115 protein-coding genes, 1 tRNA gene and 1 riboswitch (2 of these 117 running past the window's edge) are annotated in these 112,542 nt (G+C 67.8%); of the genes, 74 read left to right on the top strand and 42 right to left on the bottom strand.

The features are described from left to right. The 7 genes from AB0M14_RS01360 to AB0M14_RS01330 form a co-directional block, all read right to left on the bottom strand. Positions 1–310: the beginning of a hypothetical protein gene (locus tag AB0M14_RS01360; RefSeq protein WP_364986997.1), read on the bottom strand. The gene continues 854 nt to the left of window position 1, outside the view; only the first 310 of its 1,164 coding nucleotides appear in the window; it begins with the start codon at positions 308–310; the stop codon falls past the left edge of the window. Positions 311–422: 112 nt separating this feature from the next. After that, positions 423–1,595, bottom strand: a complete 1,173-nt coding sequence (locus AB0M14_RS01355; protein ID WP_364986994.1) for a hypothetical protein — start codon at positions 1,593–1,595, stop codon at positions 423–425. Beyond that, positions 1,592–2,794, bottom strand: coding sequence for a hypothetical protein (locus AB0M14_RS01350; protein ID WP_364986991.1), 1,203 nt, complete (start codon positions 2,792–2,794; stop codon positions 1,592–1,594). The genes AB0M14_RS01355 and AB0M14_RS01350 overlap by 4 nt, the downstream gene beginning before the upstream one ends. Positions 2,795–2,855: 61 nt before the next feature. Next, entirely contained in the window at positions 2,856–4,418 is a 1,563-nt protein-coding gene (locus AB0M14_RS01345) for a protein kinase (protein WP_364986987.1), read from the bottom strand. A 10-nt stretch (positions 4,419–4,428) separates the two neighbouring features. Further along, on the bottom strand, positions 4,429–5,652 hold the full coding sequence (locus AB0M14_RS01340) for a hypothetical protein (protein WP_364986983.1): 1,224 nt from the start codon (positions 5,650–5,652) through the stop codon (positions 4,429–4,431). 8 nt (positions 5,653–5,660) lie between these two features. Continuing rightward, a complete protein-coding gene (locus AB0M14_RS01335; protein WP_364986980.1) occupies positions 5,661–6,884 on the bottom strand; it encodes a hypothetical protein in 1,224 nt (407 codons plus the stop codon). A 75-nt stretch (positions 6,885–6,959) separates the two neighbouring features. Next, on the bottom strand, positions 6,960–8,165 hold the full coding sequence (locus AB0M14_RS01330; RefSeq protein WP_364986977.1) for a hypothetical protein: 1,206 nt from the start codon (positions 8,163–8,165) through the stop codon (positions 6,960–6,962). A gap of 163 nt (positions 8,166–8,328) precedes the next feature. On the opposite strand from AB0M14_RS01330, the gene AB0M14_RS01325 reads away from it, so the two are divergent. Further along, positions 8,329–9,600 carry an FHA domain-containing protein gene (locus tag AB0M14_RS01325; RefSeq protein WP_364986974.1) on the top strand — a complete coding sequence of 424 codons (1,272 nt, stop codon included), beginning with the start codon at positions 8,329–8,331 and terminating at the stop codon, positions 9,598–9,600. Here AB0M14_RS01325 and AB0M14_RS01320 read toward each other — a convergent pair. Beyond that, on the bottom strand, positions 9,597–11,024 hold the full coding sequence (locus tag AB0M14_RS01320; RefSeq protein ID WP_364986971.1) for a metallopeptidase: 1,428 nt from the start codon (positions 11,022–11,024) through the stop codon (positions 9,597–9,599). The genes AB0M14_RS01325 and AB0M14_RS01320 overlap by 4 nt on opposite strands. 135 nt (positions 11,025–11,159) lie before the next feature. Here AB0M14_RS01320 and AB0M14_RS01315 point away from each other — a divergent pair, with 135 nt between their 5' ends. The 8 genes from AB0M14_RS01315 to AB0M14_RS01280 all read left to right on the top strand — a co-directional run bounded on the left by AB0M14_RS01315 (position 11,160) and on the right by AB0M14_RS01280 (position 20,281). Continuing rightward, a complete protein-coding gene (locus AB0M14_RS01315) occupies positions 11,160–13,901 on the top strand; it encodes an FHA domain-containing protein (protein WP_364986966.1) in 2,742 nt (913 codons plus the stop codon). Between the two features lie 64 nt (positions 13,902–13,965). Continuing rightward, positions 13,966–15,456 (top strand): hypothetical protein, encoded by a 1,491-nt coding sequence (locus AB0M14_RS01310; protein ID WP_364986962.1) that lies wholly within the window; start codon positions 13,966–13,968, stop codon positions 15,454–15,456. A 182-nt stretch (positions 15,457–15,638) separates the two neighbouring features. Further along, a complete protein-coding gene (rplM, locus tag AB0M14_RS01305; RefSeq protein WP_364991209.1) occupies positions 15,639–16,082 on the top strand; it encodes a 50S ribosomal protein L13 in 444 nt (147 codons plus the stop codon). Positions 16,083–16,150: 68 nt separating this feature from the next. Continuing rightward, positions 16,151–16,594, top strand: a complete 444-nt coding sequence (rpsI, locus tag AB0M14_RS01300) for a 30S ribosomal protein S9 (protein WP_364991205.1) — start codon at positions 16,151–16,153, stop codon at positions 16,592–16,594. A 158-nt stretch (positions 16,595–16,752) separates the two neighbouring features. Then, positions 16,753–18,129: a phosphoglucosamine mutase gene (gene glmM, locus AB0M14_RS01295; RefSeq protein ID WP_364986959.1), complete on the top strand. Its 1,377-nt coding sequence runs from the start codon at positions 16,753–16,755 to the stop codon at positions 18,127–18,129. 737 nt (positions 18,130–18,866) lie between these two features. Further along, on the top strand, positions 18,867–19,355 hold the full coding sequence (locus AB0M14_RS01290) for a hypothetical protein (RefSeq protein ID WP_364986956.1): 489 nt from the start codon (positions 18,867–18,869) through the stop codon (positions 19,353–19,355). Between the two features lie 154 nt (positions 19,356–19,509). Further along, positions 19,510–20,223 (top strand): hypothetical protein, encoded by a 714-nt coding sequence (locus AB0M14_RS01285; RefSeq protein WP_364986953.1) that lies wholly within the window; start codon positions 19,510–19,512, stop codon positions 20,221–20,223. Continuing rightward, positions 20,204–20,281: transfer RNA gene (locus AB0M14_RS01280), tRNA-Met, on the top strand. The genes AB0M14_RS01285 and AB0M14_RS01280 overlap by 20 nt, the downstream gene beginning before the upstream one ends. 41 nt (positions 20,282–20,322) lie before the next feature. Here AB0M14_RS01280 and AB0M14_RS01275 read toward each other — a convergent pair. Together AB0M14_RS01275 and AB0M14_RS01270 are read right to left on the bottom strand one after the other, a co-directional pair. After that, positions 20,323–20,757 carry a hypothetical protein gene (locus AB0M14_RS01275; protein WP_364991202.1) on the bottom strand — a complete coding sequence of 145 codons (435 nt, stop codon included), beginning with the start codon at positions 20,755–20,757 and terminating at the stop codon, positions 20,323–20,325. 148 nt (positions 20,758–20,905) lie between these two features. Beyond that, complete coding sequence (locus AB0M14_RS01270) at positions 20,906–22,549, bottom strand: ABC-F family ATP-binding cassette domain-containing protein (RefSeq protein WP_364986950.1); 1,644 nt, start codon at positions 22,547–22,549, stop codon at positions 20,906–20,908. A gap of 206 nt (positions 22,550–22,755) precedes the next feature. Here AB0M14_RS01270 and AB0M14_RS01265 point away from each other — a divergent pair, with 206 nt between their 5' ends. Both AB0M14_RS01265 and AB0M14_RS01260 read left to right on the top strand, forming a co-directional pair. After that, positions 22,756–22,947, top strand: coding sequence for a PspC domain-containing protein (locus AB0M14_RS01265; protein ID WP_364986946.1), 192 nt, complete (start codon positions 22,756–22,758; stop codon positions 22,945–22,947). A gap of 102 nt (positions 22,948–23,049) precedes the next feature. Continuing rightward, a complete protein-coding gene (locus tag AB0M14_RS01260; protein ID WP_364986942.1) occupies positions 23,050–23,358 on the top strand; it encodes a DUF6802 family protein in 309 nt (102 codons plus the stop codon). Between the two features lie 45 nt (positions 23,359–23,403). On the opposite strand, the gene AB0M14_RS01255 is transcribed toward AB0M14_RS01260, so the two are convergent. The 4 genes from AB0M14_RS01255 to AB0M14_RS01240 all read right to left on the bottom strand — a co-directional run bounded on the left by AB0M14_RS01255 (position 23,404) and on the right by AB0M14_RS01240 (position 26,250). After that, a complete protein-coding gene (locus AB0M14_RS01255) occupies positions 23,404–24,222 on the bottom strand; it encodes an SDR family NAD(P)-dependent oxidoreductase (RefSeq protein WP_364986938.1) in 819 nt (272 codons plus the stop codon). Between the two features lie 93 nt (positions 24,223–24,315). After that, positions 24,316–25,278: a hypothetical protein gene (locus AB0M14_RS01250; protein ID WP_364986935.1), complete on the bottom strand. Its 963-nt coding sequence runs from the start codon at positions 25,276–25,278 to the stop codon at positions 24,316–24,318. 11 nt (positions 25,279–25,289) lie between these two features. After that, the gene (locus tag AB0M14_RS01245; protein WP_364986932.1) at positions 25,290–26,072 is read right to left on the bottom strand and encodes a hypothetical protein; all 783 of its coding nucleotides are present in this window, start codon (positions 26,070–26,072) and stop codon (positions 25,290–25,292) included. Between the two features lie 28 nt (positions 26,073–26,100). Further along, positions 26,101–26,250 (bottom strand): hypothetical protein, encoded by a 150-nt coding sequence (locus AB0M14_RS01240; protein WP_364986929.1) that lies wholly within the window; start codon positions 26,248–26,250, stop codon positions 26,101–26,103. 326 nt (positions 26,251–26,576) lie between these two features. Between AB0M14_RS01240 and AB0M14_RS01235 the strand changes: the two genes are divergently transcribed. From AB0M14_RS01235 to AB0M14_RS01220, 4 genes are read left to right on the top strand one after another with little or no spacing between them, the layout of a single operon-like run. After that, complete coding sequence (locus tag AB0M14_RS01235) at positions 26,577–26,900, top strand: type VII secretion target (protein WP_364986927.1); 324 nt, start codon at positions 26,577–26,579, stop codon at positions 26,898–26,900. Between the two features lie 60 nt (positions 26,901–26,960). Beyond that, a complete protein-coding gene (locus AB0M14_RS01230) occupies positions 26,961–28,496 on the top strand; it encodes a hypothetical protein (RefSeq protein ID WP_364986924.1) in 1,536 nt (511 codons plus the stop codon). Between the two features lie 24 nt (positions 28,497–28,520). Next, complete coding sequence (locus tag AB0M14_RS01225; protein ID WP_364986921.1) at positions 28,521–28,859, top strand: hypothetical protein; 339 nt, start codon at positions 28,521–28,523, stop codon at positions 28,857–28,859. Positions 28,860–28,886: 27 nt separating this feature from the next. Further along, entirely contained in the window at positions 28,887–29,726 is an 840-nt protein-coding gene (locus AB0M14_RS01220; RefSeq protein ID WP_364986917.1) for a 2OG-Fe(II) oxygenase, read from the top strand. 10 nt (positions 29,727–29,736) lie between these two features. On the opposite strand, the gene AB0M14_RS01215 is transcribed toward AB0M14_RS01220, so the two are convergent. Beyond that, positions 29,737–30,594, bottom strand: a complete 858-nt coding sequence (locus AB0M14_RS01215) for a hypothetical protein (protein ID WP_364986913.1) — start codon at positions 30,592–30,594, stop codon at positions 29,737–29,739. A gap of 36 nt (positions 30,595–30,630) precedes the next feature. On the opposite strand from AB0M14_RS01215, the gene glmS reads away from it, so the two are divergent. Then, positions 30,631–32,508 carry a glutamine--fructose-6-phosphate transaminase (isomerizing) gene (glmS, locus tag AB0M14_RS01210; protein WP_364986910.1) on the top strand — a complete coding sequence of 626 codons (1,878 nt, stop codon included), beginning with the start codon at positions 30,631–30,633 and terminating at the stop codon, positions 32,506–32,508. Between the two features lie 16 nt (positions 32,509–32,524). On the opposite strand, the gene AB0M14_RS01205 is transcribed toward glmS, so the two are convergent. Beyond that, the gene (locus tag AB0M14_RS01205; protein WP_364986907.1) at positions 32,525–32,938 is read right to left on the bottom strand and encodes a cupredoxin family copper-binding protein; all 414 of its coding nucleotides are present in this window, start codon (positions 32,936–32,938) and stop codon (positions 32,525–32,527) included. 84 nt (positions 32,939–33,022) lie between these two features. On the opposite strand from AB0M14_RS01205, the gene AB0M14_RS01200 reads away from it, so the two are divergent. Beyond that, positions 33,023–33,232: a DUF4177 domain-containing protein gene (locus AB0M14_RS01200; protein WP_364986904.1), complete on the top strand. Its 210-nt coding sequence runs from the start codon at positions 33,023–33,025 to the stop codon at positions 33,230–33,232. Positions 33,233–33,338: 106 nt separating this feature from the next. Next, positions 33,339–34,805: an NAD(P)H-hydrate dehydratase gene (locus tag AB0M14_RS01195; RefSeq protein WP_364986900.1), complete on the top strand. Its 1,467-nt coding sequence runs from the start codon at positions 33,339–33,341 to the stop codon at positions 34,803–34,805. An 83-nt stretch (positions 34,806–34,888) separates the two neighbouring features. On the opposite strand, the gene AB0M14_RS01190 is transcribed toward AB0M14_RS01195, so the two are convergent. Beyond that, complete coding sequence (locus AB0M14_RS01190) at positions 34,889–35,308, bottom strand: hypothetical protein (RefSeq protein WP_364986897.1); 420 nt, start codon at positions 35,306–35,308, stop codon at positions 34,889–34,891. A gap of 115 nt (positions 35,309–35,423) precedes the next feature. On the opposite strand from AB0M14_RS01190, the gene alr reads away from it, so the two are divergent. The 9 genes from alr (at position 35,424) to AB0M14_RS01145 (ending at position 42,373) form a co-directional block, all read left to right on the top strand. Next, positions 35,424–36,554 carry an alanine racemase gene (gene alr, locus AB0M14_RS01185; protein WP_364986894.1) on the top strand — a complete coding sequence of 377 codons (1,131 nt, stop codon included), beginning with the start codon at positions 35,424–35,426 and terminating at the stop codon, positions 36,552–36,554. Between the two features lie 73 nt (positions 36,555–36,627). Then, positions 36,628–37,722 (top strand): alpha/beta hydrolase, encoded by a 1,095-nt coding sequence (locus AB0M14_RS01180; RefSeq protein WP_364986890.1) that lies wholly within the window; start codon positions 36,628–36,630, stop codon positions 37,720–37,722. Between the two features lie 51 nt (positions 37,723–37,773). Then, positions 37,774–37,974, top strand: a complete 201-nt coding sequence (locus AB0M14_RS01175; RefSeq protein ID WP_364986887.1) for a DUF4236 domain-containing protein — start codon at positions 37,774–37,776, stop codon at positions 37,972–37,974. A gap of 63 nt (positions 37,975–38,037) precedes the next feature. Next, positions 38,038–38,481, top strand: coding sequence for a tRNA (adenosine(37)-N6)-threonylcarbamoyltransferase complex ATPase subunit type 1 TsaE (tsaE, locus tag AB0M14_RS01170; protein WP_364991199.1), 444 nt, complete (start codon positions 38,038–38,040; stop codon positions 38,479–38,481). A 155-nt stretch (positions 38,482–38,636) separates the two neighbouring features. Then, the gene (gene tsaB, locus AB0M14_RS01165) at positions 38,637–39,374 is read left to right on the top strand and encodes a tRNA (adenosine(37)-N6)-threonylcarbamoyltransferase complex dimerization subunit type 1 TsaB (protein WP_364986884.1); all 738 of its coding nucleotides are present in this window, start codon (positions 38,637–38,639) and stop codon (positions 39,372–39,374) included. 46 nt (positions 39,375–39,420) lie between these two features. Next, the gene (gene rimI, locus AB0M14_RS01160) at positions 39,421–39,894 is read left to right on the top strand and encodes a ribosomal protein S18-alanine N-acetyltransferase (protein ID WP_364991197.1); all 474 of its coding nucleotides are present in this window, start codon (positions 39,421–39,423) and stop codon (positions 39,892–39,894) included. Then, positions 39,891–40,934, top strand: coding sequence for a tRNA (adenosine(37)-N6)-threonylcarbamoyltransferase complex transferase subunit TsaD (gene tsaD, locus AB0M14_RS01155; RefSeq protein WP_364986881.1), 1,044 nt, complete (start codon positions 39,891–39,893; stop codon positions 40,932–40,934). The genes rimI and tsaD overlap by 4 nt, the downstream gene beginning before the upstream one ends. 41 nt (positions 40,935–40,975) lie before the next feature. After that, a complete protein-coding gene (locus AB0M14_RS01150) occupies positions 40,976–41,884 on the top strand; it encodes an alpha/beta hydrolase (RefSeq protein WP_364986877.1) in 909 nt (302 codons plus the stop codon). 69 nt (positions 41,885–41,953) lie between these two features. Next, complete coding sequence (locus AB0M14_RS01145) at positions 41,954–42,373, top strand: pyridoxamine 5'-phosphate oxidase family protein (protein WP_364986874.1); 420 nt, start codon at positions 41,954–41,956, stop codon at positions 42,371–42,373. On the opposite strand, the gene AB0M14_RS01140 is transcribed toward AB0M14_RS01145, so the two are convergent. Continuing rightward, positions 42,370–43,851, bottom strand: a complete 1,482-nt coding sequence (locus tag AB0M14_RS01140; protein WP_364986871.1) for an Hsp70 family protein — start codon at positions 43,849–43,851, stop codon at positions 42,370–42,372. The two genes, AB0M14_RS01145 and AB0M14_RS01140, sit on opposite strands and share 4 nt — an antisense overlap. Positions 43,852–44,457: 606 nt before the next feature. On the opposite strand from AB0M14_RS01140, the gene groES reads away from it, so the two are divergent. Together groES and groL are read left to right on the top strand one after the other, a co-directional pair. Continuing rightward, a complete protein-coding gene (groES, locus tag AB0M14_RS01135; RefSeq protein ID WP_194817442.1) occupies positions 44,458–44,757 on the top strand; it encodes a co-chaperone GroES in 300 nt (99 codons plus the stop codon). An 89-nt stretch (positions 44,758–44,846) separates the two neighbouring features. Beyond that, positions 44,847–46,457: a chaperonin GroEL gene (gene groL, locus AB0M14_RS01130; RefSeq protein WP_364986867.1), complete on the top strand. Its 1,611-nt coding sequence runs from the start codon at positions 44,847–44,849 to the stop codon at positions 46,455–46,457. A gap of 120 nt (positions 46,458–46,577) precedes the next feature. On the opposite strand, the gene AB0M14_RS01125 is transcribed toward groL, so the two are convergent. The 3 genes from AB0M14_RS01125 to AB0M14_RS01115 form a co-directional block, all read right to left on the bottom strand. Next, positions 46,578–46,820, bottom strand: a complete 243-nt coding sequence (locus AB0M14_RS01125; protein ID WP_364986864.1) for a hypothetical protein — start codon at positions 46,818–46,820, stop codon at positions 46,578–46,580. A 1-nt stretch (position 46,821) separates the two neighbouring features. Beyond that, a complete protein-coding gene (locus tag AB0M14_RS01120) occupies positions 46,822–47,397 on the bottom strand; it encodes a sigma-70 family RNA polymerase sigma factor (protein ID WP_364986861.1) in 576 nt (191 codons plus the stop codon). Positions 47,398–47,807: 410 nt separating this feature from the next. Continuing rightward, the gene (locus tag AB0M14_RS01115; protein ID WP_194817445.1) at positions 47,808–48,101 is read right to left on the bottom strand and encodes a WhiB family transcriptional regulator; all 294 of its coding nucleotides are present in this window, start codon (positions 48,099–48,101) and stop codon (positions 47,808–47,810) included. A gap of 619 nt (positions 48,102–48,720) precedes the next feature. On the opposite strand from AB0M14_RS01115, the gene AB0M14_RS01110 reads away from it, so the two are divergent. The 3 genes from AB0M14_RS01110 to AB0M14_RS01100 all read left to right on the top strand — a co-directional run bounded on the left by AB0M14_RS01110 (position 48,721) and on the right by AB0M14_RS01100 (position 51,355). After that, positions 48,721–49,536, top strand: coding sequence for a hypothetical protein (locus tag AB0M14_RS01110; RefSeq protein ID WP_364986857.1), 816 nt, complete (start codon positions 48,721–48,723; stop codon positions 49,534–49,536). A gap of 162 nt (positions 49,537–49,698) precedes the next feature. Further along, on the top strand, positions 49,699–50,277 hold the full coding sequence (locus tag AB0M14_RS01105) for a sigma-70 family RNA polymerase sigma factor (protein WP_364986854.1): 579 nt from the start codon (positions 49,699–49,701) through the stop codon (positions 50,275–50,277). Then, a complete protein-coding gene (locus tag AB0M14_RS01100; RefSeq protein WP_364986851.1) occupies positions 50,270–51,355 on the top strand; it encodes an anti-sigma-D factor RsdA in 1,086 nt (361 codons plus the stop codon). Before AB0M14_RS01105 ends, AB0M14_RS01100 begins: the two co-directional genes overlap by 8 nt. Positions 51,356–51,422: 67 nt before the next feature. On the opposite strand, the gene AB0M14_RS01095 is transcribed toward AB0M14_RS01100, so the two are convergent. Continuing rightward, the gene (locus AB0M14_RS01095) at positions 51,423–51,836 is read right to left on the bottom strand and encodes a DUF5319 domain-containing protein (RefSeq protein ID WP_036533470.1); all 414 of its coding nucleotides are present in this window, start codon (positions 51,834–51,836) and stop codon (positions 51,423–51,425) included. Between the two features lie 229 nt (positions 51,837–52,065). Between AB0M14_RS01095 and guaB the strand changes: the two genes are divergently transcribed. Together guaB and AB0M14_RS01085 are read left to right on the top strand one after the other, a co-directional pair. Next, positions 52,066–53,610 carry an IMP dehydrogenase gene (guaB, locus tag AB0M14_RS01090; RefSeq protein WP_364986847.1) on the top strand — a complete coding sequence of 515 codons (1,545 nt, stop codon included), beginning with the start codon at positions 52,066–52,068 and terminating at the stop codon, positions 53,608–53,610. Between the two features lie 230 nt (positions 53,611–53,840). Then, a complete protein-coding gene (locus AB0M14_RS01085) occupies positions 53,841–55,001 on the top strand; it encodes a GuaB3 family IMP dehydrogenase-related protein (RefSeq protein ID WP_364986843.1) in 1,161 nt (386 codons plus the stop codon). A gap of 12 nt (positions 55,002–55,013) precedes the next feature. Here the strand turns inward: AB0M14_RS01085 and AB0M14_RS01080 are convergent, their stop codons facing one another. After that, positions 55,014–55,808, bottom strand: a complete 795-nt coding sequence (locus AB0M14_RS01080; protein WP_364986840.1) for an alpha/beta fold hydrolase — start codon at positions 55,806–55,808, stop codon at positions 55,014–55,016. Between the two features lie 112 nt (positions 55,809–55,920). Here AB0M14_RS01080 and guaA point away from each other — a divergent pair, with 112 nt between their 5' ends. Then, positions 55,921–57,486 (top strand): glutamine-hydrolyzing GMP synthase, encoded by a 1,566-nt coding sequence (gene guaA / locus AB0M14_RS01075; protein ID WP_364986837.1) that lies wholly within the window; start codon positions 55,921–55,923, stop codon positions 57,484–57,486. Positions 57,487–57,547: 61 nt separating this feature from the next. Here the strand turns inward: guaA and AB0M14_RS01070 are convergent, their stop codons facing one another. From AB0M14_RS01070 to AB0M14_RS01060, 3 genes are all read right to left on the bottom strand, one after another. Continuing rightward, on the bottom strand, positions 57,548–57,757 hold the full coding sequence (locus tag AB0M14_RS01070; RefSeq protein ID WP_364986834.1) for a hypothetical protein: 210 nt from the start codon (positions 57,755–57,757) through the stop codon (positions 57,548–57,550). Beyond that, positions 57,750–59,288, bottom strand: a complete 1,539-nt coding sequence (locus AB0M14_RS01065; RefSeq protein ID WP_364986831.1) for a PspC domain-containing protein — start codon at positions 59,286–59,288, stop codon at positions 57,750–57,752. Before AB0M14_RS01065 ends, AB0M14_RS01070 begins: the two co-directional genes overlap by 8 nt. 241 nt (positions 59,289–59,529) lie before the next feature. Further along, the gene (locus AB0M14_RS01060) at positions 59,530–60,186 is read right to left on the bottom strand and encodes an MspA family porin (RefSeq protein ID WP_364986828.1); all 657 of its coding nucleotides are present in this window, start codon (positions 60,184–60,186) and stop codon (positions 59,530–59,532) included. Between the two features lie 346 nt (positions 60,187–60,532). Between AB0M14_RS01060 and AB0M14_RS01055 the strand changes: the two genes are divergently transcribed. Further along, complete coding sequence (locus AB0M14_RS01055) at positions 60,533–61,918, top strand: PspC domain-containing protein (RefSeq protein WP_364991195.1); 1,386 nt, start codon at positions 60,533–60,535, stop codon at positions 61,916–61,918. Between the two features lie 100 nt (positions 61,919–62,018). Next, complete coding sequence (locus tag AB0M14_RS01050; protein WP_364991192.1) at positions 62,019–62,654, top strand: response regulator transcription factor; 636 nt, start codon at positions 62,019–62,021, stop codon at positions 62,652–62,654. Position 62,655: 1 nt separating this feature from the next. On the opposite strand, the gene AB0M14_RS01045 is transcribed toward AB0M14_RS01050, so the two are convergent. Then, positions 62,656–63,807 (bottom strand): serine/threonine-protein kinase, encoded by a 1,152-nt coding sequence (locus tag AB0M14_RS01045; RefSeq protein WP_364986825.1) that lies wholly within the window; start codon positions 63,805–63,807, stop codon positions 62,656–62,658. Between the two features lie 284 nt (positions 63,808–64,091). Here AB0M14_RS01045 and AB0M14_RS01040 point away from each other — a divergent pair, with 284 nt between their 5' ends. After that, complete coding sequence (locus AB0M14_RS01040) at positions 64,092–64,844, top strand: hypothetical protein (RefSeq protein WP_364986822.1); 753 nt, start codon at positions 64,092–64,094, stop codon at positions 64,842–64,844. Positions 64,845–65,218: 374 nt separating this feature from the next. Further along, a complete protein-coding gene (locus tag AB0M14_RS01035; protein WP_364991188.1) occupies positions 65,219–66,790 on the top strand; it encodes a DNA polymerase Y family protein in 1,572 nt (523 codons plus the stop codon). Between the two features lie 10 nt (positions 66,791–66,800). Here the strand turns inward: AB0M14_RS01035 and AB0M14_RS01030 are convergent, their stop codons facing one another. Beyond that, positions 66,801–67,499: a class I SAM-dependent methyltransferase gene (locus AB0M14_RS01030; RefSeq protein ID WP_364986819.1), complete on the bottom strand. Its 699-nt coding sequence runs from the start codon at positions 67,497–67,499 to the stop codon at positions 66,801–66,803. Positions 67,500–67,634: 135 nt separating this feature from the next. Here AB0M14_RS01030 and AB0M14_RS01025 point away from each other — a divergent pair, with 135 nt between their 5' ends. The 5 genes from AB0M14_RS01025 to AB0M14_RS01005 all read left to right on the top strand — a co-directional run bounded on the left by AB0M14_RS01025 (position 67,635) and on the right by AB0M14_RS01005 (position 70,982). Next, a complete protein-coding gene (locus tag AB0M14_RS01025; RefSeq protein WP_364991185.1) occupies positions 67,635–68,426 on the top strand; it encodes an alpha/beta hydrolase in 792 nt (263 codons plus the stop codon). Continuing rightward, a complete protein-coding gene (locus tag AB0M14_RS01020; protein ID WP_364986815.1) occupies positions 68,423–69,361 on the top strand; it encodes a sucrase ferredoxin in 939 nt (312 codons plus the stop codon). The genes AB0M14_RS01025 and AB0M14_RS01020 overlap by 4 nt, the downstream gene beginning before the upstream one ends. Positions 69,362–69,508: 147 nt before the next feature. Continuing rightward, positions 69,509–70,276 (top strand): hypothetical protein, encoded by a 768-nt coding sequence (locus AB0M14_RS01015; protein ID WP_364986812.1) that lies wholly within the window; start codon positions 69,509–69,511, stop codon positions 70,274–70,276. Between the two features lie 49 nt (positions 70,277–70,325). Next, a complete protein-coding gene (locus AB0M14_RS01010; protein WP_364986809.1) occupies positions 70,326–70,460 on the top strand; it encodes a hypothetical protein in 135 nt (44 codons plus the stop codon). Positions 70,461–70,478: 18 nt separating this feature from the next. Beyond that, the gene (locus tag AB0M14_RS01005; protein ID WP_364986806.1) at positions 70,479–70,982 is read left to right on the top strand and encodes a hypothetical protein; all 504 of its coding nucleotides are present in this window, start codon (positions 70,479–70,481) and stop codon (positions 70,980–70,982) included. A gap of 43 nt (positions 70,983–71,025) precedes the next feature. Here AB0M14_RS01005 and AB0M14_RS01000 read toward each other — a convergent pair whose 3' ends face one another. Further along, positions 71,026–71,997, bottom strand: coding sequence for an SDR family NAD(P)-dependent oxidoreductase (locus AB0M14_RS01000; protein ID WP_364986802.1), 972 nt, complete (start codon positions 71,995–71,997; stop codon positions 71,026–71,028). 156 nt (positions 71,998–72,153) lie between these two features. On the opposite strand from AB0M14_RS01000, the gene AB0M14_RS00995 reads away from it, so the two are divergent. The 5 genes from AB0M14_RS00995 (at position 72,154) to AB0M14_RS00975 (ending at position 78,945) form a co-directional block, all read left to right on the top strand. Then, on the top strand, positions 72,154–72,621 hold the full coding sequence (locus AB0M14_RS00995) for a hypothetical protein (RefSeq protein ID WP_364986799.1): 468 nt from the start codon (positions 72,154–72,156) through the stop codon (positions 72,619–72,621). 52 nt (positions 72,622–72,673) lie between these two features. Then, positions 72,674–76,042 carry an error-prone DNA polymerase gene (locus tag AB0M14_RS00990; RefSeq protein WP_364991180.1) on the top strand — a complete coding sequence of 1,123 codons (3,369 nt, stop codon included), beginning with the start codon at positions 72,674–72,676 and terminating at the stop codon, positions 76,040–76,042. A 76-nt stretch (positions 76,043–76,118) separates the two neighbouring features. Beyond that, positions 76,119–77,195 (top strand): M48 family metalloprotease, encoded by a 1,077-nt coding sequence (locus tag AB0M14_RS00985; RefSeq protein ID WP_364986796.1) that lies wholly within the window; start codon positions 76,119–76,121, stop codon positions 77,193–77,195. 84 nt (positions 77,196–77,279) lie between these two features. Then, entirely contained in the window at positions 77,280–77,843 is a 564-nt protein-coding gene (locus AB0M14_RS00980; protein WP_364986792.1) for a TIGR03086 family metal-binding protein, read from the top strand. A gap of 31 nt (positions 77,844–77,874) precedes the next feature. Then, complete coding sequence (locus AB0M14_RS00975) at positions 77,875–78,945, top strand: DUF4349 domain-containing protein (RefSeq protein WP_364986789.1); 1,071 nt, start codon at positions 77,875–77,877, stop codon at positions 78,943–78,945. Between the two features lie 160 nt (positions 78,946–79,105). Here AB0M14_RS00975 and AB0M14_RS00970 read toward each other — a convergent pair whose 3' ends face one another. Then, on the bottom strand, positions 79,106–80,326 hold the full coding sequence (locus tag AB0M14_RS00970) for an NADP-dependent isocitrate dehydrogenase (protein WP_364986786.1): 1,221 nt from the start codon (positions 80,324–80,326) through the stop codon (positions 79,106–79,108). Between the two features lie 286 nt (positions 80,327–80,612). Further along, entirely contained in the window at positions 80,613–82,106 is a 1,494-nt protein-coding gene (locus AB0M14_RS00965; protein WP_364986783.1) for an MFS transporter, read from the bottom strand. A 149-nt stretch (positions 82,107–82,255) separates the two neighbouring features. On the opposite strand from AB0M14_RS00965, the gene AB0M14_RS00960 reads away from it, so the two are divergent. Both AB0M14_RS00960 and AB0M14_RS00955 read left to right on the top strand, forming a co-directional pair. Further along, positions 82,256–82,921: a helix-turn-helix domain-containing protein gene (locus tag AB0M14_RS00960; protein ID WP_364986780.1), complete on the top strand. Its 666-nt coding sequence runs from the start codon at positions 82,256–82,258 to the stop codon at positions 82,919–82,921. An 87-nt stretch (positions 82,922–83,008) separates the two neighbouring features. Next, positions 83,009–83,119, top strand: a riboswitch (SAM riboswitch). A 110-nt stretch (positions 83,120–83,229) separates the two neighbouring features. Continuing rightward, a complete protein-coding gene (locus AB0M14_RS00955) occupies positions 83,230–84,366 on the top strand; it encodes a homoserine O-acetyltransferase (RefSeq protein ID WP_364986777.1) in 1,137 nt (378 codons plus the stop codon). A 33-nt stretch (positions 84,367–84,399) separates the two neighbouring features. Here the strand turns inward: AB0M14_RS00955 and AB0M14_RS00950 are convergent, their stop codons facing one another. Next, positions 84,400–84,714 carry a hypothetical protein gene (locus AB0M14_RS00950; RefSeq protein ID WP_364986773.1) on the bottom strand — a complete coding sequence of 105 codons (315 nt, stop codon included), beginning with the start codon at positions 84,712–84,714 and terminating at the stop codon, positions 84,400–84,402. Positions 84,715–84,841: 127 nt separating this feature from the next. Further along, on the bottom strand, positions 84,842–85,255 hold the full coding sequence (locus tag AB0M14_RS00945) for a helix-turn-helix domain-containing protein (RefSeq protein ID WP_364986770.1): 414 nt from the start codon (positions 85,253–85,255) through the stop codon (positions 84,842–84,844). A 15-nt stretch (positions 85,256–85,270) separates the two neighbouring features. On the opposite strand from AB0M14_RS00945, the gene AB0M14_RS00940 reads away from it, so the two are divergent. Then, positions 85,271–85,837: a nitroreductase family protein gene (locus tag AB0M14_RS00940; RefSeq protein WP_364986767.1), complete on the top strand. Its 567-nt coding sequence runs from the start codon at positions 85,271–85,273 to the stop codon at positions 85,835–85,837. Here AB0M14_RS00940 and AB0M14_RS00935 read toward each other — a convergent pair whose 3' ends face one another. Together AB0M14_RS00935 and AB0M14_RS00930 are read right to left on the bottom strand one after the other, a co-directional pair. Next, the gene (locus AB0M14_RS00935; RefSeq protein ID WP_364991177.1) at positions 85,838–86,083 is read right to left on the bottom strand and encodes a DUF3017 domain-containing protein; all 246 of its coding nucleotides are present in this window, start codon (positions 86,081–86,083) and stop codon (positions 85,838–85,840) included. It abuts the gene before it with no gap. Positions 86,084–86,207: 124 nt separating this feature from the next. Continuing rightward, the gene (locus tag AB0M14_RS00930; RefSeq protein ID WP_364986764.1) at positions 86,208–86,612 is read right to left on the bottom strand and encodes a RidA family protein; all 405 of its coding nucleotides are present in this window, start codon (positions 86,610–86,612) and stop codon (positions 86,208–86,210) included. 125 nt (positions 86,613–86,737) lie between these two features. On the opposite strand from AB0M14_RS00930, the gene AB0M14_RS00925 reads away from it, so the two are divergent. The 4 genes from AB0M14_RS00925 to AB0M14_RS00910 all read left to right on the top strand — a co-directional run bounded on the left by AB0M14_RS00925 (position 86,738) and on the right by AB0M14_RS00910 (position 89,748). After that, complete coding sequence (locus AB0M14_RS00925) at positions 86,738–87,283, top strand: carboxymuconolactone decarboxylase family protein (RefSeq protein ID WP_364986761.1); 546 nt, start codon at positions 86,738–86,740, stop codon at positions 87,281–87,283. Positions 87,284–87,322: 39 nt separating this feature from the next. Then, positions 87,323–87,787, top strand: a complete 465-nt coding sequence (locus tag AB0M14_RS00920; RefSeq protein ID WP_364986758.1) for a tRNA (cytidine(34)-2'-O)-methyltransferase — start codon at positions 87,323–87,325, stop codon at positions 87,785–87,787. A 66-nt stretch (positions 87,788–87,853) separates the two neighbouring features. After that, positions 87,854–89,062, top strand: a complete 1,209-nt coding sequence (locus AB0M14_RS00915) for an MFS transporter (protein WP_364986754.1) — start codon at positions 87,854–87,856, stop codon at positions 89,060–89,062. 38 nt (positions 89,063–89,100) lie between these two features. Continuing rightward, a complete protein-coding gene (locus AB0M14_RS00910; RefSeq protein WP_364986749.1) occupies positions 89,101–89,748 on the top strand; it encodes a TetR/AcrR family transcriptional regulator in 648 nt (215 codons plus the stop codon). Positions 89,749–89,803: 55 nt separating this feature from the next. On the opposite strand, the gene AB0M14_RS00905 is transcribed toward AB0M14_RS00910, so the two are convergent. Beyond that, positions 89,804–91,456, bottom strand: a complete 1,653-nt coding sequence (locus AB0M14_RS00905) for a hypothetical protein (protein WP_364986745.1) — start codon at positions 91,454–91,456, stop codon at positions 89,804–89,806. Positions 91,457–91,801: 345 nt separating this feature from the next. On the opposite strand from AB0M14_RS00905, the gene AB0M14_RS00900 reads away from it, so the two are divergent. The 6 genes from AB0M14_RS00900 (at position 91,802) to AB0M14_RS00875 (ending at position 97,564) form a co-directional block, all read left to right on the top strand. After that, entirely contained in the window at positions 91,802–93,007 is a 1,206-nt protein-coding gene (locus tag AB0M14_RS00900; RefSeq protein ID WP_364986742.1) for a lipid-transfer protein, read from the top strand. A 30-nt stretch (positions 93,008–93,037) separates the two neighbouring features. Next, positions 93,038–93,481, top strand: coding sequence for an SRPBCC family protein (locus tag AB0M14_RS00895; protein ID WP_364986739.1), 444 nt, complete (start codon positions 93,038–93,040; stop codon positions 93,479–93,481). Positions 93,482–93,506: 25 nt separating this feature from the next. Further along, positions 93,507–94,379: a MaoC/PaaZ C-terminal domain-containing protein gene (locus tag AB0M14_RS00890; protein WP_364986736.1), complete on the top strand. Its 873-nt coding sequence runs from the start codon at positions 93,507–93,509 to the stop codon at positions 94,377–94,379. Between the two features lie 59 nt (positions 94,380–94,438). Then, complete coding sequence (locus tag AB0M14_RS00885) at positions 94,439–95,317, top strand: SDR family oxidoreductase (protein WP_364986732.1); 879 nt, start codon at positions 94,439–94,441, stop codon at positions 95,315–95,317. A gap of 24 nt (positions 95,318–95,341) precedes the next feature. Continuing rightward, positions 95,342–96,604: an acyl-CoA dehydrogenase family protein gene (locus AB0M14_RS00880; RefSeq protein WP_364986728.1), complete on the top strand. Its 1,263-nt coding sequence runs from the start codon at positions 95,342–95,344 to the stop codon at positions 96,602–96,604. A gap of 102 nt (positions 96,605–96,706) precedes the next feature. Further along, positions 96,707–97,564: an alpha/beta hydrolase gene (locus AB0M14_RS00875; RefSeq protein ID WP_364986725.1), complete on the top strand. Its 858-nt coding sequence runs from the start codon at positions 96,707–96,709 to the stop codon at positions 97,562–97,564. Positions 97,565–97,570: 6 nt separating this feature from the next. On the opposite strand, the gene AB0M14_RS00870 is transcribed toward AB0M14_RS00875, so the two are convergent. Further along, entirely contained in the window at positions 97,571–97,885 is a 315-nt protein-coding gene (locus AB0M14_RS00870; RefSeq protein ID WP_364986722.1) for a hypothetical protein, read from the bottom strand. 88 nt (positions 97,886–97,973) lie between these two features. Continuing rightward, complete coding sequence (locus AB0M14_RS00865) at positions 97,974–98,912, bottom strand: alpha/beta hydrolase (protein WP_364986719.1); 939 nt, start codon at positions 98,910–98,912, stop codon at positions 97,974–97,976. Between the two features lie 50 nt (positions 98,913–98,962). Between AB0M14_RS00865 and AB0M14_RS00860 the strand changes: the two genes are divergently transcribed. The 3 genes from AB0M14_RS00860 to AB0M14_RS00850 are packed head-to-tail and all read left to right on the top strand — an operon-like array spanning position 98,963 to position 100,676. Next, on the top strand, positions 98,963–99,742 hold the full coding sequence (locus tag AB0M14_RS00860; RefSeq protein ID WP_364986716.1) for an exodeoxyribonuclease III: 780 nt from the start codon (positions 98,963–98,965) through the stop codon (positions 99,740–99,742). Continuing rightward, positions 99,739–100,173: a ribonuclease domain-containing protein gene (locus AB0M14_RS00855; RefSeq protein WP_364986713.1), complete on the top strand. Its 435-nt coding sequence runs from the start codon at positions 99,739–99,741 to the stop codon at positions 100,171–100,173. Before AB0M14_RS00860 ends, AB0M14_RS00855 begins: the two co-directional genes overlap by 4 nt. Continuing rightward, on the top strand, positions 100,173–100,676 hold the full coding sequence (locus AB0M14_RS00850; protein WP_364986710.1) for a barstar family protein: 504 nt from the start codon (positions 100,173–100,175) through the stop codon (positions 100,674–100,676). The genes AB0M14_RS00855 and AB0M14_RS00850 overlap by 1 nt, the downstream gene beginning before the upstream one ends. On the opposite strand, the gene AB0M14_RS00845 is transcribed toward AB0M14_RS00850, so the two are convergent. Beyond that, positions 100,662–101,375 carry a TetR/AcrR family transcriptional regulator gene (locus AB0M14_RS00845; protein ID WP_364986707.1) on the bottom strand — a complete coding sequence of 238 codons (714 nt, stop codon included), beginning with the start codon at positions 101,373–101,375 and terminating at the stop codon, positions 100,662–100,664. The two genes, AB0M14_RS00850 and AB0M14_RS00845, sit on opposite strands and share 15 nt — an antisense overlap. Positions 101,376–101,521: 146 nt before the next feature. Here AB0M14_RS00845 and AB0M14_RS00840 point away from each other — a divergent pair, with 146 nt between their 5' ends. The 6 genes from AB0M14_RS00840 (at position 101,522) to AB0M14_RS00815 (ending at position 106,480) form a co-directional block, all read left to right on the top strand. Next, complete coding sequence (locus AB0M14_RS00840) at positions 101,522–102,451, top strand: oxygenase MpaB family protein (RefSeq protein ID WP_364986705.1); 930 nt, start codon at positions 101,522–101,524, stop codon at positions 102,449–102,451. 21 nt (positions 102,452–102,472) lie between these two features. Continuing rightward, the gene (trpS, locus tag AB0M14_RS00835) at positions 102,473–103,504 is read left to right on the top strand and encodes a tryptophan--tRNA ligase (RefSeq protein ID WP_364986703.1); all 1,032 of its coding nucleotides are present in this window, start codon (positions 102,473–102,475) and stop codon (positions 103,502–103,504) included. A 43-nt stretch (positions 103,505–103,547) separates the two neighbouring features. Then, a complete protein-coding gene (gene yhjD, locus AB0M14_RS00830) occupies positions 103,548–104,573 on the top strand; it encodes an inner membrane protein YhjD (protein ID WP_364986700.1) in 1,026 nt (341 codons plus the stop codon). 92 nt (positions 104,574–104,665) lie between these two features. Further along, on the top strand, positions 104,666–105,193 hold the full coding sequence (locus AB0M14_RS00825) for a YbaB/EbfC family nucleoid-associated protein (protein ID WP_364986697.1): 528 nt from the start codon (positions 104,666–104,668) through the stop codon (positions 105,191–105,193). Next, the gene (locus AB0M14_RS00820; RefSeq protein WP_364986694.1) at positions 105,183–105,524 is read left to right on the top strand and encodes a hypothetical protein; all 342 of its coding nucleotides are present in this window, start codon (positions 105,183–105,185) and stop codon (positions 105,522–105,524) included. Before AB0M14_RS00825 ends, AB0M14_RS00820 begins: the two co-directional genes overlap by 11 nt. A 5-nt stretch (positions 105,525–105,529) precedes the next feature. Further along, the gene (locus AB0M14_RS00815) at positions 105,530–106,480 is read left to right on the top strand and encodes a hypothetical protein (RefSeq protein ID WP_364986692.1); all 951 of its coding nucleotides are present in this window, start codon (positions 105,530–105,532) and stop codon (positions 106,478–106,480) included. Positions 106,481–106,673: 193 nt separating this feature from the next. On the opposite strand, the gene AB0M14_RS00810 is transcribed toward AB0M14_RS00815, so the two are convergent. Then, positions 106,674–107,954: a D-alanyl-D-alanine carboxypeptidase family protein gene (locus AB0M14_RS00810; protein WP_364986689.1), complete on the bottom strand. Its 1,281-nt coding sequence runs from the start codon at positions 107,952–107,954 to the stop codon at positions 106,674–106,676. 147 nt (positions 107,955–108,101) lie between these two features. On the opposite strand from AB0M14_RS00810, the gene AB0M14_RS00805 reads away from it, so the two are divergent. Next, complete coding sequence (locus AB0M14_RS00805) at positions 108,102–109,622, top strand: MFS transporter (RefSeq protein WP_364986686.1); 1,521 nt, start codon at positions 108,102–108,104, stop codon at positions 109,620–109,622. Then, positions 109,612–110,214, top strand: coding sequence for a TetR family transcriptional regulator (locus AB0M14_RS00800; RefSeq protein WP_364986683.1), 603 nt, complete (start codon positions 109,612–109,614; stop codon positions 110,212–110,214). The genes AB0M14_RS00805 and AB0M14_RS00800 overlap by 11 nt, the downstream gene beginning before the upstream one ends. 4 nt (positions 110,215–110,218) lie before the next feature. Here AB0M14_RS00800 and AB0M14_RS00795 read toward each other — a convergent pair whose 3' ends face one another. Further along, the gene (locus AB0M14_RS00795) at positions 110,219–111,106 is read right to left on the bottom strand and encodes an alpha/beta hydrolase (RefSeq protein WP_364986679.1); all 888 of its coding nucleotides are present in this window, start codon (positions 111,104–111,106) and stop codon (positions 110,219–110,221) included. Positions 111,107–111,157: 51 nt separating this feature from the next. Next, positions 111,158–111,841: a DNA repair protein RadC gene (gene radC, locus AB0M14_RS00790; protein ID WP_364986675.1), complete on the bottom strand. Its 684-nt coding sequence runs from the start codon at positions 111,839–111,841 to the stop codon at positions 111,158–111,160. 119 nt (positions 111,842–111,960) lie between these two features. On the opposite strand from radC, the gene AB0M14_RS00785 reads away from it, so the two are divergent. Then, a protein-coding gene (locus AB0M14_RS00785; RefSeq protein ID WP_364986671.1) for an alpha/beta fold hydrolase crosses the window boundary here: on the top strand, positions 111,961–112,542 show its beginning. It continues 906 nt past the right edge of the window; only the first 582 of its 1,488 coding nucleotides appear in the window; it begins with the start codon at positions 111,961–111,963; the stop codon falls past the right edge of the window.

Here is a 112,542-nt window from a genome sequence, read left to right as displayed (position 1 = left end):
TGTTCTCGACCAGCGCGGGCCGGTACTTGTCCGGGAGAACTTTGCTGATGAACGGCGACTCCGGCGAAGAGAACAACTCGATCTTGCCGACCTCCGTGATGTCATTGTCGATGTCGGTCGGCACCACGAGGTAGTTGAGGGTGCGATGCGCCTCGATATCCCGTACGTCCGCAAATGTGCCGAGATCGGGTTCGTACTCGGTGGGCTCCCGTGGGTGTGCCCCGGTCTTGAGCACAGTTAGATCAACCGGTGTCATCCCCGGCTGCGGATTGCCCGCGATGGTGGCAGACGAACACCCCACGCCCGCCACTGTCGCCATGGCAAGCAACGCCAGCGCCCGTCCTCGGGCTCGCGTCGTTCCCCCGAACTTCACTCCCGCCCCTCCTTACGCCTGATCTCGGCGCGATCCTACGTGACCGCCCCTACCGGCCATGTGCCAGCAGTTTGTACTGCGCGGCCATCTTCTGATTCATGTCCTCCGGCTGTCCGGCTTCTACTTCCGCCAGCAGATGCGTATAGGTCAGATAGCAGACGAAGCCGGATCCGCTCTTGGCCTTGTAGCACTTGGCCTCCGGGAGGCCGGGCGGGCTGTCGTAGGGGTAGTGGGTGGTGGTGATTCCGTTGGTGAGCGCGGCGAGGAGGCGTTCGGCGGCGGCTGGGTCGCCTGCGCGGTAGACCTGGGAACCGGCGGTGGCGATGAGGTCGACGCGGGCGTCGTCGTAGGCCCGTTTCATCAGGTCGGGGCGGTTGCGCAGGTGCAGGTCGGCGGCGATCGGGTAGACGCCGGTCAGGTCCTCGTAGGTGCCGGGGCGGGTGGACGGGAGGGTGCGGGCGAGGATGCCAGCGGGGTCGAGCGGGATTTCCGGCAGTTTGTCGGCTGCGGTCGGGGTGTAGCCCTGGAGCAGCTCGAATTGTTTGTCGAGAGCTCGCTTGGCGAAATCGAGCAGTGGGGCCGGGTCGGGTGGGGTGGCGAGGGGGTTGCCGACGTAGAGTTTGACGACGAAATCGCCTCGGGGGAACCAGGTTTCGACACCGTCGTATTGGGACAGGAAGGTGTGGCCGGGGTATCCGGCGATCTCCAAGGGGCCCTTCGGCGGGTACTTCTTGTGGGTCTCCTCGGCGAGTACGCGGGCCGCGTTGGCCGCCAGTTCCGCGTTCGCGAAGCGCAGCAGGGCGAGTTCGGCGTTCAAGCCCAGCTGGCTGTTCTCGCGGCGTGAGCCCGCTGTGCGCCAGCCGGCGACCAGGCCGGGGACGAATTCGGAGAACTTGTCGGCGGGCGTAACCCAGGTGACGGGCGGATGCTGGGCGGTGATTCGTCCGGAGACCCCGCTGTGCCCATGCACCAAACGGCTGTCGAGATCGGACATCAGGGGCACGAAGCTGCCCAGTTTGATGGCTTCTTGCCACGCGCCGGTTTCCGCGGTGCGTTCTTTCTCCAGGTCGCGGGGGCTGGTCGGGTAGTTTCCGGCGTCGAGTTTCGCCGGGTCGGCGGAATTGGGGGCTCCGTCATTGCCGCTGCCGCAGGCGGTGGCGAGCAGGGCGATAGCGGTCAGCCCGGCGAGTGCGGCTCGAATTCCGTGTCGCGAGAGGTTCATCGTTCGCTCTTTGCCAAGATCGAGTACTGCGCGGCGGCACGCTGATACAGGGTGGTGTCCAGCCCGCCGCCGGTCTTGCCGCGGGAGCCGACGACGCCGACGTATCTGCCGTAGACCACCGCGCACAGGTATCGGACGTTCGAAGGCGGTGCGCTCTGGTCCAGTTTCACGCATTCGCCGTCGGCGATGCCGGGGGGATTCGCGATCGGCTCATCGCCCGGACCGAGGGTGGTCAGTGCGTTCTGGAGTTTGAAGGCGGCCGCGAGATCGGCTGTCCGGTAGACGATTCCGGCGTTGCGCGCGACGAGATCGACGCCGGTGTCGGCGAAAACCTGCTTCAGCGCGAAACCGTCGCGTTCGTAGTGCAGATGCGCCGCCGGCTCGAAGACGCCGACCGACTCGCGTGGCACGTCCAGGTCGGTGGCGGCGGTGACCGTGGGAAGCACCCGCCGCATGATGGCGTCGGGATTGGTGGGCAGGTCGAGGATGTCGTCCACCGGGGTCGGCGTGAGCTTGTCGAGCTTCGGGAGCTGTAGGTCGAGAGTCTTCTTGAACTGGGCCGCGAGGGTATTCGGGTCGGAGACCGGGAGGGTGGCCATGGCCAGCACCACGTACGGTCCGCGTGCGGCGTACACGTAGCCTTTGCGGTCCGCCTCCGCCGCCGACGCGCGCGCCTGCGGGTAGCTCGGCACGGCGAGGCCGTGGCGGTCCGGCTTGAATTCGCCGGTGGCCGCGTCCAGTTCGTTGGCGGCGGTCTGCGCCATGGCCTCCGACGGGAACCGGAGTATCCCTGCCGCAAGGCCTTTCAGCGTGCGCGCGTTGCCGTTCGACCGCGTCGTGAGCACTCCGGCGATGAGGAAGTTGCGCTCGAGTACCGGCTGGAACTGCGGCGGCAGGTTGGCCCCGAGTTCGCTGTACATGCTTGCCGTGCCGGTGGCGAGTACATGGGTGCCCATCAGTTCGCCGAGTTCGCCGTCTACCTCGAACGGTGCGACGAGCGAGCCGAGCATGCGCCGGGCTTCGATCTGGAAGACCGAGAGCTTGTCCTCGGCCGCGGGCGCCTGATCGACCGGCTTCGCCTCGAACGCACCGATATTCAACCGCGCCAGATCCACGGGCGTCATCCCCGGCAGGGCTTGCCCCGGCACCGTGGCGCAGCCGGAAATCAGCAGGGCGAGCGCGGTTCCCCAAACCCGCACGCCCGCACGCAATCCCCTCGGCACGGCGCTCCTCCCCGGTACTCGTTCAGCTGCCGCGATCCTACTGGACCCCCGCCTTCAGTACCGGGAGGAGCTTGTTGAGCAGCACCTGCTCGGAATCCGAGGACCAGTAGCGCAGGGCGTTGACCGCTTGCGCGTCGTCCACGACCAGCACGGTGGCGCGGGCGGTGAGCAGGCCGTGCGGCAGTCCCAGCAGCCCGCCGCCACCCGCGCGGGCGTCGCTGCGGACCGCGATGATGTAGCCGGAGGTGACGGCGTTGAAAGCCGTGCTGGACGAGTCCTTGGCGACCGGACGGAGGGACTTCTCGTCCTTCTTCGGGACGTAGTACTGGTTGTAGACGAAGCCGAGTTCGGCGAGGAAGTCGGTGGGGCGGCTGGGCGGGAGGAAGATCTCCATGTCGGGTTCGTCGTCGCGGCCGGTGCCGGTGATGTTCACCATCAGGATCGGTTTGCCCGCGAACTTCGGGTTGTCGCTGCGCGCTTGCTCTTTCGGGGGCAGCGAACTGCTGGGTTTGGCCGACGGCGTGGCCGCGGTGGCGGCGCCGGAGGTGTCGCGCCCGGCGAACCAGATGCTGCCCCCGATCGCGAGGACGACCACCACGGCCGCCGCGGCGATCGCGATCCAGCGCTTGGACCCCGGCGTCGGAAGGTCGCTGGGCGGCAACGGCTCCGAGGTCCAGCGGTCCGTGGGCGGGGCCATCGAAGGCCCGGGGTAGCTGGGTGCGGCGGTCTGGATCGGGTAGGTGGGGGAGGTGTGCGGCGGCGCCTCGCCGCCGAGCGCCCGCGCGGCGGCATCGGTGAATTCCCGGCAGGTGGCATATCTTTCGGCCGGATTCTTCGCCATCGCCCGGGCGAACACCTGGTCCAGTGCGGCGGGCAGACCCGGATGCACGGCGCTGGCCCGCGGCGGCGGCAGTTGCAGGTGACCCATCATCACCATCGCCGGTTGCGCACCGGGGTAAGGGTTCTGGCCGGTGAGCAGCTTGTACAGCGAGCAGGCCAGACTGTAGATGTCGGAGCGCGGATCCAGCCGCGCACCGGACAACTGCTCCGGCGAGGCGTAGGCGATGGTGGCCAGGAAGGTGCCGGTCTGGGTCAGCTCGTTGGCGTCGTCGGAGGACTTCGCCACCCCGAAATCGGTGAGCAGCACCCGCTCTTCATCGTCGTCTTCCTGCGAGAGCAGGAAGTTCGCGGGCTTGATGTCGCGGTGCAGCAGCCCTTTCCGGTGCGCGTAGTCCAGGCCCTTGCCGACCTCGGTGATGATCCGCAGGGCGCGAACGGGATTCATCGACCGCGGATCGCGCTCGAGCACGGCCGCGACATCGGTGCCCTGCACGTACTGCATGGCGATCCACAGCTGCCCGTGCTCCTCGCCCCGGTTGTACACCGAGACGATATTCGGATGATCCAGTCCCGCGGCGAGATTCGCTTCGCGCTCGAACCGCGCCCGGAATTCGTCGTCGGCGGTGTGCTCGGCGCTGAGCACCTTGATGGCGTCGGTGCGCGGCAGGCTGGGGTGCTGGGCCAGGTAGACCGTGCCCATGCCGCCGGCGCCGAGCACCCGCTCGATCCGGTAGCCGCCGACGATGGTGCCTGGGCGCATGGGTTTCTCCTCAGCTGTTCGCGAGCAGCGCGTACTGCGCCGCGGCCCGCTGGTGCACGTCGTCGATCTTGGCGGAGCTGACGATCCCGACGTACTCGTGATAGGCCACCACACAGGTGAAGTGGCCGTTCCTGAACCTCGGGTTCTTGGTCTCCGCGCACGCCGCGCCGGGGACGTTCGCCGGAGCCGCGGCCACCCGCACCTTCTCGTACGGGACACTCAGATCGGTAACCGCCTTCCGGGCGGTCGCGGCATCCGGGGTGCGCGCTACCAGGTTCTCCTCGTTCATGCCGAAGGCGTCTGTATTCAGCGCGGCCAGACTGGCTTTGGCTGCTTCCCGGTTCCTGGCGAAGTGCAGCATGCCCTGGCGGCCGGCGGTGACGAGGCGATTGGTGTAACTCGGGCGCGGCGTCAGGTCATCGTCGGCCAGCGTACGGCTGGCCAGATTGTCGGGATCCCAGCGCAGCTGAAACACGTCGATGAGCGGGATCGGCTGGAATCGCTCCAGCATCGGCAGCTGGGTGTCGTAGGACTTCTCGGCCAGCGCGCGCAACGGGTCCAGACTGGCATCCGGAGTGGAGACCAGGAACGCGACAACGAAGGAACCCTGCGCCTGCATCGTGCGCAGGAACGGCGTGCCGGGCCGCCAATAGGAATGCGCGGCAGGGTATTTCGACAACGTGACCGGCTGGTTGTCCGGGCTCGCGGCGAAGTTCGCGTCGTAGAACTCCTGCGCGGCCAGCTTCGCGCGGTCGGCATCCGGGAATTGCATGATCATCGAGGAGACGATCGTTTCCGTGGCATCGGACTTGGTGGCCCAATCGTCGGTGCCGACCGAGAGGCTGAAGCTCTTGTCCGAACCATTCGTCACCAACCCGAAGGTCAGTTTGTGACGGACCGCGATCGGCTCCAGATCCGCTCGGCGTCCCAGGGCGTCAGGCAGTACCCCGGTGCTGATGGCGTACGGCCAGTACCCGGTCTTCAGGCGTGGATCGATGTCGTAGGCGGTCGCCACATGCTCGGCCAGCCGCATCGTCGCGAGTTCTCGCTTGACGTGGAACATCGGCACGATCTCGTCGTTGTGCGCGTGATAGGGCACAGTCTGGTATTTGCCCACATTCAGTGTGCGGACATCGATTTCGCCGGGCGCCGAAGTACCGGACACCGTCGACCCGCAGGCGGTGAGTGCCGCCGCCACCACGAAGACGGCGATCGCCGTCGCGCCGCGTCGCATCAGGTTCCTCATTTCGCCGTCGTCAGCAGTGCGTACTGCGCCGAGATCCGTTGCTGGGCATCGAGTAGCTGTTGGGAGGAGACGAGCGCGGTATAGCGGTCGTAGGACACCGCGCAGTAGAAGCGGATCACCCACTTGTCCTTGCCGACGTACTCCCAGCATTTGGCCTGCGGCAGATTCTTCGGTGCGGCCGCGCTGCGCACCGTCTTGTTCAGCTGGGCTTGCTGCTCGAACAATCGCAATGCCGCCGCTCGATCCCGGGCTCGGTAGACGCGGGCCTGATCCTGGGCGTATCGATCCACCCCGGCCGCTTCCCACTCCGGCCGGGAGGTACCCGGGGAAGCGCTGAAATGCAGCCCGGCCAGGCCGGTGTAGACCCCGGGCGGGTTGGTATTCAACTCCTCGTCGATCCGCGGCAGGGTGCGCCCGAGCACCCCGTCGATATCCATTTGCAGGTTCATCAGCTGGTCGACCGGCGTGGGCGTGAATTTCGCCATGGCGGGCACGACGACGTCGAGGCTCTTCTGCACCAGGGTCAGCAATTCGTTCTGGTCCACCACCTCGGCCGCGATCCGCAGATAGTCGTAGACCCAGCTGTAGATGACCAGCTTCCCGGTCGCGAACCAGGATCCGATGGACTGCGTGGTGGGGACCCAGTGCGCCTTGGCCGCCGGGTATTTCGGGATCTCCACCGGCACGTTCTGGTCGTTGTAGCTCCGGTCGGACAACTCCAGCGCGACCGCCATCTCCGCGGCCTTCTGCTCATCCGGGAACACCATGACCACATTCATCAGGTCGATGCCTTGGATCTCTTGGTCGGTGGTGCCGCCGCTGGCGAAGCCGGTGACGAAATCCGGTGCGACCTCGGCGAATTTGTCCAGTTTGATGGCGTCGCCCAGATTCGAGTGCTTCGGGTCGAAGAAGACGCGCGAATTCAGGCTGACCTTGTGACCGAACTTGAACCGCGGATCGATCTCGGAGGTGAGCGGAATGAAATTCGCCATCCGCTCGGCCTCGATGATCTTCGCCTGCTGCATGTTCTTGACCGTGCCGTATTCGCGCGGCGCGGTCGGGTGGTTGCCCACGTCGAGCGTGCTCAGATCGATCACCGGCTCGGGCGGCAACGCCGCCGCTGCCACCGGTTGTTCCGACCCGCACGCACTGGCGCCCAATGCCACCGCGACCATCGCGCTCGCGATACGAACCGCGTTCCACCCCATGCCGAATCGCATGATTCCCCTCCACCGGTCGAACTCCCGGGGGATGCTACAGGCGACTGAACGGTCTGTGCCAGTGGGAGGGTTTACTCACAAGCTGTTGGCCAGCAGCGCGTACTGCGCGGCGACCTTCTGCCGCACGTCCGACTCCTTGTCACTGGTCACCAAGCCCACATACCGCTTGTACGGCACGTAGCAGCGGTACTTGTACTCACGCTGGCTGTCGCCTTTGCTGTTGAGCCGCAAGCACTTCGCGCCGGGTACGTCCTCGGGTGCGTTGATCGAGTCGAACTTGTCGCCCGCCTCGGTGATCAGGCCGGGGACCAACTGCTGAGCGGCGGCGTCGTCGCGGGCCCGGAACACCGTGCTGGCCGAGACGTTCGCGGACTTGTCGACGCCCGTCTCCTCCAGCAGTTTCGCGGCCCGGGCCTCGTCATCGGAGTCGTGGATGAAATGGTTCGGGCCGTAGATGGAGAACTTCTGCGGGTCGGGGGTGTGCTCCTTGCGGTCCTGCACGGCGACGCGCGCCAGCAGGCCGTCTGGATCGACCTTCAGCGAATCGAGTTTGTCGGCCGGGGTGGCCTGGAAACCGTCCAGGATCGGGATCTGCACGGCCAGGGTCTTGTCCACCCAGCTGACGAGGTCGGTGCTGTCGGCCCGGGGCCGCGCCACGAACAGCGAGATCACGAAGCTCTTGTGGGCGTAGAAGGCGCCGGCGTTGGCGATGCCGGGCCGCCAATGCACGAACGCGTCCGGATATTTCGTGGACAGCAGCTTGCGATTGTCGGGGGAGACGCCGATATCGGCGTCCTCGAGTTCCTTGGCGGCGTTCTTGGCGGCGGATTCGTCGGGAAAACGCAGCACCACCGTGGTGAGGGCGGTGGTGCCCGCCGCGGGCCGGGTGGTGCCCTCCGGATCCGCCTTGTCGGCGCCGCTCGCGGCGTAACCCGCGATCATCTTCCGGTTCTCCAGAATCGGTTTCGACACGTTCGCGAGGAAGTCGATCGCGGTTTCGGTATCGGTGAAGACCGTGTTGCCGCGGCCGTGGATGAGCGAGGAATCGACCTTCACCGTCGGCGGGACGGTATCGGCCATCCGCATGCCTTCCAGCAGCGCGCCTTTACCGCCCGCGTTCTGGTCGTATTTGTGCCGGTCGACCGGGTAGGGTCCGACTTCCAGTGTGCGAACATCCAGTTCCCCCGCGGTGGGAGTGCCGGCTACTCCGCTGCACGCGGTCAGCATTCCGGCCACCAGCAGGCTCGCTGCACCAATCGCGACCCGCGACATCCGAACCATGACAGGCCCCTCGTTCCTCCCGTACGTGCCCCTCGAAGTTACCGGAAAACGGCCTCCATAAGCGACCGAAATGTCCGCTGCCTCCCCTGGCGTCGACGCGGACCACTACCCTGTGTGACATGACCACGATCCAGAACCCCGTGCTCGGCGAAGGCCGATTCCGGTGAAGGATCAGCAGGTCGAGGTGGTCGCGGGCGCGCATGCCGTGGCCCGGGTGGCCGGCGCGCTGATAGTCGTCGCGCATCGCGAAAGCGAACGGCTGCACCCGGAATCCACCGCCGTGCGGGCCTTGGAAGCACTGGCCGGCCTGGTTCGCGAGGCGGCCCGGCAATCGCCGCGCGGACCCGGCGCCCTGGTGGCCCGGCAGTCGACGCGCTGGCTGATGAAGCACGCCGAGCAGATCAGCCCCGGGGTGCCCATCGATTTCGGCATCCTGTCCGCGGCCGAGAACGGCGGGGTGGCGATCTTCCTGCACGGCAATGTCACCGCGGTGCTGGCCGGGGCGGTGGGAATCGAGCAGTTCCGGGGCAGTGATGCCGCGTTCACCGTCGACCGGGTCGCCGCGTTCCCGGCGCGCGCCCTCGCGCTGTTCGCCGACGGCGCGCAGGGCCGGATTCCGGAACTGCCCGCCGACCGCGGCATCGGCCGCCTGGTCGAAGGTATCGCGCAGGGCGCCGGCGCGGTCATTTGGTCGGCGGGACCCCGAGCCGGCCGACCGGCCACCGAAACCCCGGTCGCCCAGCCCTATCCGCTGCCCACCGCGCGCATCGATCCCGAACCTCGGGAGCCGCAACCGGACCCGGAGGAGCACTCGGAAACCTCGGTGCACGAACCGGATCGGCACCACGCGCTGACTCAGCAGGGCGACCTGGAGGACAGCGGCACCAACCCGGCGCCGCGCCCGGATCCCGACCTGCAGGCCCGTCTGGAAGCCACCGCGAAAGCCACCTCGCTGGTCGTCAAGGTGATGGGATTCAAGTGCGCCAGAGCCCATCCCAGCGATCCGCGCGCGGCCTTCTGCACCGTCTGCGGGATGCCGGTGGATCAGACCCAGGCGATCAGCGAGGTGGTCCGCCCGCCGCTGGGCATGCTGATCCTGGACGACGGCATGACCTACATGCTCGCCACCGACGCCGTGCTCGGCCGGGACCCGGAGCATTCGGAGGCAGCGCAGAAACGCGGCCTGGTGCCGTTGAAGGTGGAGGACTCCTCCGGCGGCATGTCCCGCGCGCACGCCGAGATCCACCTGATGAATTGGGATGTGGCATTGGTGGATCGGGGCTCCACCAACGGCACCCGCACCCGCATGCCCGGCTACCGCGACTGGGTGCGGCTCAGCCCGAACCAGCCGATGATCCTGGTCCCGGGCACCGAGGTGATGATCGGAAACCGGGTGCTGCGTTACGAACCAGCGGCCCCGCCGCCGTTCGGCTAGGAATACCGCGACATGCAGGTGTTCTCGCCGTAGAGCACGCCCGCGCGGAACGCGTCCACCCGGGAGAACCCGCTCGGCACGGTCTGGCCGCGGGAGTCGCTGGCGGCCAGGCCGTCGGTCAGCAAGCCGGACACCGCTTCATCCAAATCGCCTGCGGCCAAGGCGATATCGCCGTGCTCGCGGGAACGGGCCGGGTCCGCCAGCTTGCCGGTCACCACCCCGGCCAGGCAGGCCGCTCGCAGCCCGGTCTTCGCGCCGGTCAGCGATTGGCCGTGCGCTTTCTGCACCGCGAGGGTGTAGCGCGCGATGAACACCACATAGCCGTTGTAATCGCCGGTCACCTTGAGCGGCAGCGGATTCTCTTCTTCGTCGTCACTGCGGGTGCCGCGTTTGGACAGCTCCGGGATATCGGTGGCGATGAGATTCTTTGCGGGGCAGTAGGACACGGGGTTGGTGGTGGTGCCGTCCTTGCAGTCGATCTTGGCGGTCGAATAGTCGTAGGTGGGCGCCTTGTCCACCGGCAGGATCGAGGCGAGCGCCTTGCTGAGCTCGACCAGCGTCTCCTTGTTGACCGGGTACTCACCGGACTGGCCGCCGAAGGTCTGCGGCAGATTGCCGCGGCGGGAGGTGATTTCGTCGGCGTCGATGCGCTTGCAGGAGGCCGGGCCGTCGGTGAATCCGATCTGCACGGCGGTCACCCGCTCGAACGCCGAACCGTGCACGCTCTCCGGATCGTCCGGGTTGGAATCGCGAATCGCGACCGTCGCGGCCAGCACCTTGTTCAACCCGTCTGAGGTGTTGATGGTGAAGTGCTTGGCTTTGCCCTCGGCCACATGGCGGATGAACGCGCCCGCGAAGCAGTCTGCCTGCTGCTCCTTGACGATCACCGGATCCTTGGTGCCGACGATCTTGGACATGGTCTGGATGGCGTGCCCGTATTCGTGGGCCAGCACCATCACCACCGACATCTTGTCGAAGGTCTCCACCATGGTCGGCAGCAGCACCGAGCGGTCCCAGCCGATGGAGTTGTCCAGGCGGCAGTAGGCGGCGTTCACCAGCCGGTAGGTGGTGTCCTTGCAGAACTCCGGAGCTTGCGCGCGGGGGGCTTTCGCACTCCAGGACAGCAGCTTGTCGACCGGATCGAAATCGCCGTCGAAGTACTTCTTGTATTCCCCGGACCAGTAGGACTGGATGTCGTCGACGGCGTTCAGGGCAAGCGTGTCGATTTCGCCGCCGTCGCCGTTGGTCGCCTTCAGATCGCTGTCCGCGACGCCCTGCCGCGGACCGCTCGGACCCTGGGTAGTGGGCAATCCGGCGACCTTGAACGGGTCGTCGTAGACCGACACCGCGCGCCCGTCCACCGAACGGGTGCAGCCGGCCAGCAACGCCACCGCGCAGAGCAGAACCGTAACGACTGCGGTCACTGGAAGTTTCGGCAAGGCTCCCCCTAAGTCGGCCGGTCTCACTAACACAACACTCACTTGTCATTCGCTTAACAACCGGCTGCAGGCGCGTCGGGGGCACCGCCGATGTCCGGGTGATGGCATAGTATCCGCTGCATGTCTTCACCGGGGGCGCAGACCATCACCGTGCGCCATGATGGAACCGAACGGGTCTTCGATTCCGCGCAGAACATCACCATGGGCCGTGCGCCCGAGGTGACTTTGTACGTCAACAGTCCGCTGGTCTCGCGGGTGCACGCAACGCTCACCTGGCAGGGGCACGGCTGGGTGCTCGCCGACAACGGCAGCACCAATGGCGTTTTCGTGGACGCGCGCCGGTTGAGTCAGCCGGTGACGATCGACCGCCCCACGCAGGTGCGGCTGGGGGATGCCATCACAGGTCCGCTGCTTAGTCTGACGCCGGGGCCGCGCCCGCAGGCCAGAGGGCCACAGCCGCAGGCTTATCAGCCGCCGCAACAGCAGCACCGCCCGCCGCAACCGCCGCCGGCGCAGCCGCAGAATTACCAGCCGTCCCAGATGCAACACCGGCCGCAGCCGCCACAGCCGCCGCGTCCACAACAGCCCTACCAGCAGTACCAGCCCCCGCGGCCGGCGTATCAGCAACCGCAGCAACCGATTCCGCCGCACCATCAGCCGGCGCCGCCGCCGGTGTCCTATCAGCCGCCGCAACAGCCCACGCCTCCGCCCACGACGCAGCAGCCGCCCACGGCCGCCGAGCCGGAACAGCCGAACTTCAACATGACGATGAAGGCGGATTTCAAGAGCCGCCCGATCGTTCCGCCCAAGCGCCCCAAGGCTTCCACCGAACCCATCGCCAAAGCGGACCGGATCCCGCCGAGCGGACTGGGCATCGGCCGCACCACCGACAACCAGATCGTCGTCAACGACCCGCTGGCTTCGCGGAAGCACGCGCGCCTCGTCGCGCGCAAGGGCGAGCTGGTCATCGAAGACCTCAACTCGGCCAACGGCACCTTCGTCAACGGTCACCGGCAGCAGAGCACGGTGCTGCGCGAGCTCGACGTGGTCACCATCGGCAACGTCGACTTCGAGGTACAGGACGGCACGCTCGTCCACCGCAAGAAGCCGGCCGCCGAACAGGGCCTGGGCGTGCACGGAGTCGGATTCACCGTCGAAGGCAACAAACATCTGCTCGTCGATGTGAGCATGCAGGCCGGTCCGGGATCACTGACCGCGCTGATCGGGCCGTCCGGCGCGGGCAAGTCGACGCTCGCGAAACTGATTGCCGGCGCCAACAATCCGTCCGTCGGCGTGGTCACCTTCGAGGGCCGCAGCCTGCACGGCGAATACGAGGCGCTGCGTTCCCGTATCGGCATGGTCCCGCAGGACGACGTCCTGCACACCAAACTCACGGTCCGCCAGGCCCTCGGCTATGCCGCCGAACTGCGCCTGCCCCCCGACATGACCAAGGCCGATCGCCAGAAGGTGATCGACGGTGTGCTGAAAGAACTCTCGCTCACCGAACACGCCGACACCCGCGTCGACCGGCTCTCCGGCGGTCAGCGCAAACGCGCGTCGGTGGCGATGGAGCTGCTCACCGGCCCGTCGCTGCTCATCCTCGACGAACCCACCTCGGGTCTGGACCCGGCGCTGGACCGTCAGGTCATGGTGATGCTGCGGGAGCTGGCCGACGCCGGTCGCGTCGTCATCGTGGTCACTCACTCGGTGGCCTGCCTGGACATGTGCGACCAGGTGCTGCTGCTGGCGCCCGGCGGCAAGACCGCGTTCCGCGGGCACCCGGGCGGCGTCGGCAGCGCGATGGGCACCAGCGACTGGGCGAAGATCTTCGGCGATGTCGCGGCCAATCCGGATCAGGCGTTCGCCGCCTATCGGTCCCGGCAAGCGGGTGCGCCCGCGCCGCCGCCGCCACCCGCGGTGCGCAACGGTCAGGCCGGCAAACCGCCGAAAACCAATACCCGCAAACAGTTCTCGACGCTGGCGCGCCGGCAGATCCGGCTCATGTTCGCCGACCGGGTGTACATGCTGCAGCTGTTGCTCATGCCGCTCGTCATCGGTTTGCTGACACTGGCCGCGCCCGGGTCCAACGGGTTCAAGCAGCCCGCCATGGCGCAGGATCCGATCACCGGCGATTTCAAGATTCCCTCCAGCGGCGAGGCGGCGACGCTGCTGTCGTTCCTGGTGATCGGCGCGTTCTTCATGGGCATGGCGCTGAGCGTGCGCGATCTGGTTGGGGAGCGCACCATCTACCAGCGCGAACGCGCGGTGGGGCTGTCCTCGTTCGCCTATCTGTGGTCGAAGATCAGCGTTTTCGCGATCGCCGCCATCTATCAGATCGCGGCCATGGTCGGCATGGTGCTGTTGCTCAAGAACCCGCCCGAGGAGGGCGTGCTCTTCCCGAAACCCGACGATGCCGAGGTCACCGCGTCCGACGCTTTCACGCTGTACAACGGGCTGGGCGCGGCCGAGCTGTTCTTCGATCTGACCCTGCTGGCCATCTGCAGCGTGGTGCTCGGCCTGTTGATCTCCTCGTTCGTGAAGTCGAACGAGCAGGTCATGGCGGGTCTGGTGCTCGCGCTGGTGGTGCAGCTGGTGGCGATGGGCAGCTTCATCCCGGTCACCAAGCGCCTCGGCCTGGAGCAGATGTCCTGGCTGTTCCCCTCGCGCTGGGGGTACGCCGCGAGCGCGTCGACGGTGGATCTGAAGCGGCTGGTCGTCGGATTGCAGAAGGACGACGACACGTTCTTCGATCACGACATCTTCTCGTGGGCGCTCGACGTGGGCGCGCTCGCGCTCATCGCCGCGCTGCTGTCGCTGATCATCTGGCAGCGGCTGCGGCTGAAGAAGAAGGCCGTCTCGTGAAACCCGTGGCTGACCTGGGCACGTCGAGCATCGCGAGCGTTCGGTTCGGACAGCAGGCACACTTATGCCTGTGACAGTGCGTGTAGGGGCAGTACATCTCGGCTGGGATGTGGTGTCCGTGGCCGCGGGCGGCGGGGGAGTTCCCATCCGTCCCGTGCAGGTCGAAGGTACCTATACCCCGCCGGCATATCTGCTGGCCGATGCTCAGGGCCGGTTGCACACCGCGGGGGTGGAGCAGGCGCGCCCGGATCTGGGGCGCGCCATCGCCGACGTCCGCGACATCCTCGGACATCCGCAGATCGTGGTCGCCGGGGCCACCTGGCCCGCCGAGCTGGTCTTCCGGGCCCGGCTCTACAACCCGCTCGCCGCGATCGGCAAGCACCTGCGCGGCAAGCCCGACGTGGTGGCGCTGCCGTATCCGGACCCGTGGCCCGACGAGAAGGTCGACATCTACGCCGAGCTGGTCGAACAGCTCGACGTGACGGTGGAGCCGCTGCCGGAGAGCGTCGCGCTGTCCGGCTATGTGCGCGCCCTGGGCTTGGTGCGCCGCCCCGACGAGCGCGATCCGCGCGGGATCGGCGCCACCGGCGTCTACTCCGACGGCCGCACCATGCTGGTGGTCGCGGTGCACGGCGACGACGAGATGCCGACCGAGTCGGTCGACGTGCCGGTCGACGCCGAAGCCATGCGGGACGCCCGTTCGGCCGACAACGTGGTGATCGAGGTGATGGCCGCGGCCCGCTCCATCGGCGCGGACACCTCGACGGTGCTGCTGTGCGGCAACGTCTGCTTCAACGACGCGCTGCGGCTGGCGTTCCAGAATCATCTGGGGCATCGGTTACAGGTCGCCGATCATCCGATGCACGCGCTGGTGCTCGGGGCCACGCACCTGCTGGTCACCGATAACGAATCCGGGGAACCGGTGTCCTCGGGGCGGCACGCCGAGCCCGCGGCGCCGCCTCCGGTCCGCCGCGATATCCCGGCGCCGCCCGCGACGACACAGTCCGGTGCGCCGGTGGTGACCTACGGTGCGGGCTATCCGACGACGCCGCCGGTCGACGCGCCCACCACCCGGGTCACCCGGGAGGAGATGGCGCAGCAGCCGCCGGACGCGAGCGAGGTGGGCAGCCGGTTCACCCGGCCGCCGGTCACGCCCAGCCCGGCGGGCCCGCGCTCGCCCTATCCGCCGCCGCCGAGCCGCGGTGCCCGGGAGCCCTGGGGCGATCCGGTGCACAGCGACGAGGACGACGAGACCGAGCATCCGCAGCGCAAGAGCAAGCTGTGGGGCAAGACCAAAGGCAAGCTGTTCGGGGCGGGCGCCGCGCTCGGCGGGCTGATGCTCGCGGCGGCCGGCGTGCCCGCGGCCGGCGACACGACGCTCGCCGACTGCCCGCGCACGCCGTACATCCTCAATGAGCAGCCGCCCGGTATCGCCACCGCGAACGAGCGGCCGATCGGCGAGCAGGTGTGTGAGCAATCCGGCATCGACCACCTGCGCTATGTCATTCCGGGGCCGAAAGACGGCATCGACCCAGGTCCTCCGGTGGAGATCTGACCCGATTCGGTGAATTGATGCCGGTCCGGTATCGTGGCTCGTTGGCGTGTGGACGTCTCAGGCTTCGGCTTGGGTCGAACACCTAGCCCCGGGTCTCCACCGGCCGCCGGGGCTGGCGATCTCGCACGAGATTGCTCGACTACACGCTGGCCGGCAACACCGACTACAGACAGGGAAGCACTGTGCCTACGTACAGCCCCAAGGCTGGTGACGTGACCCGCAAGTGGTACGTCATCGACGCCACTGACGTAGTGCTCGGCCGTCTTGCCGTGCAGGCCGCTGGCCTGCTGCGTGGCAAGAACAAGCCGACCTACGCGCCGAACTTCGATGGTGGCGACTTCGTCATCATCATCAATGCTGACAAGGTTGCCATCTCCGGCAACAAGAAGCAGGACAAGCTGATCCACCACCACAGTGGCCACCCGGGCGGTCTCAAGAGCCGCACTGTCGGTCAGGTGTTGGAGTCGCGTCCGGACCGTCTCGTGGAGAAGGCCGTCAAGGGCATGATCCCGAAGAACAAGCTGGGCAACGCCATCGCCGGCAAGCTCAAGGTCTACGCAGGCCCGAGCCACCCGCATGCCGCTCAGCAGCCCATTCCCTTCGAGATCAAGCAGGTGGCCCAGTGACCGCTCCTGAGGAATACACCGAAGAGTTCACCGCGGAGGTCGCCGACGGCGACGCCGCCGTCGAGGTCGTGGAAGAGGAATACGGCTACGACGCCGAGCCCGCCACCTACGCCCCCGTCGTGATCGACCGCCCGGTGCAGACCGTCGGCCGTCGTAAGGAAGCCGTCGTCCGCGTGCGACTGGTTCCGGGCTCCGGCAACTTCACCCTCAACGGCCGCACCATCGAGGATTACTTCCCGAACAAGGTGCACCAGCAGCTGGTCAAGTCCCCGCTGGTGACCGTCGAGCGGACCGAGTCCTTCGACATCGTCGCCCTGCTGCACGGCGGCGGCCCCTCGGGTCAGGCCGGCGCGCTGCGTCTGGCCATCGCCCGTGCGCTGATCGAGGTCACCCCCGAGGATCGCCCCGCGCTCAAGCGCGCCGGCTTCCTGACTCGTGACCCGCGTGCCACCGAGCGTAAGAAGTACGGCCTCAAGAAGGCCCGTAAGGCGCCTCAGTACTCGAAGCGCTGATTTTGGCTTCGCTGCCGGTCCGCTTCCGTCACCCTGGTGGTGTCGGGGGTGGCCCGGTCGGCGTGGCAGCTGTATGAGAGCAGGCTTCCAGCTTCACGCTGGTCGCCTGCTCTCGTGCTATATCCCGGCAAGGAACTACTTACAGGGGCGACGAGGTTATGGGACGTTTGTTCGGCACCGACGGTGTACGCGGGCTCGCCAATGAATCACTGAGTCCGGAACTGGCGCTGAAGGTTTCGGGTGCGGCAGCGCAGATTCTGGGCAGAGGCAAGCAGCGTGCGCTGGCCGTCGTCGGCCGGGATCCGCGGGCCTCGGGCGAGATGCTGGAAGCGGCCGTGGTCGCCGGGCTGACCGCCGCCGGTGTGAATGTTCTTCCCGTGGGCGTGCTTCCGACGCCGGCCGTCGCCTACCTCACCGGCCTCTACGACGCGTGCCTCGGCGTGATGATCTCCGCCTCGCACAATCCCATGCCGGACAACGGAATCAAGATCTTCGCCGCGGGCGGGCACAAGCTCGACGACGCCATCGAGGACCGCATCGAAGCATTGATCGCCGAGAACAACCCGATCCGGCCGACCGGCGCGGGCATCGGCCGGGTGCTCAACGCCGCCGGCGCGCGCGACCACGGCCAGGCGGTCCCCGACCAGTACAGCCTCGAAGGCACGCACGAGCGCTACGTCGAACACCTCGTCGAGGCGACCGGCGCCGACCTGTCCGGGCTGACCGTGGTGATCGACTGCGCCGAGGGCGCCGCCTCCGAGGTCGGTCCGGCCGCGCTGCGCGAAGCGGGCGCCACCGTCATCGCGATCCACGCCGAACCCGACGGTCTCAACATCAACGACGGGTGCGGCTCGACGCATCTGGGCAAGCTGCAGCAGGCCGTCGTCGAGAACGGCGCCGACCTCGGCTTGGCCTTCGACGGCGACGCCGACCGCTGCCTCGCCATCGACAGCACCGGCGCGGTCGTCGACGGCGACACCATCATGGCCATCCTCGCGATCGCCATGAAGGAAGCCGGCACCCTGCGCGACAACACCCTCATCGCCACCGTCATGAGCAACCTCGGCCTGCACATCGCGATGCGCGAAGCCGGAATCACGGTGCGCACCACCGCCGTCGGCGACCGCTACGTCCTGGAAGAACTCCGCCGCGGCAACTACACCCTCGGCGGTGAACAGTCCGGCCACACCGTGCTGCCCGACTTCGGCACCACCGGCGACGGCATCCTCACCGGCCTCAAACTGATGGCTCGCATGGCCCAAACCCGCCGCCCCCTCGCCGACCTCGCCTCCGTCCTGAGCACCGTCCCCCAGGTCCTCATCAACGTCCCGGTCACCGACAAAGCCCTCGTCGCCGCCGCGCCCGAAGTCCAGGACGCGGTAGCCGAAGCCGAAGCCATCCTCGGTGACACCGGCCGAATCCTGCTGCGCCCCAGCGGCACCGAACAACTCGTCCGCGTCATGGTCGAAGCCACCGACCCCGAACGCGCCCAGCAACTCGCCGACGACCTCGCTAAACGGGTTGCGGCGGTCTAGTTCTCAGCCGGTGTGACGCCTAATTCCCGACGTCGCACCGGCGCACGGTCTCGAGGGTCGTCCGGCCGTCGCGCCCACCCCTGCGCGCCCGCCACAGATCGCGCCAGCCAGGCCAGCCGAGTCCGCGACACCCGAGTGGGAGCGGCCTGATCCCGCGCCGGTTAGGATCGGCGGGCGCCTTGACCGGTGGTTGCTCGATGCTCCCGCTGTCTCGGTCGGATTGCGACGCAGTACTTTTCGGAGGGGAATATATGGCCGGGGCATTCAACGACGGCAGTGGCCATCAGAAGTACTCGCCGGGTGCTGGGCCGCACGACCCCACCCAGGTCGCGGGTTCCGCAGCGCACGGTGCCACGCGCTACATTCCGCCCGACGAGCGGGGCGGTCGGCCTGCGGACCCCACTCAGGTTGCTCCGGCAGCTGGCGGAAGTTACGGCAGCCCAGGGGGTTACGCGCCTGCGGGTTACTCGGCACCGGGGTATTCCGCCGCCCCCCAACCTGCCGGACCGCCGCCCGTGCCCGCCCAGGGTGCTCCCGGAGGGTACGCGCCGGGGCTCGGCGGGCCGCACAACCGGCCTGGGCAGCCTTGGCCCGCCCAAGGACCCTCGCCCTATCCCGGTGCGCAGGGTGCGCCGCGCCGAGCCTCCCGGGTCCCACTCATCATCGGTCTTGTTCTGGTCGTCGGCCTGGTGGTTGGCGGGGTACTCATCGGAGTCTCGGCACAAGGGGGCGGCACTGTGGAGTTCAAGGGAGAAAAGTGGCCGGCTTCCCATCAAGGCATGGTCGCGGCTTTTCCTCAGCTGCTGACCGAGCGCCGTGGCCCACGTGGGTGGAAAGAGTCCGTCTGTTCCCAAGGCAGCAGCAGCGCCGCTGCAACCGCGACTTGCTATCACCACGATGGCACGGATATGTCCTTCAGCGTCATGGACTACCTGACGATCGAAGCGGTGCAACGCCAACTAGATGAGGCCTATCTGTACGACTACGCCGGTTCGCGGGGCAAGATTCCGGCGCCGGCCAAACCCGCACCCCACCCGATGTTGCCCGCCGAGGCGCTGGCGACCTTGCCGGAGGAGGGAGCGTCAGCTCGCATTACCGGCGATGTCTACTTCTCGTTCCCCAACGACCCGGGCCGGGAGCGATACATCATCAGCGTCAAATGGCGTGGCCACAGTCAGGACGAGGTCCTCAAATACTGGTGGGCCGAAGCACCGTTGGGCAAATGAAGCTCGGCAGCCGCTGGGGCCGAGGGTGTCTCACCTGGAGGCTCTGACCGGTCGCTGAAAGCCTGTTATCCACAGGATTCCGGTTATCCACAGACTTTGTGTTCCCGCAGGTGGCGGGGCGGGGGCTGGGGTGGGCTCGAGCGATGGTGGATCCATGCGACCAGGACTCGATGAGGTGCGGGACAGGCAGTTCGGGGTGTTCACCTCGTGGCAGGTGTTGTGCGAGTACACCCGGGCGGAGATGCGGGCGCGGATCGATCGCGGGGAGTGGGTGCGGGTTTTTCGTGGGGTCTATCGGGAGGCGTGCACGCCGACAAGTGCGCGTTTACGGGTGGAGGGAGCGCGGTTGTTGCTGGGGTTGCCGTCGGTGCCGGCGGCGTATGGCACTGCTGCTGAGCTGCACGGGTTTTCGGTGCGGGAGGACGAGGCAACGCATGTGCTCGGCGAGCGTGCGTCTCGGAGCAAGAGGCTGGTCGTGCACAACGATCGGGTGGATCAAGCGGAGCTCGAGGTCGTTCAGGGTGTGATGGCTACGAGTGCGGTGCGTACCGCGATCGATGTGGCGCGCACGCTGGAATGGCCGGAAGCGCGGGCGGCGTTGGAAATGGCTTTGAAGCAGGGGGTTTCACGGGAGGCGCTGATAGCCGAAGCGGCACGTCATGAGCGCAGAATGGGGTGGGGGCAAGCCGTCGAGCTGCTCGAGGTGGTCGGACGCGCCCCGCGGGCGCGGGAATGCGTCGGCCGGGTCGACCCGAGGTCCTTCCGCGGTCGGCCGCTATACCCGGTGGCGGTCGCGCCGAATAATCAATTGCAGGCAGGATCCCGGGCTCTTAACATGGAATTACCGACGCGGGGTGGAGGCAACTAGGACGCCCACCGGTCTCATAAGTCGGGTTATGCAGGTTCGAATCCTGTCCCCGCAACCAGGTGAAAGCCGGGTCATCCCTGGATGATCCGGCTTTCTTTTTCAGAACTGGCCTGCTACGAAACCGGTGAACAACACCAGAAATCCGCCGATCTCACCGATGATCAGGGCGATCATCGAAATGTGGGTGCCGGCCGTGCTGGTCTGCCCATGGAACTGGTTGGTGGTGTCCCGCAGCCAGCCGTGCACGATATAGGACGCAATGGCGGCGAGGAAGAAGATCAGGATCACGAGGACGGCGGCGAGATTCACCGCGGTCGGCCAGGCACTGAGTTCGGAGAAGACCGCGAGCAGCAGTGTGGCGAACGAATACAGCAGGGTGGCGCGATGCGCGATGTCCACGTAGATGTGTGCGGTGGCGTCGGGGGAGACGCTGATCTGCTGGTACTTCCACACGCCGAGCACCAATGCCAGAATGAACAGCAATCCGGCTGCCGCCAGTGTGATTCGGGTATCGATCCCCAATTCGATCGCTATCGCAGCCAATTCGACCTTGTTCACAGTGCACTCCCTCGATCACGCTATCGACGGAACTGTAACCCGTTCTAGTTGTCGATGCCGACCAGGCAGTCGCTTCTTCTTGCCGGGATCGACGGCCGCCGGAGCGGATCCTTGCGGCCGCCCATCAGGCTTCGGTGAGTTGCCCGTCGTTCATGTGCCACCGGCGGGTGGCGCTGACCGAGTCCAGCATGCGCCGGTCGTGGGTTACCAGAATCATTGTCCCGGTGAAGGATTCGACCGCCTGCTCCAACTGTTCGATGGCGGGCAGATCAAGATGGTTGGTGGGTTCGTCGAGGATCAGCAGATTCACCCCGCGGGCCTGCAACAGCGCCAGCGCCGCGCGAGTCCGCTCACCGGGGGAGAGGGTTTCGCAGGCGCGCATCACGTGAGGTCCGCGCAGCCCGAACTTCGCCAGCAAGGTGCGCACGTCGGCGTCCGGCCAATCCGGCATCTCCGCGCCGAAAGTCTCAGCCAGCGAGGGGCTTCCGCTGAACAGCCCACGCGCCTGATCGACTTCGCCGATCTGGACACCGGATCCCAGCGCGGCAGTTCCACTGTCCGGCTGAATCTTTCCGAGCAGCAGTGCCAGCAGTGTCGACTTCCCGGACCCGTTGGCCCCAGTCAGCACGATCCGATCGGCCCAATCCACCTGCGTAGTAATAGGTCCCAGCGTGAAATCTCCGCGTGTGACGGCCGCCTGCGACAGCGTCGCCACCACCGCCCCGCTGCGCGGCGCCGCGGCGATCTCCATCCGCAGCTCCCACTCCTTACGCGGCTCCTCCACCACGTCCAGCCGCTCGATCCGCCGCTGCGTCTGCCGCGCCTTCGCCGCCTGCTTCTCGGTCGACTCGGCGCGCGCTTTGCGGCCCATCTTGTCCGAGTCCCCGTTCTTGGCCTTGCGCCGCACATTGCGCACGCCGTGCTCGAGCCAATTGCGCTGCATCTGCGCCCGCGACTCCAAACCCGCCTTGGTGTCGGCATACTCGTCGTACGCCTCGCGCGCGTGCTGCCGGGCGATCTCCCGCTCCGCCAGATACGACTCGTAACTTCCGTCGTAAACCCCCACCTGCTGCTGTGCGAGATCCAGTTCCACGATCCGGTTCACGGTGCGCGCCAAGAACTCCCGATCATGGCTGATCACCATCAGCGGCACCCGCACCCCGGTCACGAACTGCTCCAGCCGCGCCAGCCCGTCCAGATCGAGATCGTTCGTCGGCTCGTCCAGCAGCAGAATGTCGAAGCGCGACAACAACACCGACGCCAGCCCGGCCCGCGCCGCCTGCCCGCCGGACAACCCGGTCATCGGCGTGTCCAGCCCGCCGGCAAGGGAATCGATGAGCCCGAGATCCGCCGCCACCTCCTCGGCGCGCTGATCCAGATCGGCGCCGCCCAGCGCGAGCCATCGCTCCAGCGCCGGCGTGTAATCGTCCTCGCCGCCGTCGGCCAGCCGCTCCGCCGCCGCGTCCATCTGCCGCTGCGCCTCGGTCACCCCGGTCCGCCGGCCCAGGAATTCGAGCACCGTCTCCCCGGCGACTCGCTCCGGCTCCTGTGCCAGATACCCCACCGTCGCGTCGGGCGGACTCAGCGTAATGGTCCCGGTCGGCGCGTTCCGCTCCGCCAGCATCCGCAGCAACGTCGACTTCCCCGCCCCGTTCACACCCACCAGCCCGATCACGTCGCCCGGCGCGAGCGTCAGATCGAGATCCTCGAACAACGTCCGTTCCCCGTGCCCGGCGGCCAGTCCACGCGCATGCAGAGTGCTACTCACCAGGGCAATTGTGCCGAGCGTCGGGGGAGACCCTGAGGGCGGGGGTCGCGGAAATCAGGGTCCGGATAGGGCGGACGACCGATGTCAGGCTGCTATTTCCGGAGCAGAGTGGATGACAGAGCGACCGACATCAACGGAGATGCCGCACCGAAGGGCATCAGCGCCGATGCCCGCACAGTCGCTGAACGAAGACGAAAGGAACCACAATGACCGCCCCTCCCCGCCGTCTCACCCGCTCCACCCACGACAAGTGGGTCGCCGGAGTCTGCGGCGGCCTCGCCGAATACTTCGGCTGGAGCCCCAACGTAGTCCGGCTGCTGTTCGTCCTGTCCTGCCTGCTCCCCGGCCCGCAGTTCGTCGTCTACCTGGTGCTGTGGCTGGTCATCCCGAAAAAGTGACGCTCGCCAATCAATAAGGGGGCTGCGCCGCGCGCTCGCGGATGACAGGATGGGGTAGCCCGCATCTCGCGGGCGCCGCCCGAAGCCTGTTGAGGAGGAGTCATGGTCATTCCTGGAGAATTCTCCGGCTTGGATCTACCCACCATCGACGCCCACACCTCCCTCGACGGCCTAGGCGCCGTCGAACTCAACAACCCCACCCAGGACATCAACGGCGACGGCTACTTCGACAGCGTCACCACGACCGGCGAAGAAGCCATGCAGGTCTGGTCGGATTTCGACAACGACGGCATCGCCGACCACGTCAAAGTGGTGGAAAAAGACGGCGACTACGCCGCCTGGGAATTCCACCAGCATCCGGACGGCACCCAGGAATGGGTGCGCACCGACGAAGGCACCCTCGGCAAGTAATCCCACCCGCAACCTGGCCGGTAGTACCGGCCAGGTTCGCGTGCGTCAGTTCGGCGTGGGCGTGGTGGTCAGTGGCGCGGGCGTGGTGGTGAGCGCGTGCCTGCCCGCGGTCGTTTCCATCTCGAGCTGACCCTCGATCGCGTAGACGCCGCCGGTCATACCGCCGCGGTCCAGTTCCAGGATCGACAACAGCACCTTCTCGGTGGGCACCCGCGCGGGGAAACTATCGGGCGCGATCGCGTTCGCCCGCACCCCGAACTCCTTGAACTCCACCGCCAGGTGGCGCGTCAGATGATTCAGCGCGGCCTTGGACGACCCGTACAGCGCCTGCCCGCCCGGATAGACGCCGGTGCCCGCGAGGCTGGAAACGTTGACGATATTGCGATTGCGAGCTCGGTTCCGGTCCCGATCATGCAGCCAGCTCCGCTGGGCCAACCGGGTCGCCAACCGCAGCGGCACTTCGACATTCGTCCGGAAGTGGTTGTCGAAGTCGTCCAGCGCGGCATCCCCGTCGACCACGCCCTGTGGATGCCACACCATGTGCGCGGCATTGTTGATCAGCAGGTCCACCGTCCCGAACCGCGCCAGCGCCAGATCGACGACCCGCTCCACCTCACCCTTCTCGGCCAGGTCGGCGCGCAGCAGATAAACCTGCGAACGATTCTCCGGCAGTTCGGCTTCCGGATCGAACGGGTCGACGAACCACTCGTACTGGGTGGGCACCCCCGGTATCCGCTCCCGATGCACCGCCACGATGTCGTACTCCGTGTAAAGAGCCTGGCAGAACGCATTGCCGAGCAGCCCACCCGCACCGGTGATCAGCGCGACCCTCCGGTCGCCGAGCACCCGTCCACCATTCGACAATTCCGTCTCCTCCCCAACCAGCGGCAGGTTGATCTTAGGGTGTACACACTGCGGATTCGACTCCAGCAGCGCTGAACTCGCTGGGACGGAGCGTTACCCCGAGCGCTGGGCCAGCGCGGCGAGCAACGCTTCCTTCAGCCGATCCGGGTCCGATCGCAGCAACTCCGTCACCGGGCTGTACACCCGCAACTCGTCGGCCGCCAACATCCGCTCTCGACCTCGCTCATCCGGAATCCACGACTGGAAGTACTGCCGGGCCGCACTCCAATCCCCGCTCTCGATCGCCGCACGCACCAGATCCCGTGACCGCAGCATGAACTTCAACTCGATCGGCAACTCGGGGTTGTCCCACCAGAAATTCGAGAACCCACCGTGGTTTCGGAACTTGGCCACCCAGCTCTCGAACGACGGATTCGGGTAGTGCAGGATGACCGGCCCGATCGCATAATGGTGTTCGCCCACATAGTCGTGAAACTCGTGAATTCCCGCCCGCACCCCGGGTGCGACTCGTACAGCGCTCTTCCCATTGCCGTACGCCATGAAATCGGTACGTCCGTTGACCCGGAACAGAGTGCATTCGGCGAAGCAGTTCTCCGGCTCATGTGTCAGCGGCACCGCTTCATGATTCGCGAACGTGACCTGCCCCACATTTTCCCGGTCCCGCCAGGCGCCATCGCTTTCGTCGTAGAGCAGTTCGTCGGCATCCAGAGCGGCGACCCAGGTGAATCCGTGGTCGAGGGCATACGACACCGCAGTTTGGGTGTTGGCCATTTGCCGCTGCATCACGGCAGACGGCGTGTTGTCGCTGCGGTCGCCTGCGCCGTCCAGCACGAGAACCCGGCCGGCCTGCGCATGCGCTTCGAACAGCGGCCGCTGCGCCGGGTCATCCAAGAAGATCATGATCAGCGCGGCTTGCCGCAGATGAAAATCCAGCCAAAAACTGTAGCCGGGAACGGGATTCAGCATGGTCGCACAGATGAGCAAGCGATCGCGCGCCGCTGGCGCGGGGTTGTCGGACACGGGCAGATGGTAGCCAGGCACGGTCTCTCCGGTCATCAGAGCTCGCATCACGAGGAGGGCGGGAGGGGCATCATGAAGGGTTCGCCGAAGATGTGCAGCCAGAGTTTCTCGCAGAAGTATCCGTGCGGGGCCGGGCCCATCGCCGCCTGCCGCAGGCGCACCATGGCGCGTGTGGGGAGCTTCTCGATCAGGTGCGTGCGCACTCCGAAAATCGCACCGATGCCGTAGCGTCCCACCAAGTGCTGCGCGGCTTGGTCGGCGATGTCCGGGAGTTCGCACATCTCCAAGAAGTGGGCGGAGATGTTGACGCCCTCGGGTAAACGGTGCAACAGCCGGTACTCCCGCCCGATACTTTCGGCGGCGATATCGACCCATTCCAGTGCTTGAAAGGTATTGAGCGCGAACAGTTCCGCACGCGCCCGCAATCCCTGGACGATCGACCGTTCCGGGGTGAGCAGGATCGGTGGTGGAATGTGGCTTTCCTCTTTCCACCACCACGTCAACGGCTGCACGTCGGACCAGCGCTCCGGAGTGGCCAGCAGCTCGAGGAAGTCGGGACTGTGCTCGTGCGGGTCGCCCTGGCTGAACACGGTGAATTCACCTGTGCCCGGACCATATTCGAGCATATGGGTCAGGTAGGTGTCTGATTCGCGACCGGCATTGCGCAGTGTGGTAAAGGTTTCCGCGCGCTCACGCACCTCCGCCGAGATGGTCGCATCTCCCTTGTTGTAGATGTGCACCCGATAGGTGTCGGGCACCCGCAACACCCAGTCGAGGGACTCGTTGTAGCGCGCGATAACCAGATCGTGCACGCCGCTGGTCGACTCCATCGGTCCGCCCCCTTTTCGTCTGCTCGTATCACCCCACGGTGAAGCGCCAGGTGCCGTTGCAGCTGCAATAGAACCCGCCGCGCTTCTCGCCCGCATACTCCCACGCGCCACGCGGGCCGCGGATGTTCCAGTCCCCGTCGGGGGTCTCGATGTGCCGGCCCTGCGCGTCGCCGATCATGGAGTGGCTACTTCCATTGGCCTACATCATCATTCGGCACTGTGGGTAGTTCTATCAGAGCTGCTTTCGAGATCCTCGAGAAATCTCGAACGCGTGCCGTCCGTCACATCTTTGATCACGGGTGCGTGGGCCGGGCCACGGCGACCGTGGCCACGATTGAACCTTCCTCCCACACCCACTAGATTTCGGCGTACGAGTCGGGTGAACTGGTCCGGACTCGAGGGAACCAGAACTCGGTCCGGTGCGTCGAAGAAAGTAGGGCGGTCCTCGGCCGTCAGGCCGACCCCGTCGGGGTCTGAGTCAGGGCAACGGGATGGAGGGGCTTCATGGCGACTAACGACAAGGTCACGGTAGACACGACCAACCTGCAGAAGCTCGGCAGCAATCTCAAGACATCGGCGGCCAACATCGGGGGCAAGACGAACGATGTCAAGGACTGGAAGTTCGGGGCCGCGCAGGCGGGCCGGGCCTACGGAAGCGAGGGCGACAAGGTCGGCGCGGGGCTGAGCCGAGTCGGCACCTGGTTGAAGAACTGGCAGACCGCAATCGACAAAACCGGTTCGAACATCACTACCAGTGCTAGTTCGTATGCGTCCGTTGACGACGCCAACGTCAAGAAGATCACCGCTGCGGGCGTCAACCTGGGGTGACCCACTGTTACTGCTGATGGGTGAGAAGATTTCGACTACTCACGATAGGGGAGGTACCGAATGGCTGTCGTTCCACGCTCTGGATGTGAAATCAATGTTCGCAGTGGCGCATCGGCGGATGAAATATTGAACGATGGAGCGACAGGGCTGCAGTACTTTGAGCATTACATTGCCTGGTACATGACCTGCTATCGCGACCTGGGTATCGGTAAAAATCTGCAACCCACATTCAACACCAACCGCGACATCTATGCTAAATACGATGTCGAGCGGGAGATGGATATCGCGGCGTTGGAGCAAATGGGCACTACCATGGCCAGAGTCGTGACGTCCACGAAAGAAGAGCTGACCAAGCAGGAGACGCAGCGAAACGCATTGTCGTCGGTTTGGCAGGGCACGGCTGCCGACGCTGCGTTGCAGATGCTCAACTCCCAGATCGCCAGGGCTACGGAGGATCAGGAAGACGCTTCCAAGATTTCGTCTCTGTTGTCGACGGCCGCCACTAGTCTGCGCAAGATTGTCACGGAAAAAGCTCAGACGGTAAAGAACTATTGGCATCCGGACAAGCCGGACATTCCCGACGAGAGTGGTCAGGGCCGCGAGGGGATAGAAAAGCTCTGGCGAACGGCGAGGGACGACGCTGATAGCGACGAGGGCAAGAAAGCCAAGGCTTGGCTGCAAGATCCATTTCAGAAGCATGTAGAGAAGACGCTCGCTGACTTCGAAACCCTCTGCAAGGAAACGGAGACCGCCGTTCGCAAGGTCTATGAAGACCTCGCTGCCGGGTTGAATGCGTTGAGCGACGCGGCATATCCGATGCCCGGGGACACCACCTCCCCGGCAAACGCGCCGTCGACGGTCCAGGCGCCGTCGACGGTCCAGACGCCGTCCCCGACCAGCACCAATCCGGGCCCGGGTCCGAGCACGACTCCCTCTGCGGGGGACACGCCCACCTCGAGCCTCGTACCCAGCACGACGCCGACGCCGAGCACTACGACACCGGCGTCCATCGACACCACCGCACTGAGCGGTCTGGCATCCACACTCGCGACAGCGCTCACCACCGCGGTGAGTTCACTTGCCACATTCGCGACAGCGGGCCTGACCGCGCTCGGGACCGCCATCTCCGAGGCCATCGAAGACTTCACCGATGACGACGACAAAGACGACGACGGTAAGGACGACGGCGAGAAGAAGGATGACGGCGAGAAGAAGGACGGCGAGAAGACCAAATCGACCGAATTCGATCTCGCCGGCAAGCATTACAAGCTCGAGGTCGGTGCGGATGGACAGCCGAAGCTGGTCGAGACCGACTCGGAGGGCAAGACGCGCGAGCTCAGTGTGAAGCTGGACTCGAACGGCAATCCGATCATCTCCAGCGAGGAGAAGAAGGAAGAGTCGAAACCGGCCGCCGGCACGCCCGCCGCAGGTACTCCGCCTTCGGGCAATCCGACCGCCGCGGTACCGCCAACGGGCACCAAGAAGGGTGGGCAGGACGGCGAGCACACCCCGAAGACCGTCCCGGGCACCGGCGAGCAACAGCAACAGGCACCGGTCCAAACGGGGGCGGAGCTGTCCGAGGCCGGACCACTCTGATCGAGTGTCGCGAGAGTGATCACGATGAACTATGAGTATGAAATCGAACGTACCGTCGAAGACTATCTGCGCCGGGTTGTGCAGATGCAAGACGAGTACGACGAGATGAAAAAGCAGATGAGCTGGAACAACGGCGTCGAACTGGTGGCGGCGATCGACCGCGTGGAAGCTGAGCGCGAAGAGCAGGCCCGACGCGAGGCGCAGGAGCGGGAGCGGTTGGAAGCCGAAGCCCGTGAGCAGCGTGCAGCGATCGAGCGGGCCGTGGCTATGCGTAACGCCAAGGGTTACGTCCCGCCCAGCGACGATGACGAGTGGGATGATCCGGATTCGCAGTACTACCGCCGCGACAGCTGGCTTGTTTAAGCACGGGGAACACAAAAGAAAATGGTTATGAAGTTAGACAGTGACTGGCGCGACTGGCTGGCCGAGAATGTCGAGCGCGGTTGTACCGTGGAGACGATTGTCGGGTCGATGGTCGGGGCCGGGTTTACCGAGGATGCTGCCAATAGGGCGGTGAAGCGGTTTATGGGGGGTGAGTCCGCGCAACCTGTTGTGCGGGAACCTAATCCGTTTTATGTGTATGACGATTGTCCGGTGCCGAAGAGTAATGTCATCCGTGCGTTCGATCGCGACATCCGGGTTGTGATGCGGGTGCAGCAGCCTCAGGTCATTCTGTTCGCCGATGTGTTGTCGGAGGAAGAGTGCGATCAGATGATCGAGCGGTCGCGGGATCGGCTCAAGCGGTCCACGACCGTCAATGGCACGACCGGTGTCGACGAGGTCATCAGTAATCGGACCAGCGAAGGGGCGGTGTTTCAGCGGGGGGAGGATTCGCTGATCGATCGGATCGATCGGCGGACTTCGGCTTTGATGAACTGGCCGCTGGAGAATGGGGAAGGGCTACAGACTCTGCGGTATCTCCCCGGGGGTGAGTACAAGCCGCATTTCGATTACTTCCCGCCGGAGGATCCTGGTAGCTGGCAGCATGTTTCGATACCGGGGCAGCGGGTTGCGACGTTGATCGTCTACCTCAACGATGTCGAATCCGGTGGTGCGACCGCGTTTCCGGAGGCCGGGTTGTCGGTGACACCGAAAAAGGGTGGGGCGCTGTACTTCCGGTACTGCAACGGCGAGGGACAGTTGGACCCGCTCACCCGGCATTGCGGCGAGATGGTGAATGCCGGGGAGAAGTGGATCATGACGAAGTGGATGCGGCAGCGCGGGTTCTGAGGCGGCGGGGCTACTTGCGCAGCAGGGACGCGATGGTTCCGATGCCGACCTTCGGCTTCTCTTCGTCGCGGGGCGCGTTCGGATCGATGACCTGGGTGTGCGGGATCAGTACGTCCGGGTCGCCGAACGGCTGGTATTTCTTGTCGCCGAGCAGCTTGTAGAGCAGGTAGCCGGTGAGCAGGCCGCGGACGGCGCGGGCGGTCTTGTGTTCGTATTTGCCGACGCCGAGGGCGCCGAGGGCGCGGCGGCCTTCGACGATGCCGTTGTTGGAGGCGCCGTCGAGGGCGCGCAGGATGGCCGGTCCGCCCCAGGCGGCGGTCAGGGGGATCGCGTTGCAGCTGACGGTGTCGATGTCGGACGCGCTGGACAGGATCAGGGCGGGGATGGACAGGTTGGGGGCGAGCGTTTCCGCGGCGGGGGCGGTGGGCGCGGGGGCGATCGCGCACAGCGCGGTGACGGAGCGCTGGGTGGCCGCGATCACGGCGGCGCCGGCGCCCATGCCGTGGCCGGCCAGGGCCAGCCGGTCGGGATGCACGTTCAGCATGCCGTCGCCCAGGCGCACTCCGGTGCAGATGTCCAGGGTGGTGAGCAAGTCGGTCGCCAGGCCGAGGTGTGACGGAATCGGCCCGCGTTCGGTGTCGGGCGCGGCGACCACGAAACCCCAGGACGCCAGGTGTTCCAAGGTCCCGCGGTAGTGCGATACCCCGGTCAGCCAGCCGTGACCGAAGGCGACGCAGGGCAGGTCCTTGCCGGACTCAGGGGTGAACACCACCCCCGGTTGACCCGCGATGGCCAGGTTTCCGCGCAACACTCGGTGCGGTCCCCGGCTGGTCAGGGTGCTCAGTAGCGATTTCACAGACGCCGACACGGCATGAACGTTATCCGATAAGTAGTCTGGTGAGCCATGTGCGGAATCGTTGGCTACGTCGGGTACCGGGACGCGCTCGGTGTTGTCGTTGACGCGTTGCGCCGCATGGAATATCGCGGCTACGACTCCGCGGGTGTGGCGATCCTCAACGGCGCGGGCGCGCTGGCAGTGGAACGGAAGGCGGGGCGGCTCGCGAATTTGGAGGCTGAGCTGGCCGAAGCCGGCGCCGCCGAGTTCGCCGGCAGCACCGGCATGGGGCATACCCGCTGGGCTACGCACGGCGCGCCGACCGACCGCAACGCGCACCCGCACCGGGACGTGACCGGCAAGATCGCGGTCGTGCACAACGGCATCATCGAGAACTTCGTGCCGTTGCGTAAGGAACTGGAAGACGCGGGTGTCGAGCTCACCAGCGACACCGACACCGAGGTCACCGTGCATCTGGTGGCTCGCGCCTACGCCGAAGGCCCGACCAAGGGTGACTTCGAGGCGAGCGCGCTGGCGGTGCTGCAGCGGCTCGAGGGCGCGTTCACGCTGGTCTTCACCCACGCCGACCACCCGGACAAGATCATCGCGGCGCGCCGCAACACCCCGCTGGTCGTCGGTGTCGGCGAGGGCGAGATGTTCATCGGCTCCGATGTCGTCGCGTTCATCGAGCACACTCGGGAGGCCGTCGAACTCGGCCAGGACCAGGCCGTCGTGATCACCGCCGACAGCTACAAGGTCACCGACTTCGCCGGCAACACCGATGTGGAGACCCGTCCCTTCACCATCGACTGGGATCTCGCCGCCGCCGAGAAGGGCGGCCACGACTACTTCATGCTCAAGGAGATCGAGGAGCAGCCCGCCGCCGTCGCGGACACCTTGATCGGGCATTTCGTCATCGACGAGCACGGCGGCCGCATCGTCCTGGACGAACAGCGCCTCGCCGACCAGGAACTCCGCGAGTTCGACAAGGTCTTCGTCGTCGCCTGCGGCAGTTCGTATCACGCGGGCCTGCTGGCGAAGTACGCGATCGAGCACTGGACCCGCCTGCCCGTCGAGGTCGAGCTGGCCAGCGAATTCCGTTACCGTGACCCGGTTCTGGACCGCTCCACCCTGGTCGTCGCGATCTCGCAGTCCGGCGAAACCGCTGACACGCTGGAAGCCGTCCGCCACGCCAAGGAGCAGAAGGCGCGCGTTCTGGCCATCTGCAACACCAACGGCGCGCAGATCCCGCGCGAGGCCGACGCGGTGATCTACACCCGCACCGGCCCGGAGATCGGCGTCGCGTCGACCAAGGCATTCCTCGCTCAGATCGCCGCCAACTACCTCGTCGGCCTGGCCCTCGCGCAAGCCCGCGGCACCAAATACCCGGACGAGGTGGCGCGCGAATTCGCCGAACTCGAGGCGATGCCGACGCTGATCGAGCGGGTCCTGGAGACCGCGCCGCAGGTCCGCGCCATCGCCCGCGAGCTCGCGCGCGTGCCCACAGTGCTGTTCCTCGGTCGCCACGTCGGATACCCGGTCGCGCTCGAAGGCGCGCTGAAGCTCAAGGAACTCGCCTACATGCACGCCGAGGGTTTCGCGGCGGGTGAGCTCAAGCACGGCCCGATCGCCCTGATCGAGGACGGCCTTCCGGTCATCATCGTGATGCCCTCGCCGAAGGGCCGCGCGGTGCTCCACTCCAAGCTGCTGAGCAACATTCGCGAGATCCAGGCGCGCGGCGCCCGGACCATCGTCATCGCCGAGGAAGGCGACGACACGGTGCGGCCCTTCGCCGACGACCTGATCGAAATCCCGTCGGCGCCAACCCTGTTCCAGCCGCTGCTGTCCACGATTCCGCTGCAGGTCTTCGCCGCGGAGATCGCCCAGGCCCGCGGCTACGACGTGGACAAGCCGCGCAACCTGGCGAAATCCGTCACCGTCGAGTGAGAACGGCGCGGGCCGGTCAGCTGACGGTGACCGATCCGCGCATCTGCGGGTGCAGTGAGCACAGGTAGCGGTAGGTGCCCGGCATCGTGAAGGTGTAGCTCCACTCGCCCTGGTTGAAGATCGGGCTGTTGATTCCCATCGCCTTGTCGCCGATGCCCTGGACCGAGTGCGGGACCTTGTCGTCGAACTTCCACTTCACGGTGTCGCCGGCCTTCACGGCCACGGTATCGGGCGAGAATTTCATGTCGCTCACGTCGACGGTGACCGTCGCCGGTTTCGTGTCGGCGGGCGTGGCGGCGGAAGTCGTCGGCGCCGCGGTCGTAGACGTGGCCGACCCCGAGTCGCCGGACCCGCAGCCGGCCAGCAGCATCCCCACTACGGCGAACCCGGTGGCGAACCGGAAGGACTTCACGCGACTGTCGAACGGCATGAATCCGAAGCCTAGTCGGCGGGTTCGCGGCCGCCGTCGCCGAACCGCTGCGGACCCGCGGGAAGCCCGGAATGATCGGACGGTATGACTGCGCGATTCGAGTACCAGGTCGTCGAGATCCGAGAAGGCCTGATCGGGGGAAAACTCTCTGGTTCGAAGCTGGAGAAGATCCTGAACGACCATGCTGGGAAGGGCTGGCAACTCAAGACGATCACCGCGGCGGAGGTGAAGGGCCGCGTCGGTCCCGGCGGGGTCGAAGGCCTGCTCATCACTTTCGAGCGCCCGATCGGCTGACGGTCGGCAGCAGCCGCCACCTCGCGGGACCTTCGGGTGACCGGCGGTAGGGTCGGAGCGATGAGCCTGGCCACGGAGCCGATCGACGTTGTGGAGGCGAGCGCGTATGTCCGAGGATTCGAACGCGGCTGAGCGGCGGGGCTATTTCACCGCCGACGAGGTGCGTGCGGCGGAGGCGGAACTGTTCACCCGGGTGCCCGACGGGGTGCCCATGCAGCGGGCGGCGCACGGACTCGCGACTGTCGTGGTGCGGGAATTGCAAGCCCGGACCGGTGGTGTCGCCGGGCGCTCGGTGACCTTGCTGGTGGGATCCGGGGACAACGGTGGCGACGCGCTGTGGGCCGGATCGATGCTGCGGCGGCGAGGTGTCGCCGTGTCGGCGGTGCTGTTGAATCCGGAGCGGGCGCACGCGAAAGGGCTGGCCGCACTGAGGAAAACCGGCGGTCGTCTCCGGGACGACGTCGGCGCGGCGCACCTGGTGATCGATGGCATCGTGGGTATCTCCGGCCGCGGCCCGCTGCGGCCCGCCGCCGCTGAACTCGTTGCGGGCATTGATGTTCCGATCATCGCCGCGGACCTGCCCAGCGGTGTCGATCCGGATACCGGTGCGGTGGCGGGCGCGGCGGTTCGGGCCGACGTCACCGTCGCGTTCGGCGCGCGCAAACCGGTGCACGCCCTCGCCGCGTCGTGGTGTGGGCGAATCGAGTTGGTGCCGATCGGATTACGGCTTCCGGAGCCCGGATTGGCGGCTCTGGAACCGGCGGCGATCGGCGCGAACTGGCCGGTGCCGCACGCGACCGATGATAAGTACACACAGGGCGTCACGGGTGTCTGCGCGGGCAGCGCGACGTACCCCGGCGCGGCCGTCCTGTGCACCGGCGCGGCGGTGGCCGCCACGTCCGGCATGGTGCGCTACACCGGGACCGGCGCGGCCGAGGTGCTCGCCCACTCCCCGGAAGTCATTGCCAGCCAGACCATCTCATCGACCGGCCGGGTCCAGGCCTGGGTGTTCGGCCCTGGCGCGGGCACCGATTCCGACGCGCACAAACGCCTCACCGAAATCCTCGCCACCGACCTCCCCGTCGTCGTCGACGCCGACGGCCTCACCATGCTGGCCGCCGACCCCGACCTGGTCCGCGCCCGCCGGGCCCCCACCGTCCTGACCCCGCACGCCGGCGAGTTCGCTCGCCTGACCGGCCGAGAACTGGGCCCCGACCGCGTCGCCGCCGTCCGCGAACTCGCCGAATCCTGGGACCTGACAGTGCTTCTCAAGGGCCGATCCACCCTGATCGCCACCCCCGGCCGCCCGGTTCTGGTCAACGAGGCGGGCGGATCCTGGGCCGCCACCGCAGGCTCCGGCGACGTCCTCTCCGGCGTCATCGGCGCGCTGCTCGCGGCAGGCCAGGACCCGCAGTGGGCGGCCGCCGCCGCGGCACGCGCCCACGCCCTCGCCGCCAATCTGGCTGCCTACGAAGCGGAATCGACCGCGGCTCCGATCTCCGCGAGCCCTCTCCTGGCCCACCTTCGGTCCGCAATCCGAACGCTACGCGCCTCGAGCGCCTCGAATCCTTAGACGCTGCGAAAGCTGACGGTCGCGCTCGCCGGACTGGGACGTCGCCGTGCGTTCCAGTCCGCCGCGCGGTGTCGGAATGCGGATCAGCCGGCGGAGCCGGATCGAGCCGGCGGCGGATCGTTGTCGACTACCGCATTGACGTACTCGACCCACTTGGGTTCCTGCGGGATCAGCTTTCCCGGAACCCATTTCGGCGGCACGTGTACGTGCTTGCCATCACGGATTTCGGGCGGCTGATGTTCCCAGCTGCCATGGTCCATCTTCGCCGTGCAGGTGAAGTTCATCAGCTCGGTGGTGCGCCGGCCGATGTACCGAGTCTGGGTGGAAATCCCGTTCCAGCAGGTGACTTCGGCGTCGACGCGGTACACGTCGTCGGTGTCGTTGCGGCAGGCGTGGACCTCGCACCGGACTCCAGGAGCCAGTTCCTTGGCTGACGCGGTGGGCGCGAGCGCGGTGATGCCGAGTGCGGCGACGCCGAGGGCGAATGTGAGACGCAGACCCATGTGCTGATGACTCCTCTTGTCGGCCCCGACCTGAAAGCCACGCTACCGACAATTCGGACACCCACCATGTGACCTGCGCCATCCGACGGAGGGTGGCGTGGGCGCGGAGGCGGGGATGGCAGGATCGGTCACTGTGAATGCGCAAGTGGAGACGGTCGTCGATCTGGATGCCATTGCCCACAACGTGCGGATCCTGCGTCAACACGCGGGCGACGCGGCGGTGATGGCAGTGGTGAAGGCCGACGGTTACAACCACGGCGCGGTCGAGGTCGGCCGGGCCGCGCTGGCGGCCGGGGCGGCCGAGTTGGGGGTGACCACGGTCGGCGAGGCGCTGGCGTTGCGGCAGGCCGGAATCACCGCGCCGATCCTGTGCTGGCTCAACAACTCCGACGCCGATTTCGCCGCGGCCGTCGCGGCTGACATCGAGATCGGGGTGTCCTCGCTGCGGCATCTGCGCGCCGTCGAGCAAGCCGCCCGCACGCTGGGGCGGCAGGCGATCGTCACGCTCAAGGTCGACACCGGGCTGAACCGCAACGGCATCGCCCCCGCCGAATATCCCCAGGTCCTCACGGCCCTGCGGACCCTGGTGCAGGATCAGGTGGTGCGCCTGCGTGCGATCTTCTCCCACCTCGCGCACGCGGACGAACCCGAACACCCCTTCATCGACGTGCAGCGCGATCGTTTCCTGGAAGCCATCGCCACCGCGAAATCACACGGCCTGGAACCGGAATTGGTGCACCTGGCCAACTCCGCCGCCACCCTCACCCGCCCGGACCTGGCCTTCGACCTGGTCCGGCCGGGCATCGCCATGTATGGCCTCAGCCCCGTTCCCGACGATTTCGGCCTGCGTCCCGCCATGACGCTGCAAGCCCGGGTGGCCCTGGTGAAACCGGTCGCCGCGGGGGAGGGCGTGTCTTACGGCCACCAGTGGACTGCCCCGCACGACACCACCGTCGCGCTCATTCCCGCCGGTTACGCCGACGGCGTCTTCCGGCCGTTGAGCGATCGATTCGAGGTCGTCCTCGGCGGCGCCCGCCGCCGCAACGTCGGTCGCGTGTGCATGGACCAGTTCGTCGTCGATCTCGGCGACAACGAAACCGGCGTCACCGAGGGCGACACCGCTGTCCTCTTCGGCCCGGACGGCCCGCACCCGCAGGAGTGGGCCGACCTGCTCGGCACCATCCACTACGAAATCGTCTGCGCGCCGAAGGGGCGGGTGCTCCGCCGGCACATCGGAGCGGTGTGACCCCCGACATTGTCTCGGCCCACCGCGTGTGTTCGACTCGGAAGATAGTCAGGCATGGTCTGAGAGGTTCCCGATGAGGCGACGTACCAATCGCAGCACCGTCATGCGGGGTGGGATGGCGACGGCGGGGGTGGTCGGCGCGCTGGCCGGCGCACACGCGTTGCGGCGCCTCGGCGCTCGCGTGCTCTGGCCCGCCCGGCGCGACGAATACCGCGACGAGGACTTCACCCTGTTCGACCGGGACCGCGCGGGCACGGTGCTGACCGACGACGAGGTCCGCCTGGCCACTCGCACCTGCGGCCCCGACAACGCCCCGGTCACCGTGATTTTCGTGCACGGCTTCTGTAACAGCATGGAGTCCTTCCACTTTCAGCGCCGCGATCTCGAAAAGCGCTGGGGCGCAAGTGTCCGCCTGGTGTTCTTCGACCTGCGCGGCCACGGGCACTCCGGCGCGCCGAGCACCGAGAGCTGCACGGTCGCCCAGCTCGGCCGCGATGTCGCCGCCGTACTCGAGGCCACCACTCCGACCGGACCCGTTGTGCTGGTGGGTCATTCGCTCGGCGGCATGGCCGTCCTGGCTGCGGCCGCGCAGTTCCCGCGGCTGTTCGCCAGTCGCGTGATCGGCGTCGGACTGCTGTCCACCGCGGCGGCCGAGGTCACCTCCGCCGGGATCACCCAGTTGTTGCGCAACCCCGCCATCGACGGCTTCCGCCTGGCCGTGCACACCGCGCCCACACTGGTGCAGGCGGGCCGCAGCATCGTCCGCCAGGTCATCACGCCGATCCTGCACGTGAGCTCCTACCGCGGCCCGGTCAGTCCCACCCTGTCCCGCTTCACCACGCTGATGATCGATCGCACCCCGATCGAGACCGTCGTCAAGTTCCTGAAAGTCTTCGAGCTGCACGACGAATCGGCCGCGCTCCCGGCCCTGGCCGATCTGCCGGTCCTGATCGTCACCGGCCTGCACGACCTGGTGATCCCGTTCCGCAACTCCCGCGCGCTGCACCGCGACCTGCCCGGCAGCGAACTCATCCTGCTCCGCGAGGCCGCCCACATGCCGCACCTGCAATTCCCGGACATCGTCAACGAGGCCCTGCACCACCTGATGATCCGGGCCGGCGCGCTGACGCCGGATCGCGCGGCCGCGCCGCAGCCGATCGGAAGCTGAAGATTCACTTGACCTTTCGCGGGTATTCGCCTCCTACGAAAGGAGGCTCGAATGCCTTTCACATTCCGCAAGAGCTTCAAGATCTTCCCCGGCGTGCGCCTCAACATCAATCGCCGCTCCCTGTCGATCACCACCGGGGGCCGCGGCGGCCCGCGGCACACCACCAGCACCTCCGGTCGCGAAACCACCTCGATGGATCTGCCGGGTCCCTTCGGCTGGCGGCGGACCCGCACCCGTCGCCGCAGGCGCTGACGCGCGGCGCCGCCCCGGTAGGCTCCGATCGACGAAATACTCGGAGATCGGAGGTCGGCGGTGGTGCAGCAGACGCGGGTGCTTCCCGCGGTTGCCGATACCGAGGCGCTCGGGCGGGAATTGGCCGAGGAGCTCAAGGCCGGTGATCTGGTCGTGCTCGACGGGCCGCTCGGCGCGGGCAAGACCGCGCTGACGCGCGGGATCGCGGCGGGGCTCGGCGTGCAGGGCCGGGTCAGTTCCCCGACCTTCATCATCGCCCGGCAGCATCGAGCGGGGGAGCGCGGCGTGCCGATGGTGCACGTCGACGCCTACCGGCTCGGCGGCGATCTCGACGAGCTCGACGCCCTCGATCTCGACACCGATCTGCATCACGCGGTCGTCGTGGTCGAGTGGGGGCTCGGGGTCGTCGAGCACCTGGCCGACCGGCATCTGCGGGTCCAGCTTTCCCGCGAGCCCGAATCCGATGTCCGCACGGCCGTCTGGGCCTGGGTCGCGGCCCGATCCTGATCGCCGGGCCAGGTCGGAAAGCGTGTGCCAGCACACCCTGACCACCAGTAGTGACCTGCGTCAATGTGATTGGGCCGGGACCGGGACACGCGTCATCCGCCGAGCAGGTAGCACCGCACCGCGGTGAGGTACCACCCGGTATCGTTGGGCCAATCATGCTTGTACTAGCTGTCGACACCGCGACACCTGCCGTTACGGCGGGACTGGTGGAACTGGAGCGGGCCGCCACCGGAGCGGTGGAGCTGCGCACGGTCGCCTCGCGTGTCCGGGTGGACCCCCGGGCGCACGCGGAGGTGCTGACCCCGCAGATCCTCGAATGCCTCACCGAGGCAGGCCGTTCCAGGGCCGATATCGCCGCGGTCGTCGCCGGTATCGGCCCGGGGCCGTTCACCGGGCTTCGGGTCGGCATGGCCACCGCCGCCGCCTTCGGCGACGCGCTCGGCGTCCCGGTGTACGGCGTGTGCAGTCTGGACGCGATCGCCGCCGACGCCGCGCCCGACCTCAACCCCGGCCGGGAACTGCTCGTCGTCACCGACGCGCGCCGCCGCGAGGTGTACTGGGCTCGCTACCGTGACGGCGCCCGGGTGGCCGGCCCGGGCGTGATCAAGCCCGGCGAGCTGGAGACCGGCGAGGCCACGGCCATCGCCGGATCGGCCTCGCACGTCGACTTTTTCGACCTGGCCGTGCTGCCGGTGGAGACGCCCTCGCCCGCCGGCCTGGTCGCCGCCGCGGCCGCGGCGGTGCTCGCCCGCGCCGTGCCCGAGCCGCTGGTGCCGCTGTACCTGCGCCGCCCGGACGCGGTCGAGAACAGCTTCCGGACGCTCCCTCGACCGGAGGTCCAAAGCGCCGGGGGCGTGGGGGCATCCCCCAGCGGATCGCGGACGGGAGCATAGGCCGGTGAACCAGGGCACCCGTCCCGGGCACATCCGTATCGAGCCGATGACCGACCAGGACATCGAGCGCTGCGTCGAACTCGAGCAACTGCTGTTCCCGGAGGACGATCCGTGGCCGGCGGTCGCGTTCCGCTCGGAGCTCGCCGCCGAACACAACCTCTACCTCACCGCCCGGGACGAGGACGGCCGCATGGTCGGCTACGCCGGCGTCGCGCTGCTGGGTGACGCCGAGCATCCCGAGGCCGAGGTGCACACCATCGGCGTCGATCCGGTCTGTCACCGCGGCGGGGTCGGCACCCTGCTGCTGGAGGCGTTGCTCGCGGCGGCGGGCAAGCGCGGCGGCCCGGTGTTCCTCGAGGTGCGCACCGACAACGAACCCGCCATCGCGATGTACGCCAAGCACGGCTTCCACATCATCGGATTGCGGAAGAACTACTACCACCCCAGCGGCGCCGACGCGTACACCATGCGCCGTCCCGAATTGTCGGCGCTGCCGCTCCCGGACGAGGTGCTGTCATGATCGTGATGGGCGTCGAAAGCTCGTGCGACGAAACCGGAGTCGGCATCGTGCGCTGGCACGAGGACGGCACCTGTGAACTGCTCGCCGACGAGGTCGCCTCCAGCGTCGACCAGCACGCCCGGTTCGGCGGCGTGGTCCCGGAGATCGCGTCGCGCGCGCATCTGGAAGCCATCGTCCCGGCCATGCGCCGGGCGCTGGCGGTGGCGGGTATCGCCAAGCCGGACGCGCTCGCCGTCACCATCGGCCCCGGCCTGGCCGGTGCGCTGCTGGTCGGAGTCGCGGCCGCGAAAGCCTATGCCGCGGCCTGGGACATCCCGTTCTACGCGCTGAACCACCTCGGTGGCCACGTCGCGGTGGACACCCTGGAGCACGGTCCGATGCCGCCGTGCGTGGCACTGCTGGTCTCCGGCGGCCACACCCATCTGCTGCACGTCGACGACTTGGCCGCGCCCATCCTCGAACTCGGCAGCACCGTCGACGACGCGGCGGGCGAGGCCTTCGACAAGGTCGCCCGCCTGCTCGGCCTCGGCTATCCCGGCGGTCCCGCGCTGGACGCGGCCGCCCAGACCGGCGACCCGAAAGCCATCGCTTTCCCGCGCGGCATGACCGGTCCGCGCGACCCGCGCTACGACTTCTCCTTCTCCGGCCTCAAGACCGCCGTCGCCCGGCACGTCGAAGCGGCGCAGCGCCAAGGCATTACGCCGGACCAGCTGCCGATCCCCGACATCGCGGCCTCGTTCCAGGAATCGGTCGCCGACGTGCTGACCATGAAGGCGGTGCGGGCCGCGCAGGACATCGGCGTCGACACCCTGGTGCTCGGCGGCGGCGCGACCGCCAACTCCCGCATCCGTTCGCTGGCCGAAGAACGCTGCGCCGCGGCCGGTCTGACGCTGCGCGTGCCCAAGCCGCGCCTGTGCACCGACAACGGTGTGATGATCGCGGCGCTGGGCGCGCACGTCATCGCGGGTGGCGCGGGCCCGTCCCCGCTCACGGTCGCCACCGACCCGGGCCTGCCGGTGTCGGTCAGCCGCGTCGTCTGATCGAGGCCGATCCACCCGGTTTGGCCGCCACGAGAGTGGATATGGCGACCAACATGAGCCTCGACACCCGAGCGACCCACAAGCCGCGCCACCGCAGCATCGACGTGGACGGGCTGGAGATCTTCTACCGGGAGGCCGGCACCGCGGACAAACCGTGTGTGCTGCTATTACACGGGTTCCCGAGTTCCTCGTACAGCTTCCGGGACGTGCTCTCGCCGCTGGCCGAGGTGAGCCGGGTCATCGCCCCCGACCTACCGGGATCCGGTTTCTCCGGCGCGCCTCCGGTCGATAAATACGAGTACACCTTCGCCAACCAGGCCGACACCATCGAGCGCTTCCTCGAGCTGATCGGTGTCGGCGAATTCTTCGTCTACCTCCACGATTTCGGCGCTCCGGTGGGCTACTACCTCGCGACCCGCAGCCCCGAACGGATCCTGGGCCTGATCGTCCAGAACGGCAACGCCCACGACGACGGCATGGACAGTCAGTGGGACAGCTCCCGCGCCTACTGGGCCGATCCCTCGGAAGCCAACCGCGCCGCGTTGCCGGACTGGATGAACTTCGAGAGCACCCGGTACCAGTACCTGGGCGGGCTACCCGACCGCGTCCGGGACCTGCCGCCGCCGGAGGGCTGGCATCTGGACTGGGAGCAGCTGTCGCGGCCGGGCAGCATCGAAGCCCAGTTCCAGCTGTACACCTCCTACGGCGCCCATGCCGCCCGGTTCGGCGAGCTGGCCGACTACCACCGCACCCATCAGCCGCCGTGCCTGGTGCTGTGGGGCCGGCACGACCCGTTCTACAACATCGCCGAAATCATGGCCTACGCCCGCGTCATGGACCGGCTGGAGATGCATGTCTACGACGGTGGTCACTTCCTACTGGAAACGCACGCGGCCGAGTGCGCCGCGGCGATGGCGGCTTTCGTCACGGAGGTCACCGCCGAGCGCTGAACCCTCCCGGACTCGAGCTAGAATCGAACATAAGTTCGAACAACTCGAGTCCTGGGAGGTGCGGACCGCATGCGACCGCTGCGCCAGGCCGAAATCGCCGGGCTGCTCGCCGACGACGCCGTCGCGTATCTGGCGACCATCGATCAGGCGGGTTATCCGCACGTCACACCGATCTGGTTTCTGTGGGACGGCAACGCTTTCCGCCTGACCAGCCTTGCCGATCGCCCGCATGTGCGGCGGATCCGCAGGAACTCCCGGGTCGGGGTGGTGGTCGATCGAGAACTCGGTCTGCGCGCCGACGGACAACGACCCAACCGCCAGCTCCGCATCATCGGCGACGCCGAACTCGCCGACGATCAGCACGGCCACTGGACCGCGCGCATCCGGGAGAAGTATCTGCGTTCCAGCGCCGAGCTGATCCCCAACGACGACGACCGGATTCTGATCACCATCACGCCCGTGCGGACCTGGGCCGTCGCCAGCGTCTAGTGGTCGTTGCCGCTGGCGGATCCGGAGTTGTTGCGGGGCAGCGGGAGCGGGATGCGGGTGTGGGCCGGTCCGGTGGTCGGCCCCGGCGTTGCCGCGCGCTGGTGCGACGGTTCCGAGGACGAACCCGGCGCGGGCTGATTGCCGAGCAGCGGGCCGAGCAGTTCCGGGAAAGGGATCGGCGGGAGATTCGGATCGGGTCGCAGGGCGGGCGGCGGGGTGGTCTGGGCCGGTGTGGGGGTGGTGACCGAGCCGGTGCGGGACGGCGGCGTGCTGCGATCCTGCGTGATGGGCGGGATATTGCCGCCGGTGCGGGAGGCGCCGTCGCCGGTGTTGACCGGGGGCGCGGGCGGAGTGGTCAGCTGCGAGCTGTTGGTGGTGCCGGCGGGGGAGACCTCGTCGTCGGAGGTCGGGGCGAAGGTCTTCACGCCGTAGCCGATGACCAGGCCGACCACCACGATCGCGCCGGCCAGGGTGCCGACCACCTTGGTGAACGTGCCGACCGGGGCGTCGCTGCCCAGCGCGGGGACCGGGAACATGGACGGCTGGGCCGCATCCGCCACCAGCGCGGCGCCTTTGGCGATGACCGCCTCCGGGTCGTCGACGCTGAGCACCGGCACCGCGAACTCGTCGGCCAGCGCGGTCAGCACCGCGGGAATGTTCGCGCCGCCGCCGATCACCGCGATTGCCTGGGGCTGTCTGGGCGCGCTGGCGAACACCACACCGGTGAATTCGGTGAGATCGTCGAGCAGGGTGGCGATCAGGGCTTCGAAGTCGGCTCTGGTCAGCTTCAGCGGCCGGCCGGCGACATGGTCGATGGTGACGGCGGGGGAGACCGAGAGGTGCTCCTTGGCGGCGCGGCCGCGGTTGGTCAGCATGCCGCGGTTGGGGCGGGTGCCGCGCCGGGCGTAGTGCAGGTCCACCAGGTGGTGGTAGATCAGCTCGTCGATGGCGTTGCCGCTGATCGTGGTGATGCGCTGCGATCGCAGCACGGTGCCGTCGGCCTGATCGGCGACGGTGACGCTGAGCCCGGTGGCGCCGAGGTCGACGATGGCGACCGTCTCGTAGCGATCCAGCAGGCCGGTGTGGCGCAGGAAGGTCAGCGCCGCAGTGCTTTCCGGAACGAGGCGCAGGTCGCGCTGTTTGCCGGTGGCCGAACGGATCACCTGTGCTTGTTCTTTGCTGCGGTAGGCGACGGCGACATTGCTGGGCCGGCCCACCGCGGCCGGGTTCGGCTGTCCGGTGAAGCCGACGGCGACAGGTGTTGCGGGCCAGGCGATGTCGAAGGAGACGTGCTGCGCCGAGGGCAGCTGGTTGGTCATCAGCTCGATCGAGGAAGCGACCAGATCGCCGAGGTCGGAGTGGGCCGCGTCGGCGGAAACGACGCGGTAGTCGAAACTTTGGGCGCCGTTGGGCGCGGTGGCGACCAGCGCCGAGCAAACGACCTCGTTCCCGGCTGAGATGCCAAGAGACGTTCGCATGTGTTCACCTCCCTTCGAGCGGATGGTCGTCGGTCAGGTCTTGATCTGACACTGGGTCGCCGACCATCTCGAATGGACTGCCGGACCGTCGCGGGTTGGCGCTGCTCCGGACTCGTGAACCGGCCGGCCCTCGGTCCGGTGGGGACGCGGGTGACGGCCTTGGCTCACGTGTGGACTTGCCCTCTGGTGAAGCTGGTGACGCTGTGAAACTGAGTGGTGATGCGGGTAACACTGGGATGCTTGGTAAAGCGAAAGGTGCTCGGGGCGACGCCGGTTCGAGATGAATCTGGCGGCCGGACAAGCGACCGTCGTCCATACTGTCACAATCCGTTATCCGAACGTTACAGTTTTCCCGAACTAATGGAAAGACCTTAATCGCGGCGTCTTCCGTCCCCCGGCGCGTGTTGGCACTCCCCCGCCCTTGAGCGCTGGCACTCTGCTGTATAGAGTGCTAGTCGGCACGATTGCCGTGTGCCAAGTTTGACATCTGAGCAGGGTTCCGGCACCCGCGACGACGGGGCTATGCGCAGGGTCAGCACCATGACCGAACGTTGGTCCGGGACAACGGTCCCGGACCATAAATCCCCTGAAAGTGGAGGGCTCAACGTGGCGAGCGTGAACATCAAGCCGCTCGAGGACAAGATCCTCGTCCAGGCCAACGAGGCCGAGACGACGACGGCCTCCGGCCTGGTCATCCCCGACACGGCGAAGGAAAAGCCGCAGGAGGGCACCGTCATCGCCGTCGGCCAGGGCCGCGTCACCGACAAGGGTGACCGCATCCCGGTCGACGTCAAGGAGGGTGACACCGTTATCTACAGCAAGTACGGCGGCACCGAGATCAAGTACCAGGGCGAGGAATACCTCATCCTGTCGGCGCGCGACGTGCTGGCCGTCGTCACCAAGTGACCCAGTAAACGTGTGCTGCCCCGGTTCCGCTGAGCGGGGCCGGGGCAGTGCCGTTTGTGGCGCTTCCTGAACCCAGAGGAATAGGACATATGCCAAAGCAGATCGAGTTCGACGAGAAGGCTCGTCGCGCTCTGGAGCGCGGTGTCGACAAGCTCGCCGACGCCGTGAAGGTCACCCTCGGCCCGCGTGGCCGCCACGTCGTGCTGGCGAAGGCCTTCGGCGGCCCGACCGTCACCAACGACGGCGTCACCATCGCGCGCGAGATCGAGCTCGAGGACCCGTTCGAGAACATGGGCGCGCAGCTCGTCAAGAGCGTCGCGACCAAGACCAACGATGTCGCGGGCGACGGCACCACCACCGCCACCGTGCTGGCCCAGGCGCTGGTGCGCGGCGGCCTGAAGAACATCGCCGCCGGCGCCAACCCGATCTCGGTCGGCAAGGGCATCGGCCTGGCCGCTGACGCGGTCGCCGCGGCGCTGCTGGAGCTGGCCACCCCGGTCTCCGGCGAGCAGGCCATCGCCCAGGTCGCCACCGTCTCCTCGCGGGACGAGGAAATCGGCGCGATGGTCGGCAAGGCGCTCACCACCGTCGGCAAGGACGGCGTGGTCACCGTCGAGGAGTCCTCGACGTTGCAGACCGAACTCGTTGTCACCGAGGGCGTTCAGTTCGACAAGGGCTACCTCTCGCCTTACTTCGTCACCGACGCCGACACCCAGCAGGCCGTCCTCGAGGACGCTTTCATCCTGCTGAACCGCGAGAAGATCAGCTCGCTGCCGGATCTGCTGCCGCTGCTGGAGAAGATCGCCGAGTCCGGCAAGGCCGTGCTGATCATCGCCGAGGACGTCGAGGGCGAGGCGCTGTCCACCCTGGTCGTCAACTCGATCCGCAAGACGATCAAGGCCGTCGCGGTGAAGGCACCGTTCTTCGGTGACCGTCGCAAGGCGTTCCTGGACGACCTGGCCGTCGTCACCGCGGGCACCGTGGTGAACCCGGATCTGGGCATCCAGCTGCGCGAGGCGGGCGTCGAGGTGCTGGGCAAGGCCCGGCGTGTCGTGGTCACCAAGGACGACACCACCATCATCGATGGCGCCGGCACCGCCGAGGACATCGCGGCCCGCGGCGCCCAGCTGCGCCGGGAGATCGAGGCCACCGATTCCGACTGGGATCGGGAGAAGCTGGAAGAGCGCCTGGCCAAGCTGGCCGGCGGCGTCGCGGTGATCAAGGTCGGCGCGGCCACCGAGACCGCGCTCAAGGAGCGCAAGTACCGGGTCGAGGACGCGGTCAGCGCGGCCAAGGCCGCGGTCGAGGAGGGCATCGTGCCCGGCGGCGGCACCGCGCTGGTGCACGCGGCCACCAAGCTCGTCGAGCTGCGCGACTCGCTGTCCGGCGACGAGGCCGTCGGCGTCGAGGTCGTCCGCGCGGCGCTGGAGGCGCCGCTGTTCTGGATCGCGGCCAACGCGGGCCTGGACGGCGCCGTCGTGGTCAGCAAGGTCTCCGAGGGCAAGGAAGGCTTCAACGCCGCCACCCTGACCTACGGCGATCTGCTCACCGACGGTGTCGTGGACCCCGTCAAGGTGACTCGCTCCGCCGTCGTGAACGCGGCGTCGGTAGCGCGGATGGTGCTCACCACCGAGAGCGCCATCGTGGACAAGCCGGTCGAGGAGGCGCAGGACCACGGGCACCACGGTCACGCGCACTGAGGCTCCGAACGCAGCGAAGGCCCCTTGGACGAGTCGTCCAGGGGGCCTTTGTGATTCCGGGGCGGACACGGCAGGTGCGCACGCGGCAGCGATACCGGGGCGGTGCGGTGTTGTGAACTACTACAGGCGCGGTCTGGCGCTGACGCTCGCGAGTATCCGGTCGCGCAGGGCCGCGGGCGGCGTCGTTGCCGTCACCTCGGCGAGCGCCGCCAGGGCGTCGCTGGTTTCGTGCACGTCGGCGATGAACGCGGTGCGTAGCGCGGGGTCTTCGGTGTCGAGCAGGTCTTGAACCGAATTGTGGTCTTCGTCGTCGATCGATCCGAGCGCGACGGCGTGCGCGAGATCGATCTGGCCTTCGGTCATCTCACGTCACCCCCAAACTTTTCTTCAGTCGAGTGAGTCCATCCCGAATACGGGACTTAACGGTCGGTAACCCTACGCCAAGATAGGTCGCCACCTCTGCATAGGTGCGCCCGCCGTAGTAGGCGAGCGAGATGGCCTCCCGTTGGGTCTCGGTGAGAGTCTTCAGCCCCTGGAGGACAGCCTGCTGTTCCAGCCTTCGTTCTACCTCTTCGGTGACTTCGTCGAATTCGTTACCGAGAACCCTTATCCCGTAGGCGACTTCGCGCTGGGTATGGGCCTGCTCGGCCCGAACCCGGTCGACCGCGCGCCGGTGAGCGAGCGTCATCAACCAGGTCACCGCCGATCCCTTGGCGGGGTCGAAACTGGCGGCGGTACGCCAGATCTGGAGATAGACCTCTTGGGTGGTCTCTTCCGCGTACCCCGGGTCGTGCAGCACCCGGAGCACCAGACCGAAGACGCGCGCACACGTCCGGTCGTACAGTTCGGCGAAAGCCTCTTGGTCGGACTTGCCGCAACGATGCAAGAGGGCGGCGAGCTCGATGCTTTCGGCTGCGCGTGCCGATACCGCAGAATCCACGCTGGGTGGAGTGGCTTCTCTTCGGTACGAGTCGCCTTCTGCGGCCGGCGGCCGCGTTGTCACAACGCTCCATTCTGTGTCATCGGTCACCACCGTAGCGGGCTGCTATCGACTCCCTTCCGGTGGGGTGGCCAGGAAACCGGCTGCGGCCCAGCGACTTTGCGGTAACTTCCGACACGCCAGGCTGTTCCTGTGGAACACGCCGTGACACACCGATAGCAGCTGCGAAACGCTGGGCCGACGACTACGCGACTCTCGGCGCACCCGACGACAGGCGTATCGGTGGTAACCGCATGCTGCCGGTCTGCCGGGGAGTTCCGAAGGTGTTGTAGTGGCCGGTTGTTTGCTAGGCATTCGGCGCGCCGCGCCGTATGGATGGGAGCAAACTTGGCGGGCCGAGCCGCCCTGTGTTAGACCGCGAGTCGCCGCCGATTGCGGCGGGCGTGCATCTCGCGCTCGGTCTCCGACATGCCACCCCAGATGCCATAGGGCTCGCTGACTTTCAGCGCGTGGCTGCGGCACTGCATGAGCACCGGGCAGGCCCGGCAGATTTCCTTGGCGCGCATTTCGCGCGCGGTACGGGCGCGGCCGCGCTCGCCGTCGGGATGGAAGAACACCGCGGAGTCTTGTCCGCGGCAGGATCCTCGCATCTGCCAGTCCCAGACATCGGCATTCGGCCCCGGGAGGTGGGTCGGCATGGGCACGGTGAACTCCTCAAGATGCGAGCTCGTCAGCTATGTCGAGCAGTTGGTTCTGCAAAGTAGTCGGTCCACGGCCGGGTCGGCGGTGCCCCGAGACTCGCCTTCCCGGTCGCCACAATTTCGCGCGGCGCCGACCATGGCGATGAGCTACGTTAGGTCCAGCCGCGAAATTCCGTCAATAGTTCGACGCACCGGTTCGAGAAATCTTCAATGGTGAGATTTAACCTCCCAGCTGTTTACTTTTAACATCGTTGCCGGTAATACTGTTCGGTTGGCCAGTTCGCGTTCGGCCCCGGCATGGCCTGTGGGCGGCATCATTCGCGCTGGTAGCCAAGGCTTTTGGGGGCTTGTGCGTGTCGTCTCGACTGGTAGCTGCCCTCCCGAACCGGTGATCCGAGCCACCTCGGGGGTTCCGGACGGGGATGGCGCAGATGGCCGAAACGGGGCGGCCAGGTTAATTGCGAGAAACGCATGTGAATATGTGTCGCCGGTACGTGCGCATTGTCGGTGGAGATTTACCTGATAGAAACACGGCGCGAAACCAGAAATGCTGGATGGTTGCCGGAGTGGAATCCCGGGCCGGTCTCCGGGCGTCGCGCGCGGCCAAGGATAGGGTTTGCCGATGCGCGCGCCCGACTCCTCGCTGGATACCCGATCTGAAGTCCTCGCTTCGGCGGCTTTCGGCGCCACGCCGGGACGCGCCGCTGCCGAGTTGCCGATTGCCTCAGACGGGCGCGATTCCTGGCATCGCGCGGTCGCTCTGGGCGGTCAGGGGTATTACGCCGCGGCCCGTGCCGAATTGCGCCGGTTGCGAATCCGCACCGCCGATCCCGTGCTGCGGTCGCTGGCCGCCAGCACCGAAGGTTCACTGCTACGCCAACTCGGCTGGCACGCCGAGGCTTCCGCGTACGACGGCCGGGCCGCCGCGCTGGCGCTGCCGCTGGACCCCGGGACCCCGGGCCGCACCGAAGCGGTCTGCGACGCGCTCACCGGTCTCGCCGCCGACGCGCTCGGCACCGGCCGGCTCGCACTGGCGGACCGGCTGTTGCGGCGCGGCGAGCGAACTCTCGACGACACGCACTGGCGAGCCCGGATCCGCTGGCACTGGGTCAGCGCGGAAACCGCCCTGGCGACCGGTGCGGCCGGACGCGCGCGTCAACACGCCGAGACCGGACTGGAACTGGCCGAAGCCGGCCCCTCGGTGCGGCACCGGGTGAAATCCCGGCTGCTCGCCGCCGCCGCGAACATGGCCTCGGGTGATCTGGATCTCGCGCGCACGCACGCGAACGTCGTTGCCGCGCAGTGCCGGGAACACGGCCTGATACCGCTCGGCTGGGCCTGCGCGATGCTGCGCGCCGGCCTCGCCGACGGCACCGCCGAGGCCGCGGCAAAGGCCTGTTCGGACGCTATTTCCCGGCGTGGCGGGCACTTTCGGTAACCGGACCCGACGCGGCGCGACCCGGCCCGGTTGACGCCACAACCCACCGTGTTGCCCGGTTCCCGGCGGTCTATCGCTATTGTTAGAGCCGTTCCGCCGGGTCCGGCGGAAGCACAGGTCATCGGGCCGGTGCCACTTGTAACGCCAGGAATCTCGCTGACGATGACGAACACGGGCGAAGAGTTGGACCTCGCCGTCGCTGCCGCTGCGCAGGGCGACAGGACCGCTTTAGCTCAGGTACTCGAACTGGTCCGACCGTTGGTAGTCCGCTACTGCCGGGCGCGGATCGGTGCTGCGGAGCGTGGGAATCTCTCCGCCGACGATGTGGCGCAGGAGGTATGTCTGGCTGTGATGACTGCCTTGCCCCGGTATCAAGACCAGGGCAGGCCCTTCATGGCCTTCGTATACGGAATCGCGTCACACAAGGTTGCAGACGCCCATCGCAACTCCGCCCGTAACAAGGCGGAGGCTATGGCCGAAGTACCAGATGTCATATCCACCGACCACGGTCCGGAACAGCGAGCTCTCGAATCGGAAGCGAGCAGGCAGATGAACCGCCTACTCGCCACGTTGCCTGAAAAGCATCGGGAGATCCTGATCCTCCGCTTGGTCATGGGTTTGTCAGCGGAAGAAACCGCAGTCGCCGTGGGCAGTACGGCGGGTGCGATACGAGTGGCCCAGCACAGGGCGCTCGCGAAACTCAAGTCTCAAGTGGCGAGGGCAGGTGAAATGTATGGCTAGGGATGGCGAGCGCGGTCGGGGCGACTGGAAGGCGCGACGTGGATCGCGAGACAGCGGTCCCTACGCCGAGGGAAATGGCGGCGACACCGGACCGGTGGACATCGCGGCGGTACGCCGCGATGACGCGCTGATCGACGCCATCTCCAGTGACGGCACGGTACAGACCGACAGCGAGCAGGAATACGCGCTCGCGACGCTGCTGGCGGATTGGCGCGCGGAGCTCATCGCGCCGCCGCTGCCGAGCAGCCCGGATCTGGACGCGGTCGTCGCGGCGGTCAACCAGGAAATAGGCGCGCGAAAAGTGCGCGTGGGCGCACAGGCCGGCGGGCGTTTGCGGCTGGTGCGTCCAATCCTCGGGACCGCGGCCGCTCTCGCGCTGGTCTTCGGTGGTGTTACCGCTTTCTCCTACAACGCCGAGCCGGGAAATCCGCTGTGGAAGGTCAAGGAGGTCGTGTTCAGCGAACAGGCCCTGACCACCGTGGTGAACCGGGCCGACGGTCAGATGGGTGAGGCGCAACAGGCGCTGCAGCAATTGAATCCGACACAGGCCGCGGTCCAGCTGGGCCGTGCGAAGGAAAACCTCGAACAGGTCAGCGATTCGGACAAGAAGACTCAGCTCGAAGCCGAGTGGAAGCAACTGGTCGAGAGACTGCGCGACTCGTCTCCGGAGGGCCGCGCGCTCGCGGCTCAGCTGGATCCGGTATCGGACCCCAGCAAGCCGCCGGTGACGAGTGTCACTACGCCGCCGGTGAATCCGCTTCCGGGCGAAGTCACGACGAAGCCGTCGGATCCGGGTTCCTCCGCCGCGGTCACCGTGCCGCCGGTGACGCAGGAGCCTCCGGTGACGACCGTGCCGCCGATCACGACGCCGCCGCCGGTGACAGTGGACCCCTCGACGGTGCCGACGGTGCCGTCGACGGTGGTTCCGACCACTGTGGCGCCGCCGCCCTCGGCCGTGACGCCCACGGGCGGCGGGGATGTGACAATCCCCACGCAGCCTTCGTTGCCCTCGATTCCCGGCACCACCGCTACCTTCCAGATCCCGAGCATGCCGAGCGTGCCCGGACCCAGTAGCTAGACGTCAGTCGTACGGACAACGATCGCCGACCAAGCGAATTGGTCGGCGATTTTGTTGTTTCGGGGAATCAGCTGTCGAAACCGTCGAAGCCGTCGCCGTGGAAGGCCTCGTTCATCGAGGCGTCCGCGTATCCCCGGCAGTAATCCCAGGTGACATACGCTTCCGGCGTCGGATCATAGGCGGGCTCGTGCGGGCGCACCGTGCCGTCGACCAGCAGCTGTAGCAGGTTGGCGCGCAGCATGTCCCAGTCGTGGTAGTGGTCCTGTCTGCAGTCTTCGCAGCTGACCACGAGCCCGCGGATACCGCGGTGCCCTAGGAGAGCCTCGTAGACCGCGAGATCAGCGAGATCCTCCTCGACCGCAAGGCGCTCGTGGGGATCCAGCGGTTCGCCGGGCTCGATGGCATCGAGCGCGGCGGACGGGTCGGAGGGGTCTCCGGCGAAGGGATCCGGCGGCAAGCCAGGTGGTAGATGGTCACGCACACACCCACGGTACGCAGAACAGGGCGGTCTGCGCCAGCTATGTGGAGGGCAAGTTTCGCTGACAGCGAGATCCTTGCCTGACCGAAGGCGGAGTTTGCTCGGCAGATACCATGGTGCCCAGGCTTCGGGGCTTGAAGCCCGCCGCCGCTGCCGTCCATCCCATCAGTTGTGCGTGACCCCGGTCTTCCCGGTGTCTCTCGCTTTCGACGTCCAGGAGGGGTCGATCCGAATGAGTAATCCCGTACCGGGCGAACGGCTCGCAGTCCGCCCCCCTACGGGTGGCGACGACCCGAACAAGATCGCCATGCTCGGCCTCACGTTCGACGACGTACTGCTGCTGCCCGCCGCCTCTGATCTCATCCCCAGCTCGGTGGAGACCGCCAGCCAGCTGACCCGTGACATCCGCCTGCGCACCCCGCTGGTGAGCTCGGCCATGGACACCGTCACCGAGGCCCGGATGGCCATCGCCATGGCGCGCTCCGGCGGCATGGGCGTGCTGCACCGCAACCTCGCCGCCGCCGATCAGGCCGCGCAGGTGGAGACGGTGAAGCGCTCCGAGGCGGGCATGGTGACCGATCCGGTCACCTGTCGCCCCAACGACACCCTGGCCGAGGTGGACGCCATGTGCGCCCGCTTCCGCATCTCCGGTCTGCCGGTGGTGGACGAGGTCGGCGCGCTGGTGGGCATCATCACCAACCGCGACATGCGCTTCGAGGTGGACCAGAACCGCCGGGTCGCCGACGTGATGACCAAGGCGCCGCTGATCACCGCGCAGGAGGGCGTCACGGCCGAGGCCGCGCTGGGCCTGCTGCGCCGCCACAAGATCGAGAAGCTGCCCATCGTCGACGGCAACGGCAAGCTGCGCGGGCTCATCACGGTCAAGGACTTCGTCAAGACCGATCAGTACCCGAACGCTACCAAGGACCGCGACGGCCGCCTGCTGGTCGGCGCCGCCATCGGCGTCGGCGAAGACTCCTGGTCGCGCGCAATGACATTGGCCGACGCCGGTGTGGACGTGCTGATCGTGGACACCGCGCACGGCCATCAGGCCGGCGTGCTGAAGATGGTCACCAAGGTCAAGGCCGAGGTCGGCGAGCGCATTCAGGTGGTCGGCGGCAACGTGGCCACCCGGGCCGGCGCGCTCGCGCTGGTCGAGGCCGGCGCGGACGCTGTCAAGGTGGGCGTCGGTCCCGGCTCCATCTGCACCACCCGCGTGGTCGCCGGTGTCGGCGCGCCGCAGATCACCGCGATCCTCGAGGCCGTCGCCGCGTGCAAGCCGCACGGCGTGCCGGTCATCGCCGACGGCGGCATCCAATACTCCGGTGACGTCGCCAAGGCCATCGCCGCGGGCGCCTCCACCGTCATGCTCGGTTCGCTGCTCGCGGGCACCGCCGAGTCGCCGGGTGAGCTGATCCTGGTGGGCGGCAAGCAGTTCAAGAGCTACCGCGGCATGGGCTCGCTGGGCGCCATGCAGGGCCGTGGGCAGGCCAAGTCCTACTCCAAGGACCGCTACTTCCAGGACGACGTGCTGGCCGAGGACAAGCTGGTGCCCGAGGGCATCGAGGGCCGGGTGCCGTTCCGCGGTCCGGTCAGCCAGGTCATCCACCAGCTCGTCGGCGGTTTACGCGCGGCCATGGGCTACACCGGCTCCGGCTCCATCGAGCATCTGCAGCAAGCGCAGTTCGTGCAGATCACCGCGGCGGGCCTGAAGGAAAGCCACCCGCACGACATCACCATGACCGTCGAAGCCCCCAACTACACTGGTCGCGGTTAGACGGCTTGACGATCGCGCGTCCGCGCGCGATTACCCTGTTCGCGGGAGTCGGGGCGCGCCTGGACCGTTGACCACGGTGCAGGCGGGCCCGCACGGGTGCGGCCCGGATCGGCTCACCCCGCCCGCGACAGCCGACGCATCCCGATGGCGGGCGAGCCCACACGCTTCGTGCCGGCGGCACAACGCAGTCGCGCCTGGGCGCGGCAATCACACACAATCAAGGAGTACACGTGCGCGACATGGTCGAGATCGGCATGGGCCGGACCGCCCGGCGTACCTACGAGCTGGACGATGTCGACATCGTGCCCTCGCGGCGGACCCGCTCGTCCAAGCAGGTGTCGCTGGCCTGGCAGCTCGACGCCTATCGGTTCGAGATTCCGTGCCTGGCGCATCCGACCGACGCGCTGGTGTCGCCACAGTTCGCCATCGAACTCGGACGCCTCGGCGGGCTCGGCGTGATCAACGGTGAGGGCCTGTGGGCCCGGCACGCCGACGTCGAATCCAAGATCGATCAGCTGGTCGAATTAGTTGGCAAGGGGGGTTACGAGCGGGCCATCGCGCTGCTGCAGGAACTGCACGCCGCGCCGATGCAGCCGGACCTGCTCGCCGCCGCTGTCGCGCAGGTGCGGGCCGCCGGTGTCACCGTCGCGGTGCGGGTCAGCCCGCAGAACGCGCGGGCGCTGACCCCGGCGCTGGTGCAGGCCGGCGTCGACCTGCTTGTCGTGCACGGCACCATCATCTCCGCCGAGCACGTCGGCGATGGTGAGCCACTGAACCTGAAGACCTTCATCGCCGAGCTGGATGTGCCGGTGGTCGCGGGTGGCGTGAGCGATCACAAGACCGCGCTGCATCTGATGCGCACCGGCGCGGCCGGCGTCATCGTCGGCTACGGCTCCTACCCGGGCGCCACCACCACCGGCGAGGTGCTGGGCATCGGCGTGCCGATGGCCACCGCGATCGCCGACGCCGCCGCCGCGCGCCGCGATTACCTCGACGAGACCGGCGGACGCTACGTGCACGTCATCGCCGACGGCGACATCGCCACCTCGGGCCAGCTGGCCAAGGCCATCGCCTGCGGCGCGGACGCCGCCATGCTGGGCGTGCCGCTGGCCGTGGCCGCCGAGGCCCCGGGCCGCGGCTGGTACTGGCCGTCCTCGGCCGCGCACCCGTCGGTGCCGCGCGGTTCCATGCTGCACGTGGACGATCCGTGGGACCTCGGCGGCGAGGCCACCGAACCGGCGCGCCCGCCGCTGGAGCGCGTCCTCTACGGCCCGTCCGACGACCCGTTCGGCTCGCTGAATCTCGTGGGCGGTCTGCGTCGTTCCATGGCCAAGGCTGGCTACTCCGACCTCAAGGAATTCCAGAAGGTCGGTCTGTCCGTCCGCGCCTGACCCAGGCCCGGTTCAGCGGGCGTGGGTGAGGCGGTCGCGGAGGAATTGCCGGATCGCGTGGTTGACCGTGTCCGGGTGCGTCATCGTGACCGCCAGGCGCGCGCCGGTGATCTCCAGATAGGTGGAGTGCGCCAGGCCGCGGGTGAGCTGGCGGGCGCGGTGCTGCGCGATACCGGAGTCGGTGGCGTGGATAACCAAAGCGGGACAGGTGATTTCGGCCAGGCGGTCCAGGACGGAGTCGCGGGCCAGCAGGCAGCCGGCGGCGACCTCGATGCCCTGCCGGTCCCGGGTCAGCCAGCGGTTGGTCCAGATCTCGCGGTACCAGTCGTCGTCGCCGATCAGCCAGTGTGCCAACTGATTTACGGCCTGCCGGCGGGAATCGTCGTCGTACCACTCGTCCAGGAACTTCTGGGTCGCCGTGGACTGCTCGGGGGTCGATCCGTGCGCCTCGGTACTGATCAGGATGAGCGCGGAAACCCGTTCGGGGGCAATGAGGGCCGTGCGCAAAGCTGTGAAGCCGCCTTGCGCGGTACCGCCGATGACAGCGCGTTCGGCGCCGAGATGGTCCAGGACGGTCAGCGCGTCGCGTGCGGCGGTCCAATAGGTGAAGGGCAGGCCCTGATCGGTGGTGCGGCCGTGGCCACGCGCGTCCCAGGACACGATGCGGAATTCCGGTGCCAGCGCGGCCATTTGGGAGGCGAACATGGTGCGGTCGAAAAAGATCTCATGGGCGAGTAGCACCACCGGACCGTCTCCACCGCTGTCTTCGTAGTGGATGTCAGCGTCTATCGCACGGGCGAATGGCACGAGCAGAGGATAACCAGCCCCACGACGGCGCGAGGAGTGATTTGCTGGGCTGCTGCTCCAGCACCTGCCGCCCGTTGATCAGTGTCATGCCTCACGTAACTAGACTGACGCCGTGGCAGATTCCCAGAGACCGGTCCTCGTCGTCGACTTCGGTGCCCAGTACGCCCAGCTGATCGCTCGTCGAGTCCGCGAATCGAGCGTCTACTCCGAGGTGATCCCGCACACCATGACGGTGTCGGAGATCGCGGAGAAGCAGCCGCTCGCGGTGATCTTGTCCGGCGGCCCGTCCAGCGTGTACGCCGACGGCGCGCCGCAGCTGGACGCCAAGCTGTTCGATCTCGACATTCCCGTGTTCGGCATCTGCTACGGCTTCCAGGCCATGGCGCAGGCCCTCGGCGGCACCGTCGCGCACACCGGCACCCGCGAGTACGGCCGCACCGAGCTCAAGGTCGAGGGCGGTTTGCTGCACGGTGGCCTGCCCGCCACCCAGCCGGTGTGGATGAGCCACGGTGACGCGGTCACCGCGGCTCCGGCCGGTTTCGAGGTGACCGGCACCAGCGCCGGCGCTCCGGTCGCCGCGTTCGAGGACCGGGCCCGCCGCCTGGCCGGCGTGCAGTACCACCCGGAGGTGCTGCATTCGCCGCACGGGCAGCAGGTGCTCAGCCGCTTCCTGCACGAGATCGCCGGGATCAAGGCGGCCTGGACGCCCGCCAATATCGCCGACGCCCTGGTCACGCAGGTGCGTGAACAGATCGGTTCCGGGCACGCCATCTGTGGCCTGTCCGGCGGCGTGGACAGCGCCGTCGCCGCCGCGCTCGTGCAGCGCGCCATCGGTGACAGGTTGACCTGTGTGTTCGTCGACCACGGCCTGCTGCGGGCGGGGGAGCGCGAGCAGGTGCAGCAGGATTTCGTCGCCTCCACCGGCGCCAAGCTGGTCACCGTGGACGCGGTCGACAAGTTCCTCGGCGAGCTGAAGGGCGTCACCGACCCGGAAGAGAAGCGCAAGATCATCGGCCGGGAGTTCATCCGGTCCTTCGAAGAGGCCGTGACCGGGGTCGTCGCCGAACAGGGTGTGGCCGACGGTTCGGTCGAGTTCCTGGTGCAGGGCACGCTCTATCCGGACGTCGTGGAATCCGGCGGCGGCACCGGTACCGCGAACATCAAGTCGCACCACAATGTCGGCGGCCTGCCCGACGATCTGGAATTCGATCTGGTCGAGCCGCTGCGGCTGCTGTTCAAGGACGAGGTCCGCGCGGTCGGCCGGGAACTCGGTCTGCCCGAGGAAATCGTTGCGCGCCAGCCGTTCCCGGGGCCGGGCTTGGCCATCCGCATCATCGGCGAGGTCACCTTCGACCGGCTGGAACTGCTGCGGCAGGCCGATGCCATCGCGCGGGAAGAGCTCACCGCCGCCGGACTCGACAAGTCGATCTGGCAGTGCCCGGTGGTGCTGCTCGCCGACGTGCGCAGCGTAGGCGTGCAGGGCGACGGGCGCACCTACGGTCATCCGATCGTGCTGCGCCCGGTGTCCAGTGAGGACGCCATGACCGCGGACTGGACGCGCCTGCCCTATGACGTGCTGGAACGCATTTCGACCCGGATCACCAACGAGGTGGCCGAGGTCAACCGCGTGGTGCTCGATGTGACGAGCAAGCCGCCGGGCACCATCGAGTGGGAGTGACTTCCCCGTAGCCATACGAAAGGCCCGCCTCCCGGGGCGGGCCTTTCGCTATTCAGTTGGTCTAGCGGCGTTTCCGGGGCGAGAGCACCAAGAGAACGCCGACGACGATCGCGCCGATCACCAAGGTCCAGCCGATGCTGAACGCGCCGCTCTGATCGCGCAGTTCGGTGGGGCCGACCATGGCCCAGGCGCTGATGGCCAAGGCCAGGAAGCCGATGACCAGCATCGCGACGGATGGGCCTTTGCGCTTGCGTTCGGTCTGCTCAGCCACGGGTCACCTCCACTTCGCCCACGCGCACATCCACATTCAGCCGCAGCACCGGTGCGCCCGGGTTGTTCGGGCCGGTGATGCCCGTGGGGCAATTGATCACGTCACCGATATTCAGGTCGCACCGGGTGTCGACGGTCATGTTCGGTGGGAGCAGGACTTTGGCGTCGCCCGTGCCGACCTTCAGGTCGATGGTCCGGGACTCGGTCAGGTCCAGACCGCGCAGGTCCAAGGTTGCCGATCCGATCGACAGCGTGTACTCGGGCTGCAGATCGCTCATCGTCTTCGGATCCCAGACGCGGTCGCCGATGGCCCCGCCGTCGATCGGACCGACCAGGGAGGCCAGGACGACGAAACCGGCGAGCGGCGCGGTCACCACCAGCAGACCGGCGCCGCGGCGCAGGAACGCGCCGATGACCAGGCCGACGCCGACCACGGCCAAGGCGATCGCGGCGATGCGTCCGGGTGTCATCCATTCGACGCCGGAGACCGCGGCCGCGCCGGCGCCGGCGGCGGCGAGGATGGCCAGGCCGAGAACCGTGGGGGTGAGCCGGGAACGGGGCCGCTTCTGTGGCGGGGCGACCACGGTGCGAGCCGGGGTGGGGTCGGGCAGGTCCCAGGCCAGCGGGGCCACGCCGAGCGGGTCCCAGGACGGCGGTGTGACGCCGCCGAACACGGCCGGGGGCTCCGGGTTCGCGGTCCGGGCGGGCGGGAATTGCGCGGCGCCGGCGCCGGATTCGCTCGAGTCCGGCCGCTTGATCAGCGACGGGGGAGTGCTCGGCGGCGCGTCCTGCGCCGATTCGCTGTCGGTGCCCGGCTTCGAGACATCCACGCGCGTGGCGGATTCGGCGGGCAGCATCGTCGTATCGCGCCGGTCGGCCGCCGTGGCCGGCTCGTCATCCGATGCGGGCGCGGCGTTTTCGACCGGCACGTCCGGGACGTAGGCGTCCGGCAGCTTGGTGTACGGCGAGTACACCGGCATGACGTCGGAGTAGTAGTTCCCGGTGGCCGGGAACGCGGTACCCGGGTATCCGGTCGCGGTCAGCCCGCCGCCGGTCCCGAAGTCGAAGTCGCTGTCGAGCTCGCTGGTGCCGGGTGGCGGGTTCGGCACCCGCATGTGCAGCATCCACCAGCCCGCCAGCATCAGCGCCAGGCTGATCACCCCGGAGCCGGCCAGGCCCGAGCTGAACGGCCCCATCGAGCTGACCGCGATGCACAGCGCCACGATCAGCACGATGGTCTTGGTGTGCGACTGTGAGCTCTGGCCTTTGCCGAAAAGCCCTTCCGCACGCGACGATTCACCGCCCGGCGTGCTGAGCAGCAGCCAGCCCAGCAGGTACAACACTATTCCGGCGCCGCCGAACATCGTCGACACCACGAACGCGACCCGGACCAGGACCGGGTCGATGTTGTACCGCTGGCCGAACCCGGCCGCGACACCGGCGACCGGGCCCTGCCGCGGCAGCCGGACGGGGCGGGTCTGCCACATCTGCCGGAGCTGATCGCCGAAGCTCGTTTTCGTCATGCTCTCCATGGTGGCGGTGACCATAGCTTCGGCGCATCGGGGTGAACCCTGAATCCGATCCTGAACCGTCCTGCGGCGCTGGAAGCATCCGTTTTGTACTACTAGATGTAGTGTGACCTACTACACTCTGTAGTCTTCCAATCATGGCTATGTGGATCATCCCCGTTTCGTCCGTCGTCAGCTGCATCGCGATCGCCGGGCTGTTCTCCATCGGATTCCCCAAGGAGTGATCCGCGCTTACCGCTCCTGATCAGAAGACGATCGGGTCCCCGTAGACCGCGCCGTTGGTCGTCGCCTCGGGGGATTCCACATCGATCGTCGTGAAGGGGCGGATGGTCAAGGGCCCGCCGCAGCCTTCCGCGATCAGGTGGAAATCGCGGCTCATCACATACCCGGTCCGGTTGCCGGACAGCGCCTTGGTGCCGGTCTCGACACGCTTGATGACACCGGGTGTGACCTCCAGCTCCAGGTCCACCGAGGCCGAGATCTCCGGTCCGATACCGGCGTCCAGGCTCGGCTCCAGCGCGTCGGGGCTGCCGCCGACGCTCAACGTCACGCCGGCGTCGATGCCCGCGCCGACGTGCGCCCCGAAGGTGAGGTCGATGCCGACCATGCAGCTGACGAGGTAGCCGGTCTTCAGCGTGCCCGTCCCCGGGCTGTCGACGCGCCCGTAGGAAGTGTTGTTCAGGAACACCTCCCGGGTGGTCGGCAAGCCGTTCTGCGGAGCCACCGGGTGCGCCGCCATGTCGGTGTGACCGACGGTGAACCCGAAACCGGTCGGTGTGGCGTAGCTGTTCTCGTGCGCCGCGTAGACGAAGGCACCGGCGGGCGCGGCGCCGAAAGCGGCGGCGGCCACGGTGATCCCGGTGAGCGTGGCGGCGATGGCGGCGACGGACTTGATGGTCATGATTTCCTCCCCTGCGGCAGCTCCGGTGTGGAGCGGGGCCGATTGCTTTGTGGCCCAGGAAGAACGTAGGAGCCAGGCGCCGGATCGATCGCGCTACCGCCTGCTCGGAGTGGGTCGAAATCGCAGGCCGGGGCGGTATTTGCGAGTAATCCGGACCGGAGGCGCCGGCATCTGGCCCGGTGCGCCGGTAACCTGCCGCAACCAAGGGGCCGATTCCTGAGCGGATGCTCAGCCGTGCAGGTCAGACCCGGTCCGATTTCCGGACCGGACGCGCGCGGGCGGCGGGCCCGAAGATCAGGGTGATTCCTGATGCTGGCTGTCGGTGCGGCGTGCCAGTATCGAAGGCATGTACCCGTCCATGCCCGCGTTCGACGCTGCCCGAAGTGGAGACCCACGCGGGAAGCCGACGCTGGTGTTTCACGCCGGGGCGGAACGCCCCAAGCTGGAGCGGCGTTCGGGCGGGCGGATCGTCGGCGGGGTGGCGGGCGGTATCGCCGATCATCTCGGGCTCGACGCGTTCAAGGTGCGGATGGGGTTCGTGCTGCTGTCCGCGCTGGCCGGTGCGGGCATCGTGGCCTATGGACTGCTGTGGATATTCACCCCGGGCGGTTCCGACGAGGTGAAGCCGTCCGGGACGGAACGGCGGCGGTCGATCGGGCTGGCGCTGCTCGGGCTCGGGCTCACGATCGCGGTGTCCTGGCTGATGAACGGGACCGTGGCGGCGAAGGTGATCGTGCCGATCATCGTGGTCGCGGTCGGTGCGGCGCTGGTCTGGCGCGAGTACGACACCGACGGGCCGCGCTCGCTGCTCGGCCTGCCCGCGCGCTCCTCGGTGGTGACCTGGGCGCGCATCGTCGCCGGGGCCACCATGATCGTGGCCGGGCTCGGCGTGGTGGTGCTGGCCCGGATCGATTTGAGCTCGCTCGGCTCGGCGCTGATCGCGGTGGCGGTGACGCTGGTCGGCGCGGGTCTGCTGACGGTGCCGCTGTGGCTGCGCATGATGCGGGCGTTGAATACCGAACGCGCCGCGCGCATTCGCAACGAGGAACGCGAGGAGATCGCCTCGCATCTGCACGATTCGGTGCTCCAGACGCTGGCGCTGATCCAGCGCCAGGCCGCCGACCCGCAGGAGGTCACCAGGCTGGCCCGCAGCCAGGAACGCGAACTGCGGAAGTGGCTGTTCGAGGATGCCGGCCCGGCGGAGTCGAGTCTGGCGGCGGCGCTGCGCACCATCGCCGGTGAGGTCGAGGACCAGCACGGGGTGAAGGTGACGCCGGTGACCGTCGGCGACGTCTCGATGGACACCGACGAGAGCGGGAACGGCCTGCCCAAGGAACATTTCACGGCGCTGCTCGGTGCGAGCCGGGAGGCGCTGGTGAACGCCGCCAAGCACGCGGGTGTCCCCGAGATCGATTTGTTCGCCGAGGTAGAACCGCACCAGGTCAGTATTTTCGTGCGTGACCGCGGCACCGGTTTCGATGTGACCGCGGTGGCGCAGGACCGGCAGGGCGTGGCGAAGTCGATTCGCGGGCGGATCGAGCGGCGCGGTGGTCAGGTGGAGATCCTGTCCAACCTGGGCCGCGGGACCGAGGTGCGAATCATCATGCCGCGCACCGACTCCGGGGTGGCCGAGGAGGCCGGCGAGCCGAGTTCGGACGGTGTGCCGGAGTTCTCTCCGATCTCCGCGGACGCGCCGACCGCACGCATCGCGCGTCCGGTGCCCGGCGAGTAACGGCACAACAGAGTTCAGTGTGATACCGATGGAACACCGGCCGGGCTCGGCCGGTGTGGTCCGGTGGGTTGATCCACGGGTAGAGGAGAAGCAGGTGACCGTGCGGGTTTTTCTCGTCGATGATCACGCCGTGTTCCGGTCGGGTGTGCGGGCGGAACTGAGTCGCGAGGTCGACATGGAAGTGGTCGGCGAGGCCGGCGGTGTGGCCGAGGCGATCGCCGGTATCAAGGCGACCATGCCGGACGTGGTGCTGCTCGACGTGCACATGCCCGACGGCGGTGGGGTCGCGGTGCTCCAGGGCATCGAAGAGGGTCCGGTGTGCTTGGCGCTCAGCGTGTCCGATGCCGCCGAAGACGTGATCGCGGTGATCCGCGCGGGCGCCCGCGGTTACGTCACCAAGACCATCTCGGGTTCCGAACTGGCCGCCGGTGTGCGCCGGGTGGCCGGCGGGGACGCGGTGTTCAGCCCGCGGCTGGCCGGCTTCGTGCTCGACTCGTTCACCGGGAAGTCCCCGGTGCCGGAACCGCCGCTGGATCCCGAGCTGGATTCGCTGACGCCTCGGGAACTCGAGGTGCTGCGCCTGCTGGCCCGCGGCTACACCTATCGCGAGATCGCCGAAAACCTGTTCATCTCGGTGAAAACCGTGGAAACCCACGCCTCCAACGTGCTTCGCAAGACCCAGCAGTCCAACCGGAATGCCTTGACCCGCTGGGCACATCGCCGCCGTATCGACTAGCTCACATGAGCGCGATGACGATGGCGATGATCAGCACCAGGCCGACGAGCAGACCGATCGCGATGGCCAGCGGAGCGTTGCTGACCTGCGGCGGGCGCTGCCCGATGGTGCTGCGCTGGCCGACCGGACGCTGACCGGCCGAAGCTTGCTGTGCCCCCTGCTGCTGCGGCCGGTGCGGGCGCGGCAGCGGCGCCGAGTGCGGGCTGCGCGTGCCGGACGCGGAATTGCGGGTCGCCCACGCCGGGATGGTGCCGTCCTCGGTGCGCACCGGTGCGCCGAGAATGTAGGGCCCGGTGCCGGGACCGAAAGCGGCGGTGAGGATTTCGTCGCGCGCCTCGGCCATGGTGGGCCGGCGCTGCGGCGCGGGTTCCATCATGTGCAGTAACGCGTTGGTGAGCACTCCGCAGCGCTGCGGGGGAATGATCTGCGCCATCGCGGCCCGCTCCACCAGGACGTTGGCGTCCTCGTCCAGGCCGAACGGCGGCTGCCCCTCGATCGCGGTGTACAGCGTCGCGCCGAGGGAGAACACATCGCTGGCCTCGGTCGGCCGCGCGCCGCGCGCCACCTCCGGCGGCAGGTAGGCGGGGGTGCCGGTGATGACGCCGTCGGGTTCGTCGGACAGATCACCCGCGCCCCGGGAGATGCCGAAGTCGCTGAGTTTCGCCATGCCGACGCCCGGACCGCGGTCGGCCACAAGGATATTGCCGGGTTTGATGTCGCGGTGCGTGATGCCGACGGCGTGCGCGGCGGCCAGCGCGTCGGCGACCTGCGCGCCCATCTGCGCCACCTCGACCACCGGCAGCGTGTCGAACACCGCCATCGCCTTGGCCACGCTGCGGGAGGGCAGATGCTCCATCACCAGCCAGGGTTCGCCGGCCTCGAGCACCACGTCGTAGACGGCGATGGCGTGCTCGTGCGACAGCTTCGCCGCGACCCGGCCCTCGTGCATGATCTGGTTGCGGATCTCGGTGGCCTGGCGTTCGTCCAGCCCGGCCGTGGAGAGCACCTGCTTGATGGCGACGTCGCGGTCGAGCAGCCGATCGTGCGCCAGCCAGACCGCGCCCATGCCGCCGCCACCGACTTTGGATTGCAGACGGTAGCGGCCGGCGACCAGGTAATCCGGGCCGACAATAGGTCGGGGGCGCTCGATCATGGGTTGCAGGGTATCCGACGCACCGACATCCGCACCCGGCGAACCGTGATAAGGCGAAACGTGCCAAGTGATTTCGGACCGAACCGTCCAGTCTCGTGATGCGCGACGCATCTCGGGGGTGGCCGATGGCTCGCCGGTCGCTGGCGCGGCGCGCTTGACGGATCGAGGGGGTGGGTTTCTACTGGAGAGGTATCGAACGTATATTCGATACGAATCGATAGCTGGATCGGTGCTGGCTGGTCCGCTCGCTTCGCCCAGTCCATCGTGGGAAGTAGGTGGTTGTGATGGGTTCGGACGCGCGCGTGGGGGAGGCACAACAAAAGACGCTGGCCGAGCTCCGCAGGAAGATGGCCGCCATACCCGGTCGCGGCGAAGCCGCGGTCGAGCGGTCGCCGCACGCCGCCGAACTGCGCCGCGAGGCCCTGCCCGTCCCCGCCGCGCTTGCGGAATTGTTGCCGGATGGCGGCCTGGCCAAGGGGTCGGTGGTGTCCTATGCGGGCGCCCGCTCGCTGCTCGCCGGTTTGCTCGCCGCGGTCACCGAGCACGGCGGGCACGCCGCCGTGGTGGGCGTCCCCCGATTCGGTCTGCTCGCCGCCGCGGAGATGGGTGCGGATCTGGAGCGTCTCGCCGTGGTCGCCGATCCCGGACCCGATCCCATTGAAGTTGCCTCCGTGTTGCTGGATGGCTTGGATCTGGTCGTCCTCGGCCTCGACGGCGCCTCCGTCGTGCCCTCCCGCGCCCGCGTCATCGCCGCCCGTGCCCGTAATAAGGGCGCCACCCTCGTCGTCACCGACGGCGCCTGGCCCAACCCCGCCCTGCGCATCGATGCGCGCATCGCCGGTTACGTCGGCCTCGGCACCGGCCACGGCCGCCTGCACTCCCTGACCCTGGAGGTCGAAGTCCGCGGCAAGACCGGCACCCCCGGTCGCGGTCACCTCGATCTGCGCCCGAGCGCCGGTCGCGTCCAATGGTTCTCGCAGCACACCGACGCGCGCCTGACCGAGCTCCCACTCCAGGCTCGGGGTGCCGCCTCATGATGTCGCTCGCCGGCCTGTGGTTCCCGCGACACACTGATTCGCGCCTGACCGAACTTCCACTCCGGGCTCGGGGCGCCGCCGCATGATGTCGGTGCTCGCCGATCGCGGATTCGCTGCAAGACAGGCGCGTTCGTCATGCCGGTGACTGATTTCCGGGGCTCGGGCTGCCGAGTTGCGCTGCCGGGCAGGCTCCCGCGACGTCGGCGTTGCGCGGTGCCGCTGCGGCTCGCTGGGTCGGGTTCTGCTCGCGAGTTCTGTGTACAGCAGGGCATTTCGGGTGCGGCAGTTGTGCGATCCACGGCGTGAGCAACGCGGGTGCGGCGCGAGTGGTGGCGGTGTGGTGCTTGGATTGGCCCGCGGTGGCGGCTGCGGCGATGGCGGAGTTGCCGGCGACGCGGCCGGTGGCGGTGCTGCACGGGAATCGGGTGGTGGCGTGTTCGGCGGTGGCGCGGGCCGAGGGGGTGCGGCGTGGGTTGCGGCGGCGGGATGCGCAGGCGCGCTGCCCGGAACTGTTTCTGGTGCAGGCGGATTCGGATCGGGACGCGCGGCTGTTCGAGCCGGTGGTGGCGGCCGTGGACGAGACGGTGCCCGGCGTCGAAGTGCTGCGGCCGGGTCTGCTGGTGCTCGGGGCGCGCGGGGCCGCAAGATTTTTCGGCTCCGAGGAGGCGGCTGCGGAACGGCTCGTCGACGCGGTGGCGGCGGTCGGGGTGGAGGCGCAGATCGGGATCGCCGACGAACTGTCCACCGCGGTGCTCGCCGCCAAACGCGGCGCGATCGTGGCGCCGGGGGCGGGTGCGGCCTTCCTGGCGCCGTTGCCCATCGGCGAACTCGCCGTCGAACCGAGCCTGGCCGCGCCGGAACGCGCCGACCTGGTGGACCTGTTGCACCGCTTGGGCTTACGCCGCATCGGTGACTTCGCGGCGCTGACCTCGGCCGAGGTCGCCTCGCGGTTCGGCAACGACGCGGTGCTCGCGCATCGCTGCGCCCGCGCGGTTCCGGAACGGCCGCCGGCCGCGCGTCGCCCGCCGGCGGAATTACATGTGGAGTATCGCTGCGATCCGCCGATCGATCGAGTCGACGCCGCCGCCTTCGCCGGCCGCATGCTCGCCGCCCGGCTGCATGCGGTGCTCGCGGCCGCGTCGGTGTCCTGCACGCGGTTGTCGGTCTTCGCCGAAACCGAAGCGGGTGAGCAGCTCTCCCGAATCTGGCGCTGCGCGGAACCGCTGACCCCGGAGGGCACCGCCGACCGGGTGCGCTGGCAACTCGACGGCTGGCTGAACGCACCCACCCGGCAGGCTTCGCGCTCCGGGGCTCGCCCGACCGCCCCCATCACCCTGCTGCGCCTGGAGCCGGTCGAGATCGCACGGTCCGGCGCCCTGCAACTCGGCCTGTGGGGCGGCGTGGGCGAGGAAACCGAGCGGGCTCGCCGTGCCCTGGTCCGCGTGCAAGGTCTGCTCGGGGGCGAGGCGGTGCGATTCGGCGTGCTCAGCGGCGGCCGCGGCCCCGCCGAACGCATCACCATGGTTGTGCTCGGCGACGAACCGGTGCCCGCCGCCGACCCGGATCAACCCTGGCCCGGCAGCCTCCCGCAACCGGCACCCGCCATGCTCCTGCTGAACCGCCCCGCGGTGCTGCTGCAAGCAGCCGACGGCGCACCCGTCCACCTCACCGATCGCGGCCTCTTCACCGCACCCCCGGCCCGTCTCACCTGGGGCAGCCGCCACTGGTCCCTCGCGGCCTGGGCCGGCCCCTGGCCCATCGACGACCACTGGTGGACGCCCGACCCGACCGTCACCGCCCAGGCCCGAGTCGACCACTGGCCGACTCCTGCCCCCGCTGTCACCGCCCGCGCCCAGGTCCAACTAGACGGTGCCCCCGCCGACACCCGTGTCCTCTTACTCATCTACCGCGCGGGAACTTGGCACGCCGAAGGCATCTACGACTGACCGTCGTGGTTCAGGGGGCGGACCAGACGAGGGCGAGGGAGAAGGGCTGGCCGCGCAGCGCGGACCATTTGGGTTTGGCGGCGAGCCAGGTGTCGTCGACCAGGGCCTCGGTGATTTCGGTGAGGATCCAGCCGGCGCTCAAGGCCGCGGTCATGTGTTCGCTGAGCAGGTGCAGGTGCGTGCTGATCGCGACCGGCTCGCCCGAGGCGGGGGTGTAGTGCGTGGGCATGCCGGTCACCATGATGAATTGCGGGTGGTAGCTGACCATGACGCAGGTGGCGCCGGGCGCGGCGAGCCGCCGGGCCTCGGCGTAGAACGGGCCCAGGTCGGGCAGGTGTTCATCGATCAGCGACGCGATCACCAGGTCGTAATTCCCGCTCGCGAGCCCGGTTTCCCGCACATCCGCCTGCCTGAGCGAGGTGTGCACGCCCCGCTCACGCGCCCGCTCCAGCATCCCGGCACTCACATCGACCCCGTCGATATGCGCGACCCCCTGCTGCCGCAGCCAGTCCCCGGTTCGCCCGGTCCCGCACCCCAGATCCGCCGCCCGACGCACCGCACCCCATTGCGGCTGCCGCAACCGATCGAGCAGCGCCAGATCCATCGAGTCCATGACTGTCCGCTCATAGGTCGGCGCCCACCCGTCATACCCGGTGGCCACATCTACAGTCGGATAATTGCGTCGATCGAAGTCCGCGAAAGTCGGCATGCCCGGCAGTATTTCGCGAATCCACAGCCCCCGCCACGGGTTTACGCGGTGGGGCGCGAGGGTGGTGGGGCTGTGACGCCTGACAAATCCTCAGCTGGGGGTGGGTGAATGTCAGTATCCTCGGACATCGTGGAAATGACTCGGGATGTGCTGCTGGGGGGTGTGCGGATCGCTTATCGCGATTCGGGTGCGTCTTGTGCGCTGCCCGAGGAGGGCGATGTGCCGGTGGTGCTGGTGCATGGGATGGGTGGGGACGGATATACCTGGGATCGGTTCGCGCGGAAATTGGTGCGGGCTGGTCGGCGGGTGATCATTCCGGATCTGCGGGGGCACGGTCGGAGCGCGCATACCGAGTCGTATCTGTTCGAGGAGTTCGGGGCCGATGTGCTGCGGCTGGTCGATCACCTCGGGGTGACTTCCGCGGACCTGGTCGGGCATTCGCTGGGCGGTTACGCGGTGTCGTGCATCGCCCAGGAGCGGTCTGAGCTGGTGCGACGGCTGGTGATGGAGGAATGCCCGCTGCCGCTGCGGTCCGGGGACGAGCAGCAGACGCTGACTCGTCGTTTTCCGTCGGTGCCGGAGCTGTGGCATGCCACCAGCAGCGTGGTCCGGCATCCGCGGGCCGTGCTGGCCTTCGACCGCACGATGACGCGCACGGCGCTGGAGCAGTTCCGCAAGCCGAATCCGGAATGGTGGGATCGGCTGGCCGACATCACCGCGCCGACCCTGGTGCTGCGCGGTGGCCCGGGCGGGATGGTCGACCCGGTGAAGCTCGCGGTCCTGCGCGAGTCCATCCAGGACTGCACGGTCGCCGACTTCACCTGCGGTCACAGCATCCACCGCGACCGATATCGGGAGTTCAAGCACACGGTGCTGCCGTTCTTGAACCAGCCGGTGCTGGACGGCCGGGCCGACCTGCCGGCATGAGGGCGCCCGGGTCCTACAGTGAATCGGTGAACTTCGAGGGTCTGACCTGCTCCGCGGCCGCCGCGATCGACGTTCCGCTGCCCGGTTCCGCGACCAAGGTCGGTGCCTGGCTGTGCGTGGAACAACCGGGCGCCTGGGGCCGCGACGTGATCGGCGACGAGGTCCTCGGCCCGGAGATCACCCCCGAACTGGCGGCCCGCACCGCCGCCGCGCAGGTCCGCCCGACCCTGATCCGCCGTCCCGGCCGTAACGAATTCACCGGCGCCCGAACGGTTCTGATCGCCAACTCGCGCCCCGAGGGCAACTGGTGCGAGCGTTTCGAGATCACCGACCTGAAGCAGCTGCTCGACATCGACCTGCACCTGTTGAACGGCCCGCCGCCGGGAATCGGTGCGCGAGTGACGGATCCGGTGATCCTGGTGTGCGCGCACGGCAAACGCGATCAGTGCTGCGCGCTGCTCGGCCGCCCGATCGCCGCGAACCTGGCTGCCGAATACCCCGACCAGGTGTGGGAGTGCTCGCACACCGGCGGTCACCGTTTCGCCCCCGCGCTGGTGCTGCTGCCCTCGGGTCTGACCTACGGTCGCGTCGACACCGAATCCGCTACGGCGGCAGTCGAGGCGATCCGTCGCGGTGCACTCGCGCTGCCCGGTTTCCGGGGCCGCAGCGGCCACAAGCCGATCGAGCAGGTCGCGGAAATCGCCGTCCGCGAACAGGTCCCGGCCGCACTCGCCGATCTCACGGTCCGCCTCGAAACCGGCTTCACCACAACCGATCCCACCGTCGCCGGCGCGGCGCTGGTCACCCACCGCGACGGCCGCCGCTGGCGCGTCACCGTCCGCACGGTGTCCTTCGCGCCCCGCCAAGCCAGCTGTGGCGCCGCCGCCAAACCCGCCGCCGCCCTCGTCGCCGATCCGGTTCAGCCGCTCGCCTGAGCGGGCGGTCAGTGAATTCGCGATAGCGGCCGCCCTCCGCTGCGAGTTGTCGCCGGCGGTATGTCGACCGCGATTTCACTGCGCGATGTCGCCTGGCAGGCCCCGAGTAAGGTGCTGGCGAGTACCTGATCTGAGGGAGGGGTGTAGATGACCAAACCGCCGTGGGGGCCGCAGCCAGGTGGGTATCCGTACCAGCCTGGGCAGCCGTACCAGCCGCAGCCCTATCCGCCCGCGCCGCAGCCGTATCAGCCTGCGCCCCAGCCGTACCCGGCGCAGCCGCAGCAGCCGCACCCTTCGCAGCCGCAACAGCCCTACCCGGCGCAGCCGCAGTATCCGGGTCAGCCGCAGTATCCGGCTCAGCCCCAATTCCCCGGACAGCCGCAGCCCCCGCAACAGCCCGGCCCACCTGGGCAGCAGAGCCCCGCGGTGCAGCATTACCTCGGTGCGGTCACCCAGCGCATGACCATGGGCCGGCTACAGATCTCTCAGCACTGGATCGGTCAGGTGTGGAGCCTGAACGGTGTCGGCGCGGTCATCAAGTCCTCGCTCAATCCGATCGAACTCGCGATCTGCGTCGGCGCGGTACCGGAGCTCACTCCCGGCGCGCTCGCCGACTTCGCCCGGCAGACCGACCAATTCGCCCAGTCGCTGCGCCGGCAGAGCGCGATGGTGGTGAAGGGCGGGGCGCACGCGGTCGCCGCGCTGGTCTCCGAGCGGGTGCATCCAGCGGTGCTGCAGGAGGTCAAGAACAAGCCGATGAGCTGGGGTTCGGTGATCGTGCCCGCGGTGGTGGACCTCGGGCAACGGCAATTGCACGTGGCCGCGAACACGCCGTTCATCGGCATGGCGATCTGGGGCAGCGTCCGCTCGAAGGCGCGCGATTTCCTCCCGGAACCCCGTCAGGTCCTCGGCTAGCGGGTAGGCGCGGCCCGCTTGGTGATCGGCGGCGTCGCATCCGGCCGCGATGGCGATTTCGGTGAAGGACTCCGCGCGGGCGCGCGAGATCGTCGAAAATGGCGGCACGGCCACACATCCCAGCGCTGGCGGGTTCGTCTCGCCCCGGGACGCGGGTGGCGCCGGGCTGTTCTGCACCGGCTAGTTCCTCAGGAGATAGTTCATGTTCGACACCTTGCTCTTGCTCGTCGTTCCGGCATTGTTGTTCCGCGCACTGGGCGCGTTCGGCGTAAGCCGCTTCAGCACTTGGCGTTCCAGCGCGATCCACGGCTTGGCGGTGCTGCTGCTGATGACAGGCAGCGCGCACTTCGTCCCCGACAGCGTGACAGTGCTGCCGAGCCATGCCGACCTGGTCGCGATGGTGCCCTCGTTCGTGCCGTTCCCCGGCTTCGCCGTCTATGCCACCGGCGTACTCGAATTAGCGGGCGCGATCGGGCTTTTGATACCCGTGACGCGGCCGTACGCCGGAGCTGGGCTCGCGCTGCTGTTCGTGCTGATGCTGCCCGCCAATGTCTATGCGGCGCTGAACGATATTCCGCTGAACGGCGAGCCTCCGACGCCGCTGTGGTTCCGGATTCCCGAGCAGATCGGGTACATCGTTGTCGCGCTGTGGGGCTCGGGTGCGCTGACCGGACGACGCGCTCGCGCCGGAGCGCCGGCGGCGTAGTCGATCCGAAGCCCGTCGCCCCCTGCGCGACGGGCCCGGAGTTTCACCAGTGTGTGCCGGGTACCCACCGCGCGGCGCGGCGTAACGCGGTCCCGGTGACCTTGCGCGCCGCGGACTGCGGGCGCGGCGTCGATTCCTCCTGCGGCGCTTCGGCTTCGGTGTCCTCGTTGCTGGGTTCGAGCTGTTCGCCCTTGGCCGCGGGGGAGTCCGGGAGTGCGCGGTAGTAGCGGTGCAGGATACGGTCGCGGATCTTCGGGGTGACCAGCGCGCCGTATTCGGCGAGGGTGCCCAGCGGCACGTCGATCCGCTTGGGGCGCTCGGTGAGCGCGCGCACGATGGTGGCGGCGGCCCACTCGGGGGATTCCGAAGGTCCTTGCGTCCCACTGGGTGTGATCATCGGGGTGCGCACCAGCGGCATGTGGATGGTGGTGAAAGTGACGCCGTCGGCCAGGGTTTCGACCGCGGCGACCTCGGTGAACTTGTCCAGCGCGGCCTTGCTGGCGAGGTAAGCGGAGAACCGCGGCGTCGCGACCTGCACTCCGGCACTGCTGATCTGGACGATGTGGCCGAACTTGCGTTCGCGCATCTGGGGCAGCAGCGCCAGGGTCATGCGCAGCGCGCCGAAGTAGTTGACCGCCATGGTGCGCTCGAAGTCGTGCATCCGGTCGGTGGAGCGGTGGATGGCGCGGCGGATCGAGCGGCCCGCGTTGTTCACCAGCATGTCGACGTGGCCGTGCTCGTCCAGAATGGTTTCGACGGCTTGGTCGACGGAGTCGGTCTCGGTCACGTCGCACTGGTATCCATAGGCCTTGCCGCCCGCGGCGCGGATCTCCTCGACCACGCCGGCGAGTTCGTCGGCGCGGCGCGCGAGCAGGAAGACAGTGGCGCCCTTGGCGGCGACGGCCAGGGCGGCGGCGCGGCCGATGCCGGAGGACGCGCCGGTGATCAGAACGTGCCTGCCGGTCAGGTCACGGCGGTTGCGCCGTTTCCCGTCGGCTTGGTCAGCGTGGCTCATCGCTGCTCCTTTGCAGATCGAATTGGCACGAACTTACTCCGAAGTAAGTTTACCCGCCAAGTGAGCCCGCCCACATTTCGGGCCGGTCGCAAAACCTTCGCAACCCCGTTCGAATCACGCTCGAATACATCGAACATATGTGCGATACTTCTGCGCATGGCGGACGATCGGATGGCGGACATCTTTGCCGCGGTGCGGCTCGGCAGCGACAACCGGAAGGCCGCGCGGCACGCGCTCGAACAGTTGTGGGACGAGCTCAAACCGGCTGGAGATCCGTTGCAGCGCTGCGTGATCGCGCATCATCTGGCTGTTCTGCAAGACGACGATCCGGCCGCGCTGATCTGGGATCAGCGCGCTCTGGCCTCGGTGTTCGGCCCGGGCATCCCGCTGGACGAGGGGCTGCGCTGCTTCCTGCCCTCGCTCTATCTCAACCTGGCCGACAGCCATCGGCGCGTCGGCGATTTCGAAACCGCTCGCATGCAGCTCACCATCGCGCGCGGCCATCTCGCGGTGCTGGTCTACGACGCCTACGGCGCGATGATTCGCTCCGGTCTGGACCGGGTGGAGGCCGCCCTCGACGCCGGCTCCACGGCGCGCCTGCCGAGCGGGAGCGAGCGCAAATGAGTGGGTCGAGGAGGTGAGCAGCTGGGGAAACGGGCCGCCGAGCTGGGCGGAAATGGAGCGGGTGCTGTCCGGCCGTCCCAAACCGGAGGCGCTGCTTCCCGGGGATGGCGGCGACAGCCCCGCCTGGTCCCGCAAGCGCGGCGAGTATCAAGCGGAGCCGGTGGTGCGCCCGGACGGTCCGATCGTGCCGTACGCGGAGTTGCACGCGCATTCGGCGTACAGCTTCCTGGACGGCGCGAGCCAGCCGGAGGAACTGGTCGAGGAGGCGGTGCGGCTCGGGCTGGAGGCGATCGCCCTCACCGACCATGACGGGTTCTACGGGACGGTCCGCTTCTTCGAGGCGGCCAAGGAATGGAACATGCCGACCGTATTCGGGTCGGAGCTGTCGCTGGGGACCGGGTTGCCGGGCCCGGACCCCACGTCGGCCGTGCTGCGCCGCAAGGGGATGGCGGCGCAGCAGCGGTCGGCGAAAGGCGCGGGCGGACATGCCGATGCGCCGGATTCCGCGCCGCGTACCGGAGCACCGGACCCGGCCGGCCCGCACCTGCTCGTGCTCGCGCGCGGCCAGGAGGGCTACCGCAGACTCTCCCGGGAGATCGCCGCCGCGCACCTGGCGGCGGGGGAGAAGGGCATCCTGCGCTACGACCTGGACACCCTCACCGCCGCGGCGGGCGGGCACTGGCACATCCTGACCGGCTGCCGGAAAGGCCATGTGCGCCAGGCGCTGGAACAAGACCTGCGGGCGGGCAGCACTCGGCTACCGCAGGCCGAAGCCGCGCTGCGCGAGCTGATGGAACGCTTCGGCGGCGACCGGGTGAGCGTGGAGTTGACCCACCACGGCATCCCCACCGACGACGAGCGCAACGCCTACCTGATCGCCCTCGCCGATCGCTGTGGCCTGCCCGTATCAGCCACCACCGGAGCGCATTTCGCCGCACCGCCGCAGCGTCGCCGCGCCATGGCGCTGGCCGCGATCCGCGCCCGCGCCAGCCTGGACGACATCGCCGGCTGGCTCGCGCCCACCGGCGGCGCGCACCTGCGCTCCGGCGCGGAGATGGCGCAGCTGTTCGCGGCCTGTCCGCAGGCGGTGTCGAATGCCGTTGCGCTGGCCCGGGAATGCGCCTTCGATCTGCGATTGATCGCGCCGAAACTGCCCCCGTTCGACGTGCCGCCGGACCACGACGAGAACTCCTGGCTGCGCGAACTCACCCTGCGCGGGGCGGCCGAGCGCTACGGCCCACGGGAGCGAAACCCGAAGGCCTATCGGCAGATCGAGCACGAACTCGCGATCATCACCGAACTCGGATTCCCGGGCTACTTCCTGGTGGTGCACGACATCGTCGACTTCTGTAAGCGGAATGGCATCCTCTGCCAGGGCCGCGGCTCGGCCGCCAACTCCGCGGTCTGCTACGCCATCGGCATCACCAATGTCGATCCGGTCGCCAACGAGCTGCTGTTCGAACGCTTCCTGTCCCCGGAACGTGACGGCCCGCCCGATATCGACGTCGACATCGAGTCCGATCGCCGCGAGGAGGCGATCCAGCACGTCTACGCCAAGTACGGCCGCGACTACGCCGCTCAGGTGGCGAACGTGATCACCTATCGCGGCAAGTCCGCGGTGCGCGATGCCGCACGCGCGCTGGGTTTTTCGCCGGGTCAGCAGGACGCGTGGAGCAAGCAGGTGAGCCGCTGGACCGGCGTCGCGAAGGAAACCGAGACCGGCATCCCCACCGAGGTGCTGCGCTTGGCGAGCGAGATCGAGGGCCTGCCAAGACATCTCGGCATCCACTCCGGCGGCATGGTGATCTGCGATCGGCCGATCGCGGATGTCTGCCCGGTGGAATGGGCTCGCATGGCCAACCGCAGCGTGTTGCAGTGGGACAAAGACGATTGCGCCGCGGCGGGTTTGGTGAAGTTCGACCTGCTCGGCCTGGGCATGCTCTCGGCGCTGCACTACATGATCGACATGGTGCGTGAGCACGAGGGCAAGACCGTCGAGCTGCACCAGCTCGACCTGGCCGAGCAAGGCGTCTACGACATGCTGTGCCGCGCCGACTCGATCGGCGTCTTCCAGGTGGAGTCCCGCGCTCAGATGGCGACCCTGCCCCGGCTCAAGCCGCGCAATTTCTACGACCTGGTGGTGGAGGTCGCGTTGATCCGGCCCGGGCCGATCCAGGGCGGCTCGGTGCATCCCTACATCCGGCGCCGCAACGAGCGCGAAGAGATCACCTACGACCATGCGGCCCTGGAGAACTCGCTGAAGCGCACGCTCGGCGTGCCGCTGTTCCAGGAACAGCTCATGCAGATGGCCGTCGACGTGGCCGGATTCTCCGCCGCCGAAGCCGATCAGCTGCGCCGGGCCATGGGCTCCAAGCGTTCGCCGGAACGCATGGAGCGCCTCAAGGATCGCTTCTATCGGGGCATGCGCGACCGGCACGGCATTACCGGCGAGGTCGCCGACCGCATCTACGAGAAGCTCTACGCCTTCGCGAATTTCGGTTTCCCGGAAAGCCATTCGCAGAGTTTCGCGTCGATCGTGTTCTATTCGGCCTGGTTCAAGCTGCATCATCCGGCCGCGTTCTGCGCCGGTCTGCTGCGCGCGCAGCCGATGGGTTTCTACTCCCCCCAGTCGCTGGTCGCCGACGCCCGCCGGCACGGTGTGGTGGTGCACGGCCCCGACATCAACGCCAGCCGCGCCGAACCCGATCTGGCGGATCGCGGCCGAGCGGTGCGTCTCGGGCTGGCGGCGATCCGCCACATCGGCGACGAACTCGCCGGGAAGATCGTCGCGGCGCGCGCGTCCGGCCCGTACACCTCCTTCCTCGATCTGACCGGGCGGGTGGAACTGACTGTCCCGCAGGCGGAATCCCTCGCCACCGCCGGTGCGCTCGGCAGCCTCGGAAGCACTCGCCGCGAGGCACTGTGGGCGGCCGGGGCCGCCGCGGGCGAGCGTCCGGACCGGCTGCCCGGCACCGGTGCGGCTACCGCGGCTCCCGTGTTGCCCGGCATGAGCGACCTGGAACTCGCCGCCGCCGACGTGTGGGCCACCGGTGTCTCCCCGGACAGCTATCCGACCGAGTTCCTGCGCCCGCGACTCGACGCGCTCGGCGTCATCCCGGCCGACGGGCTGCTGGCGGTGCCCGACGGTTCCCGGGTCCTGGTCGGCGGGGCCGTCACCCATCGGCAGCGGCCCGCCACCGCCGCGGGCGTCACCTTCCTCAACCTGGAAGACGAGACCGGCATGATCAATGTGGTCTGCTCGGTCGGCCTGTGGACCCGCTACCGGCGGCTGGCCCAATCCGCGCCCGCCCTGCTCATCCGCGGCCGGGTCCAGAACGCCGAGGGCGCGGTCAGCGTGGTCGCCGAACATCTCCAGCAACTCGATCTCCGCATCACCGCCAAGTCGCGCGACTTCCGCTGAAAACCAGGTTCCACAGCGGTTTTCCGTGGGTACCCTGAGCAGCACATGCACCTGCGACTTGGGGGAGTGCGGCGCTATGTCACACGGGGGAAAGAACTTCGGGTCCACGCTCTGGGATCGGGTCGTCGCCGTGCTCCGGCCCGAGCCGAGATCGCAACGCCCGGAACCGATCTACGAGTTCCTCGAGTACACCCCCAACCCGAGGCTGTGGCCGGTGGAAACCTGGCGGCGGCGGCTCGAATCGGCCGCGGCGCTGCTGGTTTCGCTGCCCTCCATCGTGCTGAGCGCGGTGCTGGTGTGCGTGCCGTTCGCCGTGTTCGGCCTGTGGGGCGCGCTGACCGCGGGGGTGCTGTGGCTGGCCTCGGGCGTGCTCGCGTTCCTGCCCGCCGACGACGCCGTGCTCGCGCGGGTCGCCTACGGTTTCCGCCGCCCGCGCCCGCAGGAGCAGGCCATCCTGGCCGCGGCCTGGGAAAACGTCACGCGCACAGCGGGAGTCGACGGCACGAAGTATTTCCTGTGGGTGCAGGACTCCGACGAACTCAACGCCTTCGCCGCGCCCGGCGGCATCGTCTGCGTCACCACCTGGGCCCTGGACGCGCTGGACAGCCGCCAGCTCGAAGGCGTGCTCGCCCACGAACTCGGTCATCACCTGGAGGGCAGGAAACACACCGCGACCCTCGCCCGGTGGTACTCGCTGCCGGTCGAACTGATCGGCCGGGTGCTGCGTTTCGGCACGTCGCGGGCGCTGGCGGTCGCGGAGTCGACGGCCGAGGACGACGCGCCGGGGCTGGCCTTGGCGATCCTGCTGATCGGCAGCCTGGGCACCGCCGCCCTGGTCTTGCTGCCGCTGGTCGCGGCCCTCGTCCTGCTGATCGGCCCGCTTGCCGCGTTATCCCTGCTCGGCCTGCGCGTCCTCGTGGAACCTCTTGGCCGAGCCCAGCTTTCCCAGCGTGAGGAACTCCGCGCCGACCGCGTCGCCGTCGACCTCGGGTACGGCCGGGAAACCCGCGAGGTCCACGACGAATGGCTGCGCGAACACGACGACCATCAGCTGGCCGTCTACTTCCGCTGGTTCAGCACCCATCCGCTGGCCGACGCCCGCATCGAGGCCGTCGAGGCCCGCATCCACGAACACCGGCATTTCGGTGCCTGACCCCGGCCGATGAGTTTCGGCGCGCTGGGCGGTCAGTACTGAGGGACGGGCAGCCCGCCCATGCCGTCATCGAGGAGTACGCGAATGATCGACCTGAAGCCGGCCTGCGCGGCCATGATCGACCTGCTGGCCGAGATCTCCGACGCCCAGCTGACCTTGCCGACACCGTGCGACAAGTACCGCGTCGAGGACCTCCTCGCGCACGTGGCAGAGGTCGCGCTGGGGTTCGCCGCCCTCGCCCGGAAAGCGGAGGAACCGGTCGTGCCCACCACCGTGCCGCGGGACGTGCTCGCCGAGCACGTCCGGCTGCTCGGTCTGGCCTGGGACGAGCCCGCGGCCTGGCAGGGCCGCACCCCGGGCGCGGGAACCGAACTCGCCAACGAACTCTGGGGCCGTATCGCGTTCACCGAAATCGTGGTGCACGGCTGGGATCTGGCGCGTGCGATCGACCGGCCATTCGCGCTGCCCGAAGACACCCTGCGCGCCTGCCTCGACCATGTCGCCGAGTTCATTCCGAACAGTCCCGTCCCCGAGCTGTGGGGTCCCGCGGTCCCGGCGGCGGACGACGCGCCGCTGCTCGACCGCATCGTGGCGATCACCGGCCGGGATCCGCGCTGGACCGCCGCCGGCCCCGGAAATATCGAGTGACCGAGGCCACTGCACCGGCTACGCTGCGGGCATGCGGAAGCTTGCTGTACTGTGCGCCGGTCTGCTCGGAGTGGCGCTGCTGCTGAGCGGTTGTGGCGGCGGCGCCCAGAGTCCGAACCCCTCGGACAAATCGGTGGGGACCCAGGCCGCGCCGGCGGTGTCGCCCGGATTCCGGGAGCAGGCGCCCGATGGCGGCGGCACTCAGACGCCGGAGCCGACGGAGACGCGCAAAGAGGTGATCACCGGCAACGTCGATGTCGTCGCCGGTGACCCGGTCGCGGTGGCGGGCAAGATCGTCGATCAGGTCCGGGCGGCGGGCGGCCGCATCGATTCGCGCACAGAACAACCCGGCGCGGACGACAACCAGCCCTTCAGCAGCGACGACGAGCCCAGCGCGGCGCTGACCGTGCGGATGCCCGCCGACAAGACCGACGCGTTCATCACCGGGCTCGGCTCGCTCGGCCGCGTCACCGAGATCACCACCAACCGCGACGACGTCACCATGCAGTGGCAGGACCTGGACGCCCGGATCAAGGCGCTGCAAGCCTCGGTCGATCGGCTGCGCGCGCTCATGGCGGGAGCCACCAACACCGCCGACCTCATCACCGCCGAGGGGGCGCTGTCCTCCCGTCAGGCCGAACTCGACAGCCTCACCGCGCGCAAGCGTTCGCTCGACGACCAGGTCGCGCTGTCGACGCTGACGATCAGCATCACCACCGACGCGGAGTCCAAGGATCAGCCGGACAATTTCTGGGAAGGCATTGTCTCGGGGTGGAATTCGCTGTGGGCCTGGCTGAAGGACGCGGTCGTCGTGGTCGGTGCGATGCTGCCGTGGCTGGTCTTCCTCGGCCTGCTCGGAGCGGCTGTGTGGTTCGCCGTCCGGTCGATCCGGCGGCGGCTGCCGGCCCGTGCGCCCCGCGCCCCGCGTCCGACCCGGCCGCCCTATCCGCCGCAGCCGTGGCCCGCGCCCGTGCCGTCTGCGCCCGTGCCGCCTGCACCTGTGCCGACCGTGCCGACCGTGCCCGCCGAATCTCGTACCGGGACAGAAGAATCCAGCGCCCCCGAGAGCGGTGCGAGTGACCATAAAACCGAACAGCCGTAGGAACCGCCGGCTGACCTCGTACCAGCGCTGAAAACAGTCCGGGCACCCGTTCACCGAAAGTGGTGGGCGGGTGCCCGTTACAGCCGTTCGACCCGGCGCTGGGGTCGGGCCCAGCGCCGGGGTGCCAGGCGAGCGTCTCAGCTCGGCCCGGCGGCAGATCTCAACTACGCAGTGCGCGAGCCAGGTTGACGTCCAGCGCGCCGAGGAACTCCTCGGTGCTCAGGTAGCCCTGGTCCCCGCCGACGAGCGCCGCGAGGTCCTTGGTCATCTGGCCGCCTTCGACGGTCTTGATGACGACGTCCTCGAGCGCCTGCGCGAAACCGATCACCTCGGGGGTGTTGTCCAGCTTGCCCCGGTGCTCGAGGCCACGGGTCCAGGCGAAGATCGACGCGATCGGGTTGGTCGAGGTCGGCTTGCCCTGCTGGTGCTGGCGGTAGTGCCGGGTGACGGTGCCGTGGGCGGCCTCCGCCTCGCAGGTCTTGCCGTCCGGGGTGAGCAGCACCGAGGTCATCAGGCCGAGCGAGCCGAAGCCCTGGGCCACGGTGTCGGACTGCACGTCGCCGTCGTAGTTCTTGCAGGCCCAGACGTAGCCGCCCTCCCACTTCATGGAGGAGGCGACCATGTCGTCGATGAGGCGGTGCTCGTAGGTGAGCCCGGCCGCGTCGAACTGGGTCTTGAACTCGGCGTCGAAGATCTCCTGGAAGGTGTCCTTGAACATGCCGTCGTAGGCCTTCAGGATGGTGTTCTTCGTGGAGAGGTACACCGGGTAGTTCTGCTGCAGGCCGTAGTTGAACGAGGCCCGCGCGAAGTCGACGATCGACTGCCGGAAGTTGTACATGCCCATGACGACGCCGCCGTCCTCGGGCATCTTCACGACTTCGTGCACGATCGGCTCGCTGCCGTCCTCCGGGGTGAAGGTCAGCGTCACGGTGCCGGCCTGGTGCACCTTGAAGTCGGTGGCACGGTACTGGTCACCGAAAGCGTGGCGGCCGATGATGATCGGCTTCGTCCAGCCGGGTACCAGCCGGGGCACGTTGGAAATGATGATCGGGGCCCGGAAAATGGTGCCGCCGAGGATGTTGCGGATGGTGCCGTTGGGCGACCGCCACATCTTCTTCAGCCCGAATTCCTCGACGCGCGCCTCATCGGGGGTGATGGTGGCGCATTTCACGCCGACGCCGTGCTGCTTGATGGCATTGGCCGCGTCGATGGTGACCTGGTCGTCTGTCTTGTCTCGGTACTCGATGCCGAGGTCGTAGTACTCGAGGTTCACGTCGAGATACGGATGGATCAGCTTGTCCTTGATGAACTGCCAGATGATCCGGGTCATCTCGTCGCCGTCGAGTTCTACGACGGTGCCTTCAACCTTGATCTTGGACATGGATCTTCGTGTCCTCCTAGGATGGTGCCCTCATTGCACGGCCAGGTGAACACGCTTGTGAGCGGACCCCAGCTGTTCCAACAGACAACGTATATGTCCCGCGTTGTCGGCGGGCCATGTGGTCAAACAAGACAAGCGTACTGCTGCTAACGATCTCACGGCGCGGCAGTACCCCTGAGTGAGAATGGTGACGAAAGTTACTCATTAGTACTTTTGTCCATTATTTGAGAATGGCAAGGTCCGCGTATCGCGAGTTGCTCGCGATACGCGGACCGTATTGCCGGAATCAGACGTGGACCGGAATCTTTACGCCGTCTTCGGCGCCCTCGATGAGGTTCTCCGGCTTGTCCCGGATCATCAGCGCGATGATTGGGATGGCCACCGCGAAGAAACCCGCGCCGACGTAGAAGGCGACGTCGTAGGAGTGGATCGACGCCCGGGCGACCAAGTTGTCGATGCCGGGGTTCTCCAGTACGTAGTCCTTGGCGGCCTGCACCGAGATGGTGGTGAGCAGGGCCGTGCCGACCGCGCCGCCGACCTGCTGGGCCGCGTTCAGCAGTGCGCTGGCCACACCCGAGTCCTCCTCGTCGACCTGGTGCAGCGCGACGGCCTGCATGCCGACGAACAGCGGGCCCATGCCGAGTGCGATCAGGAACTGGGCGGGCAGCACGCTGGTGGCGAAGCTGTCGCCGTAGCTGAGCTGGGCCAGGAACACCAGCCCGAGCACGCCCAGCGCGGCGCCGGCGATCATCAGCGGGCGCGGGCCGAACTTCGGCAACAGGGCGCTGGTGGCGCCCGCGGAGATGGCGATACCGGCCGGGAACGCCAGGAACGCGACACCCGCCTTCAGCGGTGTGTAACCGAGCACGTTCTGCAGGTAGAAGCTCAGGAACAGGAACATCGCGAACATCGCGATCGGGATCAGCAGCGCGGCCAGCAGCGCGCCGCCGCGGTTGACCTCACCGGGGATGCGCAGCGGCAGCAGCGGGTTCGCGGTCCGCGATTCGATGAAGACGAACGCGGCGAGCAAAGCGACGCCGGCGATGATCAGGCCGAGAGTGCTGCCGTCGGTCCAGCCGTGCTCGGCGGCGCGGCTGAAGCCGTAGACGATCCCGATCAGGCCCAGGGTGACGGTGATCGCGCCGGGAATGTCGTAGCCGCCGGTGCGGGGCAGCGGCACGTCCTTCAGCACGAAGGTGAACGCGCCAACCAGGGCCAGGATCGCGATCGGGGTGTTGACCAGCAGCGTCCAGCGCCACGAGGCGTATTCGGTGAGTGCGCCACCGGCGATCAGGCCGATGGCCGCGCCGCCCGCCGAGATGCCGGCGAACACCGCGAAGGCGCGGGCGCGCTCCTTGGTCTCGGTGAAGGTCACCGACAACAGCGACAGCGCGGCCGGTGCGAGCAGCGCGGCGAAGGCGCCCTGCAGGCCGCGGCCCGCGAACAGCTGCGCGCCGTTCTGCGCCAGGCCGGCCAGCGCGGAGGCCAGGGCGAAGCCGATCAGGCCGATCATGAAGATCTTGCGGCGGCCCAGGTAGTCGGCGAGGCGTCCGCCGAGCAACAGCAGGCCGCCGAAGATCAGCGTGTAGGCGGTCAGCACCCACTGGGTGTTGCCGTCGCTGATGTTCAGATCACGTTGTGCGAAGGGCAGCGCGATGGTGACGATGGTGGCGTCCAGCACCACCATCAGCTGGGCCAGCGCGATCACGCCGAGCGCCCACCATCGGGCCGAGCTGCTTTGTCTTTCGGGCACATCAACCGCTGGCGCAGTGTGGGTCACGGGTTTCTCCCTGCATCTGGGACGAGCTGTTTCGGAAGTACGCAGACGATCCTGGCATCGTGCGACTTTTGGCGTCAAGAGAAAAATGTCGTAGTGCGACATTTGACTCATTCGGACAGGGTTGCGCCTGGGCTGAGTTATGGTTGGGCATGCTCGACTCACCGACCGGCGCCGCAGCACCCGCCGGCCTGCGCGAACGCAAGAAGCAGCAGACTCGGGCGCGCATCATCGAGGTCGCATTGGATCTGTGCGACGCACATGGCTTCGAAGCGACGACCGTGGAGCAGATCGCCGACGCGGCGGATGTCTCGCCGCGCACGGTCAACCGGTATTTCGAGATCAAAGAGGACATCATCCTCGGCCCGGTGGAGGACTTCGGCCAGGCCGTCGCCGCCAAGCTGCGGGCGCTGCCGGAGTTCGGCAACCCGCTGCAAGCGCTGAGCGACGCGTTCCTGGACACGGTCGAGCGCGGCGCCCGCGCCGAGGCGGACGCACCCATCTCGCTGCGCCGATTCCAGAAGATGCAGCGGATCGTGCGCAGCAGCCCGGCGGTGAACACCCGGGCGATGGAATTCGGTGACCGCAAATCCGAAGCGCTCGCCCTGGCGCTCGCCGAACGCCTGGATGCCGCACCCGGCTCCCTGACCGTGCGGCTGGCGATCGCGACCTGGCAGATGATGTGCCACATCGCCTTCGCCGAAGATCAGGAACTGATCCTCACCGGGGATCCGGAGCAGGCGGCGGCCGCCACCGGCTCGACGGTGCGCGCCGCCTTCGCCGAGCTTCGCCGGCTCTGTTGTGATTCCTGGAAGTAATCGCCTACCAGGGGTACTCCGGCTCGCCGGGTGATCTTGTCGAGGTGATTTCAACCGTCGACGGACCGCCAGCTACCATGTTTGTCAGGTCATGAGTGCCAGCGCGAAGCCCCGGCTCGCTGGTCGGCAACCCTCCAGCAGCGGTGGGGTGCTCCGGGTGATGACCTGGCTCTCGAAAGACGAGGGCAAGCGCGCTGTTCAGGAGGTCCCCACATGTGTGCAACTTTTCGCCACCACTGTGTTTGCCCACCCCGCTGGCTGCCGTCCCCCTTGGCGGCGTGTTCCCGCGCGATGATCGGTCAGACGGCGTGACTGTGGGGACCGAACCGAACACCCGATGCCTGCTGCCCGCCCCGGACGGCCGCCTCGGCCTGATCCCGATCGGTGACGTGCGCCTGGAGAACGGCGCCGTGGTTCCCGACGTCCAGCTCGCGGTGCAGCGCTGGGGCGAGCTCTCGCCCGCCCTGGACAACGTGGTGCTGGTCGAGCACGCCCTGACCGGTGACTCGCACGTCATCGGCGCCCCCGACGACCTGCATCAGCTACCCGGCTGGTGGGACGGCATGGTCGGCCCCGGCGCGCCGATCGACACCGACGAATGGTGCGTCATCGCCACCAACGTGCTCGGCGGCTGCAAGGGCAGCACCGGCCCCGCTACCTCGGCGCCGGACGGAAAGCCCTGGGGTGCGCGGTTTCCCGAGATCTCCATCCGCGATCAGGTGACCGCGGAGGTCGCCCTGATGGATCTGCTCGGCATCGACCGCCTGGCCGCGGTCGTCGGCGGCTCGATGGGCGGCATGCGAGTGCTGGAATGGATGGTCGGAGCTCCGGATCGGGTGGCGGCGGCGCTGGTGCTCGCGGTCGGCGCGCGCGCCACCGCCGATCAGATCGGCACTCAGACCACCCAGATCGCCGCCATCAAGGCCGACCCGGATTGGCAGGGCGGCGACTATCACGACACCGGCCGCGCGCCGATGACGGGCATGGGGCTGGCGCGGCGTATCGCGCACCTGACCTACCGCACCGAGGGCGAGCTGGACCACCGCTTCGAGAACCACGCGCAGGGCGCCGAGGATCCGTGGCGCGGCGGCCGCTACGCGGTACAGAGCTACCTGGAGCATCAGGCCCAGAAGCTGTGCGGCCGTTTCGATCCCGCCACCTACGTGCTGCTCACCGAGGCGATGAACCGGCACGATGTGGGTCGCGGTCGGGGCGGCGTCGAGGCCGCGCTGGCCGCGACGCCGGTGCCGTGCGTGGTCGGCGGCGTCGACTCCGACCGGCTCTACCCGCTGCGCACTCAGCAGGAACTCGCCGACGCCCTGCCCGGCTGCGCCCGGCTCGAGGTCGTGCACTCACGCGACGGCCACGACGGCTTCCTCACCGAGGCGGCCGCGGTGTCCAAGCTGCTGATCGAGACCATGCGGCTGGCGCGGGAGAACCGGTAGCGACTGCTCGCAAGGTCGCTCGACGGGGTCGGCTCACGACGTTTCGAGCGCGCTCCACGGCCCGGCGGCCCAGCCGTCGGCGTCGTGGGACGGCGTGCTCGTCCAGGTGGGGTGGGGCGCACCGTTGCCGAAATAGCCGTCGTAGGAGTTGGTCCGGGTGGCGATCAGGTAGTAGCCGGCGAAATCCGCCTGGGGAACAGGCAGATACGCGCACACCAACCCGGCGGCCATGGACAGGTCGCGGGCGCTGGCCGTGCCGACCGGAGCGGCACCGTCGCCGTGGACGTAGGCGGCGACCGTCCACAGCGGGAACAGGCCGCAGTCGATGCCATCGAAGTTGCCTGGCATGCCGTCTCCCTACGCTGGGTCGGTGCACTGGACCGGCCGCCGGTCAGGGACGGCACCTTAATAGGCTATGGCTCGACTTTACGCCGGGTAATCGCCACGGCGATGCCTCTCAACTGACCTTTCATGGTCATTTCGCTGCCTCGCGCCGCGCCGCCTCGATCCGGTTGATATTGGTTTCGATCCATTCCCGCAGCGCCGCGATGGGAGTACGCAGGCTGTGGCCTAGTTCGGTGAGCGTGTACTCCACCCTGGGCGGCACGGTGGGATGCACTGTGCGTGAGACGAATCCGTCGGCCTCGAGTTGGCGCAGGGTTTGCGTCAGCATCTTCTGGGAGACGCCTTCGATGCGGTGCCGCAGGTCGGTGTAGCGCAGGGTGCCGTCGGCGAGTGCGTCCACGATGAGCACCGTCCACTTGCCCGCTACCCGGTCGAGCACCTGGCGAGTCGGGCATTTAGCGGAGTAGACATCGGCGGGAAGTCCGGTGTCGGTCAGATACGTAGGCACCTTGCCGAGATCCGCACCCGCCGCACCGTCCGGCATTACCGCCCTGATCCAGTGCCGACTGAGATACTCGACGAACTGTTCGAACTCGCTGTCGAGGCCCCTACCGCCTGGAACATGCAGGACCGCAAGATCATCGCGGTGACCAGCGCGGCCGGGCGGCAGGAGCTGTCGGCCGCCGCGCACGGTCAGCCGCAGCCCGCCGAGGCGCCGGTGGTGCTGGTCTTCGTGGCCGAGATCGGGGCCTGGGAGCGGCCCAATACCGATATCGCCGACCTGGCGGTGCGCAACGGTGCGTGGAATCCGGAGTTCGCGGCGCTGTTCGAATCGCGGGCCGAGTTCCATGAGCTGCGCGAGCGGGAGCTGCTGCGGGAGAACGCGATCAAGAATTCGATGATCGCCGCCACCTACGTCATGCTCGCCGCCACCAGCCTCGGTCTGGCCTCGGCGCCGATGAACGGGTGGGATCCGGATCTGGTGCGGAAGGCGATCGGCATCGAGGATCGGCCGGATCTGGCGATCGCGGTACTGGTGACGATCGGCTACACCGACGTCGTCCCGCCGCACCCGGGTCGCCGGCCGCGCGCGGAACTGGTGTTCAGCGAGCGGTATCCGGGGTGATCACTGCACGCCGAGGGTTTTGATGGTGGCGGCGATGAAGAGGATGGCCGTGCCGAGCAAGGTGAGCGCGGCGACGTCGAATGGCTTGCTGCGCACCGCGAGCAAGCCGACGCGTTCGGTGGGCAGGGCCAGGCGCAGGGCGGCGGCCAGCAGGGTGGCGCCGCCGAAGAAGAAGGCGCCACGACGCCAGCGGTCCCAGGCCACGAACACCACGGCCACGACGATGACCGCGGCCACCAGCACCATCGGCAAATGCACGCGCAGGAACTGCCATCCCGCGGTGTTCGGGTGCCGTTCGATGGAGTCGTCGCTCACGCCGCCGATTCTTGCAGGCCCGTCCGGCACCCGGCCACCGCCCCTCACGGTGCCGTCAGTCCAGGACCGCGACGCCTTCGATCTCGATGAGATGCTCGGGCGTGAAGAGCGCGGCCACGCCCACCAGGGTGACGGCGGTTTCCGGGAACTCGTAGTGTTCCCGGGCCGCCGCACCCGCCGCGCCGAGCGCCTCGAACTTCGACGGATCCCAATCCACCACGTAGAACCGGACGCTCACCAGATCCGCGGCCTTGCCACCCGCCGCCTCGAGCGCGCGCCCGAGGTTGATCAGGGCCTGCGTGGTCTGCGCGGCCAGCCCGCCCGGGACCACCTGACCGGCGGCGTCGACGCCGACCTGCCCCGACAGATGCACGATGCGGCTGCCGGTGGCGACGGTCGCGTGCGCGAAACCTGGTGCGGGCGGCTCGGATCCGGCCGGATTGTGTGCTGTGCTCGGCATGGGAGCAGCCTATCGGTCCGGAGCCGGTGCGCCGTGGTGACGGGCGTCGCACCGAAAGGGCTACTACGGGTTGTAGTTAAGGCGTACGGTGAGCAGAAGACACCGAGTACATGGGGGTACAGGTCATGCGCGCACTCACGCGAATCCACCACTACGCCAGCGCTTTTCGGCAGGCCAAGCGGAACCGATCCGACCTGCCCGGCTGGCTGGCGCGCCGCCCGCTGATCGGCTTCGCGGTCGCGGTCTACGAGACCATGCTGCTCTTCAGCAATCGGCTCGACCCGAGGCTCAAGGAGCTCGCCGAACTGAAGACCGCGGGCCTGATCAACTGCGAGTTCTGCCTCGACATCGGCTCCGCGCTGGCGAAATCGTCGGGGCTGTCCGAGAAACAGCTCATCGATCTGCCCCGCTACCGGACCAGCGCCGCCTACAACGATCTGGAGAAACTCGTCATCTCCTTCGCCGAGGCCATGACCGCCACGCCCGCGATCGACCTCGACGACGTGCGCACCGAGCTGCTCACCCACCTGTCCAAGGCACAGCTCGCCGAACTGGCCGCCGCCATCGCCTGGGAGAACCAGCGCGCCCGCATCAACCAGGGCCTCGGTGTCCGCCCCACCGGCATGGCCGAAGGCGGCGTTTGCGCCTTGCCGGAACCGCGCACTCAGTAACCCGGCGGCACCGGTCCTGCCGTCTGGTTGACTGATCGGGTGTTCCGAGTGATGTTTCATGAGCCCGCGATCCCGGGTAACACCGGCAACGCGATCCGCATGGTCGCGGGGACCGGGTGCGAACTGCATCTCGTCGAACCGCTCGGATTCGATCTGTCCGAGGCGAAGCTGCGCCGCGCCGGGCTGGACTACCACGACCTGGCGTCGGTGACGGTGCACGAGAATCTCGCCGCCGCCTGGGCGGCGCTGCGGCCGGAACGGGTCTTCGCGTTCACCACCCAGGCCGCCACGCACTACACCGAAGTCGACTACCAGGCGGGGGACATCCTGCTGTTCGGCACCGAGCCCACCGGCTTGCCCGCCGAGGTCCTCGACGACCCGCACCTCACCGCGCACCTGCGCATCCCGATGCTGCCGGGCCGGCGCTCGATGAATCTGTCGAACGCGGCGGCGGTCGTGACCTACGAGGCGTGGCGGCAACACGGCTTTCCCGGCGGCGTCTGAGCACATCGTGGGCAAGCTCACCGGCAGCCGGGGAGCGAATCCGGCCGCCGAGTAGTTGACCTCTGTGTGACTTCGCCGACCGTAGCCCCGCCCGCGCCCGAGCGGACCAGCTGGCATATCCCCGCCATGCTGGCGCTGGCGCTCGGTGGCTTCGGGATCGGCACCACCGAGTTCGTGTCGATGGGTTTGCTGCCGAACATCGCCGCGGCCATGGACGTGTCCGAGCCGACGGCCGGACACGCGGTTTCGGCGTACGCGCTGGGTGTCGTGGTCGGCGCGCCGCTGATCGCCGCGCTGTGCGCGCGGATGGCCCGCAAACGGCTGCTGGTGCTGTTGATGGTGGCCTTCACCATCGGCAATGCCGCCACCGTCTTCGCGCCGACCTTTCCGGCGCTGCTGGCCGCACGGTTCGTCTCGGGGCTGCCGCACGGCGCCTATTTCGGCGTGGCGTCGCTGGCCGCGGCCAGCCTCGCACCTGCGGGGCAGCGGGCCAAGGCGGTAGCCGCGGTTATGCTCGGGTTGAGCGCCGCCAACGTTGTCGGCGTTCCCGGCGCCACCTGGCTCGGCCAGCATCTGGGCTGGCGCGACGCGTACCTGGTGGTCGCGGTCATCGGCTTGGCGACGATCGCCGCCCTGCTCGCTTTCGTCCCGGAACTCACCGGATTCAAGACCACCAGCCCGCTCACCGAGCTCGGCGCCCTGTGCCGTCCGCAGGTGCTGCTCACCCTGGCGGTCGGCGCGGTCGGCTTCGGCGGCATGTTCGCCGTGTACACCTACATCACCACCACGCTCACCGATGTGGCCGGCCTGCGCGCGGGCCTGGTCCCGATCGTGCTGATGCTGTTCGGCCTGGGGATGATCGCGGGCAATATCGTCGGCGGTGTGCTCGCCGACCGAGGCGTGGACCGGTCGGTGTTCCTGGCGCTGATCGCGATGGCGGTGATCCTGGCGGGCTTCGTCGCCGCCGCCCACAATCCGATCACCGCGGGCATCGGCGCGTTCCTGGTCGGCGCCTCCGGCGCGGCCTTGGCACCCGGCCTGCAAACCCGGCTCATGGATGTCGCCGCCGACGCGCAAACCCTGGCGGCGGCCCTCAACCACGCCGCGCTCAACATCGCCAACGCGGCGGGTGCCTGGCTGGGTGGCCTGGTCATCGCCGCGGGCCTCGGCTACACCGCGCCCGCCGTGGTCGGCGCGGGCCTGGCGGTCGCGGGCGTGCTGCTGTTCACCGGCACGGTGTGGGCCGCGCGCCGCTCGGCGCCGGCTCAGCACTGAGAACATACAGATCTGTATGTAAGTGTTAGAATGCGCGGATGACCAGGATCTTAGGTGGCGCGAAGAAGCCGCGCCGGACGCAGGAGCAGCGTAGCAGTGAGATGCGCACGCGGCTGCTCGACGCCACCATCGACTGTCTGGTCGAATTCGGGTATGCCGGGACGACGACCCCGCGCGTCGCTGAGCGTGCGGGTGTCACGCGCGGCGCCCAGGTGCATCACTTCGGGTCGAAGAACGATCTGGTCGTGGCCGCTATCAGCCATCTCGCCCAGCGGCGCACCGAGGCGGCCATGCAGGAGATCGGCCGGATCAAGGCCGGGCCGGATCCCATCGCCACTGTGCTGGATTTCCTGTGGGAGCTGCATCAGGGCCCGCTGTTCATCGCGGCCATGGAGCTGTGGGTGGCGGGCCGCACCGATCCGGTGCTCGCGGCCGCGGCGGGCAAGGTCGAGCCGTTCGTCAACAATGCCGTGCTGATGGCGCTGGCGCAGTACGTGCCGGATGAGGTAACCCGCAGGGACGCCCGCGATTTCGTCTACACCGCGATGGACGCGCTGCGCGGGATCCTGGTCTCGAGCTTCATCGACTCCGATCCCGAACGCGCGCACCGGCGTTGGCAGCGCGCGTCGGTGCATCTGCGGGAAGCCGCGAAGGTGTCGCTGCCCGGCATCCGGCTCGTCGACTGAGACGCCGCAGGCCGCGGCAGGCGAACGTCATTCGCCTGCCGCGGCCTGCGCGTGCCTAGTGCTGGCGGGGCAGCAGGTGCAGGCCGTTCTTGTCCGTCGACAGCGCCAGTGAGCTGATGTACTGGATCTCGCCGGCCGGACCCGGCACCGCCGAGGCGATCATGTCCGGGCGCTCGAACTCCATGCCGGTCGCCACACAGGTCAGCGTCTCGCCGGTCGGGTTGCCGTGCTCGTCGAACATCGGCAGTTCGATGCCGTCGTCGGTGCGGCGCAGGTAGTACTTGCCCTTGGTGAGGATCGCGGTCAGCGGCGTCGCGACGAACGCGACCAGCACGGCGACAATGGGGGAGTACGGCTTCAGCAGCTCACCGAACAGGCCGAAGAAGGTCATGATCGACAGCACCGCCGAGAGCCCGAAGCCGACCAGGCCGACCGGGTTGAAGTCGTAGAGCATGCCGCGCCGGAACTCCGGGACCTTCGGCGAGATCTTCAAGACGTACTTGTTGATCGCGATATCGGTGGCGACGGTGACGATCCAGGCGATGCCGCAGTTGGCGTAGAAACCGAGGATGTTGTTCAGGAAGTCGAACATGTTGGCTTCCATCAGGATCAGCGCGATCGCCAGGTTCACGCCCAGGAAGACCAGTCGGCCCGGGTAGGTCTTGGTGACCCGGGTGTAGGAGTTGGTCCAGGCCAGCGAGCCGGAGTAGGCATTGGTCACGTTGATCTTGATCTGGCTGATCACGACCAGCACCACCGCCAGCGTCATGGCCAGCCAGCCCGGCACCATGTCCTGGTAGATCTCCAGGAACTGGTGCACCGGCTGGTTCGCGATGCCTTGGGCCGCAGGTAGATTCGCGATCAGATAGACCGCGAGGAACAGGCCGACGACCTGCTTGATCGCGCCGAAGAGCACCCAGCCCGGTCCGGCCAGCAGCATCCAGGTCCACCACTTGCGTGCGTTCTCCGGCGTGCGCGGCGGCATGAAGCGCAGGTAGTCGATCTGCTCCGCGATCTGCGCGATCAGCGACAGGCAGACGCCGGCGGCCAGCAGGGTGCCCGAGATGCTCACGCCCGCACCGTCTTTGCCGCCGTAGGACCAGAACGCGTCCACCGACTCGGGATGGCGCACGACCAGGAAGCCGAACGGCAGCACCATCAGCAGCAGCCACAGCGGCGTGGTCCATACCTGCAGTTTGGCCAGCGTGTTCATGCCGTAGATGACCAGCGGAAAGATCAGCACCGTGGACAGGAGATAACCGAGCCACAACGGAATTCCGAGCCCGAGTTCCAGGCCCTGCGCCATGATCGAACCCTCGAGCGCGAAAAAGATGAAGGTGAAGGACGCGAACACGATATTCGTGACCACCGACCCGTAATAACCGAATCCGCTACCGCGCGTGATCAAGTCGAGATCGATGTTGTAGCGCGCGGCGTAATAGGCGAGCGGAAAGCCGGTCAGCATGACGACAATCGAGAAGATGGCGATGCCGAGCAGCGCGTTTCCGGTGCCGTGTGCGATTCCGATATTCGCGCCGATGGCGAAATCGGCCAGGTAGGCGATACCGCCCAGGGCCGAGATGCCGACGACCGCCGGGCTCCACTTCCGGTAACTGCGGGGCGCGAACCGGAGGGTGTAGTCCTCCAGGGTTTCTTTCGCCGCCGCTATTCCCTCGGCGTTCGTCGAGCGGGTGTCTACATCGACCACGTTCTTCTCCTCATCCCCTCACCAAACACGAAGCAACCCTGTGAACTTCGCGTGCCGATGTGGACGGGGAATTTCCGAACCATTACGCCGCTGTTAATCGATTCCAGTTGTGAGTGAGGTCACATTCGCCCGGTTTGCGGGCTGCGATCAGTTGTGTTGCGACTGGTTGACGGGCGTGTTCGCGCAGTACATACACGTTCAGCTGTATGTGTCTCTTGCGGCTACAGCCTGGCTAAATCGCGACTTCTGGGCACCGCTGGCTCTGGAGTCTTGTGCAGTTACATGCATCTCTGTATGTTTGTGACAGCTCGGTCCACACGGACCGGTCAGAACCTGAGGAGTTCGATGACGAACAAGGTCTACGTCGTCGGCGTCGGCATGACGAAGTTCGAGAAGCCGGGCCGCCGCAAGAACGAAGACGGCACCGACTGGGATTACCCGGATATGGCACGGGAGTCGGGCACCAAGGCGCTCGCCGACGCCGGCATCGACTACCGCGAGGTCGAGCAGGCCTACGTCGGCTACGTCTACGGCGAATCCACCTCCGGTCAGCGCGCGGTCTACGAACTGGGCATGACCGGCATTCCGGTGGTCAACGTCAACAACAACTGCTCCACCGGCTCCACCGCGCTTTACCTCGCGGCGCAGGCGATCCGGGGCGGGCTGGCGGAATGCACGCTGGCGCTGGGTTTCGAGAAGATGCAGCCCGGCTCGCTCGGCTCCACCTGGGACGACCGGGAACAGCCGATGGCCAAGCACATCATGGCGCTCGCCGAGATCTCCGAGGTGCTGTTTCCGGTGGCGCCGTGGATGTTCGGCGCGGCCGGCCGCGAGCACATGAAGCAATACGGCACCACGCTCGAGCATTTCGCCAAGATCGGGTACAAGAACCACAAGCATTCGGTCAACAACCCGTACTCGCAGTTCCAGGACGCGTATTCACTCGAGGACATCCTGGGCTCGCGGATGATCTACGAGCCGTTGACCAAGTTGCAGTGCTCGCCGACCTCCGACGGCTCCGGCGCGGTCATCCTGGCCAGCGAGGACTTCGTGAACAAGCACGATCTGGCGGCCCAAGCGGTGGAGATCGTCGGTCAGACCATGACCACCGACTTCGGCTCCACCTTCGACGGCACCGCCAAGAACCTGATCGGCTACGACATGAACGTCCAGGCCGCGCGCAAGGTCTACGACCAGGCCGGGCTGGGCGCCGAGGACTTCCAGGTCATCGAGCTGCACGACTGCTTCTCCGCCAACGAACTGCTGCTCTACGAAGCGCTGGGACTGTGCGGTGAGGGCGAGGCCGGGAAGCTCATCGACGAGAACCAGACCACCTACGGCGGCAAGTGGGTCGTGAACCCCTCCGGCGGGCTCATCTCCAAGGGGCACCCCCTGGGCGCGACGGGTTTGGCGCAGTGCTCCGAGCTCACCTGGCAGCTGCGCGGCACCGCCGACAAGCGGCAGGTCGAGAACGTCACGGCCGCACTGCAACACAACATCGGCCTCGGCGGCGCGGCGGTCGTCACCGCCTACCAGCGCGCCGACCGCTGAATCTTCCACCAACGACGAAGGAGCCAACCCATGGGACACATCGAAGCCACCAAGGACGTCAACGCCACCCCCGAAGCCCTCTGGGCGGTCGTCGCCGACCCGCAGACCTGGGACAAGTGGTTCTCCATCCACGAGCGCTTCATGGAGGAGCCGCCGGCCACGCTGACCGCGGGCGCCAAGCTGGTCGCCAAGATCGTCATGCTCGGCATGGCCAACAAGCTGGAATGGACTGTGGTGGCGGTGGATTCGCCGAACACGCTGACCCTCGGCGGTGTCGGCATGGCCGGTGTGAAGACCGAATTCACCTTCGATATCCAGCCCAAGGCCGAGGGCGGCTCCGTGGTGAAGGTGTCCGGCGATTTCGAAGGCGCGCTGATCAAGGGCGCGCTGGGCAAGGCGGTCGAGAAGGACGGGCTCAAGCAGCTCGACAAGTCGCTGGAGCAGCTGGACGCCCTGGCCGCCACGGCTGCCTGATCGCCCGAGCCGAGGAGAGCGCGCGATGACGGAAACGACCACCCGGCTGGTGGAGTTCGACGACTCCGGGCTGGAAACCTGGTGCGACGACGAGCGATTCGACGTCAGTGGAGAACGGATCGCCGAATACGCCGCGGCCACCAACGATCCCATCGAAGCCCACCTGGCGGGCAAGGTCGCCTCGCCGGTCTTCGCCATCGTCCCGGTGTTCGAGGCGATGATGATGCCGGTGATCGACGTCGCGCCGATGGATATTTTCGGCCGGGTCGTGCACGGGGAGCAGGACTTTCACTTCCACCGCGCGATCCAGCCGGGGGATCGGCTGGTGTCGCGGGCCAAGGCCGTCGGCTACACCAGCCGGTCCAACGGCAGCACGATCACCATTCTCATCGAATGCCGCACCGAGGCAGGCGAACTCGTCAACGAGCAGTACCTGACGGCGTTCTTCCGCGGCATCGACGCGGGCAAGACGGTCGGCGCGGTCGCGCCCGCGCACAAGTTCGACGAGGCGCTGCGGCAACAAGAGCCGGTAGCCGTGGTGCCGCAGCACGTCGATCTGGATCAGACCTACCGCTACGCACCGGCTTCCGGTGATCCGGTGCCGCTGCACCTGGACGAGCAGGTCGCCAAGGACGCGGGCCTGCCCGGGATCATCGCGCACGGTCTGTGTACGCAGGCGTTCGCGTCCTGGGCGGTGCTGACCGAGGTGGCGGGTTCGGATGTGAACCGGCTCAAGCGATTTGCCGTGCGCTTCGCCAAGATGGTGTTCCCCGGCGATGACCTGGAGACCCGAATCTGGAAGGTGGGATCCGCAAACGGCGTCACCACCTACGCCTTCGAGACCGTGCGCGGGGAAGACGTCGTGCTCAGCGACGGCCTCGCCGAAATCGCCGACTGATCACCACTTCCCATCATCCCGGCGGACGCCGGGATCCACAGCAATAGGAGCCGCGCACCATGGGTGCTCTTGAAGGAAAAGTCGCCGTCGTCACCGGCGCGGGCCGTGGCATCGGCCGAGAACACGCGCTGCTGTTCGCCCGGGAGGGCGCGGCCATCGTCGTCAATGATCTCGGCGGCAGCAATGCCGGTGAGGGCACCGATGTCGGCCCCGCGCAGGAAGTCGCGAACGAGATCATCGCCGCAGGTGGCCGGGCGGTGGCCAACACCGAGAACGTGGCCAGCTGGGACGGCGCGAAGAAGCTTGTCGACCAGGCCATTTCGGAGTTCGGCGGCCTCGACATCGTGATCAACAACGCGGGTATCCTGCGCGACGCGTTCATCGCGGGCATGGACGAGGCGCAGTGGGACGCCGTCGTCGCCGTGCATCTCAAGGGTCACGCGGCGGTGCTGCATCACGCCTCGGCGTACTGGAAAGAGCAGAGCAAGGCGGGCAACCAGCCCAACGCCGCTGTGGTCAACACCGCCTCCGCGTCCGGCGTCACCGTGCCGAACGCGGGCCAGGCCAACTACGGCGCCGCCAAGGCCGCCATCGCCGCGCTGACCCTGGTCGCGGCCGACGAATTGCAGCGCTACGGCGTCCGGGTCAACGCCATCGCGCCGATCGCGCGTACCCGGCTCACCCTGGCCACCCCCGGCATGGGCGAGATCATGGCCGCGGAGGCCGAATACCTCGAAGAGGGCGATTTCGACGCGTTCAGCCCCGCCAATATCTCCCCGCTGGTCGCATACTTGGCTTCGGACAAGTGCGCGATCACCGGCAAGGTGTTCGCCGTGCAGGGCGGCGCCATCTCCGAGCTGGCCGGCTGGCACGACGTGAAGACGATCGAAACCGAAGGCCCCTGGCTGATCGACGACATCGCCGCCCGGCTCCCCTGATCCGCGACTGGTAGGAGAACAACGATGTTCGAATGGTCCGAGACCGATGTCATGATCCGCGATGCCGTGCGCGCGTTCATCGACAAGGAAGTCCGCCCGAATCTCGATGCCCTGGACAGCGGCGAGATGCTGCCGTACCCGGTCATCCGGAAACTGTTCAGCGAGTTCGGGATCGACGCCATGGGAGGCGAAGCGGTCGACAAACTGCTGGGCAAGCAGCGCAAGATCGAGGAAGCCATCGCCGCGGGTGAGCCCAAGCCGGAGAAGAAGGAGAAGTCCTCCGGCGGCAGCCCGTTCGCGGGTCAGGAATCGCTGATGGCGGTGCTGATCGGCGAATTGTCCGGCGTCTGTATGGGTTTGGTCACCGCCATGGGCGTGTCCATCGGTCTCGGCGCCACCACCATCCTCTCGCGCGGCACCCTCGCGCAGAAGGAGCGGTGGATCAAGGACATCGTGACCATGCAGAAGGTGGCGGCCTGGGCGATCACCGAACCCGACTCGGGCTCGGACGCGTTCGGCGGCATGAAGACCTACGTCCGCCGGGACGGGGAGGACTACATCCTCAACGGGCAGAAGACCTTCATCACCAACGGCCCGTTCGCCGACGTGATGGTGGTCTACGCCAAGCTCGACGAGGGCGACGGCGCCGACAAGCGGGAACGCAAGGTGCTGACCTTCGTGCTGGACCAGGGGATGGCGGGTCTGACCCAGGGCAAGCCGTTCAAGAAGATGGGCCTGCACTCCTCGCCGACCGGCGAATTGTTCTTCGACAACGTGCGTTTGGGCAAGGACCGACTGCTCGGGGAGACCGAGGAGCACAAGGGCGGCGACGGCCGCGAAAGCGCCCGTTCGAGTTTCACCGCCGAGCGCATCGGCGTCGGGTTCATGGCGCTGGGCATCATCAACGAATGTCACCGGCTCTGCCTGGATTACGCCAAGAACCGCAAACTCTGGGGCCAGGAGATCGGGCGCTTCCAGCTGGTTCAGCTCAAGCTGGCGAAGATGGAGGTGGCTCGGATCAACGTGCAGAACATGGTATTCAACGTGCTCGAGCGGGGCCGCGCCGGCAAGCCGCCGACGCTCGCGGAAGCCTCGGCGATCAAGCTGTATGCCTCCGAGGCGGCCACCGAGGTCGCGATGGACGCGGTCCAGCTCTTCGGCGGCAACGGGTACATGACCGAGTATCACGTCGAGCAGCTCGCCCGGGACGCCAAGTCGCTGATGATCTACGCGGGTAGTAACGAGATCCAGGTGACGCATATCGCGAAGGGTCTACTGGCTCAGTGAGTTTCGGGCCCCGGGGTGTGCGGTGCACACCCTGGGGCGCGCACAGATGGCTTTCAGCGCACCGGTTTCCGGTGCGCTCCGTCGCAAAGGGGCGACCGGACGATGATCACCGAAGCCACCGGCAGGTACAACGGCGTCGGCACTCGCGTGCTGTCCGTGCCCGGCGCCGGTACACCGATCCTGTTGCTACACGGATACGCCGACAGCGCCGACACCTGGCGCGGCGTACTCCGCGAGCTCGAAGCGGCGGGCCGTGGCGCCTGCGCGGTCGATCTACCCGGCTTCGGGCTGGCCGATGATCGCCTGCCGGGGCCGATCACACCCCAGTTCGAAGCTTTCGTCGATGCCCTCATCGCAGATCTGGGACCCGTTGTGCTGGTGGGGAACTCACTCGGCGCCGCCACCGCGCTGCGCGCGGCGGCCCGGGACACCGCGGGCCTGGTCACCGCCCTGATCACCCTGGACGAACCGGTGATGGCCCGGCACTGGCTGGCCCGCGCCGCCCGGCTCAGCGACTACACCTGGTTCTTCCGCCTGCTCGCCACCCTCCCGGTTCCCGAGCCGCTCGTGCGCTGGTGTGTGCACCACGCCGTCCGGCTGTTCGTCTACGGCCCCGGCTATCGTGCCGACGCCGAATTCCTCGCCAGCGCTACCCGATCGGTGCCCACCATGCGCGCCGCGGCAGCCCGTGGCGGCGACGCAATCCGCTACGCCCGGGAAAACCCGGACGGCCACGGCGAATTGACCCTCGCCTGCCCCCACCTGATCCTGCACGGCGCCAAAGACCGCATCATCCCGGTCAGCGCCGCACGGGCCCTACACACCCTGCTCCCCGCCAGCGAACTCACCATCCTCCCAGGAGTCGGCCATTGCCCCCAGCTCGATACCCCGGCGGAGATAGCCGGGCTCATCCTGTCGTTCCTGGCCCGCACCGCACCGGAGCGACCCGCCGCAGGATGATCCGGACTACCTGACCGGCGGATTCTTCAACAGCTCGAGAATCTCATTCGTCGTGGCAGTGAGGGTGGCCAATTGTTCGCTGTGCTGCTGCTGGGTGGTGGTGAGGGTGCCCAACAGCTCGCTGTGCTGCCGCTGGGTGGCGATTACTGCGCCCAGCTGGCGGCCCAGTTGGCGGTGGCCATGGCGGACTCGGACCTGTGTGCGGCGGGCGATGGCGTTGGTCTTCTCGCCGATGGTCCGCAACTCGGCGAGTTCTTTGTAGACGTCGTTGATGTCGTTGCGAAGCTGTGTGACCGCTCGATTCGTCTCTGAGTTCCCCATGACGGGCAACGCTAGACGGCGCCGATCGTGAGATCTACCCGTTGATGCGGATTGTGGATAACTTTCTGAGCTGTGGAAACTTCGTCGTTCAGATGGCGCGCAGGTGACCGCGGCTGGCGTAGACGTGTTCGGCGATCAGGGTGGCGACGCGGTCCGGCGCCTCGAGCATCGGGACGTGGCCGACGCGGTTCATCAGGATGCGGTCGGCGGAGTCGGGGAGTTCCTTCAGGTAGCGCCGGGCGTAGACGCGGTTCGGGATGACGCGGTCGTATTCGGCCAGGATCAGTCGGACCGGGGTGGCCAGATCGGACAGGTCCGACAGGGCCGGGGCGCGGAAGGTGCCGAGGATCAGCGGCAGCATGGCCTGGCAGTGCAGGGCCGCTTCGATGACGGCGGTGGTATCGGCGCGGGCGACGGCCGCGGAATTCTTGACCAGCAGCAATTTGGTGAGCCGGTGCGTAATCGGATTGTGTTTGACGAATCCGCCGACATGCTTGCCGATTTCGATGATCGGGACCAGCGAGAGGAATTTCAGCCCGACCCGGAATTGGGTGAGGGACGGGGCATTCCAGCCACCGGCGGGCGCGATCAGGGTGAGCGTGCGGGCGCGGCCGCGGCGCGCCAATTCGATGCCGACCCAGCCGCCCAGCGAATTGCCGGCGATATGACAAGTGCGCCAGCCCATTTCGTCGAGCTGATCCTCGATGCGATCGGCCAGGGTGTAGATGTCGGTGGACCAGCCGTCGCCCGGGGCGCCGCCCCAGTGGCCCGCGAAAGCCGGCGCGAACACCTCGCACTGGGTGGCCAGGCGGTGGGCGGTCTGCTCCCAGCAGTGCGGCGAGAGCATGAAGCCGTGCAGCAGCAGGAGCGGGTCGCCGGAACCCAGGTGCAGCGCCTTGATCGGCGCCGGGTGGGCGGATTTCCGCTCGGGCGGAGCGGGCCGGTCGGGCTCGGGGCGCGTGGATTGTCCGATACGCGAAACTTCGCTGCCGTTTCGCGACGTGGGCTTGCTGGAATCCGACATCATCGTCGTCGCCCTTTCGGGAGTTCGTCTGACCAGCATTGTACGGTCGTCAGGTGCCGTACATCATCTCGAGCGTGAACGTAAATGGTGTCCGCGCGGCCACGGGCAAGGGAATGCTCGAATGGCTGGCGGTCACCGAGGCGGACATCGTCTGCGTGCAGGAGACGCGGGCCACCGACGAGCAGACCCGCGCCGCGCTGGCGCCGGCGCTGGAGAACGGCTGGTACCTCGCGCACGCCGAGCCGGAGTCCAAGGGCCGGGCCGGAGTCGGCATCCTGTCGCGGCGGGAGCCGACGCGGGTGCGGATCGGGTTCGGCAGCACCGAATTCGGAGCCTCCGGGCGCTACATCGAAGCCGACTTCGACGACGCGACCGTGGCCAGCGTGTACGTGCACTCGGGGGAGGAGAACACCCCGCGACAGGACGAAAAGTACCGGTTCATGGCCGAATTCGGCCAGTACCTGAAGGGTCGCACCGGCGCGTACGTGGTCAGCGGCGACTGGAACATCGCGCCCACCGAGCTGGATCTGAAGAACTGGAAGGGAAACCTGAAGTCGGCCGGGTTCCTGCCCGAGGAGCGGGCCTGGATCAAGGAACTGCTCGCGGCGGGATACACCGACGTGGTGCGCCAACTGCATCCCGGCGTCGACGGCCCCTACAGCTGGTGGTCCTACCGCGGCCGCGCGTTCGACAACGATTCCGGTTGGCGCATCGATTATCACCTGGCGCTGAGCGACCTGGCCGAACGCGCCAAGCAGGCGGTGGTGGAACGTGCCGCCGCCTATGACCAGCGCTGGTCCGACCACGCGCCGGTCACGGTGCAGTACCGGTGAAACTCTCCCCGGTCCGGGCTTTCGCGGCGTTCGTCGCGGTGGTGGTCGTCGTGCTGCTGGCGGTGCTCGCGGTGCGCGGCACCGACAGCGGCACGAACGCGGGGCCGGGCGCGGCGTCGTCGAGTGCGGTTTCGGCTACCACAGCGGCGGGCGTACCCGAACGCGCCTACGCGACCTTGCGCGAGATCGACGCGGGGCGCTGGCCCGGATCGGCGAACGCGGCCGGCACCCAGGGCGGCGAACGGTGGATGAACCGGGAGGGCACGCTGCCCCGGAAGGACGCCGCGGGCAAGGCTGTCACCTATCAGGAGTGGGATGTGAATCCCAAGCAGCGCAATCGTTCCCGCGACGCCGAACGCATCGTCACCGGCAGTGACGGTTCGGCGTGGTACACCGGCGACCACTACAAAACTTTCCAGAGGATGCGCTGATGACTCGGTCGGTCCCGCTGTCGCAGTTCCTGAGTCCCGCCACCCGGGCGCCGAAAGCGGCTGCGGCGCAACCGGCCGCGCTGGGCGCGCTCGACATCGACGCCGCCGATCTGAGCGGGCTGCGTTACGACGCGCCGCCCGGTTACCTGGTGCGGGAATTGCGCGGGGCCAAGATGCGGACCACCGCGGGCGTTTTCGACGAGTTCGCGGCCGCGTTCCAGTTCCCGTACTACTTCGGCGAGAACAAAGACGCCTTCGACGAATGCCTGCGCGATCTGGGTGAATTCCTCGGTGACGCGGCGGGATACGTGGCGGTGGTAAGGGATTCGTCCGAGCTGCTGGCCGATCAGCCGCGCGAGCGGGCCTGGTTCGCCGAGGCCGTCGCCGACTGCGCCGGGTATTGGGCCCGGCGCGGCATCAGCTTTCGCGTGGTTCTGCAAGGTCCGGTGCCCACGACCCCCGCGTCGGTGACGGCGCAGGTGATTCCGCTAGCCCTCGATTGACCGCGTGAGCTTGCGGCCGGGATCCAGCGGTAGCCGCTGCGCCAAATCCTCGCCGAGCAGGACGAACACGTCGGTCGTGTGCTCGATCAACTCGTCTCGGGATATCGGCAGTTCCCCCTGCAACCACGCGGTCAGCGTCTGCACCAGTCCGCCGACCAGATAGGTCGCCCGGAAATCGATCACCGGATCCGGCTGCGGATCGCTCATGCCGTAGAAGTCGATGCCCTGCGCGGCCACAATGCGCGTGAACAGCCGGATCGATTCGGTTGTCCTGGTCCGCAATTCGGGCGTGGCCTGCCCGACGCTCAACGCCACCTTGGCTTTGCGCGGGTCATCGGTGAGCAGCCGGATGCCGGCCGAGATCGCCGAGCGCGCCATACCCCGGGTGTCGGCCGGCGCCTCGCGCAGACCGGCGGCGATGGCCATCGCGAGTTCCTCGGTGATCCGGTCGATCAGTCCGGTCAGCACGGCGTCGCGGCTGTCGAAGCTCTCGTAGTAGTACCGCTCGTTCAACCCGGCCTGTGCGCACAGCCCGGACACGGTGAGCTTGGCCAGCCCCTGGGTGCCGATGACCTCGAGCGCGGCATCCAGCAGCGCCGTGCGCCGCTGCGCGCGCCGTTCGTCCGCGGAGACGCCACCGTAGGTCCGTTTGGGCGTGGCAGACGGCGACGCCGGGGTGGGTGAGTTCTGTGCTGCCACTCCTCGATTGTCGCAGTGCCGGCCCGGCCGCGGGCGCGGGCGCCGAGCACAAATCTGGCATGAGCTCTTGCCAGAATCTGGATTCGGAGCCATTCTGGTGTGAGCGGGTCTCGATGCGGAGACTCCTGCGATGAGGTGAGGCAGCTGTGAGCGCTCCGGGATATTTCGCCGACAATTCGATGATCCGGCGGGTCATGCGCAAGCGGGCGGTCGGACTCACCTATGGCCAGCGTGCGCTGGTCATCGGGGCCGTGCACCCCCTGCTCTACGTCGGGACGGCGGAGAATTCCGCCCACCGGATGACCCCGTACACCCGGCTCGCGCTGACCGGCAAGCTGTTCGAAGCGGTCTTCCTGGGCAGTAAGGACGAGGCCGATCGGGCGCTGGAGTTCACCGGGAAGAAGCACGCGCCCGTGCACGGCGCGCTCCCCGAAGACGCGGGCGCGCACCCCGCGGGCACGGCCTACTCCGCGCGCGATCCGCATCTGATGTTCATGACGATGGCCTTCACCTTCGATTCCGCCGAGGTCATGTACGACCTGCTGGTCCGCAAACTCACCGCCGGTGAACGCGAAGGCCTCTATCAGGACTACGTCCGCTGGGCCGAGCTGTTCGGGATGCCCGCCGACGCCGCGCCCGCCGACTATCCGGCGTTTCGTCGGTACTTCGACGACTACCTGGGCTCCGACGAGCCGTTCCTGACTGAGGAAGCGCGCCTGGTCGGTTCCTACCTCGCCGGTTCGCGCGTCGCCTATCCGCAGCGGCCGCCCCTGCAGCAGGTCACCTCCGCGTTCTTCCTGCTGGTGCAGGGCAGTCTGCCGGGATCGGTGCGGGAGCTGTACGGCATGCGCTGGGGCGCGGTCGAGGAATTCGCCTATCGCGCGCTCGCGCAGGGTGTGCGGGGCGCTCACGTCGAACTGCCGCTGGTCCCGCCGGTGCTCCGGGACAGATTGGCCGGGCCGAGCGCGCCCCTGTATCGAATCGTCGCGAAGCGCGAACAACAGCTGGCGCGGGCGGGGCTGCCGAGTATGCCCGGTGTACAGGCCGACAACTGGGCGGCTAGAAATTCCGCTTGAGCGGCATGAAAAGATCGGAGTATGTCCAGTCCTGCACAGGCCCCGGCCGCTGAACGCAAACAGCGCGTGCTCTCCGGGATCCAGCCCACCAGCGAGTCCTTCCACCTCGGCAACTACCTTGGCGCGCTGCAGTACTGGGTGACCATGCAGGACGAGTACGACGCGCTCTACTTCATCCCCGACTTGCACGCCATCACCGTGGCGCAGGATCCCAAGGCGCTGCGCGCGCGGACCAAGGCGGCCGCCGCTCAGCTGCTCGCGCTCGGAATCGATCCGAAGAAGTCGACTCTGTTCGTGCAGAGTCAGGTGCCCGAGCACGCCGAGCTGAGCTGGGTGCTGTCCTGCATCACCGGTTTCGGTGAGGCCAGCCGGATGACCCAGTTCAAGGACAAGTCGGCCAAGCAGGGCGCGGAGAACGCGACCGTCGGCCTGTTCACCTACCCGGTGCTGATGGCCGCCGACATCCTGCTCTACCGCCCGCACCAGGTGCCGGTCGGCGAGGACCAGCGCCAGCATCTGGAGCTGACCCGCAATCTCGCGCAGCGCTTCAACACCCGCTTCAAGAAGACCTTCGTGGTGCCGGAAGCGCACATCGTGAAGGGCACCGCGAAGATCTACGACCTGCAGGACCCGACCGCGAAGATGAGCAAGTCGGCCTCCACCGACGCCGGGCTGATCAATCTGCTCGACGATCCGAAGGTGACGGCCAAGAAGATCAAGTCGGCGGTCACCGACACCGAGCGCGAGATCCGCTACGACACGGAGCACAAGCCGGGTGTCAGCAACCTGCTGGTGATTCTGAGTTCGATCACCGGGACCTCGATCGTCACGCTCGAGCAGGACTACGCGGGCAAGGGCTACGGCGACCTGAAATCCGACGTCGCCGACGCGCTGGTGGAATTTGTCACCCCGTTGCGCACGAAGGTGGAAGAGTACTTGTCGGATCAGGGCGAACTCGACCGCATCCTCGCCGCCGGTGCCGAGCGGGCGCGCGAGATCGCCGGCAACACTCTCGCACAGGTCTACGAGCGGGTCGGCTTCCTGACGCGCTAGCCCGCGGGCACCTGCTGCGCGCGACAGGCTCGGAGGCGGACAGGTGCAGATCGACACGATCAAAGCCGGGATCGAACGGCGCATCCAGGCCCGCCCGTGGCTGGACCATCTGGTCCGCGCGGGCGGGCGCTACAACCGGCAGCGCGGCGACTACTACGCCGCGGGCATCACCTATTTCACTGTGCTGTCGCTGTTCCCGCTGCTGATGGTGGCGTTCGCGATCGCGGGTTTCGTGCTGAACAGTCATCCGGAATCGCTCACCGAAATCCAGCACAAGATCATCGAGAACATTCCGGGCGAACTCGGCGACCAGGTCAATACGCTGATCGACCAGGCCATCGAATCCCGCGGCACGGTCGGCGTCCTCGGTCTGCTCGGCGCGGTCTACGCCGGCCTGGGCTGGATGGCGAATCTGCGCGCGGCGCTCACCGAACAGTGGGAACAGCAGACCGAGCAGGCGGATTGGCTCCGCACCAAACTCTCCGATCTCGGCGCGCTGCTCGGCCTGGCCCTGGCCTTCGCCGTCTCCCTCGGCCTGTCCGCGCTGTCATCCAGCACCCTCGGCGCGCGCCTGCTGATCGGACTCGGCCTGTCCCATGTGCCCGGCGCCCGCCTGGTCCTGGTCCTGGTTTCGGCCCTGCTCGCGCTGCTGGCCACCTGGGCCGTCTTCGCCTGGATCATCGCCCGCCTGCCCCGCGAACCCGTCACCCTGGCCAGTGCCGCCAAGGCCGCCCTGATCGCCGCGGTCGCCTTCGAACTCTTCAAATACGTTGCGTCCCTGTACTTACAGACCGTCCTGCGCTCCCCGGCCGGCGCCGCCTTCGGCTCCATCATCGGCCTCATGGTCTTCAGCTACGTCACCTACCGCATCATTCTCTTCGCCACCGCCTGGGCCGCCGAAGCCAGCGAAAACACCCCCGCCGCCGAATCCGCCCCGGCGACCCCCGCGCCCGCCATCATCCGTCCCCGCGTGATCACCCCGGCCTTGCCCAAAGGCGCCGGCCTCGCCCTCTTCAGCGCCGGCGCCCTGACCACCTTCTTCCTCTCGGCCTTGCGCCGCCGTCGCTAGCAGCGGCTGACTTCTGCACGATTCGTGGAACCGAGATCGCACTCGTAGCGTCCAACTATTGACGGGACAGTTTGCGATCTGAGGATTTCAGTGTGAGTTCATACGAGCAGGACCGGCTGCAAGCACGCGCCGCAGCGCTGCAGGGCCAGGTCGACACCATGCTTTCCACCTACGAACAGCAGATGCGGGACATCGGAAGGGCCCGGGATGCGCTGGCGACAGCGACATCCGAGGGTTGGTCGGATGACGGCCTGGTTCGTGTCACCACGAATTCTGCCGGCGTGCCGGTCGACGTCTGGGTCGATTCGGGCGCTTTCCGGCGTTCGGCGCCGGAGAAGTTGGCACAGTCGTTTCTGCAGGCGGCCCAGTTCGCCGCGCGTGCGGCGAAGTCCGAGATCGAGGCCGTACTGGGCCCGGTCACCGCGGCGGCTGCGGAATTCGCGCCGCAGGAGCATGTGTTCGAGGATCTGCCGTTCATCGGCCAACCGATCGGGGACATATTGCCGCCGCCGCCGGAGCCAGTGGTCGCAGACGAACCGAATTCGGGCGAACCCGTCCCGTTGCTCGATGAGGAAGAGGGTCCGCACTGGAAGGGGCTGGGGTCGAACAATGGCTGGTAGCGACAACTTCAAGATCGATCCCGAGCAGGTCAAGGCGCAGGCGCCCAAGCTCGCCGAGTTGGCAAGCGATCTCGCTACGGGTCTGTCCGCGTTGAAGTCCGGCTTGGACAGCATCGGAAACGCCTGGGGCGACGATGAATTCGGCCAGCGATTCGCGGCCAATTACACCGGCAAGGCCACCGACGCGCTGAGCGCGATCGAGGGTGCGGTGCAGATGTTCCAATTCCTGGAGAAGGGCGTCGACACCACAGGCGTGGCGTTCGAGAACCTCGATGAGGATTTCAAGTCCGCTCTCACGAAGATCACCAGCAAGATCGACGACAAGGACTGACCGGGGTGGGAATCGAAATACCTGATGCGCTGAAACCCGTTGCGTCGCTGGTGGTCTATCAGTGGCCGGAGACCGACGAAACCAGTCTGTGGGAAGCCGCGGACCAGTGGGACCAGATGGCCGCGCTGGTAGAGCAGGTCAACGACTACGGCGGCGACGTCATCAAGGTCGTGCTGGCGAATACCGAGGGCGAGACACACGACAGCATCGAGCAGTTCTGGAACAAGGCCGGTGGTGATGACGGCGCCCTTTCCGACCTGCAGGAATTCTGCGAGAACTTGGCGACGGCACTGCGGATCATGGCCGCATTGGTGCTAGCGGTAAAGCTCTTCATCATCTCGATGTTGGTCTATCTCGCAGTCCAACTCGCGATCGCGGCGGCGATGGCTGTGCAAACGCTCGGCGCGAGTGTCGCCCAAGGGGCCGCCCAGCAGGTGGCGGTGCGGGTCGCGATCACCCAGGCATTGAAGAAGCTGCTGGAGAACATCACCAAGTGGACGATCATCAAAGGTGCGGCGTTCGGTGCGGCCGTCGGATTCGGTAAGGAATTCGGCTTCCAGAGCCTCGAGAAATACCTCGGTGTCCGTGACGGTTACGACTGGAAAGAGCTCGCTTCCGACTCCGCCCGTGGCGCAGTCATCGGCGCCATCGCGGCTCCGGTGCAGCAGATGCTGAAGAATCAAGGATTGGGAAACCTCCCAGGCGACAATATCGGGTGGAAGGTTGGCGACACTTTCGGGCCGACCGCCCTGATCGCGAAGAAGATCGCTAACGAAGTTGTCAGCACAGTCTGGGAGGACGAAGGGATCGGCGAACGCGCGAAAGAGGTGGGGACGAAGGTCATTCGTAAGGAGATCGTCGAGGAACTGACTGAGCAGCCGAATCAGTCTCAGCCGAATTCGCAGAAGCCCTCAACCGCTGACCAGGGCTCGAGCCTTGATCTCCCCGCTCAATAGCGCGGGCTGTGCGCCCTAGCATCGCACAGCCGGAAGTGCTTGCAGCTCGCGGAAATTCGATGGAACCGAAGTCGGGGATGGTGCGTCCAACTCTGTGACGACACACTTCCGAGGTTGGTCGGGAGTGGCGTTGGGGGGCGGTCGGTGCCCGGAGTGGGGAGGGCACCGACCGTGTTGTCCGCTGGGGGAGGGGTCAGCGGCGGCGGCTGGTCAGGCGGTGGATGTAGAGGACCAGGGCCAGGACGGCGAGGATGCCGGCCGCGAGCAGGATGGTGCGGAGGCTGCTGCCGCCGTTGGATTCGGGGGCGGGGGCCGCCTCGTCGCGCGGGGGTGGGGAGGCCACGGCGGCGGACGGAGTGGCGGGGTTGCCGTTGCGGCTGGGGAGTGCGCCGACCTCGGAGCCGCGGGGGAGCGCGAAGCCGTAGTCCAGCAGGCGGGCGGCTTGCTGCCAAGGACGGATCGGCAGGACCTCGGCCTTGAGCAGGGTGACCGCGAGGCGGCGGCCGTCGCGTTCGGCGGCGGCGACGAAGGTGTGCCGGGAGTCGTCGGTGAAACCGGTCTTGCCGCCGAGCGCGCCCTCGTAGTTGTAGAGCAGATGGTTGTCGTTGGCGATGACGAAGCCCGGATGGTCTTTGTCCTCAGGGATTTTCGGGTCCTTGGGATAACCGGGGAAGTCGACCTGCTCGGTGTGGATGAGTTCGGCGAACAGCGGGATGGTCATGGCCTCGCGGAAAGCCCCGGACAGGTCGTAGGCCGAGGTGGTCATGCCGGGGCCGTCCAGACCGGAGGGCGTGGCGGCGCGAGTGTCCAAGAGGTACAACGACTTCGCCAGTTCGTTCATCTTCGCGACCGCCGCTTCGTCGCCGCCGAGCTGGGCGGCGATGGCGTGCGCGGCGTCGTTGCCGGACGCCATGACCAGGGCCTGCATGAGCTGACGGTTGCTGTAGCGGCCGCCGGGCCCGATGCCGACGCGGGTGCCGTCGACATCGGCGTCGGCCTGGGTTCCGGTGACCACGGTGTCCAGGTCCAGGGTGCGCAGCGCGACGATGGCGAGCAGCACCTTGATCGTGCTGGCCGGACGGTAGCGGCCGTGCGGGTCCTTGGCGGCGAGCACTTCCCCGGTGTCCAGGTCCGACACCATCCACGCGGTCGACGAAATGTCCTGCGGGAGAGCAGGTGCGCCCTTGGGCAGGACCACGCCGCAAGCGCCGAGCTGGGATCCGCCGACGGCGGGCGTCGGGATCGACAGCGGCTTGGGCGTCGTCGAGCCCGGCGCGGGCACCTCGGAGGAGTCGACCGGCGCCGGCGGCGTCGTCTTCTGCGGGCAGCCGTCGGTGTTCGGGGTGGTGAACGGCGTCGTCGTCACCGAACTCGGCGGGGTGGGTTGCGCGGACGCGCCGCCGGTCACGGCCGCGACGGCCAGCACGGCGCCGGCGGTGAGCGCGGCGAGGAGTGAGGTGCCCTGGATCTTCATCGGTAGCGAGCCTAACGGTGCGGGGCGAGCTGGTCCTGCGCTGCGCGGTGGCTTCCGGCGCGCCACAGCCGGATACGCAGATATTGACACCTACTACTAAATGGTGGTTACTATCAAAATAATGTAGCTACCACTTTTGGAGGGGTCATGAAGACGGAAGCGACCCGCCGCTGGCTGGCCTTGGGCGCCCTGGCGTTCTCGATGCTGGTCATCGGCCTGGACATCACCGTGCTGATCATCGCGCTGCCCACCCTGGCGGTCGATCTGCACGCGAATACCGCTGCGCTGCAATGGTTCAGCACTGCCTACACGCTGGCCCTCGCCGCCGTGATGCTGCCCGCCGGCGCGCTCGGTGATCGCTACGGGCGCAAGAAGATCCTCTTCGGCGCGATGCTGCTGTTCGGCGCGGCCTCGCTCGCGTGCGCCTTCGCGACCACCTCGGGTCAGCTCATCGCCGCCCGGGTCGTGCTCGGCGTCGCCGCCGCGGCGATGACTCCGCTGTCGTTGTCGGTGCTGCCGGTGCTGTTCCCCGACAAGGCGGAACGCGCACGGGCCATGACGATTTGGGTGACCGCCACCGCGCTCGGTCTGCCGCTCGGGCCCGTGCTCGGCGGGTGGTTGATCGATAACTTCTGGTGGGGTTCGGTGTTCCTGATCAATGTGCCGATCGCGGCGCTGGGTGCGCTCGCGGTGGCACTGCTGGTGCCGGAGTCGCGTAATCCGGAGCGGCGGCCGCTGGACCTCGCCGGTGTGGGGCTGTCGATGGCGGGAATGGCCGCGCTCACTTACGGTTTCATTCGATTCGGGGAAACCGGATGGGGTGACGGGTGGGGCTGGCTGGCGCTCGCCGCCGGTGTCGTGCTGCTGGCGGGGTTCCTGGCCTGGCAGCGCCGCAGCCGATTCGCCCTGGTCGACCTCGGCCTGTTCGCCGCACCCGGATTCCGTTGGGGCACAGTGTTCACCGTGCTGATCACCTTCGCGATGTTCGGCATGTTCTTCACGGTGCCGCAGTACTTTCAGGCGGTCCTGGGCGTCGACGCGCTCGGCAGCGGGTTGCGGCTGCTGCCGATGATCGGCGGACTGGTGGTCGGCGCCCGCATCGGCGATCGGCTGCTACCGAAAGCCGGTGCGCGCGTGGTGCTTACGCTGGGGCTGGTAGTCCTCGGCACTGGTCTCGGCCTCGGCGCGCTCACCGACACCGGCAGCCCCTACTGGTTCAACGCCCTGTGGACCACCGTGGTCGGCGCGGGGATGGGCTTGGCGATGCCGGTCGGCATGGCCGTCGCGGTCGACGATCTCGACGTCGACCGCGCGGGCGTCGGCTCGGCACTGCTGCAAGCGCTGCGCCAAGCCGCGGGCACCATCGGTGTCGCGCTGCTCGGCACGATTCTGGCCACCCGCTACCGCACCGAACTCGGCGCGCTCGACCGCGCCCCCTTCGATGACGGCGTGAACAGCGGTGTGGCCGCCGCCGGCGGTGACGCGTCGACGCTGGAAACGGTGCAGTCGGCGTTCGTCAGCGGCATGAGCCTGATGCTGTGGGTTTGCACCGCGATCTGCCTGCTGGCGGTGCCGCTGGCGCTCTGGGTGCTGCCGCGCAGGCCGGTTCAGCCGTTCGATGCGACGCGCGGCGCGACTCATGCGTCAGAATCGACACATGTCGGTTGAGCTACCAGGTGCAGCCCCCGCGGTCCCGGGCTTGCGCGAGCGGAAGAAGGAACGCACCCGCCGCGCGATCCGGACCGAGGCTTTCCGCCTGTTCCGTGAACAGGGCTACGGCGAGACCACCATCGAGCAGATAGCCGCGGCCGCGGAGGTTTCACCCAGCACCTTCTTCCGCTATTTCCCCAGCAAGGAACAGCTGGTGGTAGCCGACGACCTCGACCCGCCGATGATCGCCGAATTCCACGCCCAACCCCCGGAAGTCAGCCCGTTCCTGGCGCTACGCAACGCCATCGACGCGGTCTACGCCACCCTCACCCCGGAAGAAATCGCCTTCGAACAGGAACGTCAAGCCCTGCTCTACCACGTCCCCGAACTCCGCCCCGCCATCGGCGTAGAACTCGAGCGCGGCATCGACATGATCGCCGGCCTCCTCGCCACCCGCACCGGCCGCTCCGTCGACGACTTCGAAATCCGGGTCGCCGCCGGCGCCCTCGCCGGCGCCGGCGTAGCCATCTCCCTCATCCACCCCATCAACTCCGAAAACGTAGGCCGCGCCCTCGAATTCCTGGACCAAGGCATGCCCCTGAGCGAATAAGGGCCTATCCCGCCGCGTGGGCGATTACATCGTGGATTGCTTGCAGGATTTCGTCGGGGGCGTCGAGTTGGATGGTGCTGTGCTCGGCGGTGGGGAGTTCGCGGTATTCGCCGTGGGTGACGGCGGTGATCATCGCGGTGTAGAGGCGGGTTTTGCTCGCCGCGAGTTGGTTGCCGGCGGATTTGGAGAAGCCGAGGCGTTGAGTGGGATCGGGGGTGCGGGTGCCCAGGGCGATGAGGGGACGGTCGGGGAAGGGGCCGCCGGAGTGGAGTTCGGTGCGGAGGGCGGGGAGGTTGGTGCGTTCCTTGGCGCCGTTGATCATCCATTCCGGGGAGACATGGCCGGCGACGAGGGCGGTGCGGATCTCGGGGGGCCAGGCCGCGAACATCCTCCGGTAGAAGGGTTTCGAGAGGACGCGCAGCAGGGTGGTCTGGATCCGGCCGGGGGTGGCGGTGGGGGTTTTGTCTAGGTGTAAGGGGTCGGGCAGGTAGTCGTCCCAGTCCTCGTAGAAGGACTCCAGGGCGACCAGGCCCGCGACGTCGTCGGGGAAGAGCTGGGTGAAGCGGCGGGCGTAGGCGCCGCCGAGGGCATGGGCGACCAGGACGTAGGGGCCGGGGACCTCGGCGACGCGCAGCAGCGCGTGCAGTTCGATGGCGACGTCGGTGGCGGTGCGCGGCAACGGGATCGGGTCGCTCCAGCCGGTGCCGGCGCGGTCGTAGAGCACCGAGGTGGTGAATTCGGCGACGCGGTCGTGGATATTCAGGTAATCCAGGCCGACCGCGCCGGGGCCGGGGAGGAACACCACCGCCGGTCCGCCGCTGCCGGACCGGTGCAGGAACAGCCGCCGGTCCGCGAGTTGGTAGCGCTGCCCGATGGGTGGTTCGCCCTGCATGACCGTCTCCTGTTCGTTCGCCCCGCCCAAGTATTCCCGTGCCGCGCGGGATCAGTCGGCGACGCGCAGCAGGGGCGCGGCGCAGGTCCAGTGCTCGCCCGCGAGCACCACGTGGTCCAGGAAACGCAGACCCACGGTATTGGCGGCATCGACGAGCAGCGCGGTGGCGCGCCGGTCGTCGAGACTGGGGTCGGGATCGCCGGAGGGATGGTTGTGCACCAGGGCGAAGGCACGGCCGTCGTGCCGCAGCACCGTGTTCAGGATTTCCCGGACCGGGATCGGCACCTGATCGATGGCGCCCTCGGCGACGAAAACCTGACGGCGCAAACGGTTCTGCGCGTCGCAGACCAGTACCAGCAGCCGTTCCACCCGGGCGCCCGCGAACAGCGGCCGGGCCACGCCCACCACGTCGGCCGCGCACTCCAGCCGGACCGCGGTGTCGACGCTGTGCCGGGCCCGGGCGCCGAGGTGGAAAGCGGCGATGATGGTGGCGGCCTTGGCGGCGCCGATCCCGGTGCGCCGGGCCAGCTCCTCGGGCCGCGCGCCGGCCAGCCCGGCGACACCGCCGTGCTCGGCGAGCAGTTCGGCGGCCAGCTCCAGCACGCTGGCGCCGCGCCGCCCCTGACCGAGCAGCAGCGCCAGCAGTTCGCTGTCGCTGAGCGCGTGCGGGCCGAGCTCCAGCAACCGCTCCCGCGGCCGTTGCCGGGACGGCAGATTCGCAATCGGTACCGACATCTCGGACCCCCTCGCGTGTTGGAGAACCTGGATCATGCCAGGCCCCACCGACAGCTCCGGGCGTGGCGGCCGGCGGGCGGTCGGGCAGACTGTGCACAGCCGGATCTGAGGGATAGCGAATGTTGAAACGCCGCAAGGCAATCGTCGCCGCGGCCGCACTGCTCGCGGCCGCCTGCTCCAGCGCGCCCGCCGTCGAGCCGCCGCCGCGGCCGACGCTGGACCGCTTCTACCAGCAGCAGATCAGTTGGGGATCCTGTGCGGGCTTCGAGGGCACCGAGGAGGCCGAGGTCCCCATGGAGTGCGCCCGGGTGACCGTGCCCATCGACTACGCCGACCCGGACGGCGACACCGCGCAGATCGCCCTGTCCCGCATGCGGGCCCGGGGCGCGAAGATCGGGTCGGTGGTGACCAATCCGGGCGGTCCGGGCGGCCCGGGGCTGATCATGCCGGCCGCGCTGGCGGCGTCGCCGCTGGCCGATCGTTTCGATGTGATCGGGATGGACGTGCGCGGTCTAGGGGCGTCCACGCCACGCCTGGATTGCCAGGACAGCGAACAGCTGGCGGTGGAACGGCAACTTCTCGGCTTCAGCAACGCGTGGGGCGAGATCGATCAGATCGAGGAGGAACACGAGGATTTCGCCACCTCCTGCGTGCAGCGCTCCGGCCTGGATCTGGTCGCGCACGTCGGAACCGTCGACGTG

This window comes from Nocardia sp. NPDC051832 (assembly GCF_040681285.1).
Lineage (GTDB): Bacteria > Actinomycetota > Actinomycetes > Mycobacteriales > Mycobacteriaceae > Nocardia.
Note: the sequence above shows the minus strand (reverse complement) of the source record. Positions and strands in the feature narration are given on the sequence as shown.

Coding starts and splice junctions, on each gene's coding strand:
- AB0M14_RS01355 (WP_364986994.1), bottom strand. CDS start 1,595: ATGAACCTCTCGCGACACGGAATTCGAGCCGCACTCGCCGGGCTGACC.
- AB0M14_RS01345 (WP_364986987.1), bottom strand. CDS start 4,418: ATGCGCCCAGGCACCATCGTCGGCGGCTACCGGATCGAGCGGGTGCTC.
- AB0M14_RS01340 (WP_364986983.1), bottom strand. CDS start 5,652: ATGCGACGCGGCGCGACGGCGATCGCCGTCTTCGTGGTGGCGGCGGCA.
- AB0M14_RS01335 (WP_364986980.1), bottom strand. CDS start 6,884: ATGCGATTCGGCATGGGGTGGAACGCGGTTCGTATCGCGAGCGCGATG.
- AB0M14_RS01330 (WP_364986977.1), bottom strand. CDS start 8,165: ATGGTTCGGATGTCGCGGGTCGCGATTGGTGCAGCGAGCCTGCTGGTG.
- AB0M14_RS01315 (WP_364986966.1), top strand. CDS start 11,160: ATGTCTTCACCGGGGGCGCAGACCATCACCGTGCGCCATGATGGAACC.
- AB0M14_RS01310 (WP_364986962.1), top strand. CDS start 13,966: ATGCCTGTGACAGTGCGTGTAGGGGCAGTACATCTCGGCTGGGATGTG.
- glmM (WP_364986959.1), top strand. CDS start 16,753: ATGGGACGTTTGTTCGGCACCGACGGTGTACGCGGGCTCGCCAATGAA.
- AB0M14_RS01285 (WP_364986953.1), top strand. CDS start 19,510: ATGCGACCAGGACTCGATGAGGTGCGGGACAGGCAGTTCGGGGTGTTC.
- AB0M14_RS01265 (WP_364986946.1), top strand. CDS start 22,756: ATGACCGCCCCTCCCCGCCGTCTCACCCGCTCCACCCACGACAAGTGG.
- AB0M14_RS01260 (WP_364986942.1), top strand. CDS start 23,050: ATGGTCATTCCTGGAGAATTCTCCGGCTTGGATCTACCCACCATCGAC.
- AB0M14_RS01250 (WP_364986935.1), bottom strand. CDS start 25,278: ATGACCGGAGAGACCGTGCCTGGCTACCATCTGCCCGTGTCCGACAAC.
- AB0M14_RS01245 (WP_364986932.1), bottom strand. CDS start 26,072: ATGGAGTCGACCAGCGGCGTGCACGATCTGGTTATCGCGCGCTACAAC.
- AB0M14_RS01240 (WP_364986929.1), bottom strand. CDS start 26,250: ATGATCGGCGACGCGCAGGGCCGGCACATCGAGACCCCCGACGGGGAC.
- AB0M14_RS01235 (WP_364986927.1), top strand. CDS start 26,577: ATGGCGACTAACGACAAGGTCACGGTAGACACGACCAACCTGCAGAAG.
- AB0M14_RS01230 (WP_364986924.1), top strand. CDS start 26,961: ATGGCTGTCGTTCCACGCTCTGGATGTGAAATCAATGTTCGCAGTGGC.
- AB0M14_RS01225 (WP_364986921.1), top strand. CDS start 28,521: ATGAACTATGAGTATGAAATCGAACGTACCGTCGAAGACTATCTGCGC.
- AB0M14_RS01220 (WP_364986917.1), top strand. CDS start 28,887: ATGAAGTTAGACAGTGACTGGCGCGACTGGCTGGCCGAGAATGTCGAG.
- glmS (WP_364986910.1), top strand. CDS start 30,631: ATGTGCGGAATCGTTGGCTACGTCGGGTACCGGGACGCGCTCGGTGTT.
- AB0M14_RS01205 (WP_364986907.1), bottom strand. CDS start 32,938: ATGCCGTTCGACAGTCGCGTGAAGTCCTTCCGGTTCGCCACCGGGTTC.
- AB0M14_RS01200 (WP_364986904.1), top strand. CDS start 33,023: ATGACTGCGCGATTCGAGTACCAGGTCGTCGAGATCCGAGAAGGCCTG.
- AB0M14_RS01195 (WP_364986900.1), top strand. CDS start 33,339: ATGTCCGAGGATTCGAACGCGGCTGAGCGGCGGGGCTATTTCACCGCC.
- AB0M14_RS01190 (WP_364986897.1), bottom strand. CDS start 35,308: ATGGGTCTGCGTCTCACATTCGCCCTCGGCGTCGCCGCACTCGGCATC.
- alr (WP_364986894.1), top strand. CDS start 35,424: ATGGCAGGATCGGTCACTGTGAATGCGCAAGTGGAGACGGTCGTCGAT.
- AB0M14_RS01180 (WP_364986890.1), top strand. CDS start 36,628: ATGAGGCGACGTACCAATCGCAGCACCGTCATGCGGGGTGGGATGGCG.
- AB0M14_RS01175 (WP_364986887.1), top strand. CDS start 37,774: ATGCCTTTCACATTCCGCAAGAGCTTCAAGATCTTCCCCGGCGTGCGC.
- tsaB (WP_364986884.1), top strand. CDS start 38,637: ATGCTTGTACTAGCTGTCGACACCGCGACACCTGCCGTTACGGCGGGA.
- rimI (WP_364991197.1), top strand. CDS start 39,421: ATGACCGACCAGGACATCGAGCGCTGCGTCGAACTCGAGCAACTGCTG.
- tsaD (WP_364986881.1), top strand. CDS start 39,891: ATGATCGTGATGGGCGTCGAAAGCTCGTGCGACGAAACCGGAGTCGGC.
- AB0M14_RS01150 (WP_364986877.1), top strand. CDS start 40,976: ATGGCGACCAACATGAGCCTCGACACCCGAGCGACCCACAAGCCGCGC.
- AB0M14_RS01145 (WP_364986874.1), top strand. CDS start 41,954: ATGCGACCGCTGCGCCAGGCCGAAATCGCCGGGCTGCTCGCCGACGAC.
- AB0M14_RS01140 (WP_364986871.1), bottom strand. CDS start 43,851: ATGCGAACGTCTCTTGGCATCTCAGCCGGGAACGAGGTCGTTTGCTCG.
- groL (WP_364986867.1), top strand. CDS start 44,847: ATGCCAAAGCAGATCGAGTTCGACGAGAAGGCTCGTCGCGCTCTGGAG.
- AB0M14_RS01125 (WP_364986864.1), bottom strand. CDS start 46,820: ATGACCGAAGGCCAGATCGATCTCGCGCACGCCGTCGCGCTCGGATCG.
- AB0M14_RS01110 (WP_364986857.1), top strand. CDS start 48,721: ATGCGCGCGCCCGACTCCTCGCTGGATACCCGATCTGAAGTCCTCGCT.
- AB0M14_RS01105 (WP_364986854.1), top strand. CDS start 49,699: ATGACGAACACGGGCGAAGAGTTGGACCTCGCCGTCGCTGCCGCTGCG.
- AB0M14_RS01100 (WP_364986851.1), top strand. CDS start 50,270: ATGGCTAGGGATGGCGAGCGCGGTCGGGGCGACTGGAAGGCGCGACGT.
- guaB (WP_364986847.1), top strand. CDS start 52,066: ATGAGTAATCCCGTACCGGGCGAACGGCTCGCAGTCCGCCCCCCTACG.
- AB0M14_RS01065 (WP_364986831.1), bottom strand. CDS start 59,288: ATGGAGAGCATGACGAAAACGAGCTTCGGCGATCAGCTCCGGCAGATG.
- AB0M14_RS01060 (WP_364986828.1), bottom strand. CDS start 60,186: ATGACCATCAAGTCCGTCGCCGCCATCGCCGCCACGCTCACCGGGATC.
- AB0M14_RS01055 (WP_364991195.1), top strand. CDS start 60,533: ATGTACCCGTCCATGCCCGCGTTCGACGCTGCCCGAAGTGGAGACCCA.
- AB0M14_RS01045 (WP_364986825.1), bottom strand. CDS start 63,807: ATGATCGAGCGCCCCCGACCTATTGTCGGCCCGGATTACCTGGTCGCC.
- AB0M14_RS01040 (WP_364986822.1), top strand. CDS start 64,092: ATGGGTTCGGACGCGCGCGTGGGGGAGGCACAACAAAAGACGCTGGCC.
- AB0M14_RS01035 (WP_364991188.1), top strand. CDS start 65,219: ATGGCGGAGTTGCCGGCGACGCGGCCGGTGGCGGTGCTGCACGGGAAT.
- AB0M14_RS01030 (WP_364986819.1), bottom strand. CDS start 67,499: ATGCCGACTTTCGCGGACTTCGATCGACGCAATTATCCGACTGTAGAT.
- AB0M14_RS01025 (WP_364991185.1), top strand. CDS start 67,635: ATGACTCGGGATGTGCTGCTGGGGGGTGTGCGGATCGCTTATCGCGAT.
- AB0M14_RS01020 (WP_364986815.1), top strand. CDS start 68,423: ATGAGGGCGCCCGGGTCCTACAGTGAATCGGTGAACTTCGAGGGTCTG.
- AB0M14_RS01015 (WP_364986812.1), top strand. CDS start 69,509: ATGACCAAACCGCCGTGGGGGCCGCAGCCAGGTGGGTATCCGTACCAG.
- AB0M14_RS01010 (WP_364986809.1), top strand. CDS start 70,326: ATGGCGATTTCGGTGAAGGACTCCGCGCGGGCGCGCGAGATCGTCGAA.
- AB0M14_RS01005 (WP_364986806.1), top strand. CDS start 70,479: ATGTTCGACACCTTGCTCTTGCTCGTCGTTCCGGCATTGTTGTTCCGC.
- AB0M14_RS01000 (WP_364986802.1), bottom strand. CDS start 71,997: ATGAGCCACGCTGACCAAGCCGACGGGAAACGGCGCAACCGCCGTGAC.
- AB0M14_RS00995 (WP_364986799.1), top strand. CDS start 72,154: ATGGCGGACGATCGGATGGCGGACATCTTTGCCGCGGTGCGGCTCGGC.
- AB0M14_RS00990 (WP_364991180.1), top strand. CDS start 72,674: ATGGAGCGGGTGCTGTCCGGCCGTCCCAAACCGGAGGCGCTGCTTCCC.
- AB0M14_RS00985 (WP_364986796.1), top strand. CDS start 76,119: ATGTCACACGGGGGAAAGAACTTCGGGTCCACGCTCTGGGATCGGGTC.
- AB0M14_RS00980 (WP_364986792.1), top strand. CDS start 77,280: ATGATCGACCTGAAGCCGGCCTGCGCGGCCATGATCGACCTGCTGGCC.
- AB0M14_RS00975 (WP_364986789.1), top strand. CDS start 77,875: ATGCGGAAGCTTGCTGTACTGTGCGCCGGTCTGCTCGGAGTGGCGCTG.
- AB0M14_RS00970 (WP_364986786.1), bottom strand. CDS start 80,326: ATGTCCAAGATCAAGGTTGAAGGCACCGTCGTAGAACTCGACGGCGAC.
- AB0M14_RS00960 (WP_364986780.1), top strand. CDS start 82,256: ATGCTCGACTCACCGACCGGCGCCGCAGCACCCGCCGGCCTGCGCGAA.
- AB0M14_RS00950 (WP_364986773.1), bottom strand. CDS start 84,714: ATGCCAGGCAACTTCGATGGCATCGACTGCGGCCTGTTCCCGCTGTGG.
- AB0M14_RS00945 (WP_364986770.1), bottom strand. CDS start 85,255: ATGCCGGACGGTGCGGCGGGTGCGGATCTCGGCAAGGTGCCTACGTAT.
- AB0M14_RS00935 (WP_364991177.1), bottom strand. CDS start 86,083: ATGGTGCTGGTGGCCGCGGTCATCGTCGTGGCCGTGGTGTTCGTGGCC.
- AB0M14_RS00930 (WP_364986764.1), bottom strand. CDS start 86,612: ATGCCGAGCACAGCACACAATCCGGCCGGATCCGAGCCGCCCGCACCA.
- AB0M14_RS00925 (WP_364986761.1), top strand. CDS start 86,738: ATGCGCGCACTCACGCGAATCCACCACTACGCCAGCGCTTTTCGGCAG.
- AB0M14_RS00910 (WP_364986749.1), top strand. CDS start 89,101: ATGACCAGGATCTTAGGTGGCGCGAAGAAGCCGCGCCGGACGCAGGAG.
- AB0M14_RS00900 (WP_364986742.1), top strand. CDS start 91,802: ATGACGAACAAGGTCTACGTCGTCGGCGTCGGCATGACGAAGTTCGAG.
- AB0M14_RS00895 (WP_364986739.1), top strand. CDS start 93,038: ATGGGACACATCGAAGCCACCAAGGACGTCAACGCCACCCCCGAAGCC.
- AB0M14_RS00890 (WP_364986736.1), top strand. CDS start 93,507: ATGACGGAAACGACCACCCGGCTGGTGGAGTTCGACGACTCCGGGCTG.
- AB0M14_RS00885 (WP_364986732.1), top strand. CDS start 94,439: ATGGGTGCTCTTGAAGGAAAAGTCGCCGTCGTCACCGGCGCGGGCCGT.
- AB0M14_RS00880 (WP_364986728.1), top strand. CDS start 95,342: ATGTTCGAATGGTCCGAGACCGATGTCATGATCCGCGATGCCGTGCGC.
- AB0M14_RS00875 (WP_364986725.1), top strand. CDS start 96,707: ATGATCACCGAAGCCACCGGCAGGTACAACGGCGTCGGCACTCGCGTG.
- AB0M14_RS00870 (WP_364986722.1), bottom strand. CDS start 97,885: ATGGGGAACTCAGAGACGAATCGAGCGGTCACACAGCTTCGCAACGAC.
- AB0M14_RS00865 (WP_364986719.1), bottom strand. CDS start 98,912: ATGATGTCGGATTCCAGCAAGCCCACGTCGCGAAACGGCAGCGAAGTT.
- AB0M14_RS00850 (WP_364986710.1), top strand. CDS start 100,173: ATGACTCGGTCGGTCCCGCTGTCGCAGTTCCTGAGTCCCGCCACCCGG.
- trpS (WP_364986703.1), top strand. CDS start 102,473: ATGTCCAGTCCTGCACAGGCCCCGGCCGCTGAACGCAAACAGCGCGTG.
- AB0M14_RS00820 (WP_364986694.1), top strand. CDS start 105,183: ATGGCTGGTAGCGACAACTTCAAGATCGATCCCGAGCAGGTCAAGGCG.
- AB0M14_RS00810 (WP_364986689.1), bottom strand. CDS start 107,954: ATGAAGATCCAGGGCACCTCACTCCTCGCCGCGCTCACCGCCGGCGCC.
- AB0M14_RS00805 (WP_364986686.1), top strand. CDS start 108,102: ATGAAGACGGAAGCGACCCGCCGCTGGCTGGCCTTGGGCGCCCTGGCG.
- AB0M14_RS00800 (WP_364986683.1), top strand. CDS start 109,612: ATGTCGGTTGAGCTACCAGGTGCAGCCCCCGCGGTCCCGGGCTTGCGC.
- AB0M14_RS00795 (WP_364986679.1), bottom strand. CDS start 111,106: ATGCAGGGCGAACCACCCATCGGGCAGCGCTACCAACTCGCGGACCGG.
- radC (WP_364986675.1), bottom strand. CDS start 111,841: ATGTCGGTACCGATTGCGAATCTGCCGTCCCGGCAACGGCCGCGGGAG.